Below are 113,146 nucleotides of genomic sequence, written 5' to 3' on the forward strand. Positions count from 1 at the left end.
AGCGATGCGTTGTAGCTGGACCAGTTCGTCGTGCGATAGCGGATGGGAGATGGCTTGCTCATACCGCGCGTCTAACGCCATAGATTCACGAAGTGAATCCTCCGTCGTCAGACTTGTGCAACAACGCCGCTCAGGTGCGGGAACTGCCCCCAACCGAAACGCCATGTGGAAAAACTTTGGCTTCGCAATTCTTGGCTGGGGGCGTCGCTACTTCCGCTACTTCCGCTACATCCGCTACACGAGCGCGCGTCGTAGCAGGTGTAGCAGGTGTAGCAGGGGGCAGGGCGTCGTTTTCACGCCCATCCCCAAGTTCGGCCAGTGCGGCGCTTGCATCAAACCACATCGACCGACCTCTTCACGATGCGCCACGCCTCGGCCCGCGCGGCCCCGCGCACCATTGCGCCCGCATCCAGCCGAACAAGCCAACCGTGCTTTTCGAGGATGGCCAGTGCCGCCCGTACCTTTGGTGTTTCGCGCAGGGCATTAGGCCCCATTTGCACCACATCCCGCGCCATGACGTCCAGGTGCGGCCAGCTATCCAGAAGCCATCTGCGCAGGGCTTCGGCCTTGTCGATTTCCGCCGATACTGCCGCAGCGCTGGCAAGCCGCGAAGCCTCGGACAGATAAAACTGCGCCAAGGTAATCGCATCCACCATCGTTGCCGCCTTCACGGTATGCGCATCTAGGTCGGCCCAGAGCGTCAGCAGTCCAGCAATGCGCGCCGCTTGTTCCGCCGCTTTTGAGGCGGTGCCGGTGATGTGCGCCAAGCCACCACCGGGGGATTGTGCCGCCTCGATTGCATCGGCAAAGCCCGCCAGCAGCGTGCGGGCGTCCGGGTCGAGCCCAAGGACACGCGGCTGCAACTCTCGGGCTTCCGGGTCCATCGGCATTGGCGTGTCGAGTATGGCGCGTAAGCGGTCACCAAAGCTGGCCAATGCAATGTCATCGCACCGCGCGTTTGCCTGCATCCGAGTGCCGATTGCGCTGGGCGGTTCACACATCAGAAAGCGGGGCAGGAAGCCCGTATCCGCCGCCAACGGGTCAGCCATGAACCTGCGCGCCACTGTCGGTTGCACCATCAGATGCACCGCCAGCCGTCGCCCATAAAGCGTTGCGTGTCCATCGCCCGAGCGTGTGCGCCGGATGGGGTTTCCCTGCCAAAGGTCATTCAACGCCGCCAGAGTCTTTTGCCGATTCTCGCTGTTCATGGCGTGCCCGCCAAGGAATTGCCCGCCTTCATCCGAGAAAAGGCCAAGGCTGGGCTGGCCTGTTGCGAACAGCTTGGTCAGCCCTTCAAAGGTCGGTTCGGTCACTGTCCGGTCAGCCGATGGGGGCGCGCTGGGTTCCGGCCCCAGCGCTTGAAGGTCAGCTTGTGCCGCTGTGTGCTTTTCGCCTTTGCTTTTCTTGGCGTCCGACAGGATGCGGTCGCGTTCTCCCGTCCATAGCGCTTGCGCATTGAGCCAGCTTTCCATTTTGTCGCGCTGGGCTTTGGACATTTCCTTTTCGTAGTCGCGCAGCGCCGCCATCAGCGGGGCGTCGCAGGCGGATTTGCGCTCGCCGCTGCGCGCGATGGTAAGCGCGTAGAGAGACAGGGCGCGCACCCCGCCCAATGTTTCCACATCGGCAAAGCCCTGTACGGCCAATGCTGCCACTGCCAGCGCCGATTGCGCGGGAATTGCCATCGGCGCTTGCGTGATACCCTGCACCGCTTCGACGGCACCACGCAGCGGCCCGAGTGCGTGAACGGGATAGGCTGCACCGGGGGCGATTTCACGCACCAGCGGTTGCGGCCCCTCGGGCGTGAACGGGGTTTCCTGCGCGTGCATCATGCGGCGCCGCCTTTCATTGTCAGAATGTCGTTCCAGTCGCGGCCATCGGGGGCAGGCAAAAGCGATACCTGCCAACCCAGCGGATGCGCCCTTGAGGCAAGTGCATTTGCAGCTTCACGGCCTGCCGTGTCCCCATCCGGTGCGATGGTCAGCCGCTCAAGGTGGCGAGGCAGGCGCAGTCCGCGCAGGCCAGATGTTGAAAGTGCGGCCCAGACCGTTGCAGGCGCGCGCAGAAGGCCAGAGGCAAGCGAAAGCGCGGTCTCTATACCCTCCGCCACCACAAGCGGCCCTGTGCCATCAGAGAGCCGCACAGCGCCGCCAGCGGTACCGCCCAGCATCAGCTTGGTGGGGTCAGTCGCGGCCTTGCCCATGCCATCGCTGCGCAGGTAGGTGCGATGCACCGCAAAGCTGTCGCCGCCCTCCACCAGCGCCACAAGCGCCGGATGCCGTTTCGCGGTCGGCCCGTGCCAACAGTCGGGATGGAAGCGCAGCGTGTCCGGCAAGGGGCATGTGATGCCCCGAGCCTTGCGCAGATAGGTTTCCGCCAGCGTGCCCGCGATGGGCTGCGCGTCTGCCCAGAGGCAGGACGCCTGCAACGCCCGCCGCTGGGCGCCGGCCTGCTGTTCGGCTGCGCGCTGGTTCAGCGTCGCCATGTCCGGGGGCGTGTAGTCCCCTGAGCGCAGTCCCGCCGCCGCCAGAATGTCGAGAAAGGCGCAGCCGCTTTTCTTGCAGTCCAGCACTAGCCGCCCGGTGCGTCCGTCGGCCAGGGTCAAAGCGTTCTGGCCCTTTTTTCGCTGCGGCTGGCACGCGGGGCAAGGCGCCACCCCATAACGACGATGCCACTTGCCGCCCAGCGCGCATGTCAGGTCGCGTGCATCACTCATTGGCCCACCCCCAGACAAGAGCGGCCAGCGCGTTGGCCTGCGCTTCGGTCAGACCGTGAAGGCGACGCAGGTAGAAGATCTGCAACCGGTTCATGCCGCACCCCCTTTCCAATCGTGGGCAATTCCCGAGCGCAAAACGTAACGCCCATGATGCCCCGGAAAGTCGCCTTCATTTGGTTCGGAAATAGTCTCGATTTCAACGCCAAGGTCGCGCAGGATGACCACATAGGCGCTCCAGCGCGGTGCCGGGTTGTCGATGGGCGTGCAGCCCATGGCCCCGGCCTTGCGCAGTTCTTCGAGGCCCAGCGGTCGCGGCCCGAAACGGCAATGCAGAAGGCGTCGCCTGTGCCACGTGTGACGCTATAAAGCGTTCCGGAATTATGGCGCTTGGCCTTAAGTTGTGCTATTTTCGAGATACCCGCCGCAGTCGCATGGCGATTTTCCCGACCCGGTTCCTGCGCCAACAGGTTCCGGGTCACTTCGTTTCCGTCGCTCATATCACGCGGCCTTGTGGCGCAGGTTGCGCAAATGGGCGTCAATGTCGCCTTCGGCCCAGTAAATACGGCCCCCGAGTTTGAGCGGCTGGGGCAAACGGCCAGCGGCGAGGTCGGCATAAATTGCGCTGCGTGAGCGATTGCCCAGCTTGGCGCGCAATTCGCTCAACGTGAGATAGGTTTGCATATCGCACCATCCTTTCGTGGTTTGGATGGTGCGATGCTGCCCGAATCGGCCTTGGCTATCTTGGGGCGATGTTTAGCGGATTATTATGTCCCTAAATTTCTTCACGGCGTGGGTCACAACATTTATGGATACACCGGCCACCTCGGCCACGATTTCAGCCGCAGTGACTTTACGGGATAGTTCATTTTCCGTGTATTCGGGTAGGCCAAACCGGGTAGAAACTTGGGAAACCGCTTTGCAAAGAGTATAATCTCGCTCCCAATACGCATATCTGTCTGGCCCGCGCTTGGTGGGTCGCACCCTCTTTCCCTCTAGAACATCCGCTGCAAATTTGGCCAACCAACCAGGAAGGCTTTTACCGTCTCTGAACATACGGGATGCCACACGTACCCCAACGTCAAAGTCGTTAGTGTCTGGGTTGCAAAGGTATTGCTCTAAAGCAGTCGCCACGCGGTCAAAGGAAGCTTCGTGACTTTCTTTTTCGACACTGGTTTTAAAGTCATTTTTCAGGGCATCGCTTGTCAAAATCTCTCTGGCAAACGCGCACGCCTGAGCCTTAATCTCTAGACTTGTCACTTTAAAGCGCCAGCCAACTTCACCACCTGACCAGCACCGCCGGTCACATGGTTGGCCCAGCGGTCGACCAACTTGGCACGTTGTTCAAGATAATCAGTGCGGCGATAGGCGCGCACCACGCCGCCATCCACCACATGCGCTAGCATCGCTTCGGCCACTTCGTGCGGGGCATCGGTTGATTCGGCCAGCCACGTTCGCAGGCTTGTGCGAAACCCGTGCGGGCGTGCTTCCAGCCCGCGCCGCTCCATCATCCGCGAAAGTGTCATGTCGCTGATCACGCCTTTACGGGTGTTGGGAAACAGAAAGCCGTTTCGTGCGTGCGGGCGCGCAAGGTCAATAACTCGCAGGGCTTCTTCTGACAGGGGCACTCGGAATGCTACGGTTGCACCCTTGCGGCCCTTCATCGCGGCGGCTGGCACCGTCCAAACGTTGACATCTATCTGGTCCAGACGGATGTTGCGCAGCGGCCCAGACCGGACGCCGGTCAGAATGAGCAGGCGCATGGCAAGATGGGTCAGGGTCGGTTCTTCGATACTGGCATAGAAGTCTGGCACATCCGCCCAGGCCATTGCCGGAATGTTCCTGGGCGTGTGACGTGTTTTGCCCAGAAGCGCTTTGGCCTTGTCGGTCGCCTGCAAATCCACATCCAAGCCTAGCGCCGCCGCATGTCGCAGCACGATGGAAAGCCTGTTCAATGCCTTTCGTGCCGTATCTGCTTTAGTGTGCCAGATGGGGGCCAGCGTGTCGCGAATGTCGCGCTGGTCGAGGTCAGTCACCGGCACCTTGCCCAGCTTTGGCAGGACGTGAAGAGTAAGAGGCGAAAGCCACCGGCCCGCCGTACCATCGCACTTCAATTCCGCTTTTCGGGCGTCGAACGCATCGGCCGTCAGGATTTCCAGCGATATGTCCTCGCGCCTTGCGGCCCGTTCCTCAGCTTCACGTTCTTTGATGGGGTCACGGCCCGCCGCCGCCAGTTTGCGCCACCGTTCACCCACCTTGCGGGCGTCGGCAAGTCCGAGCGAAGGAAAACCGCCCAGCCCCATTTCCCGGCGCCTGCCATGAACGGTCACACGCAGCACCCATTGCGCCCCGCCATCGTCGCGCTTCACCAGCCAAAGCCCGGCGCCGTCACAATGCTTACCCACCGGCGCGGTTTTCAGGAATTGCGAAGAAAGCCTGTTGGTCGCCCGCAATTTATATCCCCCTAAATATCCACCCTAAGTTAGTGGATGCGGACGGACAGGGCAAGACAACACCGGACAGAAAAGGCCCAATTTTTAGGGGGATAAATGCAATATAGAACGAGGAAATATTTTTTAAAACNGGCGCGGTTTTCAGGAATTGCGAAGAAAGCCTGTTGGTCGCCCGCAATTTATATCCCCCTAAATATCCACCCTAAGTTAGTGGATGCGGACGGACAGGGCAAGACAACACCGGACAGAAAAGGCCCAATTTTTAGGGGGATAAATGCAATATAGAACGAGGAAATATTTTTTAAAACAATGGGTTGGCTCCGTTTTGGGGTACCAATTCACCTGTTGAATGCCGTTATTTCATTGCATTTCAGGCGCTTAGACTGTGCTTTGGGGCTCTTTCCGGTCACAACCGGGACACCCTGGGCTATGGCGATGACAATTGGACTGAAATACGTGGATGCTAGGGAGCGGTGGTCGGAAGCGGTATTGCCGCCGATTCCCCAAGCATCTCCGGAGCATCTTGAAGAAGGAGTTCTTTCGGGAACACCTAAAGGCCCGTGGCGGCGCGGCGCTGCTCCGTTAACACGAATACCTGATGCGGCTGATCGAGAAGCTGGTCTCGTAGGCCGAAGCAATGGCCACGGGCACCACGTTGCAGACGCCGCGTGAGAAATGGCTGGAGGCGGTTGCCGAAGCAGACAGGATCGAAGCGGAGACCACCGGGCTTAATGACGCATTCGATGAGTATGTCGGCGTAGAAATCGACCCCGGACGGCGAGAGACCATCGCTGAATCTCTGGCGGCTGTGGGTCGCAACCCTGTGCTGGTCCGTGCGATGCTGAACCCGTCAGTGCCGACGCCGGAAGTCACCCTTCAGGGTGGCGTGAACCTCTACCATGATAGGTGCCTGAGCGGCCCCGGGAACGAAGCCGGAACGGTCCATCTGAGCAGGGTCTTCAAGCGGGTGAAGGCTGCGCTGGGCGACCTATCCTCCCTCGCGTTGGTTGATTTGAAGCGGAAGGACGGCAGGGTGTTGAGGGACTTCATGCTCAGCAATTCCCGCAACGGAGGCGGAACGCTGAAGCCTGCTACGGTGCTTCGCGAGTTGTACCTCGTGCGGGCTGTGGTCTCTATGGGCATTCGTGAGTTCGACCTGAAGGGTAAGGCTGCGAACCGGTTCGAGGGCCTGTCGGTGACACCGTCGAACAAGGCGGAGACGGTCAACGAAGCGGACATGCGCGACCCGCTGCCGCCTGAGGTCTTGGATGCGATGGCCGAGCGGATGAAGCGCGGGTCTAACCGCAACCCAGACCTGGGCCTTGTCTGGCGCATGCTGGCTGGCACGGGTTGCAGCATAGCAGAGGTGACGGGGCTGCGAGAGCGACACCGGGCGCAGAACGCGTTTATCCGCGCTCGTCACGTTCCAGCCCTCTCCAAAAATGCATTCGATGACCTTTTTACCGATAAAGAAGTCGAACTGATCTCTTTCCGGCTGCGCCACTTTGGTCCAGGAAGGATAGATACCCCTGCCTGGCTTGTCGCTGTGCATAAACGGATCGTCTGTGATGCGGCGCGCGGCGCTCCCGGAAACAAAGTCCCATCAGGTAATGCGATAGAGATCATCAGAAAGTTTCAGTTTTTTAGCTGTCCCCACTGCTCCACATTATTCGGGAGTTCAAGGAGCACCCTCATGAAGCTTTCGTTTTTCACGATGCCGATCCACCCGCTGGGCAAACCCTTTGCCAAAAGCCTTGCTGAAGACCGTGAGGCGTTTATCTTGGCCGACAAACTGGGCTATGCCGAGGCCTATTGCGGCGAGCACACCACCGATCAGGCCGAGATCATCACCTCATGTGTCGCCTTCCTCGCCAGCATCGCCTACGAGACCAAGAATATCCGGCTCGGCACCGGCACGGTGAACATGCCCAATTCGCACCCGGCACGAGTGGCGGCGGAAGTGGCGATGCTCGATCACATGCTGGAAGGGCGTTTGAACTTTGGGATTTCCCCCGGCGGCCTGATGTCGGATGCGGAGGTGTTCGGCAATCTCGACAACGACCGCAACGCGATGTTCGTCGAATGCATTAACATGGTGCTGGATATCTGGGCCGGTGAGGCACCCTACAATCTCAAGGGCGACTTCTGGGAGGTTTCCACCGAAAACACAATGATGCGAGAGATCGGGCAGGGCGACATCATGAAGCCCTATCAGGATCCGCATCCGCCGATCATCGGCACTGTCGTCGCGCCGTTTTCCAAGGGTGTGACGGCGATGGCCGAACGGGGCTGGCAACCGATTTCCGCCAACTTCCTTCTGCCGAAATGGGCCGCGACCCATTGGCCGAAATATGTCGAGGGTTGCGAAAATGCTGGCCTCACACCCGATTACGCCAACTGGCGGGTTGCCAAGAATATCTGCGTCGCCGACGACATGGAAACCGCGCGCGCCTATGCCCGCGATCCGGGCTCGCCCTATGTGCTCTATTACTCTCAGCTTCTGACCAAGCTGCGCGCCGGGGGCCGTCTGAACCTGTTCAAGGAAGATCAGAACATGGACGACGACGAGGTCACGCTGGACTATGTGCTCGACCGGCTGGTGATCCACGGTGATCCCAGCTCTGTCGCCGACCAAATCCTTGCCCTGCGCGAAGCGACCGGGCCGTTCAAGCACCTGGTTTATGCGGGCCACGACTGGGCCGACTACGATCTGGGTCGCAAGGGTATGGTGCTGATGGCCGAAAAGGTCATGCCGCTTCTGACCGAGGCCACCAAGTCGGAGCCTGCCGCCGCTGCCGCCTGAGGCCGCGTCGCAGTCCCACCCTCGAACCGGGAGATCTACGATGACGACGATGATGAAACAAGCCGAAATCGATCCCAAGGCTTTCCGCCGGGCGCTTGGCAACTTTGCAACCGGGGTGACGATCATCACCGCCCGGGCACCCGACGGCACCACCGTCGGCGTTACCGCCAGCAGTTTCAATTCGCTGTCGATGGACCCGCCGCTGATCCTGTGGAGCAGCATGAAGACCGCGCGCAGCTGCGCCGTGTTCGAAGAGGCCACCCATTTCGCGGTCAATATCCTCGCGTCCGACCAGATGGAGATGTCGAACCACTTCGCCCGCCAGCAGGAGGACAAGTTCGCCGGGATCGAGTTCGACGAAGGGATCGGCGGCGCGCCGATCTTTCCCGGTTGCGCGGGACGCTTCCAGTGCGAGGCCTATGAAAAGCTCGACGGCGGCGATCATTGGATCTTTGTCGGCCGGGTTGTCGCCTTCGACGATTTCGGGCGCGCGCCTTTGTGTTTCCACCAGGGTTCTTATGCCATGGTTTTCAATCACCCGGGTACGCTTTCGAAGCCCGGCGAGGACGTGCATCCAGATGCCGATCAGGGCCGGATGGGCAACCATGCCTTCTTCCTGATGCTGCGCGCGGTACGCGCCTACCAGGACCGCTACTACCCCAAGTTGGAGACGCTGGGCCTGAACCTGATCGAAGCGCGTATCCTGCTGGTGCTGAACGATCTATCGGGCCTTGACATCGAGGAACTGGTGGTCCACCTGCACACCCAGATCGGCGAGGCGCGCGCCGCGCTTTCGAACCTCGGCGACCGGGACCTCGTGATGCGCGGGGATGGCGGCTATGTCCTGACCGAGGAAGGCCAGGCCAAGGCGACCCAGTGCTGGAGCCTCGCCGAGGCTCATGCCGATGAAACCTTTGCCAATTTTTCGCAAGACCAGGTCGACACCTTTACCGACGTGTTGCGGCAGCTCCTCAAGCAGTGATAGTGGCGCCACTCACCCCCGACGCGCGCCAGGCAGCCGTGCCTTGAGCCGGGTCAGGAACAAGCTGGAGGCGGGCAAGAGAACGTAACTTATAAGCGTGACAATGATCGCGGTCATCAACGTGTTTCGCCAGAAGGGTTCAACGCTTTCGGGAAGCAGGAGATTGACTGCCGGGCCCAGCACCTGCCCCAGAACCAGAATCCACGCGATCAGAATGACCACGGTCTCCTCCTTGGTGATCCGCGCGTTGGTTGAGACCAGCAGTGCCAGGTTGCCGAACGGGGTGTTGGTCGCGGCGTCTTGGGAAAGTCGGTCAAGATCCTTGGCATAGCTATGGCGGACCGGTGAACTCTCCCATCTTTCTAGGTTTTCCTGCGTGTCGAAGGTGAACACCGTCACCAGCTCGCAGCCATCGCTTTTTCGCGTGATCCGGTTTTGCAGCCCGATGAACCCCGGCTGATCGGCCAGGGTCTTCTGGATATCTCTTATCGCGCTTTCGATGTCGCCGGAGTATTCCTGCCGGAACCTGCGCACGATCACCGAAAGGACGGGTAGGGCAAACTGTGACATGGAGGCATTCGTCCTGCGCGTGGTTCACAATGAAGCTGTGCGCAGGGGCGACGCGACACACGCGGCCTGCCCCGGGCACCGGGTCGCAAACCTCAGGCCACGTCCACGCGATCAGACGCACCCGAGACGTTGCGGATCGCGGCCTCGACCTCGCGCACACGCGCGGCATTGTCGGCGGCGATGGTGCCGTCCCTGTGGTGCAGTGAGTTTTCGAACCCGACCCGCGCCTTGCCGCCCAGTTTCGCGGCGCGGACAAGACTGTTGGTTTCATCCGCGCCAAAGGCACAGGACATCCAGTCGAAGGTCAGACCCTCGGCCCGGTCCAGCGGCGCCAGATAGTCTTCGAGATCGACGCTGTCGCGGGATCCGTTGGCATAACTGCCCTGCACGAACTGCAGAAGGTGGGACAAGCCAGGGATCAGCCCGGACGCACAGGCATCGGCGAACGCGCGTACCTCGTGCGGTGAATAGAGGATGTGCTGGATCTCTATCCCAGTGTCCGCGGCCCAAAGATAGAAATCCCGCGCCGCTGGCCAATCATCCGGACGGCGCACCATTTCACGCAGTCCGACCGACACATACGTCGGTTTTAGAGCGCGCATCATCGCTCGCTGTTCCTCGGCCTCGTACCGTCCTGCGGCCTCGGATGTGACCTGAAGATACATACCCGGTACCTGCGCGGCCAACCGGTCCAGCAGCGCGGCATAGCGGCCCGCATCCAGCAGGTGTCGACCAGCGCCGTCGCGGATATGCATGTGAAGTCCGTCGGCGCCGACTTGCCAGCAGGCACGCGCGGTTTCGACAAGCTCGTCATCGGTAACGGGGAGTGCCGGATGATCGGCCTTGCCGCGTCTCGCGCCGTTGGGCGCGACCATAAGGCGGGGCAGGGGCCTCATTGGACGCAAGCCAAGTCTGAGTTCCAGGGGGGCGTAATTGTTGGGCCGCTCGTCACAGTCATGGCGGTGTCCTTCGATTTATCCGTTTGACGGCAGAATAAGTCTCCGGACCCTTTCACAACCACTAATAATATTGGATAACTTCTACAACGGAAACGGATAGCCACATGAAGCTGCAACAACTGCGATATTTCGCTGCGGTCTATGAGCAGGGGTCGTTCTCGGCCGCGGCGGACAAGGTCAACGCCACGCAATCCGGGCTGTCAATGCATGTCAGCCAGATCGAGAAACGCTATGACGTCATGCTGTTCCTGCGCAGCTCCTCCGGCGTCACCCCGACAGAAACCGGGCGCGCTTTCTACGCGGAAGCCGTGAAGGTGCTGGCCGCCGCGCGCCATGCGGAAGACCGGTTGCAAAGTCTCTCTGGCGCGGTGGTGGGCCATGTGCATGTGGGGCTGATGCCGACCTTCACCCGCGCCGTTCTGACGCCCGTGCTGCTACGCGTCGCGCGGGAATATCCGGAGGTCCGGGTGTCGATTTCGGAGGCGTATTCCGGCGTGCTGGCCCAGGGTGTGGCCGAGGGGCGGCTGGATTTCGGCGTGGTGCCCGCGTCCTTTGACGTCGACGAGGTGCTGCTGTCGCGGAACATGGGCGAGGACCGCGAATGCTTGGTCTGCAAGGCGGGCCGGGAGTTGCCGCTGGTCGAGGACGGCCTGCGGTTGCGCGAAATGGCGCCCTTGCGGTTGGCGGTGCCGGGGCCGGGCAATGCCCGGCGCAACCGGATCGAGAACTACCTGAACGTGAACCAGATCGAGGTCGCCGAGCTGCTGGAACTGGACACCATGCACGGCACGCTGGACCTGGTGGCGAATTCGGACTGGGCGACGATCCTGCCCGGCATCCTCTGTCTGCCTGACCTTGATGGCCGGCGCCGCAGGATCGTGCCGCTGGCCGACCCGCCGCTTTACGTGGACTACATGCGGATCGAGACGCGCCAGCGCCCGCTCAACCCCGCGGCACAGGCCTTTGCCGACGTCCTTCAGGAAGAGCTGAACTCGGCCTTGGAAATGGATCCGACAAGCCGGCCATAGGCAGGTCCAGCCACGACGTCCGGCTATTAACTTTTCCGATACCTGCCGCGATCATATATTACTTTCGTTACATGCTCTCGCGGACCTATCCTGACGACAATGTCCCCCGCGTCGGCCCGCCGGTTGGCGTCGCATTCTCAGAAAGTCTGGATACGCATGACCGATGTAACACTTCATTCGACCGTTTCGGGGCGCGACTCTGCGCCTGTCCTGTTGTTGCTGAACAGCTTTGGTGCCACGCAGTCAATGTGGGATCCGCAGATGCCGCTGCTGTCGTCACATTACCGCGTGATCCGCTGCGACACGCGCGGCCACGGCGATAGCCCGACACCGCCGCCGCCCTATTCATTTGACGATCTCGTGGGCGACGCCCTGGCCGTGCTGGACCGGCGCAACGTCGAAACCGCGACTGTCATGGGCCTGTCGATGGGCGGGATGACTGGGTTGGGCCTGGCGCTGACGGCGCCCGACCGAATCGACCGTCTGATCTGTTGCGCCGCTCGCGCCGATGCGCCGGAGCCTTTCATTCAGAACTGGCACAACCGTCTGGCGATGCTGGAAAAAGGCGGAATCGAGGAGATCTGGAACAACACCCTTGGCATGTGGCTGGGCGAAGACACCCGCCGCGATCACCCCGAAAAAGAAGCGGACCTGCGCGCAGGTTTCCTGAAGACCACCGAAGACGGCTATCGCGGCGGCGCGCATGCTCTGATGGGGCTGGACTACCTGCGTCATTTGGGCGGAATGAAGGTGCCGACGCTGTTTATCGCCGGTGAAAACGACATGGCCGCGCCGCCAGAGGCGATGCGCGCAATGTCCGAGGCCTGCCCCGGATCGGAACTGGCCGTGGTGCCGGGGGCCAAGCATATCATCAACGTCGACAGCCCCGTGAATTTCAACGTGGCGGTGCTGGACACTCTCGGGCTGGAGCCGGGTTATCAGGGGACCTGACCCGGTCTGCGTCTTTGCGACAAAATCGCCGCGGGTCCCGGTTAAGGGGGCGCGCGGCGCATTGCGTTTAAAGGCCGATCTTATACCCGATCGGATGCTTGGTCAGATCTCCGCCAGCATCACCGATTGCCCAGTTTCGGCCGAACGCGCGATGGCTTCAAGCACCTGGATGTTGTGGACCATTTCCTCGGTGGTGAACGGATAACGTGCCTGGCCCTTCGCCGCCTTGGCAAAGGCTTCGAGATTGGCGGTCACCGCATCTTCCCAGTTGTAGTCTGTCTGATTCACCGGCTTGCTGGTCTCTGCGGTCAGTACGCGCACGATTCCGTCGGGTGTGTCGGGGTGGCTGTCGTTCAGCACTTCGACCCATTTATCGGTGCCAAAGACATGCATACGGATGAAATGCGGCGTGTGCAGAACCGCACTGAAAGTGGCGGTCATCCCGGCCTCGAACTTCATCTGAACGGTCACCACGTCGCCGGTTTCCCAGCCAAGCGAGCGGTCTGCGGTAAAGGCGTGCAGCGTCTCGATCGGCCCGAAGAACGAGATCAGCAGGTCGCTGAGGTGAATGCCCATCGCGGTCATCCCGGCGGCGGGCGACACCTCCTTGCGCGTACGCCAGTCATTGGCAGGCACGTTGATCAGCTTGTCGTGGCTGAAGGCGGCTTCCGCATGCATCACGGTGCCCAGGGCGCCGCTGTCCAGTGCTTCGCGCAGGGCCAGCATGGCGGGTTCGAACCGGCGTTCGTGGCCAATGCCCAGCTGCACGCCCGCCTCCTCGCAGGCCTTCACCGAGCGGCGGGCGCTGTCCGCGGTCAGACCCAACGGCTTTTCGCAGAACACGTGCTTGCCCGCCGCGGCGACCTTGGCGATCTGTTCCTCGTGCAGGGGGTTCGGCGTGGTCAGCACAATCGCATCGACCTCGTCCAGCGCCAGCGGGGCGTCGAAATCCGTCCAAGCGGTCAGGCCCATATCGGCGATCCCGGCGTGATTGGCAGTGGCCGGTTCGATGATTCCCGCCACCTTGATCCAGGGATGTCTATGCAGGCGGGTGGCAATATGCTTGCCCCACCAGCCGAAGCCCGCAATGGCAATGGTGAATGTTTCAGCGGCGTCGGTCATGGAGTTCTCCCATTCTGGTTTCGTGTATATCGCCGTCGACTTCCTGCGCGGGCACGGATCAAACGGGTTCCGGATGACACTAGCGACTGCGCCGCCATTCAAACAAACGATGTATGTTGATGCTCTCAGACTGAAAACTTGATATCCGCGCCAGTCCTGACCTATCAACATTTCTGAAGGCATCTAGGAGTAAACGCCATTTCCACTGAAGACGAATTGAATGCATTCTTTTTGCACCAAAGCCGATTTTCTGGGAGGGACCGGCAAGATATCAGTAGGTTGCATCGTTTTTGACGCCGAACCTGCATTTTGCACTCTTCCCCTCGCATGATCTGATAACCGTTAAAGGACCGAAAATGTCGACAGTCAAAGAAAAGCCGATCTGGAAATTCAACGTCAACGGGCAGCACAAGACCAGCACGCAATCGGTGGCGGAGGCGCGCGGCAAAAGCGTCGTGATCGACGAGCCGGTCCTGCGTGGCGGTACGGATGAAGGCCCGATGCCCGTGGAGTTCGTTTTCATAGGCCTGGTGGGCTGCACGCATGTCATCTCGAACAAGCTGGCCGCTGCCAATGGCGTCACGTTCACGTCGATGGATATCGGGATCAACGTGACCATGGACAGCCACGGCACCCGCCTGATCAACCCGATCGACGTGCCCTTCCCGTCGGTGACGCTGAACATCAAGGCCGATTTCGAAGGCCCCCGCGAAGGCGCGATCGAGGTGACACGGGTTCTGCGCGACTATTGTGCGGTGTCCAAGATGCTTCAGGAATCGGGTACCGAAGTGGTCGAAAACTGGACCTTGAACGGCGAAGCGGTCTGAGTCGCGATGCATGTTTCGTCCCGCCCCCATGACAAAGACACCGCCTCATGCTGACGCAGATGGCCGACATACTCGGGCCGATCATCGTGATCGTCCTGATCGGTTATCTCTTCGGGCGGTCCAAGGTCGGGCTGGAAACGCGCACGCTTTCGACGGTGGTCATACTTGTCGCCACCCCGGCGCTGATCTTTCACACGCTGACCTCGCTTCAGGTTTCGCCGGATACGATCAAGACCATGGCCGGGGCTGCTCTGTTCTGTACCGCAGTAGCTGGAGGGTTCGGGCTCCTGGGGCTGCGGCTCTTTGGCGCGCCGGTACGCAGCTTTCTGCCCGCGTTGATGCTGCCCAATTCGGGCAATCTCGGCCTGCCGCTGGTGCTTCTGGCCTTCGGGCCAGAGGGATTGCAGCTGGGGGTGGCATATTTTTTTGTGATCGCGCTGGTGCAGCATTCGCTCGGCCTGTCGTTCTATGCGGGGAGCCTTCGGTTTTCCGTGCTAGCGCGCCAGCCCTTGCTCTATGCGGTGGCGGCAGTGCTGGTAGTGACATGGACCGGCCTGCCGGTGCCGAAAATCGTGATGACGACAACCGCGATGCTGGGCGGCATGATGATACCTGCTATGCTGATGCTCTTAGGCGCTTCGCTGGCCACCCTGCAGGTTGCGGACCTCAAGCCTGCGGTTCTGATGGCGCTGGCGCGGCTATCGCTGGGGCTGATCTCGGCGGGGCTGGCGATCACTGTGTTGGGGCTGGACGGGCTGGCGGCGGGAACGGTGTTTCTTCTGGCCTCTATGCCCACGGCCATCGTCAACTACGTGTTGGCCGAACGCTTTCAGCACAACGCGCGGCAGGTGGCCGGAGCCGTCGTCGTCTCGACGCTTCTGACCTTCGTCTGCCTGCCTGGTCTTGTCTGGGTGGCGCTGCAGATCTCGGGCCAGACCGCCTTTGCAGAGGAGCAGGCTGACCTTTTGCCATAGACCACGACATACCGGCGCAGGGAGAGCGCCGTCAACGACAGGGGAGGAGACCATGTTGTTCAGACAGTCACAGACCTGCATTTCGCGGCATAGTCTTGCCTTGGCCCGCGCTTGCAGCAGGTACACGTCATGAGTGCCCCGTTGCGCCTCACTCTCGGCGGGTATCAGGGCCCCGGTTCCGTTCACACCCGCGCGCTTTTTCTGTTGCGCGATGCCATCCTGCGGCGACTTGGCGACAGGGTGACCGTGACTGTGCGGGCAAATCTGGGCGAGGATGGCCACAAGACCGCAGATCTGCCCACGCTGACCGAACGCGGCGAGATCGACGGATGCTATATCTCGTCCAGCTATCTTGCCGAACGGGTGCCCTGCCTATCGCTGTTTGACATGCCCTTCGCCGCGCCGGACCGCGACCGCGCCCTTGCGCAACTCGATGGTGCCCTCGGTCAGCGCTTTGCCCAGGATGTCGCGGCCAACACCGGCCTGACCCTGCTTGGGGTCTGGGACAACGGGCTACGCCACATTGCGACCGCCGAGCATCCCCTGCGGGCCCCTTCGGATTGCACCGGGCTGGTGTTGCGCACTTTGCCGAACGACGAACACCAGGGAGTGTTCCGCGCCCTTGGCTTTACGCCGCGGGTCATCGATGCCCGGGATCTGCATGCCGCCGTCGTCAACAAAGAGGTTGACGCGCAGGAGAACCCGCTGACCAACACCTATAATTTTGATCTGCACACGGCGCTGCCGGTGATCACCCTCACCGGGCATCTGATGGGAATCGCGCTGGTGCTGTTCAACACGGATGTGCTGGCGTCCTGGCCGCATGAGATCCGCGCCGCCGTCGCGCGGGCGGTTGCCGAGGCTAACGAACAGCAGCGCAAACTGGCACTTGAGGCCGACCAGGCCAGCGCCCGGACCCTGACTGAGGCCGGCGCCCGATTGATCGAACTCTCCGCAACCGAACACGCCGCATGGCGCGCCGCCTCAGAAGCCGAGGTCGCCCGCCGCCGCGTCCGGTTGGCGCCCGATCTGCTGGCGCTTTTCGATACCTGTATCCGCACCAAAGGAAAGGCTCTCGCATGAAGACCCCCTCATTGGACCTAGCGCACGTGCCATCCGACCCATCCACCCCAAGCACCCGCCAGAATGGGAGATTCACAATGGCCCGCAACTCCGCGCTCCGCTCACCAGAAACACTGACGCTTATCACCTTGCTGGTCGTGTCCGTGCTTTCGCTGATCTTCATGCCATACTTGGTTGCGGCGCCCAAGGTGCTGTTCGGCCGCGCCCTGTCTGCCATTGCCCCCAGTCTGTTTCCCGGCATCGTGCTGGCGTTGATGGCGGTGATGTGTGCCGGCGCGCTGCTGCTGATCCGCGCCGGAACGGTGGCAGAACCCAGCGTCGGCATGATCCGCGCCGAATGGATGCGCGCCCTGACCCTGTTCGGCATCATGACGCTTTACGCGCTGACGATGGTGCCGTTCGGCTTTCTGATCTCCACCGCAATCGCGACCACCTTGATTTCGTTGCAAATGGGGGCGCGCTCGGTGTTTCAAATCGGTGCTGTCGCGCTGATCGGGCCGGTCGCACTGTACCTGTGCGCGACGAAGTTGCTGGCCGTGTCCCTGCCCGAACTCAACACGATCGAGATGGCTTATGCCTACTTTCTGTCGCCCGAACAGGTGACAGAGGCAGCCACCGTTGTTTCCGAATGAACCGTAGCAAATCCCGAGGCTCACGACATGATTGATCAATTCTTCGAAGGCTTTGCCATGGCAATGCGCTTCGACACCATGGCGATGATGAGCATAGGCCTGTTCGCAGGCATGCTCGTCGGAGCCCTCCCCGGCTTCACAACGCTGATGGCGATGGCGATCCTGCTACCGATCTCGTTCTTCCTGGAACCGATCGTCGGCATCCCCTTCCTGCTGGGCATCTACAAGGGCGGCATCTTCGGCGGCAGCGTGCCGGCGATCCTGATCTCGATGCCGGGTACCGGAGCGGCGGTGGCGACCTCTCGCGACGGCTACAAGCTGACGCAGAAGGGAAAATCGCGCAAGGCGCTGGACATGGCGCTGTTTTCCTCGGTCTTCGGCGACACCTCCAGCGACTTCTTCACCATCCTGATGATCTTTCCGATCGCCTATATGGTCATGCAGTTCGGCCCGCCGGAACTGTTCGCCGTGCTGCTGATGAGCCTGGTGATCATTGCCGCGACGTCTGGGGCCAATCCGCTCAAGGCGCTGATCATGATGATGCTTGGCCTGTGGCTGTCCTTCATCGGTACCGATCCGCTGGGCGGGGTGGAGCGCTTCACCTTCGGTCTGTTCGACCTCAAGTCCGGCATTCCGCTGCTGCCGATGCTGATCGGCGTGTTCGCCCTGCCCGAGGTCGCCTCGGTCGTGATCCGCAACGAACAGGGCCGGAAACTCGCCGCGCTGATGGGCGAAAGACTGCAGTTTTCCGAGTTCCGCCGCTGCTTCAAGACGATATGCCGCTCGACGGTGATCGGCACCGGCATCGGCATCGTGCCCGGTCTTGGCCAGGTCGTCGCCGCGATGATGGGTTATTCCGCCGCCAAGAACGCGTCGGACCACCCGGAAACCTTCGGCGAAGGTGAAATCGAAGGCGTCGCTGCCGCCGAGGCCGCCAACAACGCGGTCAACGGCCCGACCATGGTGCCGCTGCTGACGCTGGGCATTCCCGGCGACAACGTGACCGCGATCCTGCTGGGCGCTTTTGTGGCGCAGGGTCTGCGTCCCGGCCCGCAGCTGTTCGAGGAACAGGGCGCCACCGTGTTCGCCATTCTTGTGGCCATGGTCATCGCCAACCTGCTGTTCCTGGTCATCGGCTATCTCTCGGTTCCGATGTTCTCGCGGCTGGTCACGATCAAGACCTCGATCCTCATCCCGATGGTCATCATGTTCTCCTTCGCGGGCACCTACGTCTATCGTTCGGACCCGACCGACCTGCTGATCCTGGTGGCCTTTGGCATCTTCGGCATCATCGCCAAATCCGCGCGGTTTGACGTCATGCCGATGGTGATGGGCTTCATCCTCGGGCCGTCGATGGAATACGCCTTTGGCCAGACCGTCGCCATGTCCGGCGGAAACGCCCTGGGCTTCTTCCTGACCGAGCGCATTGGCGCCCTGACGCTGCTGATCGCCACACCCATCATGGGCTACCTGCTGTGGAAACGTCTCTACAGCAACCTCAAGGCAGCCTGACGCCGACCGGCCCGGCGCCTCGATGCGCCGCGCCTCATCGAAAATCCAACCAACGGAGAGACTCTATGCTCAAGACCTTTGCCAAGAAATCGCTGGCCGCGCTGGCCATTTCGGGGGCCGCGCTGGCAACCACCCTGTCGCCGGCATACGCCGAATATCCCGAAAAGCCGGTGACATTGGTGATCCCGCTCGGAGCCGGCGGTTCGCATGACCTGAACGCGCGCATCCTTACCTCCATCGTTCCCAGCTATCTGAACCAGGCGATGATCGTGCGGCTGACCCCGGGCGCCGGTGGACAGAAAGGCACGCAGGAAGTGGCCAATGCGCCGGCGGATGGCTACACCCTTCTGTTCACACACAACTACATCGATATGTTGCAGCAGTATGTCGAAAACCTGCCCTATGATCCGATGGCGGATTTTGTATCGGTGGCGCGGATCAACTTTGCACCCGCCTCGGTGATCGTGCGCGCGGACAGCCCGTTCCTGACCTTCGAAGAACTGGTCGCTCATGCCAAAGAACACCCCGGCGAGCTGCAACTTGGCCACTCGGGCAACTGGGGCGCGTTCTTCGTGCCCGCTGCACAGATGATGAAAAAGCTGGATTTCGTGATGAACATGGTGCCCTACCAAGGGGGCGGCCCCGCCATGCAGGCGCTTCTGGCGGGCGATTCCGACATGTCGCTGGCGTTCCCCTCGACGCTGGGCGAGTTGCTGAAAGCCGGCAAGATCCGGGTGCTGGCCACCGCGGGTGAAGAGCGTGTCTATGACGACGTGCCCAGCTTCACCGAGGTGGGCATCGATGGCGACATCGGCTTCATGCACCGCTTTGTTCTCGCCCCCGCCGGTACGCCGCCGGAAGTGCTGAAGAAACTGGAAGCGGCCTTTGCGGAAACCAGCAAAGACGAGACATTCTTGCAGCTGATGGGCCGTCTGGGCGAAAGCGTCGATCCGATGACCGGTGAGGAATACCACGCCCTGCGCGAAGGCCAGGCGGTGGCGTATCAGGAACTGGTCGAGGAGCTGACGTCGCAGTAATCTCCATGCCGCAGACGTCCATCAGCGGATCAGACCACGAATGCGCCGGGCCGTTCGCCCGGCGCATTTTCTGCCGTTCAGAGCGGCGCAACTCCAAGTTCGGCGGCAAGACCCGCCAGCGTTGTGCGCAACGCCTCCGGTATCGGAATGCCCTGTGCCGCGCGCTCGCGCATCACCCGGTCCAGCCGTTCGCCCGGCAGCCGGATGGCATCGACTCCGGGCATCCGCCCAGAGGATTTCATCTGGGTCCAGACCGCATCGATGCCGGCGCGAAACTCATCCGGATCGGCAAAGGCAGCGATATCCAGCGCAAGGATCACATGGCCGGTATTGGTGACGGTTTCGGCATCGGCATTGAAATCCACCACGTCGCGCCCGAAGGCCGCGCCGTTCAGCACCCCCGCCAATATGCCGAAGACCAGCGACAGCCCGTATCCCTTTGGCCCGCCAATCGGCAACAGGAAACCCTCGGAGGCTCGCTTCGGATCGGTCAGAGGATTGCCCTCTCGGTCGATCATCCAACCTTCGGGCATGGTCTCGTCCCGTTGTGCGGCTGTCTTGATTTTGCCATAGGCCGCCACGGTGGTGGCCATGTCGAGCACGACCGGTGGGAAGTCCTGCGACGGCAGCGCCACGGCAATCGGGTTGGTCGAGAGCAGCATATCCGTCCCGCCCCACGGGGGCATGTGATTGGCGCTGCCCACCGCCAGATAAAGCCCGATCATGTTTTCAGCCGCCGGCATCATCGCATAAAGCGAGGCCGGGCCGGCATGATTGGAATGCCGCGCGCCGACCCAAGCGACGCCCGTGGTGCGGGCCTTTTCCATCGCCAGTCCGGTGGCGTGGTGCATGACCAGATGGCCCATGGCATTGTCGCCGTCGATCAACGCGGTGGCGGGGCGATCTTTCAACCGTTTGAACGCTGGAGTCATGTTCATTCCACCCGCCCGAATGCGCTTGACATACATCGGCAGGCGAAAGACGCCGTGCCCGTCCTGGCCCATCAGATCGGCCTTCGTCATCAGATCGGCGACCTTGGCGGCATCCGGCGTGGGCATGCCACAGGCTTTAAAGCACCGGGCGATGAAGGCCCGCAGATCGGATTGGGCGACAGTAACGGTCATGGCATCTTCCTGAAAACTTGAAAGGACAAGGAATGACATCTCGGAACGACAGCGCACGGGGCACCATCGTGCCCTACGATGCGATCACGCCGTTTGCGCGTGGCGACGGCGTGGAAACCCGGCTCATGGTAGGGCGGAACACCGACCCCGCGGCGCCCTTTACCACCGGCACAACATCCTTCCCCGCTGGTTGCGCCGCGCCTTTGCACACGCATAATTGCGCCGAACAGGTGACGATCCTGTCGGGCACAGCCGAGGCGAAAGTGGGTGGCGAGATCACGCAGCTTGGCCCGATGGACACCAGTTTTGTGCCCGCCGAGGTGCCGCATTACTTCCGTAACACCGGCGACGGGCCGTTGACTATCCTGTGGATCTATGGCGCGCGCGAGGTCACCCGGACCTTTGTCGAAACCGGCGAAACGGTGGCTCATATGTCGCCTCGTGATCAGGTGTAACTCGGAATTGGTTGACCATACGGATTGGCTTGTGCCAACTGGGACGGTGCTGCCCGCATTATAAAGGCAAAGACGCCGGAAGAGAAGGCGATTTGCCGGGGCAGGGCGCGCAGAAACCCGTTCATTTGGCAAACCAATGCAAGACCCCGTCCTGATGAGAATGCGCAATTGGATCGCCACTGCCGGTCTGGCCAGGGGCGCCCGTCTGCCGCCCGAGCGTGAACTCTGCGCGACCCTAGGCGTCAGCCGGGCCGAATTGCGCAAAGCGCTTCTGGTGCTCGAAGCCGATGGCGCGCTGGAACGCCACGTCGGGCGCGGAACGTTCCTTGCAAAGGCCCCGCGTCCTTCGCGCGGCGGCACCGGGGTCGACGCGACCATCGCCGCGCTGGCCGAGACTACCGGCCCGGTCGAGGCGATGAATGCCCGTCTGGCACTGGAACCGGAAATCGCCCAACGTGCCGCGCTGCATGCTACGCCGAAACAACTGCGAGAGCTGCGCAGGCTCGCCGATGCAATGCGCGAGGCCACGAGTTGGGGCGCCTACGAGCAATTGGACAGCGAATTCCACGCCACCATCGCCGCGGCGTCGGGCAATTCGCTTTTGCAATCCCTGCACAGGATCCTCAATGGCGTCAGGCAAGCGGTCGTCTGGCGTCGGCTCAACACCACCGACCGCGGACCGGACCCGGCATACCATTCATTCAACGAGCATGATGCCATCTTTGCCGCGCTGGAAAACCGTGACGGGACCGCGGCTGGGGCGGCCATGCGGGCGCATCTCGATAGCACACTGTCGCTGATGACGACCAGCCCCTCCGACTGAGCTACAGGATCAGAAGACTGCATAATAGGTATCAGGAAAGCTTGTTTGCTCACCCATTCTGTATTTGCAAAGCTGATCATCAAATTGAATACGTTGGGAGCGAATATGAGACAGGTTGAAGTGGCCGTGATCGGCACCGGCTGGTGCGGGGGAATGCGCGCGGAAACGCTCGCGAAATCGGCGCTTGTCGACAAGCTCCATATCTGTGAAATCCGGCCCGAACGCTTGGCGGAGGTGAAAGAACTGACCAACCCGGCCACCGCGACCGACGACTACCAGGAGATCGTGCGAAACAAGGCCATCGAAGTGGTCTATATCTCGACCACGCCCGAGCCCACGCATTACCCCATCGCGCGCGACTGCCTGATGGCGGGCAAGCACGTGCTTCTGGAAAAGCCCATCGCGATGGAACTGGCCGAGGCCGATGACCTGATCAACACCGCCAAAGAAAAAGGCGTGAAATTCACCATCGGGTACTCGCAGCGCTTCAACCCGAAAATCGCTTGGGCGAAAAAGGCGATTTCCGAAGGCAAGCTTGGTAAGATCGTCAATGTCATGGTCTCGCGACACTTGTCGCGCGCCCTCGGTACGCGCATCGCAGGCCGCGTGAAATTGTCGCCCGCTGCGATGGAATCCACCCATGACCTCGATTTCGTCTACTGGATGCTCGATGCCAAACCCACCAAGGTCTATTCCCAAGGCGCCTACGGTTTCATGAAAGAGCTAAACGGCTCATACGACTGTATGTGGAGCACCGTGAACATGGACAATGGTACCCTTGTGGTGATCGGTGGCGGTTGGAACCTGCCGCCCAGCTATCCCAATTACTGCGCCACATGGATCGAGATCACCGGCACCGAAGGCTCGCTGGTGCTCGACGACACCTCGCGGGACAATTGGCTCAATCTGGCGGACGGTGGCACTCAATTCCCGATGTCGACCATGCCGGGCGAGCATGTGGATCACATGTATGCCGGTCAGATGGGGCCGGAGACGCTGCATTTCCTTGAATCGGTTCTGCTGGATCGCGATCCGCTGGTGGCACCTGAGCATGCGCGTTTGGTCATGGAAAGCTATCTCGCCGCCGATGTCTCGGCCGAGATCGGCGAGCCGGTGGACCTGCCGATGTCGAACCATACGATGGCCAAACTGGCCGATATGTTCGACGCCAAGAAGGTCTCGTGACCGGGATTGCCGTCTTCGGCCTCGGCCAGATGGGCCAGGGCATCGCCCGCCGTCTGGACGCGGCGGGCCTGCTTTGCGCAGCGACCGACACTGACCCAGCGCGCTTCGCGCAAGCGGGTTTCTCCGACCGGGTGAGTGACTCGGTGGAGGCGGCGGACATCTTCGTCTTCGTCGTCCCCGGAAAGGCCCAGATTGAAGCGGCGTTGGCGGGCATGTCCCTGCGCAATGTCCAGTTGATACTCGACCTCACCACTTCGCATCCGTCCGGCACCATAGCCCTTGCCGAAAGGCTCCAAGCCGACGGCGTCGCGTACGTCGATGCTGCCATGACTGGTGGTGCGGCGGGTGCTGACGCCGGGAGCCTGACGCTGATGATGGGCGGCGCGCCGCATGTCATTGCGCAGATCGACCCGGTGCTGGACCAGATCTCGAAACAGCGGTTCCACATGGGGCCGGTAGGGTCGGGTCACGCGATGAAGCTGATCCACAACCTCATTCTACATAGCGCTTTCATGGCCACTTGCGAAGGTCTGACGCTGGCAGGCAAGGCGGGGCTGGACGTGGATCGCGCGGTCGAAGTGCTGAACGCTGGCAATGCCCGCAGTTTCGTGACCGAAGTGCGTTTCCCGCGCGATATCCTCGGCGGCACAATGAATGCCCGGTCGAGGATCGCCAATCTGGAAAAAGATCTTGGGCTTGCGCGCCAGTACGCCAAGGCTTTGGGCGGCCCGGCGGTGTTCACCGGGTTGACGCATGATCTGTTGCACGCCGCTGTTGAGAGTGGCGCGGCAGAGACCGACTTTTCCCACCTCTTTCCAATGTTTGAAGCACTGGCTCAGCAGGTGAACCATGGCTGACGGACGCAAAACAATCGGCATCTTCGGCCTTGGCCTGATAGGCAGCGCGGTGGCCAAACTATTGATCGGCGCGGGCCATGACCTGCGCGGGTTTGATCCGGATCCCGCCAGGGCTGAGGCGCTTGCGGACCTCGGAGGCACTGCTTGCGCCGAGGCAGAAGTCTGGAGCGCCGAGGTTATCTTTTCCTGTGTCTTCGATACCGCTCAACTCGCCGCATTGATCGACGCCGCGCCGAAAGGCGGTTGCGTGCTGGTGTCAGTAAGCACCTGCGATCCCGACCGGATGCAGGGCCTGGCCGATGCCTCCGCCGCCAAGGGCATAACCCTGATCGAGGCGCCGATCTCCGGCACCAGCCGCGCCCTGTCGGACGGGGACGTGTTATTGATGGTGGCGGGTGATCCCAAAACGGTGGAGCGGATCGCGCCGCTTCTTGACTTGCTGTCGCGGCAATTTCTGCATGTCGGTGCCATCGGCAATGGCAACCGCGCAAAGCTCGCCATCAACCTGACGCTGGGTCTCAATCGCGCAGCCCTGGCCGAAGGCATGGTGTTTGCCGAATGCCTGGGCCTTGCCGCGGATGACTTCCTTACAATCGCGCGCGCCTCGGCGGCCTATTCCGCCGCGATGGACTCCAAGGGCGCCCTCATGGCCACGCGTGATTTCAAACCGCAGGGCCGCATTCGCCAATCGGCCAAGGATTTCACCCTGATCCGCGACGGCGCGGCGGCGGCGGGGCAGGGCCTGCCCTTCACGGCAACTTATCTTGAGATGATGCACGACGCGCTGGAGCACGACGAAGGCGATCTGGATAACTCCGCGATCCTTCTGCCGATCTCTCGCACGCCGCCTGCCACGGACTAACGCGCCAACCGTACCTGATCGGGCACATCCAAAGGTGCATTCGGACCGTCGATGAATTCGACCGTGGTAAAGAGCAGATCGGTATCGCCGATGTTCTCCACCGCGTGCACCATGTGATCGCCGTCTCCGTAGTCGAAGTGCCTGGTCTCGCCCTTGTAATGTTCCACATCTCGGATCTCGCCGGACGAGAAATAGCCGCGCGCCATGCCGGGGGTCATCGCGGTCCAGAAATAGCGGTTCACGTGGCGATGAAACCGGCAGCGTTTTCCAGCGGGCAGGTGCAGGTGCCAGATGCGCATGGTGTCGGTCTCGGACACCAGAACCGAGCCGACGCAACCGTTGTTCAGATCGCTCTGCATCTCTTCGTAGAGCCCATTCGGCCAGTGGGCGAATGCGGCGCGGTCAGGGTTGATGTCCACATGGTCGGAGCCGTGTTTGGTGGTCATGTTATTCACTCCGCAGGTTCCACTTCAGCGTCGAGCCCGGCAAGGTCGGCCTTGAACGCAGCCTTTTGCGAACCACTCAGCGGCACCAGCGGCGGTTGCATCTGTAGCCAGCTGTCATCGCCGCTGCGCCATGCCTCGGCGGTTTTCATAGCCGCCATCAGCGGGTATTTCGACGCCACGGCGCGGGCCTTCCTGACCGCCTCCATCGCGGCGTCGCGCGCGGGGCCTTTGGCGGTCTGGCGCGCAACCTGAACTTTAGGCGCAAAAATATTGGTCGAGCCCGAGATGATCCCCGCCGTACCGATATCCAGCCCGTCCCAGAGGAAGGCCTCGGACGAGGGATAGATGTCAAAGTCCTCTGCCACTCCACCGGTCGCCTCGACAAAAGCGCGCGATTGCTCGAAGTCGCCGCTCGAGTCTTTCAGCCCGGCGATCACCGGGCCGAATTCGGCACGCAGTCGCAGGACCAGATCGGTGGAGAGCGGCACCGACGACATTTGCGGGAAATGATAGAGATAGACCCGCAAATCGTCGCTTCCCACCTGTTCGATCAGCTTGGCGTAGAAGGCAAACAGCCCGTCGTCGGACGGTCCCTTGTAGTAGTAAGGCGGCAAGACCAGCGCATTGACATAGCCCGCGTCACAGGCCGCATGGGTCAACGCGACGCAATCGGGCAGGGATGGCGCGCCGGTGCCGAAGATCACGCGGTCGGGCGATATCCCCGCCTTGGCGAAGTCGCCCGGCAGCGCCAGCCTGTCGGCCATGCCCACCGATGTGCCTTCGCCTGTAGTGCCAGTGGGGGCCACACCATCGCAGCCGCCGTCACTCAGCAGATGTTGGCAATAGTTCAGCAACTTGGCACGATCCAGCGTACCATCGGCATGGAACGGGGAGATGGCGGCGGCATAGATGCCGCGTCTGGCCTTGGTCATGTCTTGGCTCCTTTTGCGCCGCCGGTGATGCCCGGCCTCATCGACACGACCACCTTGATCGCGTCGTCGATCCGTTCGCGGGCGTATTTCAGCGCGGTTGGCAGGTCTTCTAGCGGAAAGGTGTGGGTGTGCACGAGGCTGGCGTCAAACCGCCCGGCCTCCATGAAGGCCATCGCGCGGTGGGTGGCGGATTTGCCCTCACCGCGAATGCCGTAGAGATAGATATTGTTCACCGCGAGCGCGCCCAGATCGAAGGACACCGCGGATTTCGGAAAGGCCGCGAGGCAGATACGCCCGCCGCGGTTGGTCATGTGCACGGCCTGATTGACGGTGGTTTCCACTCCGGCGCAATCCACCACGTAGTCCGCGCCCTTGCCGGTCAACTCCTTGACTCGGGCGACCACATCCTCGCTTCTGGCGTCGATCACCACGTCGGCGCCCAACTCGCGCCCGATGGCATTGCGACTTTCGCGGGTGCCGACCAAAATGACGGGCGACGCGCCCAGCGCCTTGGCCACTGCGACGGCCAGAAGCCCGATCGGCCCTGGCCCGATCACCACAACGCTTTCGCCCGCGACAAGCCCGCCGAGTTCCGTCAGCCCGTACATCGAGGTGCCCGCCGTCACCACCAGCGTCGCCTCTTCGTCCGTCATGGCGTCGGGCACGCGAATCAGCGTGTTGATGTTGTTGACTGCATATTCGGCAAAGCCGCCATCGGTGGTGAAGCCGTTGGCACGGTGCCCCTTGTCGTGATCGCCGTAGTTCAGCCCGTAATTGTGGCACGAGGTATACATGCCCATCCTGCAGCGCTTGCACTGGCCGCAGCCTGCATGGATCTCGACCGTCACCCGGTCGCCCACGGAAAATTCGTCGACCCCGGCCCCCAGTGCTGCGACAGTGCCCATGTATTCATGGCCGGGCGTGTAGTTCTTGTTGAACGGCGCACCGCCCTCGATCAGGGCCGGGGTGCCATAGGTAAGGATCTCAAGGTCGGTGGCACAGATCGCCACAGCGTCGATCCGCACAAGTACCTCCGCTCGACCGGGGGAGGGGACCGGCTTTTCGGTCAGGGTCAACTCGTCCGGGTCGCCTAGGACCCAGGCCCGCATGGTGGCGGGCAGATCATCGCCCAATCCGCCCCTGTCTTTTGCGTCCAAGGGCCGCTTTGCCAATCTTGTATCTAACATTGTTGATTCCTATTGGTTGACCAATTTAGGCGCAATTCGGAGATCTTATGGCACGAAGTACCCAAAAAAAGCAAGTTGGAATGTTCGGTGGGGGAGATAGCGGTCGAAGTACGCAGGTAGTAGGCCGCTATATTATATTAATGGTTGACCAATCGTCGTGATTTTTCTTTTCGTCAGTGGACGTGCGAGCAAGGTCGGTTTGACCCGCTTGGCGGGTTGTCAGATGCAGTGACCAATCCTGCTCAGAGGTGGATTGAAGTGCCCAGTATCAATAAACTTGATATTGCACATGAAGAAAGATGCCTGCGGGTGCTTGCTTCCATCTGGTAAGCTGATGCCAGAAGTCAAACGGGATTGCGCACTCACCGGCACCAGGGATCGAAGGGACGTCGACCGTTAGGCCCGGATTAAAACCGTGACGCGACTGGGAAGACCCTGGGCGAAGATGCGCAGACCGAAAACCCACGTTCCGAATGCCGGAAAGCCGCCTCCCGGGCCGGCACTGAGGAGGCAAACAATGAGCGAAGTCATCAAGGCGGAATGGTTCGATCTGGATGAGGTCTCCTGTGCCGAAACCCGCCTCTGGCTGCACGGCGTGTATTTCCCGGCGGTTAAGGCCACGCCCGGCGTCGCCTGGATTGGCCATTACGACATCGTCGAACTGCCCGACACGCCCTATATCGCGGGCGCGCCCCGGCGCAGGGAGACGACCGATCCGTCACTGCCGACGGGATGGCAGAACGTCGTCTTGACTGCAGCCGTCTCGCCCGAGGTCTTTTTTGGCAAAGGCAACGCGCTGGACCCGCTGGCCGCGGCGCATGCCGACCAGCTCGCCGAACGGAAGAACCACCGCTGCGCCGTCTATCTCGAAGAGCAGGTGATCAATTCGCCTGAACTTCGCGCCGCGCCTTATGGCATGGGGCCGCCACCCGCGATGCAGCTGGGCAACTACAATGTCGGCACGCCCGATGACGAGGTCGAACTGGCCCGCTGGTACAGGGCGGAACGGTTCGCCCGCGTATCTGTCACCCCCGGCATGATCCGTGGTCGCAAGCTGGTCTCGATCGCGGGATGGGCAAAACATGGCGTGCTTTGGGAATTCACCGACCTGCCGGAGGGCGACAGCAGCTTTGAGCATCGCTTCGTTGCCGCCGACCGGAACGAGAACTGGCAGGGGCGGCACGTGCTGGAATACGCCACTCATGCCTATGGCAGCCCGCATGCGGGGCGGCGTGTCTGGCCGCCGGTAGAATAGCAGACGACACGACTTCAAACCTGAACCCTTGGGAGGAAAACCATGTCTCAACGATTGCCCGGCGTAAGCCACGAAGACGCCACCGGAACCGCCAAACTGATACTGGAAGGATCGGACCGCTTCCTTGGCCGCACTGCCAACCTGCAACGCATTCTGGCGAAGAACAGCCCCTACATCGCCCGTTGGTTCGGCGGTCTGGTTGCAGCGGTGCGCCAACCCGATCTGGGCGCCTCCACCGATGCCCGACTGCGCGGATTGGCCTGCATCAAGACCTCGATGGCCAATGCCTGCACCTATTGCACCGCGCATACATCCACCTTCGGACAGGGCCTGGGCATCACCGACGAAGAACTCGAAGCGATGATGGACGACAGCTACAAGACCAGCCCGCTGTTTGACGACCGCGACCGGGCGGCGATTGCGTGGGCCGAGGCGATGACCAACAACACCGCAGCGCGGGATAAACAGGTCTGGGCCGCGATGAAGGACAACTTCACCGAGACCGAGATTGTCGAAATTTCGATGGCCTCGGCGATGTTCAACATGATCAACCGGCTGAATGACAGCTTCTGGACCGAGCTCGAAACCGAGGAATACAACCAGAAGCAATGGAACGCGGTCAAGGGCCTGTCGGTCGACGAGATCGAAGCCTTTGCCGGGAAATTTGCCGCGGTTGGTGCCGCCGAGCGCAAGGCCAAAGGCGCGGAAACAGCGAAATCCGAAGTGACGGCTTAAGCTTCACGATCTATCGAGGCGCGCCCTACGGGGCCGCGTTTCTGGGGCGGAGCGCTCCTTCTGCCCCGGCAAGGCGGCTACCTCCCGGCCGCCTTGTGCCCATTCCCGCGCCGCGCCGAGCGCTGCCATCGCCAATCCCGGAGAGACCCGAATGCCCAGCAAGCACACCAAAGTCCTGATCGTGGGCTCCGGCCCCGCCGGATACACCGCCGCCGTCTATGCCAGCCGCGCCATGCTGGAGCCGGTTCTGGTACAGGGCATCCAGCCCGGCGGCCAGTTGACGATCACCACAGAAGTGGAGAACTGGCCCGGCGACGCGATGGTGCAGGGGCCCGATCTGATGGTCCGCATGGAGGGCCACGCCCGCGACGTCGGCGCAGAGATCATCAGTGACCACATCAATTCCATCGATCTGTCGCAGCGCCCTTTTACCGCCGAGGGTGACAGCGGCACCACGTATACTGCCGACGCGGTGATCCTTGCCACCGGCGCTCAGGCAAAATGGCTCGGCCTTCCGAGCGAGGAGGTTTTCAAAGGCTTCGGCGTCTCGGCCTGCGCCACCTGCGACGGGTTCTTCTACCGCGGCAAGCAGGTCGTGGTGGTAGGGGGCGGCAATACCGCGGTCGAAGAGGCGCTGTTCCTGACCAAATTCGCCTCCATGGTCACGCTGATCCACCGCCGCGACACGCTGCGCGCCGAGAAAATCCTGCAACACCGGCTGATCAATCACCCCAAGATCGAGGTCCTCTGGGACCATGCTCCGGTCGAGGTCATTGGCACCGACCAGCCGCGCGGCGTAGAAGGCGTGCGCGCCCGGCACGTCGCGACGGGCGAGATCACCGCGGTGCCCTGCGCCGGTTTCTTCGTCGCCATCGGCCATGCCCCCGCGTCAGAGCTGGTGAAGGGTCAGCTGGACACGCGCCATGGCGGTTATGTCGTGACCAATCCGGATTCCACCGCAACATCGATTCCGGGTGTTTTCGCGGCGGGCGATCTGACCGATCACATCTACCGTCAGGCCGTCACATCAGCCGGTATGGGGTGCATGGCGGCGCTTGAGGCCGAAAAATTTCTGGCGGAACAAGGCGAGGTAGAGGTCGCGCCGGACGCCGTGGTCATGGCCTAGTAGTTTCCGCGCAGCCACTTCGGATTAGCCAGAGAAGGTCCACACGCCACGTTTCCCGACTCGCAAATCACAGAGGCGTGACGAGATCTGCGCGGATCAACGGCGAATAACGACGGCATGAAGAGGAGGCTGGGGAAATCTGAACAGCCGGGATAAGTGGATCTTCCGTGCAACAGCGGCATGATGCTGCGAGCGAGGAGAAGACCCATGGCAAGACGACCGCGCCGGAATCACAGCCCGGCGTTCAATGCGAAAGTGGCGGTTGCAGCGATCAAGGGTGAGAAGACCTTGGTCGAGCTGGCGTAGGATTTCGACCTGCACCCGAACTAAATCAAGCAGTGGCGGGACCAGCTCCTGGAAGGGGCGACCGGCGTTTTTGGCGAGACCGCAAAAGACGACCCGGAACCGAAAGTCGACATGAAGACCCTGCATGCGAAGATCGGAGATCTGACGCTGGAGGACGATTTTTTGTCCGGCGCGCTTGGCAAAGCGGGTCTGCTGCCGAGCGCAAGAAGATGATCGATCGGAACGCAAAGCTGAGCCTGTCGCGCCAAGCCAGGGTTCTCGGGATCAGCCGTGGCAGCATCTACTACCAGCCTCAGCCGGTCGGGGATGCGGATCTGAAACTCATGCACCGGATCGACCAGCTGCATATGGAGTTCCCGTTGCGCCCCGCCATCCTCGCGCTTCACCAGCCAAAGGCCAGCGCCATCACAATGCTTACCCACCGACGCGGTTTTCAGGAATTGCGAAGAAAGCCTGTTGGTCGCCCGCAATTTATATCCCCCTAAATATCCACCCTAGGTTAGTGGATGCGGACGGACAGGGCAAGACAACACCGGACAGAAAAGGCCCAATTTTTAGGGGGATAAATGCAATATAGAACAAGAAAATACTTTCTAAAACAATGGGTTGGTTCCGTGTGGGGGCACCAGAAATCCTAAAAAATTCAATATATTGGTTTCTGACTTTGAAGCTTCATAAGATATGGACTTCCATACTGTGACCAGATTTGTATCGACTTTGCAGCGATCTGTTTCTTTTGTGCCCGCCCGACGAGATTCGTGATTTGGAAGAACGGACGGCAGGCAGCGAAAGCCTCCCGCCGAGTGTTCACACAATTCTGTAGACTGACCTTTCTGACATACCCAGCTTGGCGGCGATCCGTCGTTTACTCATTCCCTGCGACGCAAGTTCCCTTGCTTGTGGCTTCATACGTCGTGCCGTGGGACTGCGACCCTTGTAGCGTCCCTCAGCCTTGGCTTTGGCAATGCCTTCCTTCTGACGTTCCAGCATCATTTCCCGCTCAAACTGAGCGACCGAGCCAAGCACATTGAGCATCAGCTTTCCGGTTGCGTTGGTTGTGTCCAAACCAAGATCAAGGATGCGAAGACCGACGCCCTTGGCCTCCAACTGTTCAACGATCTCTCCAAGGTGCCGTACAGACCTGGCCATCCTGTCCAGTTTGGTGACAATGAACACATCACCGTCCCGGCAGAACTCCAATGCGTCCGAGAGCGCTGGGCGGTTGCCTACCGAGCTTGTCTGTTCCTTCCAGACCTTCTCGCAGCCGATTGCTGCCAACTGTGCTGCCTGTGCCTCAAAGCCTGCCTGTTGTTCCAGCGTCGAAGTCCGTGCGTATCCAATGAGCATTGCCTGCCCTCCTGTCTGTCAATGATGTCTAAGGGGATGAGGCAGGTTGTCTGCCAAAAGGCGGAACCCACTTCATTGACAGTGCAACCCGATACATCTGAAGGTGTGACACACGGGCAAGACCATCCGGCGGTGCCCCGGCGGCCGGAAAGTACCCGGCGTTCTGCGCGGCACCGGGAATCTACCTTCACCAGACGTGATATCTGATCGAACCTGCCACCACGAGCGTTGCTCTGGATCAGCCGATCTTGTGCAGCTTTCGGTACCGCACGGCCGAGCCGATTTTCACCGCCTGACCTGTGACGAGCGGCACAAGGCTCATCCCGACGACGAGGAGCCATGCGTCAGCGTCAGGTGCCGCAAGGTCGAGGGCATCTGCCGCAACGGGAATGAACAGGACCAGCAACAGCAACCCGACGCTGAGCGCGATGGCGCCCCAGACGTATTTGTTTCGGGTTATCTCGTTGAAGAGCAGATGCGATCTGGGGTCGCGCATGTTGAAGACATGCCAAAGCTGAGCCAGCGCAAGGGTCAGGAAAGAGACTGTGACCGCCTCGTCGGGAGTCATGCCGAGCGACGTCTGCGCAACGAGGAACGCTGCGAGGGTTGCGGCGGAGATTGTCAGACTATGAAGCACGATCGCGATCCATAATTGTCGGGTCACGATGGGTTTGCGGGGATCGCGTGGCGGCCGGCGCAGGATTTTGTCGCTGCCTTCGCTGGCCCCAAGGGCAAACGCGGGGAAAACATCCGTGACCAGGTTCAAAAATAGGATCTGGAGCGGCAAGAGTGGCAAGGGCAGGCCGGAGAGAATGGCCGCGCCCACGACCAGGATCTCGCTGAGATTGCAGGACAGAAGATACGTCACGAACTTCTGGATGTTGCGGAAGATCACCCGGCCCTCACGGATGGCGGACACGATCGAGGCGAAGGCATCGTCGCGCAGAACCATCGCGGCAGCCTCCCTGGCGACCTGTGTGCCCCGCAATCCCATTGCCACGCCGATATCCGCTTGCTTCAAGGCGGGTGCGTCGTTGACGCCGTCGCCCGTCATTGCAACGATATGACCGTCGTTCTGGTAAACCGAGATCAGAGCAAGCTTCTGGGCCGGGCTGACGCGGGCAAAGACATCCGCTTTCCGCAGCGCCGCTGTCTCCGCCTCCGACATCTCATCAATCGGGCGCAGGCTTCGCCCCCCGATCACGATCGGGTCATGGTCTGCAAGACCAACCGACGTCGCGATGTTCCTGGCCGTCACCGCGTGATCGCCGGTCATCATGATTACCCGGATTCCGGCCGATCGGCATTGTGCGATGGCATCTGGAACATCCGCTCTTGGCGGATCGTACAATCCCAGCAACCCCAGAAACGTCAGGTCAGAATAACCTGCGGCGTCCGCTGAGGCCAAATGTCGTTTCGCAACCGCCAGAACCCGCATTCCGCGTGCGGCCATATCATTCGTGCGGGTTCTCCAGATCGCCATGCTCTCAGGTGTCATGGCATTCGATCCGCCTTCGGACCCGTTGAGTGACGTGCATGCGTCCAGGACAGCCTCCGGGGCCCCTTTGACCCACATGTCGATACCGGTGTCGGACTTGTGGACCGTCGCCATGAGTTTTGACGTGGAGTCGAAAGCGATTTCGCGAACCCGGGGGAACCGCTCGATGAGTGACGATCTTTCCAGCCCCTCAGCGCCCGCGCCAGTCAGCAGGGCCTGTTCCAGGGGGTCGCCGGTGTGCTTGCCGTCGTGCGCACTCAATTCCGCGTTGTTGCATAACACGCCCGCCGTCAGGATTTCGTGCAGACACGCATGGCCTTTGTCCCGGCTTTCGTTGCCCGCGCGTTCGAACCGATCGGTGTCCTCGTTGAACCGATACAGTGCCTCGGGACAATCAATCTCCTGAAGTTGCAGGCTGTTTTCAGTCAGCGTTCCTGTCTTGTCGGTAAAGATCACTGTCGTCGCACCGAGTGTTTCGACGGCCGACAGGCGCTCGATCAGAGCATTGTGCCGCGCCATGCGCCACATTCCCCGCGCCAGCGCCATGGTTGCGACAACGGGCAGGCCTTCGGGTATCGCCGCCACCGCGAGCGCAATCGAGGCCTCGACCATCAAAAGGACGTCTTCGCCCTGAAGCACGCCCACGATGCCCAGCGCGAAGACAATGGCGAGCGTGAACCAGATCAATTGCCCGCCAAGTTTCTGAAGCTGACGCTCCAGCGGCGAATGATCCGGAGCGGCCTCCTCGACAAGTTGGGAGATCTGACCAAGCTCCGAGTGCAGCCCCGTTGCCACAACGATGCCGACGGCGCTTCCGCGGGTGATGGCCGTACCCTTGAACACCATGCTGCTTCGGTCAGCGATGAGGCTATCGGCGGCGACCGAAGCCGTACCTTTCTCGACCGACAGCGATTCACCGGTCAAGGCGGATTCATCCGCCGCGAGGTTCGAGCTTTCGGCGAGCCTCAAATCGGCGGTCACAATGTCACCCCCCTCAAGGAGCACGACATCACCCGGGACAAGGTCTTCTGCAGGCAGCAAGGAGGTCCGCCCCTCCCTGCGCACACGCGTCGTCAGGTTGCCCAGACGCCTCAACGCCTCCATTGAACGTGCGGCACGCAGCTCGGTGAAGAATCCGATCACACCATTGATCAGCAGAACCAGACCGATTGCGATGCCTTCCTTCCAGTCGCCGAAGGCCGTAGCGACAGTGGCGGCGGCAGCAAGGAGAAGGACAACGGCGCTCTCGAACTGGTGACGTATCAATCGGGCGAGGCTGATCGGCTTTCGCTGGGCCAGGATGTTTGCCCCCAAGCGCGCACGCCTGTTCAGAACCTCCGATGACGCCAAACCGGATGTCAAACTTGTTCCCAGCGAATGGATCGTGTCGCGCACACTCCGGGCATGCGGCGCGGCAGGCAGAGGAGGAAGCTGCGGTTGGAAATCCTTGCCGTGGTTCATCCGAGTCCTCGCTGCTGCTTCATGTGTCCCGATGGAACCTTTCGGATGACCCGTTTGGTTTGGCACGTCACACGCACGCCGCGGGCCCCTCTGCCCTGGTTGCAGCCCGGTCGCGTGCGAACGTGATCCGTGTTGGGCTCAGGCTCGGGCGATGGCGATTTTTCTGACGGTTCCGACGGCGTCGGCAGGTTTCGCGATACGCAGCGTCAAGACGCCGCCCTCGAGCTTGGCATCGACCTTCCCGTCCTTTGGCGCGAATCCCAGCGGCACGTGGCGGCGAAAACTGCCGAAGCTGCGTTCGACATGATGCCAATCCTTGCTGCGGTCCTCCCGCGTATCGCTCTTCTGGCCCTTCAGGATCAGCGTCTCATCCGAGATCGAGACCTCCAGATCCTCGGACTTCACCCCGGGCATTTCCGCCGTTATTTCGACGGCATCCTCGGTTTCGGCGATGTCGAGAACCGGCATGAGCTTGTGATCGCCCCCAAACGCTCCACTGTTGAACCGATCGACCATGCGGCTCAACTCGGCCTGAAAGGACTGGATCAACGCCCATCCGACCGGATCGGCGGGCGCCTCGCGCGTGTTATTCTTCTTCGACATTTCAAAGACCTCCGTTCTGACGATGTGCGTGCCGTTTGTCGGCACGAACAGATTTACGGCGGATTCGCCGGGGCCAGTTGATCCCGATCAATTGGCATGCAGGCGAACGGCTGCATCCTCTTCGAAAGAGATCAACCGGAAGGGGATGCAACGTTGGGACTGAAGGGCGCCTTGTTTGCCGGAGTGTTGCTGAGCCTTGCGGGGCCTGTTTTCGGGGATACTCCGGACCGTGTCATCGGCGGCGATGTCTTGCGTGCCGGCGAGACGAGTTCACCGCTTCAGGCCGGCCGCGATGTTCTTGCAGCCGGCGCCACCGTGTCGCTGGACGGCAGCGTGGCACAGGACGCCCATGCAGCCGGGTTCGATGTCGACGTGAATGCAACGACGGGCGGCGATCTCTATGCGATGGGGTTCTCGGTCAGCCTGCGCCAGACAGTGGGCGGCGACCTGACGGCATCGGGATTTAGCGTCAGGGTCGGTTCCGGGGCCCGAATTGCGGGCAACGCACGCCTCGCCGGGGGGCGTGTCACCATCGACGGGCCGGTCCTGGGCGCGCTGGCGGCCGCAGGGGGCAAGGTGACCCTCAATTCCGAAGTGTCCGGCGATGTCCTGCTCGCGGGCGAAACGCTGGTGTTCGGGCCAGATGCCCGCATCGGGGGGACGTTGACCTATTCGGCACCCGCGCGCCTCGAGATCCCCGGGCGTGTGGTCTCTGCCGAGCGCGTCTCTTACCAGCCCTACCAGCGCAGCGAGATGATGAGAGGTGCGCGGGACATGTGGTCGGATTGGGAATATCCCGTGCTGCCGACGTTCCTGTCCTTTCTGAGTGGGTTTCTGGTCACGCTGGGGTTTTTCGTCGTCACCGGCGCCTTGTTCCTGACGCTTGCCCCTGAACAGGTGCGCCATCTGCGCCGCAGCATCGATGCGCGACCTGGGATGGCGCTGCTGTCGGGTGTGATCGGACTTTCGGTGCTCGTCGGGCTGGTGCCGATCAGCGCCCTGACAGTTGTTGGCCTTCCGCTTGTGCCGATCGTATTGCTGGCCACCCTGCTGGTCTGGACCCTGGGATACCTCCTCGGGGCCTACTTTCTGGCAATGCGCGCGATGCGCGGCCTCGGCGCTGCCGAGAATCCGGAGATCTGGTTGCGACTGCTCGCACTGGTGATCGCCGTGGCACTCTTGGCGTTGCTGAATTTCATTCCGGTGTTGGGATGGATGGCGAATTTCGCCCTGGTTCTTCTGGGGATCGGCGGAATGACGACTGCGCTTTTCGAACGTCTGACGGGCACCGCCGGCCCCGCGCCGAACAGCGAAATGCGCCCCATTGAACGCGACCCGAACTAGGAGGACATCATGTCTGCTCAGGGATTGGAAGTGATCGACCACACGGTGCAACTGACGCATGAATGGATCAACGAACTGCGCGAACGGTTGGACTGGAGCAGCAGCCGGGATGCGCTGCGCCTGCTGCGCGTGACGCTGGTGCAGATCCGGGATCATCTGGGCCATGACGAGGTGGCGCAGCTTTCGGCGCAGATGCCCTTGCTGATCCGGGGCATGTTTTTCGAGGGGTGGCAGCCCTCACATGTGCCGGTCCGCGACAGGAAGCTCGAACACTTCGTATCCGCGATCGAGGATCAGGTCGGTGACGTTCAGGACTGGCGCGGCACCAAAGACATCGCGGCCGTGTTTCGAACACTTGATGACAAGATATCCGAAGGCGAAATCCGGGACATCAAGGCATGTCTTCCGCAATCGCTGCGCGATCTGTGGCCGGACTGAGGGTGCCAAGCAATGGGGAATGACATGGTAAATGTACTGACGATCGAACCGGGATACCTGCGCCGCCTGCTTTTCAAGATGCGGGCGACCTCGCTTGGAGACGAGGATACCCCAAGGGACGCCCGTGACAACGCGGTCGCAGGGGGCCACCACATCACCCTGAACGAGGAGGTGGACACCGATGCGATGCACGGCGAACTGGTCGAAGAGATCGACGGCATCGACCCGGAACACCAGTACGAGCTGGTGGCCTTGATGTGGGTCGGACGCGGCGATTTCGGGCAGGAGGATTGGGACGAAGCACTGGCCCTGGCGACCGAGCGGTCGGATACCCCGACATCACGGTATCTCTTGTCGCATCCGATGGCTGCTGACGACATCGCCAGCGGTCTCGAGGAACTGGGGCACGACCATCTGCTGCAGGACGGCGCCTATTGACCGATGGTGCTAATCGTCGGTCTGCGAGGCATTGATCAGACTTTCCATATCTAGAACCAGTACTGTTTTCGGCGTTTCCAGCGTGATCGTCCCTTGCCGACGCAGCCGGGTGAGCATCCGGCTGACGGTTTCGACGGTCAGGCCCAGAAAATCGGCAATGTCGGCGCGGCTCATCGCAAGCGAAAAAGTCGTGTAGTCGCCGATCGGGTTCCCGGTGCGTTGCGACAGGACAACCAGGAAGGATGCGACCTTTTCCATCGCAGATTTGCACGCCAACATCATGAAATGGTCCTGGATGGCGCTGATTTCACGCAGAGCCGCGCGCAGCAGGTGCTGATGCGTCTCGTGATCGCCTTCGCCGGTCTCAAGGACGCGTCGGCGGTGCGCAACGATTTCGGCGCTTGCAATCACATCGCAATCGGTATGGTGCAGATCGCCGTTCGGAAAACCGACGATGTCGCCGGGCAAACCAAAGGCGATGACCTGGCGCCTGCCGTTTTCAAGGACCCGCGTCAGACGCAGGATTCCGGACTTGACCTCATAGATATGGTCGGCGTCGTCGCCTTCGCGGAACAGATGCGCACCGGTTTCAACCTGTCTTTGATTCCGGGTTTTTGCCCGGGGCTCTCGCAGCAGGCCAGTATCGGCGGCAAGGAATGCGGGTGCCTGTTCGGTTGGAAGTGTGACATACATGAAGCGTCCCCCAGTTGGTTCGCGACCACATTCCTGTCGACACGTCACAGGCATCCGCGCGCGGAGGTATCGCTTCGTATCAATTTGTATCTATCCGCCGATCAGGAAGCATCGGCTGGTCATGTTCACCATCGCCGCGTATCATCACAGCGAAGTCTTTGGATTCCTGCCATGGCTCAGAAAAAGGTCCTTGTGGTCGACGACGACCCCAAAATCCGTACTCTTCTTCGGCGATGCCTTGAAGAGGATGGTTTTTCCGTGGACGAGGCTGAGAACGGCGAAGGGGTACGCCGCGCCTTTGTCGGCGCGCCGCCCGATCTTGTGACGCTTGACCTCAACCTTGGTGCCGAGGACGGGCTGGATATTGCCCGCGACATCCGCCGCAGCCATGACGTAGCGATCATGATGGTGACCGGAAAGGACGACGTCATCGACCGCGTCGTCGGCCTGGAACTTGGCGCAGATGATTACCTGACGAAACCCTTTCATGTCCGCGAAGTGTTGGCACGGGTCAGGGCGGTTCTGCGCCGAACCAAAGGGCGCGCGTACAGCCAGCCCGCGGATGACCCGAAAGGCGATGGTTTGCTCTACCTTGACGGATTGATGGTCGATCTTGACCGTCTGGTGCTGACTGACCGCGAGGGTAAGGATTGCGACCTGACCACCGCCGATTTCAAACTGCTGTCGGCCTTTCTCCGCAACGCCAAACGGTCCCTGTCGCGGGACCGGCTGATGGATTTGATCGACGGCGGGGACTGGGCGCCGCTGGACCGGACCATCGACAATCAGGTCGCCCGCCTGCGCAAGAAGATCGAGAGGGACCCCGCGCGCCCGCTGTTGATCAAGACGGTGCGTGGAATCGGCTACATGCTGACCGAGAGTCCGGTCGAGAGCGATCACCGGTCATCCAGCACGGCCTGAAGCGCCTTGGCGAGGTCCGCTTGACGATAGGGTTTGCGCAGGATCGCGAATTCCGCCCCGATCCGTCCGCCGCGCAACACGCCTTCGGAAAAGCCCGATGTCATCAACAACCGTACCTGTGGTTTGTGCCTTGCGATCTTCTTTGCGAGGTCATGACCGGACATCTTTCCCGGCATCACGAGGTCGGTGAATACCAGGGTGATATCATCGCGATCTTTCAGAATATCCCAGGCGGCATCGCCGCTCGTGGCGGTCACGCAGCGAAAACCGAAGGAAAGCAGACGTGCCTCGGACAGGCGCAGGACCCTTGGGTCGTCCTCGACCACAAGGACCAGTTGCCCTGACCCGATTTGTGACTGCGCATCATCATCGGTTTCTGCGGCGTTCAGGTATTCCATTGCATCGATCAACGCCGGAAAATACAGGCTGACCGTCGTGCCCTGACCGGGTTCACTGTAGATTGTCAGGTGGCCGCCCGATTGTTTGACAAAACCGTAGACCATCGACAGCCCCAGCCCGGTGCCCTGACCGGTCGGCTTGGTCGTGAAAAATGGTTCCATCGCGTGGCTGCGAACCTCTGACGACATGCCTTCCCCGGTGTCGCTGACCGACAGGCGGACATAGCGCCCGGTTCCGACACCTATTTCCTGGGCGATATAGCTGTCATCGAGCGTCACGTTGCGCGTTTCAAGGACGATCCTGCCACCGCCCGGCATGGCGTCCTGAGCGTTGAGGGCGAGGTTCAGCGCTGCGGTCTGAAGCTGCGTGGCGTCCGCGCGCGCGGCCCACAGGTCGTCGGCCAGTGATGCCTCGACAGAAATATGCGGCCCGATGGTCCGCTTCAGCATGGCCAGGGATTGCGAAACCGCGTCGTTCATCGCGATCACATCGGATTGCAGGGCGCTCTTTCTTGCGAACACCAACAGGCGCGAGGTCAGGTCGGCGCCCAGTTCCGCCGCTTCCAGGGCGTCCGAGATCAACACCCGGCTTTTTTCCGCCGTCTCCGACATTTCCAGCAATTCGAGGTTGCCGATCACGACCGTCAGCAGGTTGTTGAAGTCATGGGCGATGCCGCCGGTCATCTGGCCGATCGCGTCCATGCGCTGGGACCGTGCCGCAGCCTCTTCTGCGGCTTTCCTGCGCGTCTGATCGTGCAAGATCGCCACAAACGCCACCTCGCCTTCGATGTCCGCGCGTCCGACCGACAGGTGCAGCGGGAACACCTTGCCATCGGCGCGCTGTCCTTCGACATCGCGCCCGATCCCGATGATGCGCTTTTCGCCTGTCTCCAGATGATGACGCATGAACCTATCATGGCGCGCCGCCATTTCGCCCGGCATCAGGACGCGGACATTCTGTCCCGTCAGCGCCTCGGTGGAATGACCAAAAAGGGCTGCCGCGGCCTTGTTCAGGCGCAGGATCTTTCCGTCCCTGTCCGAGACGATGATCGCATCGACTGCGGCGTCCAGCAGCGCAAGAAGCAGGGCACGGTCATCGACCATGTTCATCGTGGCAAATCCGATTCCGTTACTAACGCCCGAATGTATCGCAAAACCCCGGTCATTTGACCATCTTGTGGACTGATGAGGCGGCGACCTCCCGGAAAACACTGAGGTGGGCCAGAACATCGGACAGCGTGATCACACCGATCAGTCTATTCCGGTCAGCAACGAGAAACTTGCGTTTTCCGGTCTTGAATATAAGCGACATCAGATCGAGACCCGGCATCTGGGACGGCACGGTATTGTCGGGGCCGATGCTCTCGATCACATCGTCAACGGTCGTGGTTGTCCAGTTTTCCCGATCTATCTTGCGGACGATCTGCAAATCGACATAGCCGAGAAGCGCGCCGTTTTCGACGACAGGGGCAAAGCTGATGCCATGCTCCAAGAAAACCCGGTTCACGAGAACCGACAGGGTCTGCTCGGGATGTGCCGTCCAGGGGTTCCGGGTCATCAGGTCCGCAACGGTCCGGCCATGCAAGGCCGACTTCGTCTCAAGCTGTGCCAGTGCCGCCCGTGACGTGGCCAGAACGAACAGGCCGATCAGGATGGGCCACAGACCGGCGGCCACGGTGCCGGTGAACGCGGCATAGAGCCCGAGGCCCATGAACCCGTAGGCAAAGGCCGCGGAAACACCGACCGCGCGCCGGGTCGCTGCCAAAAGATCACCCGACCGCGTCCAGAGCCAGGCGCGCAGGACCCGACCGCCATCCATCGGAAATGCAGGCAGGAGATTGAACAGGAAGAGGACCAGGTTCAGGACTGCGAGGTAGGACAGCACGACACGGGCCGGGTCAGGCACGCTGAGCAGTTCGGCAACCAAGGCACTGAACCAGAACGCGAGCGCGAGGCAGAAACTGGCAATCGGCCCGGCGATGGCGATCCAGAATTCGCTTTTGCCACTCACGGGCTCGGATTGTAGTTCCGCCACGCCGCCGAACAGAAACAGGGTAATACCCGAGATACGCAATCCGAAATGCCCTGCAATCTCGGCGTGCGCCAGTTCGTGCAAGACCAGAGATGCGAACAGGCCCAGCATCGCGATGACCGCCGAAACGATCAGCGTCGCGGTATCGGTGCCTGGCATCTGGTCTGGAAAATAGGCTGTGGCAAGACTCCAGACGATGAGCCCGGCAATCAGAAACCAGCTCGCGTCGAGCTTGATGTCGATGCCACGCAGGCGGGCAACCTTGACGGCATTACCCCACATTTGCGTCCCCACGTTTTCTTGCGGTGGCAGAACCTGGGGCAAGAATGTTCGAAATCGCCCCGATAACCGCCTCCACGGGCCGGTCGGCATCGATCCTGTGCCACGTGATGCCCCCCGGGTCTGCGCCTTCCTGCGCCTGCACGACCGCAGCATCGGCGTCCGACGCATCCGGCCCCCGTGACGCGACGCGGGCCTGTCTTGTCCGCGTCGGTGAGTCCAGCCAGATGCCGACGAACCCGCAGCCTGCGGCCGTTGCGACATCCTCGGCAGCAGCGCGCGCCTTGGGATCGCTGTGAACCGCATCCAGAATCGCGGCATGGCCTTCCCGAAGGATCTGTCCTGCCTGATCCCGGATTGCAGCATAAGTGCGCCCTGTGATCGCGGACGTGTATCCGTCCGGCCCGAGACGGTCGAGCGGATCCCGGTGCAGCAGCGTCTTGCGCACCACGTCGCTTCGGATGTGTACCGCACCCGGACTGGCCCCGATGCGGTGCGAGATTGCGCGCGCGATCGTCGTCTTGCCCGTTCCCGAATAGCCACCGATGGCCACGAGGATGGGCGGCGGCGGCGCGAGATATGCGAGCGCCTGTGCAAGATAGGCCTTTGCGTCCGCCTGCATCTCTTTGCGCGCGTCGTTGACTGCGGCTGTCTGGACATCGACCATCGCCCGGATCGCGGCACGCACGGACAGGTAAAGCGGCAGAAGCGACAGCCCGGTCTGGGATAAATCCGGCGTGGCGCGGCTGAGGTAGGCGTTCAGCACGAGATTCGCGGCATGCGTCATTCCCAGGTGGTCAAGATCCATCAATAGAAATGCGAGATCGTATAGGGTATCGCAGGTGCCGAGACGTTCGTCGAACTCAAGCGCGTCAATGGGCGTCGGGACCCCTTCGATCATCACGATATTGCGCAGGTGCAGATCGCCGTGACAGCGTCTGACATGACCCTGCAGACTGCGCAGCCCGAGGTGATCGGCCCGGTCTGACAGCATCTTGCGGCTTGCCGCCAGGAACCTCGCCGCATCCTGACCGACAGTGGTGCGCATTGTGTCGAACACGCGGTCAAGTTCGTCGAGGATTTCCTTGATCAGGGCATGGGCGTCCAGCGGTCTGACGGGCGCCGCCGCGTGGTAGCTTGCGACCGCCGCACCCAGCCGTGCGGTCAGGTCATCCCCGATGCCGTCGTGTTTCGCGATATGGATCAGCTCCGCCTCCTTGGGAAAGCGGCGCATGGTCAGCACCCACTCCAGCACTTCGCCGGAGCCGCCGAATGCGATGCTGCCGTCGGCCTTGCGGATCAGGGGCAGCACCCCGCGATAGATCGAAGGTGCGGCGTCCCTGTTCAGTTCGTATTCACGCTTCAGTAGCGCGCGGCGTTTTTCGACGGTGGACAGGTCCATGTAGTCATACTTTACGGCGCGTTTCATCTTCATCGCCTCCTGGCCGATCAGGAAGATCAAGGCACCATGGGTGTCGATCCGTTCCACTGTTGCGTCGCGCCCCGCACCGCCTTCAAGAAATTGAATGGCCGCGCTTTGGTCATCCGACAATGTGGTCTGTCTGTGTTTGGTGCCGTCGACCGGTTCCATGTCGCTTGCCCTGATCCGCGCGTTGGATCTTCATGAAAACAGATTTCCATTGCTTGGGATTGATGCAGATCAAGGCGCTTGCGGCGCCATGCGGTTTCTTGCGCGCACCGGGGCGCAAGCGAAGGCGTGCCGGTGTACCAGCGGACCAACAGCAGTTGATAGGGATCAAGTGGGACTCGCTTGCTGGTCTTTATTCTGTGGGTCATCGGCTACAAAGTCCGAGGAGAATGAGATGAAACAGAAAACCGAATCTTCAAAACAACCACAGGACACATTCGATCCGTTTGTCGCGTTCAAGTCGCTGTCCCCAGCGGCCAGGATGGGTACCGCCTGGTTCGAACACGTCGCGGTCCTTGGCAGCGAAATCTCGTCGTTCGTGGCAGAGCGCATCAAGGAGGATGTCAAAACCCAGCACGCGCTGTTGAACTGCAAATCGCTGCCGGAAGTGCAGCGTGTGCAGGCCGAGTTCCTGCAGAAGGCCTTTGATCAGTATCAGGCAGAAACCGGAAAGCTGATTGAAATGTCTGGAGCGATGGCGGCGGATGATCCGGAAAAGGACCATACCTGCGTCTGAGGCAAGGGATTCCGCCCTGACTGTGTTCAACCTGGACTCTGTTCAACCAGGCCTGTGACGGCCGGGTTCCTTCTAGCGTTGCACGACCCGGACGCCGTCCTCCAGATCGTCTGAGGGATGTGTGACGACGCTCTCTCCGGCGACAAGTCCGTCGAGGACCTGCACCGTTCGGGCCGCACTGCGCCCGAGCGATACGGCGCGCTGATGCGCGATGTCGTCACGCACGATGAACACGGCCCAACCTTCGCCAGCCCGGAAGGTCGCGCTCAGCGGAATCTGGAGCGCATCTTCGGCTTCCCATTCGATGATCCTTAGAAAGACCGAGAATCCGTCGCCGAGATCCGCGTGTCCGGCAGGGGCTGAAGTCAGATCGAACACCGCAACTACACGCTGTTCCTCGATTCCCAGGGCCGACACATCGGTACGCGCCTTTGGTTCGATCCGCCGCAACTGCGCCGCCAGGGGCGCATCACCGCCCCAGCGTTCGACAATGGCCCGCGCGCCCGGGGCCAGCCGCACGGCTTCGCTCGACAGCAGTTCGGCGACAATCTCAAGGTCCCGCAAATCGCCAACGGTCGCCAGACGGGTGCCTGCGGTCACAGGCCGCGCGCTGATCACGTCGACGGACAGAACCACCCCGTCCGCCGGGGCCAGCAGGGGGACGCAACAGGCACCATTACCTGTTTCGGTCATGTCTGGTTCGATCAGTTCGGCCCGGGCCCGCTCCAATGCCCCGCGTGCCATATCGATGCGGGCATGCGCTGCCTCGACCGTCGCGTCGGCCACAGCCAGCCGCTGGGTTGCATCTTCGAGTTGGGATATGCTGCTGACGCCGCGTTCCACAAGGGTGCGGGCGCGGTCGAACCGGGATTGCGCGTGGGTCCTTTCCTCGACCGCGCGGCGCAGGTCGGTTTCCGCGACATGCAGTGCCGCCTCGGCCTCGCTGACCTGCGCGTCGGCCTGTAGCCTGCTGCGGACATCAAGCAGTCCGGGCGCGACAGGATCGACGATCGCGACGACGGTCTCGCCGCCGATCACCGGGTCACCCACCGCAACCGGCGAACGCCGAGCCACGCCGGCGATGGGTGCCGCGATTTCATACAACTCGCGCACCCTTGTCCGGCCGTCGATATCGATGCTCACCTGCAATGGACCCGACGACACGGTATGAAGATCGACCGGAACCGGATCCGGGCGAAAGCTGACCCAGAGCAGCGCGGCCAGTGTGGCGATGCCGATCAGCCCAACGACGATTGTTCTTGGCTTCACCATGTCGTCCGACATCCACGTCACTCCCTTGTTTTCATCACCGCCACCAGGTCCAGCCGGTCCAGCCGACGCCGCACCACCATGGCTGCCACAAACGTGGCGGTCAGCACGACCAGACTGGCAAAACTGAAGGTCGCGGGCTTAATTATCAGCGGCAGGCTGTAGAGATCGCTGGAAAAGCCCCGCACCATCAGTTCGATGAACAAACGCCCCAACACCCAGCCGAGGGGCTGTGCCAGCATGGCAAGCAGCATCAATTCCCCCACCAGGATATACGAGACCTGCGCGCGGTCGAACCCGAGAATTCGCAAACTGGCCAGCTCTCGCGCACGCTCTGACAGCTGGATACGGGCAGAGTTGTATCCGACCCCGACTGAAATCAGCACGGCGATGACAACGTAGACCGTGGTCATGATCGTCACGTTCTTGCGGATCGTGTTCTGAAACGACCGTCGTGTCTGGGTCATCATGATGGTGCCGGCCAGTTTCGGGATATCCTTGATCGCGGCGTGCAGGTCGTCGATCCGGGCATCATCAAGCGTGACGTTGGCCGTTGAAATGCGCGGGGATTGCCGGAACAGCCGGTTGAGATAGGCGTGGTCGACATAAGCGCCAAGGCCGAAATACTGCGGCACGACACCGGTGACGGTCAGCTCGTAGGTGCCACGCTTGCCGCTCGAGAATTCGGCCGACACAACGTCGCCCGCGCCGACATCGAGCTGCGCGGCCAGCCGTTCCGACAAAAGGATGCCGCCCGGTGGTGCGTCCAGCGTCATGCCATCGCTGGAAACCACGCGGCTGAGGTCGGGCCCGGGCATCCGCGCTTCGATCGCAATGCGCTTTTCGTGGTGAAGATGGCGCAGGATGGCGGAATGGGACTGCTGGCCCTCGACCTGGCGCACGCCAGGCAGGCGCGCGACCTCCTGCAATGCCGACAGCGGAACATCCTGCGCGAACAACAGCATCGCGTGCTGGCGGTTGGTTTGGTAGAACGCGCTGTCGATGATGTAGTCCAGCCCGTCGGTCATGAAGGACGCGGTCATCACCGCTGCCACGGCCATGGACAGGCCCAGGGATGTCAGTGCGCTGCGCAGAGGCCAGCGCGTCAGACTGCGCAGGATCATCACCGTCGGCTGGCTGAGGCGGGCGCGCGCCATCGCCCGGTCTGTCCAGGTCCGGCGAAACTTCGGTGGGACAGGCGGCTGCATGGCGATGGCAGGGGCCAGCCGCGCGGCCATCAATGCACTGCGCGTCGCGCCCAGCGTTGTCGTGGCGACCGCCAGGAACCCCGCCAGCCCGTAGATCCAGGGAGAGACACGGAACAGCAGAAAGGGAAAGTCGAAGAAGTCGGCATAAAGCTCGGCCAGCCCGTGCGCGAGCCATGTGCCGGTTGCCCAGCCGATCAGGATACCGGTCAGTGCGATCAGACCGGCCAACATCAGGTAGTGGATGCAAATCTCGACATCGCTGTATCCCAGGGCTTTCAAGAGCCCGATCTCGGACCGCTCGAGCGTGACGATGCGGCCCATCACCATGGCCACAAGGAAGGCGGTGATGCCGAAGAACACAGGCGGCAGGATCATGGCCATGCTGCGCAGCTGTTGGATTTCGGCGTCTATGAAGGCGTTCGATTGCTGCCGATCCCGCGCATAGGCCCCAAGTCCGCCGAAGGGATCCAGCAGATCGTCCAGCGCGTCGGTGACTTCCTCGATTCGCGCCGTGGCACCGACGGTCAAAGACACATCGTTGAAGGCTCCGACCATATCGAAGGCCGCCGCCGCACCGGCGCGTCGCATCCAAAGGATGCCGAACGTGCGGTTGTCCGGCATCAGCGCGCCTGGCCCCAGGGTATAGATGAACTCGGGTGACAACAGCGTCCCGGTGATGGTCAGCTGGCGTTTCCGTCCGTGGAGATTGGCGGCGATCACGTCGCCCGGCACGAACCCGTTGGTTTTTGCAAACGGCTCGTTCACTGCGATCTCGGATGCGGTTTCGGGCCATCGTCCCGAGCGCAACAGCGGCAGGTTCAGGCGCGGCTGATCCATATCTGGCAGGGACAGCACCCGGCCCACGACGGCATCGGCTCTGCCGGGAATGTCCAGAATGACATCGCCGGTCACCCGCGCCTCGACCGTTTGAACCCCTGGAATCGCCGCGATTTCGCCGAACAGGGACAGCGGCGCGCGCCGGGTCGCGGCAAAGACGTCCGCGAAGCGGTTGCGCTCGAAATACGCCGCGCGGGTCTCGTCGAGCGCGAAGTACATGCCGAACGACGTGATCAGGATCGCCACGCCGCAGGCCAGCACCAGGGCGATGGCCAGCACCTGCGCCCAGAGCCGACGAAAGTCCCGCAGCAGTTTGCGGTCGATTGTGTGCATCCCGCTCACCACACGATCTCGGCGGGGGAGAGGCGTTGTTCGTTCCACTCGACCTTCGCGATACGTCCGTCCTGGAAGTAGATCACCCGGTGGGCCATTTTGCGTATCTCGGCGTTGTGGGTGATGATCACGGTCGTCGTGCCAAAACGGTCGTTGATCTGGCGCAGGGCCTGCAGAACCTGAACGCCGGTCTTGCTGTCCAGGGCACCGGTCGGCTCATCGCACAGCAGGATCTCGGGGCGTTTCGCGATGGCACGGGCGATGGCCACGCGCTGCTGTTCGCCGCCGGACAACTCGGACGGGAAATGATCCATCCGCGCCGTCAGGCCGACCAGCGACAGCGCCTCGTCGGCGGGCATCGGATCGCGGGCCACGTCGGTGACCAGTTGCACGTTCTCGCGTGCTGTCAGGCTGGGAACGAGGTTGTAGAACTGAAACACGAACCCCACATGGTCGCGCCTGTACCGGGTCAGACCGCGCTCGCCCATGCCCGTGAGTTCGGTATCGCGGAACCAGACCCGCCCCGAAGTCACATGATCGAGACCTCCCAGAATGTTCAGCAGGGTCGATTTTCCACTGCCAGAGGGACCCAGAAGGACGGTCATCTCTCCGGTGAACAGCTCCAGATCCACACCGTCCAGCGCGCGCACCTCAAGCGCGCCGGTGGCGTAGACCTTGGTGATCGCTTCGGTTCGGAAAACCTTTTGCGCTGCAGCGTCCATCATGCCGAAGCTGCCGCGCAGAACCGAAGCCAATATTCGGCGGCATGCGCATCGCCCCGATTGCCGGACAGGCGGCCGCAATGGCCGTTGCGGGGATGTAGGACGATGGCTTGCTGCTTTGGTGCCTGCTCGTCTGGTGCGGGTGGCATTGTCGATCTCCAACGCAGGGGGGCTTTGCTGATCCTGCGTCGAAGCGGTGCGGCACCGGTTGATCGGAATCAATTCCGCGTCCGCCGTTCGCGATAGATTGACCCCGACACCTCCTTCAGAACAGGAAAAACCGCCTTGACCCGCATCCTTGAATTCCCGGACCTACCCGGTGTCACGGTGGGCTTGCGCCAGGATCTGGCAAAACGGTCTACACAGAGACATGTGTCGCAGGAGTCGCCCGTATTCGCGCCCGGAGCGCCGGTGGACGCCATGCTGATCCTGCTTTTGGGTACATTGCGGGTCGAACACGTGGCGCAGGCGGGAGGGGAAACCGTGCTCTACCGCGTGCATGGCGGTGAAAGCTGCATCCCGACCGCAGCCTGTACGCTGGCCGACGCCGCATGCGCCGCCACCTGGATCGCCGAGACAGACCTTGATCTGATGTCGCTGCCCATAGCCGCGTTCAACGATCTGATGGCGCGTTCGCAAGAGTTTCGCGGACTGATCTTTCAGACCTACGCGATGCGGATATCCGATCTGATGCAGGTGGTCGAGGAATTGGCGTGCCGCAGAACCGACATCCGGTTGGCCGGACGGTTGACGGACCTGGCGGGAAGCGAAGTGCGGATCGTTGCGACGCAACAGCAGAGTGCAACCGAAATGGACACCTCACGCGATGTAGCTTCGCGCCAGCTGGGCGAATTCCAGCGGCGTGGTTGCGGACAGGTCGGACGCGGTCATGTGCGCCTGCGCGACAAGAAAGCCCTCGGAGAACTGGCGCATTCGGATCGGGCAACCCTTGTGTGACCGGATCACAGACCAGCCTCTGATGTCAGCGAGATCAACAGTGAATGAAAGGAGCTAACAAATGACAATCAATATGGGTGCGGCGGACAGGGTGATCCGCCTTATTGTCGGAACCGTGCTGATATTGGCACCCGTGTTCGATCTGTTCGGCATGACTGCCAGTACACCCGCCATTGTTGCGTCGGTTATCGCCGGTATCGTGCTGGTGTTGACAGCCTTCTTCCGGTTCTGTCCCCTTTACCGCGTAGTGGGTGCTTCGACCTGCAAACGGTAGCGACATGAAAACGGCATTCACACCCATCGCCTCGTCGACTTAGGGCGCGGTGATTGTGGCCTTTTACGGATATCGTCTGGTTCCGCAGCGCGACCGCCCGATCTATGGTCCGGTGTGCGACGTTCCGATCAACTGAGCCTCGCCCTCTGAAGTGACCGGCCCCCTGAAAACTGGACCACCGGAAGCTGGGATTTTCCGGCTGTTTCCCGATGACGGGCCGGTGACGTCATTGGGATGGCGCATGGCGATCGGCACGTTGTTTCCGATTGCGCAGTGGGGACGATCCTCGTTGCAGTGTCTACCGCTGCCCGGCAGTGGTTTGCAAAGCAAACCATGAGAGGGGCCAACCTTCCAATTTGTCCTGGGCGTCGGCAAGGCTCAAGAACCAGTGGGCGTTCAGACATTCCGCGCGGAGCTTCGAATCGAAGGCTTCGATGAACCCGTTGTCGGTCGGCTTGCCGGGCCGGGAGAAGTCCAGGGTGACCCCGTTGGCATAGACCCACAGGTCCAGTTCACGAGAGATATATTCGCTGCCGTTGTCGACCCGTATCGTATTCGGATAGCCGGTTCTCGCGCAGACGGCTTCCAGCGTCTTGACCACGTCTTCGCCCCGATAGCTGCACCGCGGATCGACGACTGGGCAGAAGCGTGAGTGGGTGTCGACCACCTTCAGGATCCGCAGTTTCTTTCCCAAGGCGAGCTGGTCGTGAACGAAGTCCATGGCCCAGACATCGTTTGGCCCTGTGGCTTCTTCCCGGTCTTCCCGCAGCCTGGCCTTCACGCGGCGCTTGGGGGGCTTGTTGCGCAGTTGAAGCCCCAACTCGTTGCAAATCCTGCGTGTCTTCTTGATGTTGATGGTCTCCGACAGACCCGGGGCGGTTCACACCCCGCTCCGTTCCAATCACCCCGGTTGTTCGGACACCTGCACCAGCTTTGGCTCGGCGAGCTTCGCCTCTGCTTCGGCCTGCAGGCGTCGGTAGGACTCGATCACGATGGATCTGATCCAGATGCCGCCGGCGTCGTTGGCAAGGCGTGCGCTCCAGAAAAAGCGCACAAGCACCGGTCCCAGGTCGACCGGTGGTTTCAGCGCGATCAGGCCGTGGGCCTCCATATCCAAGGCGAGCAACACCGCCGGGAAGGTGGCCAGAAAATCCGAACTCGCAAGCAGCGAGGCGATTCCGGCCGAGTCCCCGATCATGGCGCTGACCCGCCGCCCCCCGACATCGGCGGAGGGCGCGATCGGAAAGGGGTTCTGCTGCGACCTTGTGACGTTGACCATGACATGCGGATACGTCCGCCAGGCGTCGATGCCCCAGTCGCTGGCCGCCGGGTGATCCTGCCGCGCGAATGTCACCCAGGAAAACGGCTCCATGACCTGCTGATCAAGACCATCCGGCAAGCGTGGCGTGCCGCCCAGATGGGCGAGGTCGATCAAGCCTTCGCTGAGGGCCGGGTACACGTCGTGGTGCGCCGGCAGCCACTCGATCTTCACACCGGGTGCTTCGGCTTCGACCCGTGCCGACACCTCGGCAATGACCTTGGTCAGTGTCGGCATGGCGATGCGGAACACCCGGTCGCTTTGCGCGGGGTCAAACAGGGTGCGCGGCGCGATCACGCGGCGGATGCTGCGCAGGATGGGCCGGACATCCTCGATGATGGCCTCGGCGAAGGGGCTGGGGTGCATCTTGCCGCCGACCCGGACAAGCACGGGATCGTCAAGCTGCTCGCGCAGCCTGGCAAGCGCGTGACTCACCGCCGACTGTGTGCGCCCGATCCGGTCTGCCGTCACTGTAACGCTGCGCGTCTCCATCAGGGATTCGAAGACCACCAGAAGATTTAGGTCAACGCGATTAAGATCAATTTCATTCATGGTTCATGAAATCGTTTCGTTCGACATTTTCGCTGAATGTCGGTCATCATACCCTCAGAAAACCCAGATTAAGCAATACAGATTGATCTGATTCATAGGGGAGATGCACGGCAATGGCACTCGAAATCATCGGCGCAGGGTTCGGCCGCACCGGAACCTATTCGCTGAAAGCCGCCCTGGAGCAGCTGGGCTTTGGCCGCTGTCACCACATGTCCGAGGTCATCAATGACCCCGGGCAGATCCAGGCCTGGTCGGACGTGGCCGAAGGGCGCCCCGACTTCGACGCGATCTTTTCCGGCTTTCGTTCGGCCGTGGATTTCCCGGTTTCAGCCTATTGGCAGGACGTGCTCGGGGTCACACCGGGTGCAAAGGTCATTCTTTCGCACCGCGATGCCGAGGATTGGTACGGCAGCTTTTCCCAGACGATCCTGCCGCTGATCCTTGACAGGGAGGCATGGCCGCAAAACCTGGTGCCCTGGTTTGCGATGATCGAGAAGGTCATCATCGGCAAGGCCCTGGGCGGTTGCACGGACAGGGCCGGCATACTGCGGGCCTACCGTGCCAACGAAACCGCGGCGCGGGAATTGGAGGCGCAGGGCAAGGCCCTGGTGTTCGGCGTCCGCGACGGATGGGGCCCGCTCTGCCGCTTTCTGGGCGTCGAGGTGCCGGATGCGCCGTTCCCAAAGACCAATGCGCGGGCCGATTTCTTTGCCTCGGTGAAATCCGGGACGAAAGAGGCCGCGGAATAAACCCACCCAAATCATCAGCACCGGGGCGTTCGGCATGGGCCGGGCACACCCCCGGCTTGCCAACAGCCAGCAAGGAGCCAAACAATGACCAACCTTGACGATGTTCGCCGCGCCTCGGTCGCATTCTACGATGCCCTCAACAAGATGGCGCAGGGCGACGATACCGCAATGCAGGACGCCTGGATCAAGGGCGACGGCGTCACGGCGCAACATCCCATCGGTGGCCGCGATGTCGGCATTGATGCTGTCCTGGCCTCTTTCAGCAAGGTGGCACAAATTGCCGGTGGCGGTGACATCCGGCTGACGGCGCAATCGCTGCACGCCGGATCGGACATGGCGGTGGAAACCGGGGTGGAAGTCGGGACGCTGATCATCGCCGGTCATGAGGCCAGAATCGAGCACCGGGTGACCAACGTCTATCAGCGGCAGGACGGAGCGTGGAAACTTGCGCACCATCACACCGACCCGTCGCCAGGCCTGCTGGAAATCCTCGGGCGGCTGACCGAAGCCGCATGAGTTGCGGGGAACACTGGGAAAGCGGGTGCGGCATGCGCCCGCTTTGGGGCGCGATGCGGACCTGTGGCAGCCCGGCGTGGCGCGCATCCCGGGCGGCGGCCGCAAATGCTGCCGGTCACGCCGCGGCACATGCTGTCAAAACGGCGGCCATGATCCGCGACGCCTTAACGCCGCGCCGGTCAGCCGGTGTAGGCGGTGCGGCCCAGAAACTGACGCGCCAGCGCACGGTCCAGCGACACCGCTCCGGCGCCTTTGATCACCAGCACGACCAACGGAAAAATCCAGAACGCGCGCTGGTCGAGGATCAGGGAATCCGGCATCCGGTCAAACCAGGCGCCCAGTGTGCCGTCATGGGTGATGCCGCCGTGACCGTATAGGTCCGTCAGGCTCTGCACCACGACAAATCCGATCATGCCGAGGCTGGCGAGCCGGGTGAACAGCCCGATGACGATCAGCAGCGGCAACAGGAACTCCGCCCACATGCCGGCGGTGACCACGATCCAGTGAAAGACCGTCAGTTGCGAGGTGTCATACCCAACCGCCTCGAAGGCTCTGGGAAAGATCTGGGCATAGGCGTTGGTCGAGGGCCGTAGAAAGCCAAAGGCGCCGTCCCCCAGCTTGGTCAGTGCCGAGGCCCAGAAATAGCCCAGCAATGTCGCCGCGAACAACAGCCGCGCGAGAAGCGGGATCAGGCCGGAGAAGCTGCGCTCGACCCGCTGGAAGATGTCGTAATGCAGGGCGGTGAGGCGGTCCATGATATCACTCCTTGGAAAGATGGATGCCGGTGACGGCACGGTTGGCGAGCAGCAGGCCCAGGGTCGGGCCGGGGTCGAACCCGTCCCCCGCCGCCGCAAGCGCCGCGCCAAGGTTCGGTCCTGACCGCAGGCAGTCCACAAAGGCATGGCCGCCGTCGGCCAGAAGGTGCGGTTCGGGGTCGAACTCTGCCCGCAGGATCAGCGTATCCTGTGCCACGGCGGTTGGTTTCGCGGCCCCGGGGCGCATGTTGTAGGCCCATATGTCGAAAGCGGGCCAGGCCGAGCGCAGCAACTGTACCGAAGGAGCAAGGGTGAAGCGTGCGGACATCAGCCGCTGTGTGTCCAGAGATTGCAGGATCGTTGCATCCGCGGGCGTGCTGTCGGCCGCGTGATACGCGCAACGCAGCCCCCACTCGATCCGCGCAACATCGGCCAGATAGGGCAGGTGAGCCAGCGGCGCGAGGCTGGCGAGAAAGTCCGGAAAATCGGCGCCATAGAGCATCATACATGGCGTTTCCGGGGGAGAGGCACGCAGGTGCAGACCGGCGACATGGCGGAAATTTTCGCGGCCCAGCAGCCGGGCGATGGCCGGATAGCCGGTTTCCAGTGCGTCGCGCAAGGACACCGCGACATTGTTGCGGTAAACGGCATAGCGGCGCCCGGCAGAGTGTCCGTTGCCATCGGTCAGTCCTGCGGGGACCGCCGTGGCTGCGTCCAGAAGGGCCGCGTGAAAGGCAGATTGACTGGTCATGCAGGCACGCTCAGGCGGTCCAGTGCCTGTCCGGCCCGCCGTGCCTCGGCAGCGAGCACGGGCCAGTCCGGCACATCCGTGTCCCACTCCACAAGCGTCGGACGTGGGCCCGAGCGGGCGAGCGTGTGGTCCAGCAGTGCCCAGACCGGATCGACCACCGCGCAGCCGTGGCTGTCGATCAGCAGGGGGGCGCCGTGGTCGTCGGTGTCTTCGTCATGGCCGCCAAGGTGAATTTCGCCAACCTGGTCCAGCGGGCAGGCGTCGATATAGTCCTGCGGCGCATATCCAAGGTTGGTGGCAGAAACAAAAACGTTGTTCACATCCAGCAGCAGGCCGCAGCCGGTGCGCCGGGTCACCGCGTGCAGAAACTCGGTCTCGGACATCGTGGAAGCGGCAAAGGCGAGATAGCTGGACGGGTTTTCCAGCAGCATCCTGCGGCCCAGGGCTGTCTGGACCTCGTCGATATGGTCGCAGACGCGGGACAGGGTGGATTCGGTGTAGGGCAGGGGCAGCAGGTCGTTGAAGTAGGCACCGTCATGCGTCGACCAGGCCAGATGTTCGGAAAAGCTCGCCGGGTTCAGCCAGGTGCACAGATGCTTCAGACGCCCGAGGTGGTCGGGATCCAGACGACCCTCGCCGCCGATCGACAGGCCGACACCGTGCACCGACATCGCGAACCGCTCTGACAGGTGACGCAGTTGTGCGATCGGACGGCCGCCGTCGCCCATGTAATTCTCGGCGTGGATTTCCAGCCAGGTCACCGGGGTGGGATCGGCCATGATCGCGGAAAAATGCTGCGCCTTGTAGCCGACGCCGGGGGCCGCGGGCAGGGTATTGGCAGAATTAGACATCGTATCACCGGAAATTCAGGAGCCGTATCCGGGCGCGCATCGACCGCGCACCCGGCGCGTGGGTCGGGGTGCGCAGGTCATGCACACCCCGTGCCGACAGATCAGCCCATCGGCAGGTCACGCTCGAGCGCTTCGAGTGCGCCCATGCGGGCCGTGCCGTCGGCCATGGCGGGCAGTTCGATTTCGGTGCAGGTACCGGCCTCGACCAGGGTCCAGGCGTTGCCCTGATAATCCACCTTGGAGGTTCCGGCGCAGGTGGTGCCGGGACCGGCGGCGCAGCCGTTCTCGCCGGCCAGTGACACCCCAAAACATTTTTCCTGCGCCTGGGCGGATGCGGCGCCGCCGTAGGCGGAAAACGACGCGGCAACGGCACCGATAATGGCTGCGGATTTCATGCAATTGGACATTTGGACTTCCCTCTCAGATTCTGAAGACTGTCGCGCCGGATCATCCCGACGATGTCCTCAGGGTGACTTGGAAGCGGGCCGCGCGATATTCACAGGCCTGTGCATCACGTGCCCGTCAGCCTGTGTCAGAGTGATGTGAGGGCGACTTTTCGGGTAAGTTTCTGACAAGGTTTCACAAATAGCGAGATTCGCTGTTAGCGTGTTGCAGCTCTGAAAGCTTCCAGCGCTGGAATGTTACAGGATTCCGCGTTGTTGCCATGGCATAGCCGCCATGCGCATGACGCCGCGTGAACACTGTAACAATTGCACAGTAACATCTGCAACGGCGCTGCTGCCCCCCGGGCACAGGATGCCCGGGGTCGGGAAGTGTCAGGCGGGCAGCAGGATCAGTCCCGGGTCTGCCCGCTCGCAAGATCCGGCGGGCTCGCTTCGCCGGCAAGCGTGGCCACAATCGAGTCCAGCGCCACAACCGACGTCTGCTTTTCACCGAGACGGCGCAGGGTGACGGTGCGCTCCTCGACCTCGCGCGCGCCGACGGCCAGAATGACCGGCACCTTGCCGACCGAATGTTCCCGCACCTTGTAGTTGATCTTTTCGTTGCGGATGTCCGCCTCGGCCCGCACCCCTGCACGGCGCAGCGCGGCAACCACCTCTTCCACGTAGTCGTTGGCGTCGGTCACGATCGCGGCGACCACCACCTGACGCGGGGCAAGCCAGAACGGCAGCTTGCCGGCATGTTCTTCGATCAGGATGCCGATGAAGCGTTCAAAGCTGCCCAGGGTGGCACGGTGCAGCATGACCGGACGGTGTTTGGCGCCGTCCGAGCCGATATAGGTGGCATCCAGCCGCTCGGGCAGCACGAAATCGACCTGATGTGTGCCGCACTGCCAGTCCCGCCCGATGGCGTCGGTCAGCACAAACTCCAGTTTTGGCCCGTAAAAGGCACCTTCACCCGGGTTGAGTTCGGGTTCGATCCCGGCGGCACGGGTGGCTGACAGCAACGCGGTTTCGGCCTTGTCCCAGACCGCATCCGATCCGGCGCGGGTGTCGGGACGGTCCGAGAACTTGACCTTGAACGACTCGAACCCGAGATCGCGGTAGACAGTGCTGAGGAAGTTGATGAATTCGGCGGTTTCGGATTCGATCTGGTCTTCGCGGCAGAAGATGTGGCCGTCGTCCTGGGTAAAGCCGCGGACCCGCATGATGCCATGCAGCGCCCCCGAGGGTTCATACCGGTTGCACGATCCGAATTCCGCCATGCGCAGCGGCAGGTCGCGGTAGGATTTCAGGCCCTGATTGAAGATCTGCACATGGCAGGGGCAGTTCATCGGCTTGAGCGCGTTGACCGCCTTTTCGCGGGCGTGCTCTTCGTCGACTTCGACGATGAACATGTGTTCCTGGTATTTTTCCCAATGGCCCGACGCTTCCCACAGCTTGCGGTCGACGACCTGCGGCGTGTTCACCTCGACATAGCCACCGTCAGTCTGGCGGCGGCGCATGTAGTCCTGCAACTGGGTGTAGATCTTCCAGCCGTTGGGGTGCCAGAAGATCTGGCCGGGGGCCTCTTCCTGCATGTGGAACAGGTCCATCTCGCGGCCCAGCTTGCGGTGGTCGCGCTTGGCGGCCTCTTCCAGCATGTGCAGGTGGGCGCGCAGGTCTTCCTTGTTCTGAAAGCCGACGCCATAGATCCGCTGCAGCATCTGACGTTTGGAATCGCCGCGCCAGTAGGCGCCTGCCACCGACATCAGACGGAAGGAATCGCCGGGCACCTGTCCGGTATGCTGCAGGTGCGGGCCGCGGCACAGGTCCTGCCAGTCACCGTGCCAGTACATCCGCAGCGGTTCATTGCCGGGAATACCGGCGATCAGCTCGACCTTGTAGGGCTCGCCGCGGTCCTCGTAATACTTGATCGCGACATCGCGGTCCCAGACCTCGGTGCGGACGGGGTCACGCAGGTTGATGATTTCGCGCATCTTCTTTTCGATGGCGCCCAGATCTTCCGGGGTGAACGGCTCGGCGCGGTCAAAGTCGTAATACCAGCCGTTCTCGATCACCGGGCCGATGGTGACCTTGACGTCGGGCCACAGCTCTTGCACGGCGCGGGCCATGATGTGCGCCAGGTCGTGACGGATCAGTTCCAGCGCCGGGGCGGCATCGGACAGGGTGTTGATCGCAATGCTGGAGTCAGTCGGAATCGGCCACTGAAGATCCCAGTGGGCGCCGTTCACCGTGGCCGAGATGGCCTTTTTCGACAGCGATTTCGAGATGCTTTCGGCCACGGCGGCGGGGGTCACACCCGCCTCGAAGCTGCGTGCGTTGCCGTCGGGAAAGGTCAGGGAGATCTGGGCCATCTGTGGCTCCTCGTCGGTTTGGCGCCTACGGGACGCCCGGTTGCGGGTGATGATGTTTGCCCTAACTGGCAAAGCGGCAGAGGCGTGTCAAGCAGTGGTCTCGGGCAGATCAAACGCTGTTCCGCTGCGGAATAATTTTGACCGGCCGCCGTTGCGGGACTGGCCATGCCCGGCACTGCTTGGCAAGGTGCGCCCGAACAGGGGGGCGGGATGGCGCAGGTTGAATATCTTGAAAGTGCGGCCGGGCGGCGTCTGGCCTATGCGCATACGCCCGGGACGGGGCCGGTTGTGGTGTTCCTGTCGGGTTACAAGTCCGACATGCAGGGCACCAAGGCGGTGCATCTGGAGGCCTGGGCCCAGGCGCAGGGCCGGGCCTTTCTGCGGCTGGACTATTCCGGTCACGGCGCCTCGGACGGAGCGTTCGAGGACGGCTGCATCGGTGACTGGGCCGAGGATGCTCTGGCGGTGATCGAGGCGGTGACCGAGGGGCCGCTGGTGCTGGTCGGCTCGTCCATGGGCGGCTGGATCGGCTGCCTGCTGGTGCGGCGGCTGTCCCGGGTTGCGGGTTTTGTCGGCGTCGCGGCAGCGCCGGATTTCACCGAAGACGGCTTCTGGGCGGGGTTCAGCGATGCGCAGCGCGCGGCGATCGCGGCTGGCGGCACGGCCGAGCTGCCGTCGGACTACGGCGACCCCTATGTGATCACCTGCCGCCTGATCGAGGATGGCCGGCAGCACCTCGTGCTGCGTGCCCCGCTGGCGATGCCGTTTCCCGTGCGTCTGTTGCAGGGTACCGAGGATACGGCCGTGACCCGGGACACCGCCTTGCGGCTGCTCGATCACATCGACTCTGACGATCTGCGGCTCACCTTTGTCAAAGGCGCCGATCATCGGTTCTCCGACCCCGCCTGCCTGCGGTTGATCGAACAGGCCGTGGCGGAGGTCGGCGCCGCCAGCGCGCCGTCCGATATGGGGACAGACCTTTGAGAACGTTCGGAAAGTGGCTGGGACGCATGCTGTTGACCCTTATCCTGCTGGTGGGCGGCATCTGGCTGCTCGGCCCCCGCGAACGGGTGGTCTGGCCAGCGCCGTTTGACGAGACGCAGCTGCACGGCGGCGCCGCAGCCTATCTTGCCGCCGTCGAAGCCGGTTTCGACGACATCACTCCGGGTGTCGAAAAGCGCATCGTCTGGGCGGGTGAACCCGAGGTCAGGACACCCTGGGCCGTGGTCTATATCCACGGCTTTTCGGCGACGTCACAAGAGGTGCGTCCGCTGCCCGACAAGGTGGCCGACGGTCTGGGCGCGAACCTCGTGCTGACCCGGCTGGCTGGGCATGGGCGCGGTTCCGCGGCGATGGCCGGTCCGACGGTTCAGGACTGGCTGGCGGACGTCGGCGAAGCGCTTGCCGTTGCCCGCCACGTGGGCGAGCGGGTGCTGGTCCTTGCCACCTCGACCGGCGCCACGCTGGCAACCATCGCGGCGTCCGAGCCGCAGATGATGCGCGATGTGGCGGGGCTGGTGCTGATCTCTCCGAACTATCAGGTGCAGGCCCGTGCGGCGCGGATCCTGACCTGGCCCGCGGCGCGCTGGTGGCTGCCGCTGGTGGCGGGGCGCGAACGCAGCTTTGCACCGCGCAGCGCGGATCAGGCGCGATTCTGGACAATGCGGTATCCGACGGTGGCCGTGTTGCCGATGGGCGCGGCAACGGCCCATGCGCGCGCCCTGGATGCCAGCAAGATCACAACCCCGGCGATGTTCGTCTTTGCCGATGGAGACCGGGTGGTGGACCCGCGCGCAACCCGGGCGCTGGCCCGGACCTGGGGAGGGGATGTGACACTTCACGTGGTGCGACCCGGGGCGCGGGATGACCCGCAGGCCCATGTGATCGCCGGCGACATCATGTCTCCGGATCAGACCGATCCGCTGGCAGGCGCGATACTCGACTGGGCGGGCAGGCTGTGACTGCGGCCCGCCCGCAACCGGAACCCAGGGCTTTCCACGAAAGGACATGACATGGACCAACGCATCAGCCTGATCACCCTGGGCGTGCGCGACATCCACCGCGCCGCCGGGTTTTACGACGCTCTAGGATGGCGGCGGGCAGAGGCGCCCGACGGGATCGTGGCCTATGATCTGATCGGTCAGACGCTGGGGCTTTATCCGCTCGCTGATCTTGCCCGCGACATGGGTGTGCCGGTTGAACGGCTTGGCACCGGGGCGGCGACCTACAGCTACAATGTGCGCGAACGCGAGGACGTTGCCCAGGTGCTCGACCACGCCCTGGCCGCCGGAGCAGAGATCCTGAAAGCGGCGCATGACGTCTTCTGGGGCGGGCATATCGGCTATTTCGCCGACCCCGAAGGGCACATCTGGGAGGTCGCCTGGAACCCCGCCGCGCCGCTGTCGGACGATGGCCGGTTCCGCTGGAACGGTTACTGAGGGTGCGGAACCGGTCACGCCTTCTAACAGCGTCAAACAGGTCGGGCTTGCCGTTCGCGGCAGTTGATTGGCGCAGATCTGCGCGGGCGCCTGACAGTCGGCGGCGCCCTGTCGGTCGTGGCAGATGAGGCGCCCGCGCTCGATGTGGAGCCTGGAGGCTCTGGGGCGGGTGCGGTTGTCGCGATATTTCTGGATGCGCGAGTTCCTCTATTCCGAGATCGGCAATTTTCACGGGATTCAGAACATTCCCGATGATCCGGATCTTGCCATCGCCCGCGGGCGGGCATTCTGCGAAACCCTGCTGGACCCGCTGGAAGAGACGTTCGGGCGGATCCACGTGCGTTCGGGCTATCGGTCCGCGACGTTGAACCGCTTTGGCAATCGCAACCGGCTGAACTGTGCGCGCAACGACAATCCGCTGGAATGCCATATCTGGGACCTGCCGCAGGTGCCGGTCGCCGGGGCCAGCATCGTCATCCCGTGGTTTGCCGATCGCTATGCGCAGGGGCGGGACTGGCGTGATCTGGCCTGGTGGCTGCACGACCACCTGAAATATTCCGAAATCTGGCTGTTCCCCAAGCTCTGCGCCTTCAACCTGTGCTGGCGCCCCGTTCCGGCGCGCCGGATCGATTCCTACATTGCCCCCAGGGGCACATTGCTCCGCGCCGGAGCGGATCCGCAGGAAAGCCTGGCACAGCGCCGCGCCAGATATGCCGATTTCCCCCGGTTTCGCGGCCTGGCCCGGACCTGAGCCGACCGCCGGTCGCAGGGGCCGCAAATTTTGGCGACCCGTGGCCGGCGCATCGCGACAGGCGCAAAAGACCCTGTCCGGCGCGGCGTTCTTAATCCTTAATCAACCTTGATGCGCCCGGATGGGGCACCGGGTCAGGGCGCCCGGATCCCGTCAGCCTGAAGAAGGGGGCAAGACCGTGCAGGGCTTTGATCCGAAATTCCGCGATTTTCCCGACTACGTGCTTGGTGTTTCGGAAGAGATCTGGGAAGGACGCGGTCTGGGGGCCAAGCTGCGCGCCTATAGCCACGGCGACATCATCCAGCGCAGCCCGGCGGGCATCACCTTTGGAACCGGCGCCCTCGTCGCCGAAGCCATGGCCCTGCAGGCGACATTTCCCGACCGGCGCGTTTTGGGCGAGGATGTGATCTGGTCGGGCTCGCCGGCGGTCGGCATGCTGGGGTCGCACCGCCAGCTTGTCCTGGCCGCCTATGGCGGCGGCGGTCCCTTCGACGCGCCGACGGGAACCGCCCTGCGCTACCGCGAGATTGCCGATGTCTATGCCAAGGCCAATCTTGTCAGCGATGTCTGGCGGGTCTGTGACACCGGCGCGATCACCCGGCAACTGGGCACCACGCCACACGACTGGGCGCGCGCGAACCTGGCGGACCAGGATCCCGAGACCCAGCCCTTCCGCCCCGCGATTGACGTGATCGGGCCCTACACCGGCCGCGGCAATTCCAGTCAATGGGGCGCTGCCTTTGCGGATCTGCTGGAGCGGGTGATGCAGGGGGATCTGTCGGTCATTGCCGAACAGTACGACCGGGCCTGCCAGCTTGAGTATCCGGGCGGAGTGACCGGCCACGGCTGGCAGGCCGCCGAAACCTTCTGGCTGGGGTTGCGGGCCTCGTTTCCGACAGCCAGCTTTGCGATTCATCACCAGATCGGGCTGAGTGACCCGCCAATGCCACCACGCGCCGCGCTGCGCTGGTCGCTGAGCGGCCGCCATGGCGGCTGGGGCAGCTTTGGCGCGCCCAGCGGTGCCGAGGTGCATGTGATGGGCATCAGCCACGCCGAATTCGGGCCCTGGGGCCTGCGGCGCGAATGGAGCCTGCTGGATGAAACGGCCATCTGGATGCAGATCCTGAATCACCGGGGCGGCTGACCCTCTGTCCGGCGGGCCCGGTGGCTGGTCCGGACAGCGGCGAATCCCGCCCACCTGTCCGCAGGCGCTTTCCATCGCCGCAATCTTTGTTAGGGTTGACGCAACACCGGGAAACAACCCGGGTACAGGAGCCTCAGCCATGACCGCAGACCCCATCCGCCGCCGCGCGGGCATTCGCCGTCCCCCTGTCGACGGCGCCGGACCGGGTGCGGGCCGGACCCGGCACGGGCGCACGGACTGAGCCATGTTGGAACCGCTGATCCTGTTGCCCGACATGATGTGTGATGCCCGGCTGTTCGCGCCGCAGCTCACGGCGTTTTCCCGGCATACGGCTGTGACCGTGGCGGCGGTCACGCAGGGCGAACGCATGGAAGAGATTGCGTCGGGCCTGCTGACAGTCCTGCCCGCGCGCTTCGCGCTGGCGGGCGCGGGGCTGGGCGGCATCGTGGCGATGGAGCTGCTGCGGCGCGCCCCTGACAGGATCACCCGCATTGCCCTGATCGCCACCAGCCCGCTGGCCGAGACCCCGCAGGAAGCCGCCGCGCGTGAGCCACAGATCATCGGCGCCAAGACCGGACGGCTGGCCGAAGTGATGCGCGAAGCGCACCTGGCCTCGGGGCTGGCGCCGGGGGCCGGGCGGGTCGGTGCCATGACCGCGGCCATGGACATGGTGGGTGGTATGGGCGCCGAGGTTTTCGTGCGCCAGAGCCGCGCGTTGCAGCGGCGGCGGGACCAGCAGGCAACGCTGCGGCGCTGCAAGGTGCCCGCACTGGTGCTGTGTGGCCGACATGACGCGGTGACCCCGGTGAAGCGGCACAGCTTCATGGCGGAACTCATTCCGCATGCCGAATTGAACGTGCTGGAGGCTGGGGGCCATCTGCCGAGCATCGAGGCCCCGGACGAGACCCTTGCGGCGCTGCGCGCCTGGATGAAGCAGCCCTACGTGCTGCGCTGATCCGGCGGCGCGCGCGATGCGCGCAGGCTGTGTCTCGGCAACGGCCGTCCGGCCGTCGCCTCGGCGCGGGTTGCGGCGTGACACGCTGCGGTGACACCGGATCCGTGCGGCGGTTGCTCGGCCTCCGGCGGGAGTATTTTGCAAGAGAAGAAAGCCGGCGGCGTCTGGCGATGCAGGCGCGCGCGCGGCGGCTTCCGCCGCCGGGGCATTGACCGCAGCCGCGCGGACGCCTAATGCGCAGGGGCGCGGAGGGCTGGATGGCCGCGGAGGGACCCTGGTCCTTTCGAGGAAAGTCCGGACTCCCTGAAGCAACGGTGCCGGGTAACGCCCGGGCAGGGCAACCTGACGGAAAGCGCCACAGAGAACAGACTGCCTGTATCCGATACAGGTGAGGGTGAAACGGTGGGGTAAGAGCCCACCGGGGGACTGGCAACAGGACCCGCATGGCAAGCCCCACCGGGAGCAATGCCGAATAGGGACCCCGCGCGGGATTGATCCTTTCGGGGATATCACTGCAGGGCCGCTTCAGCCCAGGGGTCCGGGTTGGCAGCTTGAGCCACGTCGCAAGGCGTGGCCCAGAGGAATGGCCATCTCCGGCAGGGCAACCTGCCGCAGACAGAATCCGGCTTACAGGCTCTCCGCGCAAACTATTCTTGGGCCGGCCGGTTGACTCGGGGCCCGGCATCGGTAAAAGGCGGGTTCTATGATTTCACGGGCCGCGAAAGGCCTGTTGCAGGAGACAGACCATGGCGAAGCCGACAACCATCAAGATCCGCCTGAACTCGACAGCAGGCAGTGGCCACTTTTATGTGACCAAGAAAAACGCGCGTACGATGACCGAGAAGATGTCGGTTCGCAAGTACGACCCGGTCGTGCGCAAGCATGTGGAATACAAGGAAGGCAAGATCAAATAAGATCGCCCCTTGAAGCTCGGGTAACCGAGGGACAGCAAAGCGCCGCGCCGGAGAGATCCTGCGCGGCGCTTTGGCGTCCGGGGCCTGGGTCTGGTCTGTGCGTGGCGAGGGCTGAGTGGGGGGCTGCCACCCTGCGGGCGCGTGGGGTTGCTGCCCTGCGGGCGCGGTGCCTGTGCCGCCGCCCGCAGGCTGTGTCCGGGGGCTGGCGGGTGCCGAGGTGGGCTGGGCCGGACGAAAAAAAGAGGCCGGTCTCACGACCGGCCTCTGGCGGATGTCAGCAATGTCGCGAAGGTTATTCGCGGTTGCCGAACAGTTGCAGCAGGAACATGAACATGTTGATGAAGTCGAGATAGAGGCGCAGGGCGCCCATGATCGCCGACTTGCCAAGCCACTCGCTGTCGGCATGGCGCGCATGTTCGATGTATTCGTTCTTGATCGACTGGGTGTCATAGGCGGTGAGGCCTGCGAAGATCAGCACGCCGAGGATCGAGATCGCGAACATGATGGCCGGCGAGCCGAGGAAGATGTTGATCACCGAGGCGACGATCAACCCGATCACCCCCATCATCAGGAAGGTGCCCATGCCGGACAGGTCCTTTTGGGTGACATATCCGAACAGCGACAGGCCTGCGAAGGAGATCGCGGTGACGAGGAAGACCTGCGCGATCGAGAAGCCGGTGAAGGCGACGAAGATCCAGGCCAGCGACAGGCCCATCACCGCGGCGAAGGCGTAAAAGAAGCCCTGTGCGGCGGCGGCGGAGAACCTGTTGATCATCGCGCTGAACGCGAAGACCATGATCAGCGGTGCGAACATCACGATCCAGCCGAGGATGTTCGGCTGCAGTGTCTGTGCGTCCCGGAAAATCCCGAGGAGTTCCGGGCTGGTGCCCACGGCCCAAGCCACGAGGAAAGTCAGCAGCATGCCGACGGACATCGTGCCATAGACCTTGTTCATATGGGTCCGAAGACCCTGATCAATCTGGGCGCGGGCACCGGTTGCGGTGGACGTCCGGATTGTGTTGAATTCAGCCATTTAAGCCTCCGAAAGAATGAACCTACCTGCCGGGAGCCCGGCACATGCGTTCAATATCGGCAAACCGGGCCGCATTTTCAAGGTTTAAGCAGAGGTTTGCCGATAAAATCCGGCTGCGCCCGGGGCCATTTTGCGGGCCATCGAAAGGATGCGCAACCAGGCGGGTTTATGGCTGAATCCGCGGTCACGGATCAGGCGTGCCAGTTGCCGGGCGCGTCCCAGACCGGGCGGCGGGCTTCGCGCAGGGCGGCGTCGCGGCTGAGCCCGAGGTCGTTCAGGGCGTGATCGTCCAGCCGGGCAAGGGCGCGGCGCTGACGGTGCAGCGCCCCGAGGGCGAGCAGGGTCGCGATCAGGCTTTGGCTGCGGTGCGGCCGCTGGCGGGAGAGTGTTGAGATATGGGCCATCTGAGCCTCCTTCAATTCTGGTGATGCATTGCGGTTGGTGCATGTTGATGCTTGATGTATATGGTCCGTGTGATACATATGTGAAACGAATGTTGTTGAGGTGTGGCATCAAGGAAATTGATGAATGAGAAATCTGGACATCACCACGCTGCGGTCCTTTGTTGCGGTCGCCCAATCAGGCGGGGTGACCCGTGCCGCCGGTTTTCTGAACCTTACGCAGTCGGCAGTGTCCATGCAGTTGAAACGGCTGGAGGAAATGCTGGATCTGGACCTGCTGGACAGGTCGGGGCGGGGCGTGGCGCTGACCGCGTCGGGTGAGCAGCTGCTGACCTATGCCCAGCGGATGGTGGATCTGAACGACGAGATCTACGGGAAGCTGACGGATCAGGTGTTCGAAGGCGAAATCTATTTCGGGGTGCCCGAGGACATCCTGTATCCGGTCGTGCCGCGGGTGCTGCAGAAATTCAACGCAGCCTTTCCGCGGATGCAGGTCCATCTGAAGACATCCAACACCTATCGGCTGCTTCAGGAATATGCCCGGGGTGAGGTCGATATCATTCTCACGACGGAAGAGGAAAGCCACGGCGAGACCTTGCAGGAAACGCCGCTGCGCTGGCACGGCGCACCGGGGGGCGGGGCCTGGCGGCAGCGGCCGCTGCCCTATGCGCAGGCGCGGATCTGCGCCTTTCGCTCGGCGGTGATCCGGCGGCTGGATGCCGCCGGGATCCCGTGGTTTCAGGTCATCGATTCAGACAGCGACCGCAGCATCGAGGCCACGGTGAGCGCCGATCTGGGGGTCGTCGCCCTGCTGGAGGGGCACGCCCCGCCGCAGTTGGCGGCGATTGACGTCGGGGACGCGCTGCCGGATCTGGGGACCATGAAGATCAACCTGCATTGCGGCGGTGCCAAGGGCGAGCCGGTGCGGGCGCTGTCGGACATGATTCGCCAGGGTTTTGCGGCGCTGTGACCGTGATCTGGCGGGGCACGTCCCCCCCGGGGGCCGTGCGCTGGTCGTCTCGGCCACGCCAAATGGCGCGGCCTCGGCGCTGGTTGCGCCGTGACGCACCGGGGCGCTGGTTTCAGGACATTTCGATCACCACCTTGCCGGTGGATTTGCGGCTGCGCAGCAATTCCAGTCCGGCAGCGGCCTGTTCCAGCGGCAGGGTATGGCTGACATGCGGCTTGATCTTGCCATCGGCATACCAGGCCATCAGGGTGGCCAGGCTGCCGGTGAGCACTTCGGGACGGAAGTTCAGGTAGCCGCCCCAATACAGGCCGTGCACCGTGATGTTCTTGACCAGCAGGTGGTTGGCCTTGATCTGCGGCACCTCGCCGCTGGCAAACCCGATGCACAGGATACGCGCCTCGGGGCGGCAGGACCGGAAGGCCGCCGCGAACTGATCCCCGCCCACCGGATCATAGACCACATCCGCACCGCCGAGATCCTTCATCACCGTGCGGATGTCGTCGGTTGCCGCGTCGATCAGCACATCGGCGCCCGCTGCCCTGGCGGCGGCAAGCTTGTCGGCGCCGCGGGCGCAGGCGACGACCCGTGCCCCCATCACCTTGCCGATCTCGACCGCGGTGAGGCCAACGCCACCCGCTGCGCCGAGAACGAGAAGAGTCTCCCCCGGCGCAAGCTGTGCGCGATGCGACAGAGCAAGGTGGCTGGTGCCATAGGCGACCTGAAACGCGGCGGCGTCAACGAACGGCATGTCCGCGGGCAGATGCACCGCGCGGGCCGAATCAAAGCAGCCGTATTCTGCAAGTCCCCCCTGACCTCCAAACACAGCAACCCTGTCCCCGGGCGCAAATCCCGCAGTTTGCGGGCCGATGGCGTCAACGGTGCCCGCCACCTCCATCCCCAGGGTGAAGGGCAGGGGCGGCGTTTCCTGATAGGTGCCGGACATCATCAGCAGGTCGGCAAAATTCAAACCGCATGATTCTACCTTGACGCGAATCTGCCCGGCGCCGGGTTCGGGAATGGAAATGTCGCGGATGGCGGGCGGGGCGTCATGGGAGGTCACGTGGTAGGCGCGCATGGCTTGGTCCTGTCGTCTTGAGGAAACGTTCATGTGATTTGATCATACTGTCATATGGTTAGTGTCTGTTTTCGAGGACCTGAACCAAGACGTTCCGCCAGAATTCTTCGCGCAGGAAGTGCATTGGATTAACCAAATACATTTTCTGGATATCAATTTTCTTGCGCAATGGAAGGTTTAAGATGTAGTTTCGCATAGCTGTAGGGGTGCGCAGCGACATGACCGGTGGTGTCGCGGGATTCCGTTCCTCGTCGGCGCCAGTTTGATTAATTTAGTAACTGAAGGAAAACAACCGATGACGCACCCTGTAGATGTCCATGTTGGAAAACGTATTCGTCACCGTCGTTGGCTTGTCGGCATGACCCAGCAACAACTGGCAGAGCGCGTCGGGATCAAGTTCCAGCAAATCCAGAAATATGAAACCGGTGCCAATCGTGTCAGCGCGTCGCGGCTCTGGGACATCGCAGATGCGCTTGAAGTGCCGGTGAGCTTTTTCTTTGAGGGCCTTGCTTCCGAAGACGCCGCCGAACCGAACCATGACGGTGTGCCCGCAGACCTGCTTGGCGACAAAGAGGCGCTGGACCTGGTGCGGTCCTACTATGCCATTCCGGAAAACCAGCGGCGGCGGTTGTTCGAGCTGGCGCGGGTTCTGTCCGACGTCGCTTGAGCCTGATGTGGTCCTGCGGTAGCTGAGGTTTCGGCACACCGCAGGGGGCATCCATGACCAAGATTTCGTTATCGGAGCAGCAAAGTCTGCTGAAAACGGCCCATGCGCTGGCAGATGCCGCGCGTCGGGTCGTTTTGCCGTTTTTCCGCAGCCCCGGTCTGGTCTCGGACAACAAGCTGTCTGAGGGGTTCGATCCGGTCACGGCAGCGGATCGTGCGGCCGAGCAGGAAATGCGTGCAATCCTCGCTCGGGATCGGCCCGACGACGGCATCCTGGGCGAAGAATTCGGCACGACGCCGGGCAGCAGTGGGTTGACCTGGGTGCTGGATCCGATTGATGGCACGCGCGGATTCATCAGCGGCACCCCGACGTGGGGGGTGCTGATCGCGGTTTCAGACGGCTCCGGCCCGCTGTACGGCATCATCGACCAGCCCTATATCGGCGAGCGGTTCGAGGGCGGCTTTGGCGTCGCGCGCCACAGCGGCCCGCACGGCGGCGGCACATTGGCCACCCGCGGCACTGCGGCTCTGGCCGAGTCGGTGCTGTTCACGACCTTTCCCGAGGTCGGCACGTCACAGGACCGAGCGGCGTTCGAGCGGGTCGCCGCCGGGGTCCGGCTGACACGGTATGGCCTGGACTGTTACGCCTACGCGCTGCTTGCGGCGGGGCAGGTGGATCTGGTGATCGAGGCCGGGCTGAACCCCTATGACATCCACGCACCGATCGCCGTGATCCAGGCGGCCGGCGGAATCGTGACCGACTGGGACGGCGGTCCGGCCCATTTTGGCGGCCGGGTTGTGGCCGCGGCCAATTCGGCACTTCATGCGAGGGCGCTGGAGCGACTTCATGGCTGACAAAATGGGCGGCAGCGGCTAAGGACAGGTGCCGGGTGAGTCCTTGTGACCCTTTTCTGTCACCCTGCCGCAGACTTCACACCGAAAAGGGCGCAAGCTAATGTGTGGAGACCGCTTATGCCCGATATCCTGATCCGGAATGCGCGCAAGATCCTGACGATGGACGATGCGCGAAGTGAACTCGAAAACTGCGACATCCTGCTGCGCGACGGAGTGATCGCTGCCGTCGGAACTGGACTGGGCGGCGCGGCCGAGGTGATCGACGCGGCGTCCTGCCTCGTGACGCCGGGGTTGGTGAACACGCACCACCATCTCTATCAGAGCCTGACCCGGGCCGTCCCCGGGGCGCAGAATGCGCTTTTGTTCGGCTGGCTGAGGACGCTGTACCCGATCTGGGCCCGGTTCGGCCCCGAGGAGATGCGCGTCTCGGCTCTGACCGGGTTGGCCGAGCTGGCGCTGTCGGGGTGCAGCCTGAGTTCGGACCATCTGTATCTGTTCCCCAACGGCGCGCGACTGGAGGATACGATCGACGCGGCCATGGAAATCGGGCTGCGATTTCACCCGACACGCGGTGCGATGAGCATCGGTGCATCGGCGGGCGGCCTGCCGCCGGATGTCCTGGTCGAGCCGGAAAAGGTGATCTTGGAGGATTGTATCCGGGTGATCGACGCCTTTCATGACCCCCGTCCCGGTGCAATGGTGCGGGTGGGGGTGGCGCCGTGTTCGCCATTTTCGGTCAGTCGCGACCTGATGCGCGAAGCGGCCTTGCTGGCGCGGGACAAAGGCGTGCGCCTGCACACGCACCTGGCGGAAAACGACGAGGATGTGGCCTATTCCCTGGCACAGTTCGGCTGCCGCCCCGGTCAGTATGCCGAGGATCTGGGCTGGACCGGGGACGACGTCTGGCATGCGCATTGTGTAAAGCTCGACGCGCAAGAGATTGATCTCTTTGTAAGAAGCCGCACCGGCGTCGCACATTGCCCCTGTTCCAACTGCCGCCTCGGCAGCGGTATTGCACCGCTGCGCCAGATGCGGGACGCCGGGGTGCGGGTCGGGCTGGGCGTTGACGGGTCGGCCAGCAACGACAGCGGGTCACTTGTCAGCGAGGCGCGGCAGGCGCTTTTGCTGCAACGTGTGGCGCGCGGGGCGGATGCCATGTCGGCACACGAGGCGCTTTGGATCGCGACGCGTGGCGGTGCAGAGGTGCTGGGCCGCGAGGACTGCGGCCAGATCACCGTCGGCAAACGCGCGGATCTGGCCCTGTGGGATCTGGCGACAATCGAAGCCGCCGGGTCGTGGGATGCCGGAGCGCTGCTGCTTGCCGGTCCATCCAGGGTCCGCCACCTGATCGTCGAGGGTCGCCAGATCGTGCGTGACGGTCAGTTGGTTACGGTTGATCCAGAGGGGATCATCGCACATCAGAACAGGCTGGCGCAGCGCTTGGCCGCGCGGCTGTAATTCGCGAAAATAAGACCTGATAACAGGCGTATGTGCGGGGAGCTTCATCTGTCACCTCAGGAACGGGGCATCGCTTGTCCTGCGATCCAGACCGCCTTTATCGCGCGGTCGTCCCCCATCATGATTGTCGGAAACAGTGCCTCCCAGAGGTCTTCGGCGCGGGCTGCGCGCTGGGCGATGGCGGGTGTCGACGCCAGATCGAGGGCGATGATGTCGGCCTCTTTTCCCGGAGCGAGCGTGCCGACATGCCGGTCGATCCCCAACGCCTGCGCCGAACCTGCGGTGGCCAGCCAGATCAGTTGCGACGGGTGCAGCGCAGTGCCGCGCAGCTGGGCAATCTCGTAGGCGGCGGCCATGGTGCGCAGCATCGAAAACGAAGACCCGCCGCCGGTGTCGGTTGCCAGCCCGACCCGCAGGCCGCGCGCAACCAGCCCGGCCATGTCGAACAGCCCCGAGCCGATAAAGGTGTTGGAGGTCGGGCAGTGGACCAGCGCCGCACCCACCTCGGCCAGCCGGTCCTTTTCGCGCGGCTCGAGATGGATGGCGTGCCCATAAAGCCCGCCCGCGCCCAGCAGGCCGTGCATCTCGTAGGTGTCCAGATAGTCGCGTGCCGTCGGATAGAGCGCCTTCACCCAGGCAATCTCGTCCGTCTGCTCGGACAGGTGGGTCTGCATCAACAGATCGGGGTGCTCGGCCCAGAGCGTGCCGAGGGCCGCGAGTTGCCCGGGTGTGGAGGTGGGCGAAAACCGGGGGGTGATGACGTAGGACAGCCGGTCCTTGCCATGCCAACGCGCGATCAGGGACTTGCTGTCGTCATAGGCCGATTGTGCCGTGTCACGCAGGCCTTCGGGCGCATTCCGGTCCATGCAGGTCTTGCCTGCAAGCAACCGCTGACCACGTGCCTGGGCGGCGCCCATCAGGGCATCGACGCTGGTCGGGTGAATGGTGCAATAGCTGCAGATCGTGGTGGTGCCGTTGGACGCCGTCAGGTCCAGATAGCGCGCGGCAATTTCGGCGGCATAGTCCGGGTCCTCGAACCGCATCTCTTCCGGAAACGTATAGGTGTTCAGCCAGTCGATCAGCCGCTTGCCCCAACTCGCGATCATCGCGGTCTGCGGATAATGGGCATGGGCGTCAATGAAGCCGGCACAGAGCAGGGCGGCGCCCTGGTCGTCGATACGTGCCTGCGGATTCCTGGCGCGCAGTGTGGCACCGTCGCCGGTGTCCACGATCCTGCCGTCGCGTATCAGAATGCCACCGTGCGTCCTGTGCGTTGCCGCCGCCGGGCCGGAGTCGAAGGGCGAACCGTCAAAGGACAGGGTCTGTCCCAAAAGCAGGGTGTCGTGCGACATGGAAGACCTCTGTCGTTGCGGAATTGCCATGCTAATCGCGCCGCTGACAAAGGTAAATCGCGCCACGGGCCTGTTTCTTGACAAAGCGATCTTCTATGGTCCGGCAGAACAGGGTTGTGGCAGGCAAGGGGCAGAAATGAGCGAAGAGACTGAGGTTGTAACCCCCGAAGCCGAGCGTGATGACGACGCATACACGCTGGAGCGCAAGGCGGTCGCGGCGATACTCTATGCGGTTGATATCAACGACCGCGACAAGCTGATCGAGCTGATGGACCCGCTGCACCCGGCGGACATCGCCGACATGCTCGAGCAGATCAACGCCTTTGACCGGATGCGTCTGATCAAGCTCTACGACAAGGAATTTGACGGCGAGATCCTGACCGAACTCGACGAATCGATCCGCGAAGAGGTGATCGGCCTGCTCACGCCGCAGGTCCTGGCCGATGCCGTGCGCGAGATGGACAGCGACGACGTGGTCGACCTGCTGGAAGACCTGGAACAGCCGCAGCAGGATGCCATCCTCGAGGCGCTGGAAGACAGCGACCGGGTCGCGGTGCAGCAGTCGATGACCTATCCGGAGTATTCCGCCGGTCGTCTGATGCAGCGCGAGGTGGTGATGGCGCCCGAGCACTGGAATGTCGGTGAGGCCATTGATTTCCTGCGTGACTCCGACGATCTGCCAGACCATTTCTATCACATCGTTCTGGTCGATCCGCGGCTGCGCCCGGTCGGCAATGTCGCTTTGGGCAAGCTGATGGCGGCGCGGCGCGAGGTGATGCTGAGTTCGATTGTCGAAGAAACGTTCCATGTCATCCCGGTGACGCGTTATGACGGCGATGTCGCCTATGCGTTCAACCAGTACCACCTTATCTCGGCTCCGGTGGTCGACGAGAACGAGCGCCTGATCGGTGTGATCACCATCGACGATGCGATGGCGGTTCTGGACGAGGAACACGAAGAGGACATCCTGCGCCTCGCCGGTGTTGGCGAAAGCTCGCTGTCGGATTCGGTGATCGAAACCACGAAACAGCGTTTTCCCTGGCTGGCGGTGAACCTGGTGACGGCGGTATTGGCCTCGCTGGTCATTGCGCAGTTCGAGGATGCGATCGCGACGGTTGTGGCGCTGGCGGTGCTGATGCCGATTGTGGCCTCGATGGGCGGCAACGCCGGGACCCAGTCGCTGACCGTCGCGGTGCGGGCTCTGGCGACCAAGGACCTCACCGGGGCCAACGTCTGGCGGGTCATCCGCCGCGAAATCATGGTCGGTCTCATCAACGGCGTGGCCTTTGCGGTGGTGATGGGCATCGTGGGCATCGTCTGGTTCGGCTCTCCGGCGCTGGGATACGTGATCGCCGCCGCGATGGTGATCAACATGGTGGTTGCGGGGCTGGCCGGGACGGTGATTCCGGTGGTGCTGGAAAAGGTCGGGGTCGATCCGGCGCTGGCCTCCGGGGCGTTTGTGACAACCGTGACGGATGTGGTCGGGTTCTTTGCCTTTCTCGGGCTGGCCGTGGTGGTGCTGCTGTGACCGGCGCCGCACCGGATCTGGAGGCGCGGAAGGCCGCGGCGCGACAGGCGGCGTTTGTCCGGCGCAAGGCGGCGCATGCCGCAGACAGCGGGAACAGTTCCTCGGCATTGTCTGCGGTGCTTGCCGGATACCGGGGGGTGCCGGTTTCAGGCTTTCTGCCGATCCGGACCGAGATCGACCCGCGTCCGGCAATGGCAGAGGCGGCGGCCCATGGGCCGGTGGCCGTGCCTGTCATCCTTGGCGCAGGACAGCCGCTGAAGTTTTCCCTGTGGGAGCCGGGCTGTGTCCTGCGCGACGGACCCTTCGGCGCGATGGTGCCCGAGGTCGACAGGTTCATTGATCCCGAGATCCTGATCGTGCCGCTGGTGGCCTTTACCCGGACGGGTGACCGGCTGGGCTACGGCGGCGGATTCTATGACCGCACCCTGCAGATGCTGCGCGCCCTGCGCCCGACGCTTGCCATCGGGTTCGCCTATGCCGCGCAGGAGGCCGACAGCCTGCCGCTGGAAGCGACCGACCAGCCCCTGGATCTGATCGTGACGGAAAACGAGGTGATCACGCCGGCCCGGAGCTGACTTGCCTCTGCCCGGAAACTTCCGCCGCCGGGGTGGCTGGCCTGCCGTCGGCGCGGATGCCGAGGGCAAAACGGCACAAAAACCCCTTTGCTTTCCGGTCGGCGAAGACTACCCATCGCGGCATGAGAACGCTTTTTCTGGGTGATGTGATGGGCCGCGCCGGGCGCGCCGCCGTCAGGGACAATCTTCCGCGGCTGCGCGCCGAATGGAAGTTGGATTTTGTTGTGGTCAACGGCGAGAATGCCTCGTCAGGGGCAGGGCTGACCGGTGAGCACGCCAAGGTGCTGCTGGAGGCCGGCGCCGATTGCGTGACCCTGGGTGATCACGCTTTTGACCAGAAGGACATGCTGAGCTTTATCGAGAGCGATCAGCGCGTCATCCGCCCCCTCAACTTTGCCAAGCAGGCGCCGGGACGCGGGCACCGGCTGTTTTCAGACGCCCGCGGCCGCAAGATTCTGGTGGTGCAGGTTCTGGGGCAGGTGTTCATGAAGCGCGCCTTTGACGACCCGTTCTCTGCAGTCGATGCGGTGCTGCGGGCCCATCCCCTGGGCGGGCAGGCTCAGATGATCCTGGTTGATGTGCATTGCGAAGCGACCAGTGAAAAGATGGGCATGGGCCACTTTTGTGATGGCCGGGCCAGCCTGGTTGTCGGCACCCATACCCACGTGCCCACGGCGGATGCGCAGATCCTGCCAGGCGGCACGGCGTTTCTGTCCGATGCCGGCATGTGCGGCGATTACAATTCCGTCATCGGCATGGACAAGGCGGAACCGATGCGCCGCTTTGTCACCGGCATGGGCAAGACCCGGTTCCAGCCGGCGCTGGGCGACGCGACGCTGAGTGGGGTGTTCGTGGAAACGGATGATCGCACCGGCAAGGCCACCCGGATCTGCATGGTGCGTCAGGGCGGACGGCTGGAACAGGCCGGTCCGTGACACGACTGTGGCTGCCTTTGGCGGCCCTTGTGGTGGTCGGGGCGCTGTGGGGCGGCACCCAGCCGCTGGGCAAGGTCGCGGTCAGCGAAGGTTACCGTCACTTTGGCCTGCTCTTCTGGCAGACACTGATCGGCACGCTGGTGCTGGGGCTGATCTGCACGCTGCGCGGTCGTCGCCTGCCGATGGGCGGGCCGTATCTGCGCCGGTATCTGGCTCTGGCGCTGGTGGGGACGGTCTTGCCGGGCATTGCCAGTTATTCGGCGGCGGCGCATCTGCCCGCGGGTGTGCTGTCGATCCTGCTGAGTTCGGTGCCGCTGCTGGCGTTTCCGATGGCCCTGGCGCTGGGCAATGAGCAGTTTCGCGCGACCCGCCTGATCGGGCTGGGTTTTGGTCTGGCGGGGGTGGCCCTGCTGGTCCTGCCGGACAGCAGCCTGCCGGATCCGGCTCAGTCGGTCTGGATCCCCGTGGCGCTGATCTCGTCGGCGTTTTATGCGTTCGAGAGCAACCTTGTCGCCCGCTGGGGCACTCTTGATCTCGGGCCGTTTCAGGTGCTTTGGGGGGCCTCGGCCGTGGCGATGTGCCTGACCCTGCCCGCCGCGCTGATCACCGGGCAGTTCATTGACCCGCGCGGCGTCTGGGGCCCGCCGGATTATGCGCTGGTGGCCGCGTCTCTGCTGCATGCAGGGGCCTATTCGGGATATGTCTGGCTGGTTGGCATGTCGGGCGCGGTGTTTGCGGTGCAGGTGAGCTACTTCGTCACGCTGTTCGGCGTGGTCTGGGCGATGCTGTTCCTGAATGAGAGCTATTCGTCCTATATCTGGGCAGCTCTGGCACTGATGCTGGCAGGGCTCGCTCTGGTGCAGCCACGCCCGCGCGCACCGCTTGTACATGCTGGAACGCTGCGTCAGAATGCTGACGTCTAAGGGACGGGGAAGTCAGACAACATGGAATTTTTCGATCTGAGCCAAAGTGCGCAGGCGTTCATCACGATTGCCGTGGTGGCGGGCATGTTCGTGCTGTTCGTGCGCGAAGCCTTCCCGACCGAAGTGGTGGCGATCGGTGGCACGGCGCTTCTGCTGGCTCTGGGGGTCCTGTCATATGACGACGCGCTCAAAGTGCTGTCGAACCCGGCACCCTGGACCATCGCGGCAATGTTCATCGTCATGGGGGCGCTGGTGCGCACCGGGGCGCTGGACGCCTTTACCACCGTGGCACAGGCCGAGGTCCAGAAGCGTCCCCGGGTCGCAATGATGGGAATTTTCGCCTTTGTGCTGGTGGCCTCGGCGTTCCTGAACAACACACCGGTGGTGGTCGTGATGCTGCCGATCTTCGTGCAGCTGTCCAAGGTCCTTGGGGTGGCTCCTTCCAAGCTGCTGATCCCGCTCAGCTATGCGGCGATCCTCGGGGGCACGACCACGCTGATCGGCACCTCGACCAACCTGCTGGTGGATGGTGTGGCCCGCACCCAGGGGCTTGAACCCTTCACGATCTTCGAGGTCACGCCGCTGGCGCTGATCCTTGTTGTCGGCGGCATGGGGTATCTGGCGGTTGCGGGGCGGTTCCTGCTGCCGGACCGGACCAGCATGGCCGGGATGCTGTCGGACCGCAGCCGGATGAAATTCTTTACCGAAGCCGTGATTCCGCCGGACAGCAACCTTGTCGGCCGCGAGGTGTTGACGGTGCAGCTTTTCAAACGCGAGGGCGTGCGGCTGATCGACGTGATCCGGGGCGACGAATCGCTGCGCCGCGATCTGGCGGCGGTGACGCTTCAGGTCGGTGACCGGGTGGTATTGCGCACGCAGATGACCGAACTGCTGAGCCTGCAAAGCAATCCGCAGCTCAAGCGGGTGGACCAGGTCTCGGCGGTGGAAACCTCGACCGTCGAAGTGCTGATCACGCCGGGTTGCAAGATGGTTGGGCGGTCACTGGGCGCGCTGCGCCTGCGCCGCCGGTTCGGGGTCTATCCGCTGGCCGTTCACCGGCGCAACCAGAACATCGGACGGCAACTGGATGAACTGGTGGTGCGGGTCGGGGATACGCTGCTGCTGGAGGGGGCGCCTGCGGACATCAAGCGGCTGGCCGAGGAAATGGCGCTGGTCGATGTCTCGCAACCCTCGGCGCGGGCCTACCGGCGCGGCCATGCGCCCATCGCCATCGGCGCGCTGATCGGAATCGTTGCGCTGTCGACCTTCAACGTGGCACCGATTCTCGCGCTGGCGGTGATCGCCGTGGCCGTGGTGCTGCTGACCGGCTGCATCGACGCGGACGAGGCGTTTTCCTATGTCGAAGGCCAGCTGCTGGCGCTGATTTTTGCGATGCTGGCGATTGGCGCGGCCCTGGATTCGTCGGGGGCTGTCGGGCTGATCGTCAGCGGGGTTGCCCCGTATCTGGCGGAACTGCCGCATGTGCTGGTGGTGGCTGCGGTGTTCATGCTGACCTCGACCCTGACGGAAATGGTCAGCAACAACGCCGTCGCGGTGGTGGTGACACCGATTGCCATCGCCCTGGGCACTGCGCTTGGCATCGATCCGCGGCCGCTGGTCATCGCGGTGATGGTCGCGGCCTCGTGCAGCTTTGCGACGCCGATCGGCTATCAGACCAACACCATGGTCTACGGTCCGGGGGGCTACCGGTTCAGCGATTTCCTGCGCGTCGGGATCCCGATGAACATCGTGATCGGAGTGCTGGCCTCGGTCGCCATCCCGATGCTCTGGCCGCTGGAGCTGGCTCAGCCGTAACGGCGAAAGAAGTTTTGCAGGATGCGTTCCGGAACGGTGACGTCGCTGGCGTAACACATTTCGATCAGCGCGCCGGCCGTCTCCGGCGGGAAATACCCGCGATGGCGGTAGATGCGGACCCGTTCGGCAAAGACATCCGGGTCGGCTTCGGGATGAAACTGCGTCGCGTAGACGTTTGTTTTGTAACGGATCATCTGGAAGGGGCAGGGGTCGGACTGGAGCAGGTGGACGCAGCCCGGCGGCAGGGCCTGCACCGCTTCCTTGTGTCCGACAAATGCGTCGAACCGGTCAGGCAGTCCGGCCAGCAGCGGATCGTCGAGCCCCTCGGCCGTGATCTGGCAGGCGACGGCACTGGCGTTTTCGCCAAACCGCGCCTTGCTGACTTCGGCGCCCAGATGATGGGCGAGGATGCCGATGCCGTAACAACAGCCCAGGAAGGGGATGTCCTGCGCGGTGATCTGCGGCATCAGTGACAGGATCTGCGCCTCGGCCCGGGCTTCGGCCGGATCCTTGCCCTCGGGATCGTCGCTGACGCAGCCCGGGCCGCCGCCGACAATCACTCCGGCATAATCCGCGAGGTCGAGATCGCCCGGCAGGTCCTGACTTTCCAGCCGCAGGCGGCGGGCGCGCGACGCCTGCAGATCGCCCTTGGCCAGAAAGGCGGCGAACTCGGCATCCGAGGCATCCGCTTCGGGGCGCAGCTGGAGGATCAGGAACGGGCGCATCCCGACCGCCTTAGCGCAAATCGTCGCTGCGGACCAGTGTGGACGGGCTTGCTAGTGCCACATGCTCTGCCCTATAAGGCCGGGCGAAATTCAGGCATTCTTCAAGGGGGCATGACCATGGCGGGGCATTCCAAATGGGCGAACATCCAGCACCGCAAGGGGCGTCAGGACGCCGTGCGGGCCAAGTTGTTCTCGAAACTCTCGAAAGAGATCACCGTGGCGGCCAAGATGGGCGACCCCGACCCGGAAAAGAACCCGCGTCTGCGGCTGGCGGTGAAAGAGGCCAAGTCGGTCTCGGTTCCCAAGGATGTCATCGACCGCGCGATCAAGAAAGCCATCGGCGGCGATGCCGAGAACTATGACGAGATCCGCTACGAGGGCTATGGCCCCAACGGCGTGGCGGTGATCGTCGAGGCGATGACCGACAACCGCAACCGCACCGCCAGCAACGTGCGCTCGACCTTTACCAAGAACGGCGGCAACCTCGGCGAAACCGGCTCGGTCGCCTTCATGTTCGAGCGCAAGGGCGAGATCACCTACCCGGCAAGCGTCGGAGACGGCGACACGGTGATGATGGCGGCCATCGAAGCCGGGGCCGAAGACGTGGAGACCTCGGAGGAGGGCCACGTCATCTGGTGCGCGGACACCAACCTGAACGAGGTCGCCACAGCTCTGGAAACGGCGCTCGGAGAGTCGGAGTCGACCAAGCTCGTCTGGAAACCTGGCACCACCACCGAGCTGGATCTGGACGGGATGCAGACGTTGATGAAGCTGGTCGAGGCGCTGGAAGACGACGACGACGTGCAGCGCGTCACCACCAATTTCGAGGCCAGCGACGAGGTCATGGCACAGCTTTGACGCAGCACTCCGCGCGTTCGGGCCACCCGGGGTTTTCTTGACGCAGCGCCGGGCGCAATGACAGGGGCATACATGCAGGCAGCACTGGCGGGATTCGGACTGGGGCTGAGCCTGATTCTGGCGATCGGAGCGCAGAATGCGTTTGTGTTGCGGCAGGGACTGGTGCAACGCCATGTGTTCGCCGTCTGCCTGACCTGCGCGGTGTCGGATGCGTTGCTGATCATCGCCGGGGTTGCGGGCTTCGGGGCGCTGACCCGGGCGGTGCCCTGGCTGGAAATGGCGATGCGGCTGGGCGGTGCGGCGTTTCTGTTGTGGTACGGCGCGCTGAGCCTGCTGCGGTCCTGGCGCGGCGGCGACACGTTGAAGGCGGGGGCCGAGCAGCAAAGCCTGACAGCGGCGCTGCTGACCTGTCTGGCCCTGACCTGGCTGAACCCGCATGTCTATCTGGACACTCTGGTGCTGCTGGGCGCGGTATCGGCAAAGTACGACGCAAAGCTGGGGTTTGCCCTTGGTGCCGTCACTGCCTCCTTTGTGTTTTTCTTCACGCTTGGCTATGGCGCGCGGCTGCTGGCCCCGGTGCTGGCACGTCCCGGCGCCTGGCGGACGGTGGATGCGCTGATTGGTGTTCTGATGTGGACCATCGCAGCGACGCTGCTGCAAAGCTGACCAGCCGGGGCCGGTCGCACGAACCGTGTGCTTTTGCGCTCCTGCCGATTTCTGCTTGCATCCCGAGGGCCGGACCGGCACGGCTGCAGCACGTGGATTATAACGGCAAGGCGCGGTATGGCATCCTCTTCCATCGAAATGAAACACGTGGCGCGGGGCGATCAGCCGCTTGTCGGAATCCTGTGGATGGTGGTGACAGGACTTTGCTTTGTCCTGGTGACGGCGCTGGTCAAGACGCTGGGGCAGCGGGTCCCGGCGGCGGAAAGCGCGTTTCTGCGTTATCTCATGGGGCTGGTGTTCCTGGTCCCGGTCTGGCGTCAGTTGGCCGCCGTGCGCCTGAGCAGGCGCCAGTGGTCGATGTTCGGACTGCGCGGGCTGGTCCATGCGCTGGGGGTGCTGTTGTGGTTTTACGCCATGTCCCGGCTGCCGCTGGCCGAAGTGACGGCGATGAACTATCTCACGCCGGTCGGCGTGACCCTGCTGGCGGTGCTGGTCCTGGGCGAGCGGTTGGCGATGCGGCGGATCCTGGCGATCTGTGCGGCGCTGGCGGGGGCGTTTCTGATCCTGCGGCCGGGATTCCGCGATCTGGACCCCGGCCATTTTGCCATGCTGGGGACGGCCCTGCTGTATTCCGGCTCCTATCTGTCGGCAAAGATCCTGTCGGACGAGGTGTCGGCGGTGGTCGTGGTGGCGCTGCTTTCGGTCACGGTGACCGTCTGCCTTGCCCCCTTTGCCTATGCGCAGTGGGTTCCGCTCAGCCTGGCCGACCTCGGGGTGCTGTTCGGCGTGGCCTGTTTCGCGACCGCCGGCCATTACGCGATGACGCTGGCCTTTGCGGCGGCCCCGATGACAGTGACGCAGCCGGTGACGTTCCTGCAACTGGTCTGGTCGGTGCTGCTGGGCGCCACTCTGTTCGACGAGGCGCCGGACCCCTGGGTGATCACCGGCGGCTGTGTGATTCTCTCGGCGGTCAGCTTCATCACCTGGCGCGAGGCGCGGCTCAAGCGGCGCCCCATCACCCCGCCGTTTCCTGCGACAAAGGTCTAGGCCCGCATTGATTGTTGCCGGTTGCGATAAAATGTCCCGGCCTGCGCGCAATCTGGCCTTATTTGTCTGGCAGCTTTCCATCACGGCCCGAAAACGGGACGCTTTGATGGAGAGTATCATGTTTGCCAACAACACCCTGACCGAAAGCTTTGACGATATCCGTGCCTTTCTGCTGGACGAGCGCCGCAAGGTTCTGTCTGACGCCGAATGGCGGTTCCGGATGCGTGGCTACGGCTACAACCTGCGCGCGACCGAAAAGGGCATCGAGATCGCCCGTCTGCCGCAGAACCACGTTGTTGGCATTCTCGAACCCTGAACGGTTCCGAATCTCCCTCTGCACCGCAATCCCATCTCGGCCTGCGGCCTCCGACACGGCGCCCGGAACCGGGAAAATGACGGTGGGTTCTTTGGCTGGAGATTGATTGACTGATCAGTTATGTACCGTCATTCTGGCTCTCGTTAACGGAGAATCACGATGACCAAATCCGGAATTGAGCCTCAGCGCCGCGCGGCGCTGGTTCAGGCCACGATCACCGAAATCGGTCAGGCCGGGTCGCTGGATGTGACCGTCAGCCAGATTGCACAGCGCGCCGGCATGTCAAGCGCGCTCGCACATCACTACTTTGGCGGCAAGGCGCAGATATTCCTGGCAGCCATGCGGCAGATCCTGTCGGATTATTCCGCCGAGGTGCGCGTTGCGCTGCGCGGGGCCGAAGATCCCGAAGACCGGCTGAACGCCATCATCGCGGCGAACTTTGCATCCAGCTGTTTTGATCCGGCGGTCATTTCGGCCTGGCTCAATTTCTACGTGCTGGCGCAGCGCGATGCAGATGCGGCGCGGTTGCTGCGAGTCTACCGGCTGCGGTTGCAGTCCAACCTGACCCATGCGCTGCGGGTGCATGTGCGCAATCCCGAACCGCTGGCCGAGGCGCTGGGCGCGATGATTGACGGCATCTACCTGCGCGCGGCGCTGCAGGGTGTCGGGTTCGAGAAGGATGCCGAGGCGCGGGTCATGGACTGCGCCGATGCGCTGATCCGGGGGCAGAAGTGAGGGACAACATCCTGATCCTCATGGTTGATCAGCTGAACGGCACGCTGTTTCCCGACGGCCCCGCCGATTGGCTGCATGCCCCCAACCTCAAGGCGCTGGCCGCGCGGTCGACCCGGTTTGCCAACGCCTATACCGCGTCGCCCCTGTGCGCACCCGGACGGGCGGCGTTCATGTCCGGGCAACTGCCAAGCGCGACGGGTGTCTATGACAACGCCGCGGAATTCGCGTCTTCGATTCCGACCTACGCCCACCATCTGCGCCGTGCCGGCTACCAGACCGCCTTGTCCGGCAAGATGCATTTCGTCGGCCCCGACCAGCTGCATGGATTTGAGCAGCGCCTGACCACCGACATCTATCCGGCGGATTTCGGCTGGACTCCGGATTACCGCAAGCCCGGTGAACGCATCGACTGGTGGTATCACAACATGGGTTCGGTCACCGGTGCCGGTGTGGCCGAGACCAGCAACCAGATGGAATATGACGACGAGGTCGCGTTTCTGGCGCAACAGAAACTCTATGACCTGGCGCGCGGCGGCGATGCGCGGCCCTGGTGTCTGACGGTCAGTTTCACCCATCCGCATGACCCCTACGTGGCGCGGCGCAAATACTGGGACCGTTATGAGGATTGCGCGCATCTGCTGCCCGATGTCGCGGCGATGGACTACGGCGATCACGACCCCCACGCGCAGCGGATCTTTGATGCCAACGACTGGCGGTCCTACGACATCACGCAGGACCATATCCGCCGCGCGCGCCGCGCCTATTTCGCCAATATCTCTTACCTTGATGACAAGATCGGCGAGATCCTGTCGGTGTTGGAAATGACCCGTCAGGAGGCAACGATCCTGTTCGTGAGCGATCACGGCGACATGCTGGGCGAACGCGGCCTGTGGTACAAGATGTCCTTCTACGAGGGATCGGCGCGGGTGCCGCTGATGATCGCCGCGCCGCAGATGGCTCCGGGGCGGGTCGATACCCCGGTGAGCAACATCGACGTCTGTCCGACCCTGTGTGACCTTGCGGGCGTCAGCATGGACGAGGTGATGCCCTGGACCACCGGCGAATCCCTTGTGCCGTTGGGGCAGGGTGGCGTGCGCGTCAGCCCGGTGGCAATGGAATATGCGGCCGAGGCATCCTATGCGCCGATGATCGCGCTGCGGCAGGGGCGTTGGAAATACACCAATTGCGCGCTGGACCCCGAACAGCTGTTTGATCTGGACGCCGATCCGCATGAGCTGACCAACCTTGCGAAAGTTCCGGCACAGGCCAAGGTGCTCGAGGCATTCCGCATCATGGCGGCCGAACGCTGGGATCTCGAGGAATTTGACAGTGACGTGCGCGAAAGCCAGGCGCGGCGCTGGGTGGTCTACGAGGCGCTGCGGCAGGGCGGGTATTATCCCTGGGATTACCAGCCGCTGCAAAAGGCGTCCGAGCGCTACATGCGCAACCACATGGATCTGAACGATCTGGAAGGGGCCAAGCGGTTCCCCCGCGGCGAATAGGCCCCCGGCCCATCCCCTTCCTTTCCCTGAAAAACAAACTCCGACCGGAGACGCCATGACCTATCCAACCCAACCCGAGGCCAGCCATTTCATTGACGGGGTCTATGTCGAGGACACGGATGGCGCGCTGATCGACGTGATCTACCCGGCAACGGGCGAGGTCATCGCGCAGGTGCATGCAGCGACACCCGCGGTGATCGAACAGGCGATCACGGCTGGCCTGCGCGGGCAGAAGGTCTGGGCCGCGATGACGGGCCGCGACCGGGGCCGGGTGCTGACGAAGGCGGCGATGCTGTTGCGTGAACGCAATCACGACCTGTCGGTGCTCGAGACGATGGACACCGGCAAGCCTTATCAGGAGACTTCGGTGGCGGATGCCACCAGCGGCGCCGATGCGCTGGAGTATTTTGGCGGATTGGCGGCGTCGCTGACCGGCGAGCACATCCAGCTGGGCGAAGACTGGGTCTACACCCGGCGCGAGCCGCTCGGGCTGTGCGTCGGGATCGGGGCGTGGAACTACCCGACCCAGATTGCCTGCTGGAAGGGGGCACCGGCCCTGGCCTGCGGCAATGCGATGATCTTCAAGCCGTCCGAGACGACGCCGCTGTCGGCCCTGAAGGTGGCAGAGATCCTGCACGAGGCCGGGGTGCCTGCGGGTGTCTACAACGTGGTGCAGGGCATGGGAGAGGTCGGTGGCGCGTTGGTCGGTGATCCGCGTGTTGCCAAGGTGTCGCTGACCGGGTCGGTGCCGACGGGGCGCAAGGTCTATGCGGCGGCGGCGGCCGGGCTCAAACATGTCACCATGGAACTGGGCGGCAAGTCGCCTCTGGTGATCTTTGACGATGCCGACCTCGAGGATGCCGTGAGCGGTGCGATCATGGCGAATTTCTATTCCTCCGGTCAGGTCTGTTCCAACGGCACCCGGGTGTTTGTCCAGAAGGGGCTGCGCGAACGTTTCGTGGCGCGGCTGGCAGAGCGGGTCGGCACGGCGGTTCTGGGCGATCCGCTGGACCCGGAAACAAGCTTTGGCCCGCTGGTGAGCGCGCGCCAGCTGGAGATCGTGCAGGGCTATATCGCCAAGGGAGTCGCAGAGGGCGCGAGGCTGGTCTGCGGCGGCGAACGGCTGGACCGGCCGGGATACTGGCTGACGCCGGTGATTTTCGACGGTGTGAGCGATGACATGACGATTGCGCGGGAAGAGATCTTTGGTCCGGTGCTGTCGGTGCTGGAGTTCGAGTCCGAGGACGAGGTCATCACCCGGGCCAACGACACCGAATTCGGGTTGTCGGCGGGGGTGTTCACCAATGACCTGCGACGCGCGCACCGGGTGATCGCTCAGTTGGACGCCGGGACCTGCTTTATCAACTCGTACAACGACGCACCGGTCGAGGCGCCCTTCGGGGGCATGAAAAGCTCCGGAGTCGGGCGCGAGAATTCCAGGGCGGCGATCGAACACTATTCGCAACTCAAGACGGTCTATGTCCGGATGGGAAAGATGGAGGCTCCGTTTTGACTACCGAAGATCCGTTGCTGCCCGCGCCACCCGCCCGGCTTCCGATGAAGCCGGTGGACATCGTCAAATGGATTGCCACCGTGGTCCAGCTGGTCGGCTACGGGCTGACCGGTCTGAACCTGGTCCCGTGGAACGTCTTTGCCTTTTTCATCGGCATCTTCCTGTGGTTTGCCGTGGGTGTGATGTGGAAGGACAGGGCGATCATGGTGGTCCATCTCGGGGCTTTCCTCTCACTGTTCATTGGATATCTGAGTGCCTGACATGTCTGGAGACACCGCAAGGGAAGCGGATTATGTGATCGTCGGGGCCGGGTCCGCGGGATGTGCGGTGGCCTACAGGCTGGCCGAAGCCGGCAAATCGGTGATCGTCATCGAGCATGGCGGATCGGACGCGGGGCCGTTCATCAACATGCCCGGCGCGCTGAGTTATCCGATGAACATGAAGCTGTACGACTGGGGATACCAAAGCGAGCCCGAACCGCATCTGGGTGGCCGCCGTCTGGTCTGTCCGCGCGGCAAGGTGCTGGGCGGATCGTCCAGCATCAACGGCATGGTCTATGTGCGTGGCCACGCGATGGATTTTGACCATTGGCGCGACATGGGCGCCGAGGGCTGGGGCTTTGCCGATGTGCTGCCCTACTTCCGGCGGATGGAGCACTGGCACGGCGGTCGTTCCGACTGGCGCGGCAGCGATGGCCCCCTGCATGTGTCGCGCGGCAAGCGTGACAATCCGCTGGTACAGGCCTTTGTCGAGGCCGGGGTCCAGGCCGGATACGAGGCCACAGAGGATTACAACGGCGCCCAGCAGGAAGGCTTTGGCGCGATGGATGCGACCATCCACAAGGGGGAACGCTGGTCCGCCGCCAAGGCCTATCTGCGCCCGGCGCAGAAGCGCGGTGCCAGGGTGGTGCGGGCGCTGGCGCAAAAGGTGGTGATACGCGATGGCCGGGCCGTCGGGGTCGAGGTGAAGCGCGGTGGCCGCACCGAAGTGATCCGGGCTCGCGTGGAAGTGGTGCTGGCGGCCTCGTCGCTGAACTCTCCCAAACTGCTGATGCTGTCGGGTATCGGGCCGGGGGCGCACCTGCGCGAGCACGGCATCGAGGTGATCGCCGACCGGCCGGGGGTCGGGCAGAACCTGCAGGATCACCTGGAACTCTACATCCAGATGCAGGCGACCCAGCCGGTGTCGTTGTTCAAGTACTGGAACCTGCCGGGCAAGGCATACGTCGGTGCGCGCTGGCTGCTGCGCCGCGATGGTCCGGGGGCGTCGAACCAGTTTGAATCCGCCGCTTTCATCCGCTCGGCGGCGGGGGTGCCCTATCCCGACATCCAGTACCATTTCCTGCCGCTTGCGGTGCGCTACGACGGCAAGGCCGCAGCAGAGGGCCACGGCTTTCAGGCGCATGTCGGCCCGATGCGCTCCAAGTCGCGCGGCACCGTCACGCTGCGCTCGGCGGACCCGGCAGAAGCGCCGGTGATCCGGTTCAACTACATGAGCCATCCCGAGGACTGGGACGAATTCCGCACCTGCATCCGCCTGACGCGCGAGATCTTTGGCCAGCAGGCCTTTGCGCCCTATGCGGGGCGGGAGATCCAGCCCGGCGCCGGGGTGCAGTCTGACGCCGAGCTTGATGCCTTTGTCCGCGAGCACGCCGAAAGCGCCTATCATCCCTGCGGCACCTGCCGGATGGGGGCGGCTGACGATCCCGGGGCTGTGGTTGACCCACAGGGCCGGGTGATCGGCGTCGACAGCCTCAGGGTGGCGGATTCCTCGGTGTTTCCCCGGATCACCAATGGCAACCTGAATGCGCCGTCGATCATGGTGGGCGAAAAGATGGCGGATCACCTGTTGGCCAGGACATTGCCCAGTGCCAATGACGCGCCCTGGATCAGCCCGCGCTGGGAAACCGAGCAGCGTTAAGCCTGACGACAATGCGGGATTGATCTCGGCGGGTGCTCCTCCGATATTAACCGGATGTTAAGGATTTGTTCCGTATTCGTTCTGTGTGCGCTGGCGCTGCCGGTGTCGGCTGCGCCAGAGGGGCGCCTGCACGTGGTCGACGGCGATACCTTTGATGTCGGTGCGGTGCGGGTGCGGCTGCATGCGGTGGATGCCCCCGAGGCACAGCAGATGTGCGGCGGGCCGGGGGCCCCGACCTGGGCCTGCGGCGCCTGGGTCAGCGGTGAGGTCCGGGCGCGGTACGAAGGCCGGTGGGCGGTCTGCACCCAGACGGACACCGACCGTTATGGCCGGATCGTCGCCCGGTGCCTGATCGCGGGGCAGGACATGGGCGCGGCCCTGGTCTCGGACGGGCTGGCCTTTGCCTACAGGCAGTATGGCTGGGATTACGATCTGGAGGAAAAGGCCGCAGTTGTGGCTGGCCGCGGGCTGCACGGGTCGGGGGTTCAGTCCCCGGCCGAATATCGCAAGGCCGCGCGCCCCAGGCCGCAGAGTCCGGCGGTGGCTGGCTGTGCGATCAAGGGCAATCTGTCGAAACGGGGCGCGATCTACCATCTGCCGGGACAAGCGTTCTACGACGGGACGCGGATTGATCCCTCTCGCGGCGAACGCTGGTTCTGCAGCGAAGCCGAGGCAATCGCGGCAGGCTGGCGCCGGGCACAGCGCTGACAGGAAAATGTCTGGTGGCCAATCGGTTGCGGACGTTTTATGAGCTGACATCCTGTCGCGCTGCCGGATCTGCAACTGCATACGCTCGCCACTGCGGCACCGCCGGGTGCACGTCGGAATCGAAAAGGGAATGAGCTTGATGAAGTTTTCGGCCAACCTCGGGTTCCTGTGGCGGGATCGACCGTTGCCCGCAGCCATCCGCGCCGCCAAAGCCGCCGGGTTCGATGCCGTCGAATGCCACGGGCCGTATGACGTTCCGGTCGCCCAGATGAACCAGGCGCTGCGCGATACCGGGCTGTCCATGCTGAGCCTGAACACACGGCGCGGCAACCCGGTCTCGGGCGACAACGGTCTGTCCGCGCTTCCCGGGCGCGAGGCCGAGGCCCGGTCTGCCATCGACGAGGCGATCCGTTACGCCGTGGCCATCGGGGCATCCAGGGTCCATGTCATGGCGGGAATTGCCAGCGGAGCTTCGGCGCATCAGAGCTTTGTCGCCAATCTGACCTATGCCTGCGCGCAGGCGTTGCCGCACGGCATCTCGATCCTGATCGAGCCGCTGAACATATATGATGCGCCGGGCTATTTCCTGAACACAACCGATCAGGCAATCGCGGTGATCGACGCGGTCGGCGCCGCAAATCTGTTCCTGATGTTCGACTGCTACCACGTACAGCTGATGGAAGGCGATCTGACAAACCGCCTTACATCCCTGCTGCCCCGGATCGGCCACATCCAGTTTGCCTCGGTTCCCGATCGCGGTGCACCCGACCAGGGCGAAGTGAACTACCGCCACATTTTCCGGACACTGCGCAACCTTGGATATACCGCGCCGCTGGGGGCGGAATACAGACCCGAGGGCGACACCGACAGCACCCTTGGTTGGATGCGGACGCTGCGCCCCGGGGCCTGATGCTCAGGCGGCGCTGCTCTTGTTGTCCAGAGTCGAGAGCAGGGCGGTCTCCAGCTCTTTTTCCAGTTCCTTGGCCCGGGCAATGTAGGCCTGGTTTTCAGAGGCGGGAATGTTCGGATCCCACAATCCCGCCAGTTCGCGCACCGTGTGACGGTCGTGGTGAAAGAAGGTCTCTTCCGCCGTTGCCGCCTCGTAATCGGTGAGCCCGATGTTTTCCAGCACATAGCGCCCGGCGCGCAGCGAAGAGTCAAAGGTCTCGCGCACGATGTCATCCGCCCCGGCCTGATACAGCGCATAGACATGCGTGCGGTCGCGCGCCCGGGCGACCACGTGCAGGTCCGGGCGCAGTCGCTTGGCAAAGGTCACAAGCTTGAGCACGGCGGCCGGATCGTCGAGCGCAGCCACCAGCACCCGCGCCTTGTCGATGCCGGCGGCATGCAGCAATTCCGGGCGGGTCGGATCACCGAAAAAGCCCTTGAAACCGAATTTGCGCATCAACTGGATGGTCTTGAGGTCGTGGTCGATCACCACGGTCTTGAATCCCGAGGACTGCACCATGCGGTTGACGATCTGACCGAAACGGCCGATGCCGGCGATGATAACCGGGCCCTCTTCGTCGATCTCGTCGTCGTCGGGGGTGTCATCCTTGTCGACAAGCCGTTTCGAGACAACATCATACAGGATGAACAGCAGCGGCGTGATCAGCATGGACAGCGCAACGACCAGCAACAGCCGCTCGCCCAGGACACCGGTCACAACGTTCTGCTGCACCGAAAAGGAGATCAGCACAAAGCCAAATTCGCCGGCCTGCGCCAGACTGAGGGTGAACAGCCACTTGTCGCGTCCCCGCATACCGAACAACAGGCTGAGACCGAACAGAACCGCGCCCTTGATCGCCATGATCCCCAGTGCCAGACCAAGAATGATGAAGGGTGCCGACAGGAAGGTCGCAAAGCTGATCCCCGCGCCCACGGTGATGAAGAACAGGCCCAGCAGCAGCCCCTTGAAGGGTTCGATGTCGGATTCAAGCTGGTGGCGGAATTCGCTGTTGGCCAGCACGACACCGGCCAGAAAGGTGCCCAGAGCGGGCGACAGGCCGACCATCAGCATCAGAAAGGCGATGCCGACGACAATCAGCAGGGCGACGGCGGTGAACATCTCTGGCAGGCGTGCAGCGTTGATGAAGCGGAACAGCGGCCCGGCGCCATAGATGCCGCCAAGGATGATGGCCGCCACCGCGCCCAGCGTCACCAGCGTGACGCCCCAGCCCGGCAGACCGTGCACCAGCGACATTGTGGTGCCATGCCCGTTGCCGCCTTCGCCGCTGACCACGCGCTGGATCGAACCGTCGAGCCCCAGCACCGGTTCGGTCACTCCGGCCAGCAACGGCAGCAGGATCAGCATGGGGATCACCGCGATGTCCTGTGTGAGCAGAACCGAGAATGCCGAGCGACCGCCACTGGTCTGCATCAGGTCCTTCTCGCTCAGGGTCTGCAGCACGATCGCGGTGGAGGAGAGCGCCATCAGCAGGCCGATCGCCAGCGCCGGAGCCCAGGCCAGACCGAGGATCATGCCCCCGGCCATGACGGCGATGGTGGTCAGCGTGATCTGCAATCCGCCCAGACCGACCAATCGGTGCCGCATGTCCCACAATGCCCGCGGTTCCAGTTCCAGACCGATCAGGAACAGCATCATCACCACGCCGAATTCCGCAAAATGCTGCAGATCGCTGGTTTCAGACGCCAGGCCGAATATCGGTCCGATGACGATCCCGGCCAGAAGGTATCCCAGCACGGACCCCAGACCCGACCGCGCGGCCAGCGGCACGGCGATCACCGCTGCCAGCAAATATACCGATGCCTGAAACAGGAACGATTCCATTCTACCCAGCCCCTCTTTGCATGTTTTCCCATGATGTGAGCGTCGGCAGCGTCAAGACAACCGCCGATACGGATATTTCAGTGAATTATCTGATATTTCGCGGTCCGGCGCAGATAGAGGGCCAGCATTTGGCCTGCAGACAGGCCGTCCGGCGCCTTGCGGCGCTGGGCAGTCCTGCGTTCCCGGCTGCCTACTGCGGCGGTCGGACCGCGGCGATCAGCCCTGTGGCATCTTCAGGGTGATGTTGCGACCGCTTTTGGTGTAGCGCAACTCGCTTTCGCCGATGGCGGCGACGCGCCCGCCGTCGATGCTGTCGCCGACCTTGACCTTCTGGTAGCGCCCGTTCGAGAGCCGCACCAGGGCGCGACGGCTGGACGGCTTGCCATAGACACCGATCAGGTTGACCTGACGCAGATTGATCGCATTGCGCACGGTGGCCTGTTTTGCCACCGAGGCGCCAGAGGGAACCGATGGTGACACGGTGCGCGGCGCGACGGCGGCGACCTGGACGGGTTGTGCCTGCTGTGCGGGTTGTTCGGCGGCAGGCGACGGCGCCGGTTTCGCCGCCTCGACGATCCGCTGGATGTCGCGGGGCCGGGGCAGGGGCTTGATCGACTGACCGATGGCCAGGTCGGTGGCGGTCGCGTCCTCCTCCTCTTCCGCTTCCTGCTTGGGCGCGTCAGGCCGAAGTTTCGGTCGCAGCGCCGCAAGTTCGGCGCGCGAGGCGCCGGACAGGCTGGCGCGTTCGTTGCGTTCAATCAGATCGCCGGGCCTGGATTTCGGTGTGAAACCCTGCAGACGGCTTTGCTCGTCGTCGGTTTGGACGCCGGTTTCGGACGACTGCGGCTGGTCGGGCTGTTCAGGTGCTTCCACGGCAGTGGGGCTGCGCTGGGGCGGCACCACCGGCGGCAGGCCGGCGTAGATCATGATGCCATCGGGGTTCAGCGCACCCTCGGGGGTCGCGCGCACGAAGCCGCGTCCGTCGAGGTCAAACACCACACTTGCGGGCAATGGCGGGCGCGGCGATTCAAAGGCCACATCCTGCCGCAGCGCCTGCGCTGTCGGCAGGGCTACGGCATCGAACTGTTTCACTGCCGGATCAATTGACGCGACATAGAGGTCCTCGACCTCGGTCTGCATCGGTTCCAGCGGCGATGTCGGCGCGCGCTGCCAGATGCCGGTTGCCGCATAGGTGGCGTCGGCTTCTTCCGCCGTCAGACTGCGGGCGCGTTCGGGGGTCTCTTCGGCACTCTCCGAGGCATCGGGAGGCTGATCGACCGGGAGTAACGCAAGTTCGGCGTCGCTTTCCGGTTCCGGTTCCAGTTCCGGTTCTGCTTCCAGTTCCGGTTCGGCGGAAGGTTCTGCGCGCGGTGCCGCTTGTGCCACTTCGATCCGCGGCGTGACATCAGGGCGAAAGAACCGCGCAAGCCCTTCGTCGAGAAAGACCGAGGCCCAGGCCGCAACTCCGGCCAGCAGAACCAGCAGGGCCGCCGTCAGTATCAGTCCCAGGAACCGCGGCTTGCCGCCAACAGGCGGGGTGGTCTGCCGCGCTCCGAAAACGGTCATGCGCTGGCGTTCGACCTCCTCGGCGCTCAGCGCCGCCGTGCTCCCGGGGGCCGAGGCCACGGCGTCGGCCATTCGCTTCGGTGTCATGGCTGCGCGGCCTGCAGGTGCTTGCGAGACCGCCGGGTTTGGCACGGATGCAGACTTGGCCTGAGTGGCGGGCGCGCTGCCAGCGGCTGGTTGGGCCGGCGCGTCCGGGCGGGTCATCGACCGACGCGGCGGCGCGACAGTGGGCGCACGCCCTGCGTCGCGACGGCTGAAGAAGCCCTTGACCAGGGAGCCGGGTGTCGGCCTGGCAGCGTCATCCGACGGCAGATCCGCGTCCATCACCGAGGGGCGCGACAGGCTGGCAATCGGGGCCGCCGTTGCCGCATCCGGGACGGCCTGGGATGTTTTGGGTGTCACAGGCCGAGACGGCGGGACGCCCACGCTGGTCTCCGGAGCAGCGGACGCAGGCGCGGTATCACCGGCCGGGTCGGGCTTGTGCGGTGTGACGCGCGGCACGGAGGCCGCGGGGTCGCGCGGCGGCAACCCGACTGTCGGTGCCTGCCTCTGCTTTTCCTTGGGGGCGTTGCGGCTGGCGCGCAGGCTGACAAAGGCAGGCACGGCTTCGGGCTTGTCGCGGTTGGGGGCCAGACCCGGACCGACAGGCCGCCCGGCGTCCGGCTGTGGCACCTGGAGCGGTGCGGACCCCGATGCAGAAACCGCAGCTTCGGGGGGGCGAGCGTCGGTTTTTTCTGTAGGGTCGGCGGCCTCTGCACCAACTGGTTCGGCCGGGGGCTCGGACTCCGGCGCAGCAGGGCCCTCCGGCTCGGACTCCTCTGCCACAGGGCTGACTGGCTGGAGCGTTTCCGGCTCCCTGGTGGGCTCTGTCTGCTCTTCCTGGTCAGCGGGCACCCGGGTGTCAGTCTCCGCATCGCCGGAAGGCGCGGCCGGGGCGGGCGTCGCTTCTGCCGTATCCACCGGAGTTTGTGCATCTTCGAGGGCCGCCGCATTCAGGTTTGATGTTTCGGCCGGTGGTGTGTCGGGCGCAGCCGCTGACGGTGTGGCAGGCACGACCTCTGTGTCAACCGCAACCGGTATCACGGTCTCTGCTGGGGTCTCTTCGGCGGCATCGACCTCGGCGGCCTGCCGTGCGCCGTCCGGTTCGCCAGCCCCGGTCTCTGCATCGGGAACCGAAACGATGGTCATCGCGCCGGAATCGCGGGTCGGAACCGGACCCACCCAACCGGGGGTGCTGCCAAAGAACACCTCTCCCTGAAACGCGCCCGCGGGGGCCCGCGCCACATAGCTGACCGGATCAAAATAGTGTCCGCGCGCAAAGTTTTCCGCTTCGTCCAGCGTTTCGCGGGCAACGGCAGCCACGAGAATGGAATTGCCGACAGTGACGAAATCGTAGACCAGATCGGCCACCGCATAGGGGGTTGCCCCATCCAGCGCCCGACGGATGGCGGATTCAGGATCACCGGCAGGTTTTTCCAGCGACAGATACCGGATCTGTTCGTTCGGGATGTTCAGTTTGACCTGGCCCTGATTGGCGCCACGGGAATCCGCGATGGCCCGCAGGGATTTGAGCGCCCCGCGCAGATCTTCGGTATCGAGCGGGACTTCGCCAAGAACGGCCCAGCCGCCGGGCACGCGGCCCAGAAGCGAGATGCCTTCAAACGACAGGGAAAGTGCAAAATTCAGCTTCATGGACATGCATTTACCATTGATCCCGCCGTTGGGGGAGTCTGAGTTGGATCACGCCATATTTTACAGCAGGACTTTGCCGAGGGGAAGGAAAGACGGCTTGCAGGAGCGTGAACGTGACCTCACATATGTGTTGATCGCTCGGATCTGCAAAGGAAAAGTCATGCGCCGAAACGCTTTTGTCACCGCTCTTGTGCCGCTTGCCCTGATGCTTGCCACGCCGCTGGCCGCGCAGGAACTGCCGCGCCCCACCATCAGTGTCAGCGGCGAAGGCACCGCCTATGCCGTGCCGGATGTGGCGACGATCACACTGGGGGTCACCTCACAGGCCGAACAGGCGGCAGATGCGATGGCCCAGACATCGGAAACGGTCGGGACGATCCTGGCGCGGCTGGTCGAAATGGGTCTCGTCGCGCGCGACGTGCAGACCTCGGATCTGTCACTGAACCCGATCTGGTCCAACCGTTCCGTCGACAACCAGCCGCCGCGCATCGAAGGCTTTGAGGCCTCGAACCAGGTGACGATACGGGTGCAGGACCTTGAGAAGCTGGGCGATGTGCTGGGGGCAGTTCTGGGGGATGGTGCCAACCGGCTGGGCGGACTGAGCTTTGGACTGAAGAACCCCGAGCCGCTGCTTGACATTGCGCGTCGGGATGCTGTGGCCGATGCCATGGCCCGCGCCAAGGTCTACGCCGAGGCTGCCGGCGTGACCCTGGGTCCGGTGCTCTCGATCAGCGAGGGCGGAACGTCGATACCGCGTCCCGAGATGATGATGGAGATGCGCGTCTCGGACGCCTCTGTGCCGGTGGCGGCAGGCGAAACCGGGCTGACGGCTGCGGTCAGCATGGTGTTTGCGATAGGCGAATAAGGCGGCGCACCGGCCTGGGCGCCGAGCGGCGCCATTGCAAGGCGATCCCCGACAGGACCGCCTTGCGGGAAGGCACTTGCAGTCAATCCCCGGACTGGCCAGCCGCGGTGCATGGCGCCGCAGTCCGCACCCCGGTGCCATCCCGCCTGCGCCGCGGACAACGGCGGCACAGGCGTGGCGCAGGGGGTGCGCTTCAGGCGCTGGCTTTTTTCAGAGCCTGATCCAGATCGGCGATCAGGTCCGCCGCGTCCTCGATGCCGATCGAAATCCGCACGACATTGGGGGCAGCGCCTGCCGCGACCTGCTGCGCTTCGGTCAGCTGACGGTGGGTGGTCGAGGCCGAATGGATCACCAGGGACCGGGTGTCGCCGAGATTCGCCACATGGCTGAAGATCTCGAGCGCATCGACGAATTTGAGGCAGGACTCGTAGCCGCCCTTCAGTGCGATGGTGAACAGTCCGCCGGCCCCCTTGGGACAGATCCGCGCCAGCCGGTCCTTGTACGGCGACGAATCCAGTCCGGCATAGGTCACGGCCTCGACTGCGGGATGTGTTTCCAGCCAGCCCGCGATTTCCGTCGCGTTCCGTACGTGCCGTTCCATCCGCAGGCTCAGCGTCTCGATCCCCATCAGCGTGTAATGCGCCGCCTGCGGGTTGAGCGTCATCCCCAGATCGCGCAGGCCGATGGCGATGCCGTGGAAGGTAAAGGCCAGCGGTCCGAACGTCTCGTGGAACTTGAGCCCGTGATACGCCGGTTCAGCCGCAGAGAGCGACGGGAACTTGTCCGAAGCGGACCAGTCGAACTTGCCCGAGTCCACGACCACACCGCCGGTCACCGTGCCGTTGCCGGTCAGATATTTGGTCATCGAATGCACCACCAGCGTGGCGCCATGTTCAATGGGACGGCAGAGGTATGGCGTGGCCGAGGTGTTGTCGACGATCAGCGGAATGCCCGCCGCGTCGGCAATCGCGGAAATCGCGTCCAGATCGGTGATATAGCCGCCCGGGTTGGCGATGGATTCGCAGAATATCGCCCGGGTATCATCGTTGATCGCCGCCTTGATGGCGTCGGTGTCGTCGAAATCGACAAAGGTTGCGGACCAGCCGAAACGTTTGATGGTCTGGCTGAACTGGGTGATCGAACCGCCGTACAGCCGGGTCGAGACCACCACGTTGCGACCCGGCGCCATCAGAGGAAACAGCGCCATGATCTGCGCCGCATGGCCGGACGAGCAGCACACTGCGCCGACGCCGCCCTCAAGCGTTGCCACACGTTCCTGCAATACAGAGACAGTGGGGTTGGTCAGACGGGAGTAGATAAAGCCGACTTCCTGAAGGTTGAACAGGGCGGCGGCGTGTTCGGCATCGCGAAACACATAGGCTGTGGTCTGGTAAATCGGTGTCTGCCGCGCACCGGTCGCCGGATCTGGCCGCGCGCCTGCGTGAATCTGCAATGTATCAAAGCCGTAGCTGGGGCCGTCTGTCATGTTTTCCTCCTCGGGTAATGCAGGTTTCTCTGTAGGGGATCGTCGGCAGCCGGGCAACGCGCCTGTGGTCGCGACCGCGCGAATTGCGCGCGTCCTCATACCTTACGAATATGTTGACCGCGACGGCGGTCCAACATACAGTGAAGGTATGTTGAGGCGAGGAGGCTGCAATGGCCATGAAAGTGAGAAAAAAGGCACTGGTGTTGAAATCCGAGGATGCGGTGTCGCTGCCCCAGTCCAAAGCCGCACCGGTGCCGGCAAAGAAGGAACGCCGTGCCCTGCGGCTGGCCAAAGCCACCAACGTGGCCTTTTCGCTGGAACCCGAGGTGCGCGCCCGTTTCGCCGCAGAGGCAAGGGCCGAAGGCATGGAACTGGGGCATTACCTGCAGAAAGTTCTTGAAAATCACCTGCTGGCCAGCGCCGTCGCGGGGGATCCGCTGGCGGACCGCATCTGCGCCAAACGCGCGGTGATCGACCGGATTGTCGCGCTGGCGCAGAAACTGGACCAGGCCGGCAAGTTCGACGAACATTTCGTGCTGACCGTGATGAAGACCGCCGCACGCGACGGGTCATTCATGGCGCTCTACCACACCGCCATCGGCGCTGCCGACACCGGCGAAATCAGCAAGGATCTGGCCCGCAACCAGCGCCCGATCAATCAGCAGCTGGGCCGCCTGATCCGCAAATCGGTGGGGGCCAAAGGCATGAAGACCGACGCGGGCCGCGTCGCCCGGGCGCAGGTCACGGGCGAGATCATCTCGTCCTACACGCTGCTCACGAAACCGGGCTGACCGCGGCCGGTCAGTTGCGTTGCAGGGATTCCACGCACAGCACCGTCGGCAGGTGGCGGGCGATTTCCTGCCAGCTGTCGCCCGCGTCCCTGCTGGCGAACACCGACCCTGAATTGGTGCCGAAATAGACCCCCGCAGAGTCGTGCCGGTCCGTCGCCATCGCCTGCCGCAGCACCGTGAAATAACACCCCTGTTGTGGCAGGCCGCTGCGGCAGGCCTGCCAGCTGTCGCCGCCGTCGGTCGACCGCCAGACCGCCGCGGCGGCATCGGGCGGATACCGCCCCTGCGTGTCGCCGTTCAGGGGCAGCACCCAGAGGGTGCCGGGGGCGTGGGGATGCGCCGCCACCGGGAAGCCGAAGGTCGAGGGCAGACCCTCGGTCACGTCATCCCAGCTGCGCCCGCCGTTGCGGCTGCGGAACACGCCGTGGTGGTTCTGCTGATACAGGATATCGCCCGCACCGCCCGCATGTACCATGTTGTGCACGCAATGGCCGGTTTCGCCATCCTTGGGCGCTGCCGGGTGGGGATGGTCACAGGCCGCTTCGGCATTTGAAAGCCTGTTGCGACGTTCCCAGCTGGCGCCGCCGTCCTCTGTGGCAAAGACTCCCGCCGCCGAGATTGCCAGCCACATGCGGGCGCTGTCGGCAGGATCGGCAACGATGGTGTGCAGCGTCAGCCCGACGGCGCCGGGCTGCCAGTCGGCGGCGGTCGGATGATCGCTCAGCGCCTCGACCGGCTCCCATGTCGTGCCCGAGTCGCTGCTGCGGAACAGGGTGGCAGGCTTGGCCCCGGCATAGAGGTTTCCTCCTGTCAGCCCGAGCGACCACAGCGCCGTCACCCGCCCGGTGAACGGTCCCGGGGCGCCAGGGGTCACCCCCATCATCCTGGCAAACTCCGGATCGTTGCGCATCCATGTGTCCATCTCGCCGTCGGCAAGCTTGGACAGGGTCCAGGTCTGGCCATCGTCCGTCGATGTCCAGACGCCGGCACCGTACCAGTCATTGCCACCTGCCGCCCAGAGATACCCGGTTGCGGGGTCTCCGATGGCATGGTTGATCGGCCACCCGGAACAGAACGGCCCGCTGAGGGACCAGTCCTGCCGCTTCGGATCGGAGCGGAGCAGAAAGCCGCCCTTGGTAGTGCCAACGAGCAATGTGACTGCGTCTTCCATGTCCGGTCTCCCAGCTGCGACTGGCCGCAGAGTAGCACTGCCTGTGCGAGTCGCCCAAGCGCCGCTTGACGCCAGGTCGGGCGGTTTCACCGCATCCAGAATCCTTCGCGCTTGATCCGGTTGCGGATCGCCTGTTCCCGGCTTGGCAGGTCGTCGCGATCAAACAATGCCCGCACCTTGGCGCCGCGTCCCTGATAGATCATCCGCTGGAACGGCTCGTATGTCTTGAGCACTTTCTTGATGCGGTTCGGCGCCGTCACGGTTTCAAGCGTGTCGACCACATGGTCGTCTTCGCGGGCATAGAGCATCGGCAGTACCCGGTAGTGGCAGCTGACCGACCCGTCGAGCCAGCCCGGGGGCAGGGCATCGCGCCCGCCGCCAAAGCCATGAATCACCAGCGGCAAGGCGACCTGATCCAGCCAGGGATCGAGGCTCTGGCAGACCAGGGCGGGCGGCGGGTCGTCGCGGATGTCCAGCGCCACTTCGAGAAACCGCTGCCCGAACACATGCGGGCAGGAATAGTAAAAGAACCCGGCGTTGAAATAGAGGTAGCGCCGCCAGTATTCGTCGGGCTGGCTCAGATCCAGCGAGCTCTGGAAATCAAGGTTGTATCGGTCATAGAGCGCCTTCCAGGTTTCGGTATAGCCGGGGCCGTAGAGTTCGATCTGCGGCCAGGTGCCTTCGCGGCGCAGCGACGCCGAGGGGCGGTCAAAATCGAACGGAACCTGTGACAGGTCTCCCACCATCAGCGTGTCGGTGTCAAAGAACACGAAGGGTTCGCCCTTTGGCAGTGCCAGCAACGCCTCGATCTTGTTGCCGTAGGGGTAGTCGTGACCGAAATGCTGCGATTCAAACGGCAGTATGGTGGCGTCGCACGCTTCAAGAAGCGCACGCACCTCGGGGTTGCGCATGGTCGGGTCGTTGGGCCAGAGCGGGCCGGGCTGCGGTTCCGCGACATACAGACGGAACCGGCCGCCGGTGATCGTATGGCGCAGCGAGGCGGCGAACAGGATGGCTTCGAACTGCAACCGGCCCGACTGGCCGACGATCAGGATGTTGACGGTCCGGGAATCGGTCTGGGTCGGGGACATCGGGATAAGCGCCTGTAAGTGCGGGCCAGTTTACTCGGACCCTTTCGACAACACTATCCGCGGGCCGCAGCGACGTCAAAAGCCGAGATCGCGCGTGGATTGCCCCCCTTCGTTCGGGACCAAGGTCGCATTCTGGGGGTACGGTCGGTATGGTTATCTCGGCGCATGAAACCGTTGCGTCTGATCATCGCCCTGTGGGTCTGCATCTGTGGAAGCCTGCCGCTGTCGGCGGGGCCACTGCCGCGCGAGGCCATTGCCGACCTTGTCGCCCCGCCGATGAGCCTTGGCGCGGCGCTGAACGCGCATGGGGTCTACCAGTTGTTGAATTCGGGGGGGGCCGAGGCCGGTTACGTGTTCGAGACCGAGCCGATGGCACCCTTGCCGGGATTTTCCGGCGCACCGATCAACATGCTGGTCGTGCTTGACCTCGAAGGCCGGTTTCTCGAGGTGAAACTGCTGCACCACAACGAGCCGATCTTCGTCTCCGGTCTGGGAGAGGCGCCCTTCCACAAGTTCTTTGAGCAATACCGCGGGCATTCGATTTCCGAGACGCTGGTGGTGGGCACCCCTTACGGTGTGGGCGACAGCGGCGGGCAGCTGGTCTATCTGGATGGTGTGACCAAGGCGACCGCCTCTGTGCGCATCGCCCATGAATCGATACTGGCGGCGACCCTGCAGGTGGCGCGTGAAAAGATGCAGGGCATCGCCTCGGGTCCGCCTGCCGCACCGGACATGGAATATTCCGAAGATCTGAGCTGGAGCGATCTGGTCGCGCAGGGCATCGCGGCGCATCTGCGGGTGAGCAATGCGCAGGTGCAGGACCAGTTCAGCGGCACGATCTGGCAGAATGACGATGCCGAAGCGGTGCAAGATCCCGATGCCGCCTATCTGGACCTGTGGGTTGTCGATCTGGGGCCGCCCAGCGTCGCCCGGGCGGTGCTGGACGACAGCACGCTCGAGTCCCTGTCGCGGTTCCGCGAGATTGCCGGATCCGACGAACCCTTGCTGCTGATCGAAACCGCGCGTCACGGGCTGGTGTCGGACGCCTTCGTACGCAACACCTCGCCGGACTGGATCGGACTGCATCAGGATGGTCTGCCGGTGGCATTGCGCGACGCGGACCTGCTGGTGGGCCTGCGGGACACGCTGCCGCCGACGTTGCGCGACGGGGTGCAGATGATCCTGCGCACGGACCGGCGGCTGGGATTCGACCCGACCCGGGACTGGACACTGGACGTGCAGGCGGTGCGCACACATGGCATGTTTCAGCCGGAAACCGGGGCGGTGACGCTTTCGCTGACCCATGCCACGCCTGAACGGTTCTTTTCCAGGGCGGATGCCGTCGTGCGCCGCACCCCCTTCGAGGAAGCGGTGCGCAACCGGCAGGGCGATCTGATCCTTCTGGCCGCGGGACTGGCGGTGCTGTTACCGGTGCTGTTCCTTGCCCAGTCACGTCTCGCCGGGATGCGCGCGTTCACGCCGGTGCGGCTGGGAATCCTGGCGGCGGTACTGGGCTATGTCGGCTGGTGGGGGCAGGGGCAGCTGTCCATCGTCACGCCGCTGGCCAGCCTGCAGGCGGCGGTGCGCGGCGGCAGCTTTTCCTTTTTGCTTTTTGATCCCTTCTCGCTGTTGCTCTGGGGGGCGGCGATTGTGGGTTTCGTGCTGTGGGGGCGGGGTCTGTTCTGCGGCTGGCTCTGCCCCTTCGGGGCGATGCAGGAGTTTGCCCATCATCTGGGCCGTCTGCTGCGGATTCCGCAGATCGAGGTGCCCGCGCGCTGGGATGCGCGGCTGAAATGGCTGAAATATGTGGTGCTGGCCGGGCTGGTTGCGGTGACGGTGCTGGCGCCTGCGGCGCTGGACAAGGCGGTCGAGGTCGAACCGTTCAAGACCGCAATCACCACGATCTTTGTGCGCGAGTGGTACTATGTTGCCTACGCCCTGTTCTGGCTGTTGCTGGCAATGGTGCTGTTCAAGGGCTTTTGCCGCTATGTCTGCCCGCTGGGGGCCCTGATGGCCATTGGCGGCGCCCTGCGGCTGCGGCGCTGGATTCCACGACGCCCGGACTGTGGATCGCCCTGCCAGCTGTGCCGGGTAGAATGCGGCTACGGTGCCATTTCCCGGACCGGGGAGATTGCGTATTCCGAGTGTTTCCAGTGCCTGGACTGCGTGACGATCCACGATGACACCGAGCGCTGTGTCCCTCTGGTATTGCAGGCCCGGGGGGCCAAGAGACCGCCACGGATCACCGGCCACCCCAACACGGTGATCGCACAATGAAGCGGCGCAGGTTCATCACGCTGGCCGCCGGGTTTGCCTGTGCGCCACGTCTGTCGGTCGCGCAGACCTGGCAGGGGCGGGCACTGGGGGCAGAGGTGTCGGTGCGCATCGAAGGGCCGCGCGATCTGACCCGGCAGGCACTGGCGGATCTGCCGGGGATCATCGCCGGGGTCGAAGCGGCGTTCAGCCTGTTTCGGCCGGACTCGGAACTGTCGCGGCTGAACCGTCAGGGTGGGTTGCGCGCCCCGTCACAGATGATGCGCGCGGTGCTGGGTGATGCGGCGCGGGCCAACCGGCTGACGGGCGGCCTGTTCGATCCGACCGTGCAGCCGCTCTGGCAGGCTCTGGCGCTGGGTGGCGATACCGCCGCTGCGCAGGCGCTGATCGGCTGGGAGCGGGTCAGTCTGAACGATGCGATCACCCTGGAGCACGGGCAGGCCCTGACCCTGAACGGCATTGCCCAGGGCTATGCCACAGATCTTGTGGTGCAACGGCTGGTGGCGCTGGGCGCCAGGCAGGCGCTGGTGGATCTGGGGGAACAGGCGGCGGTCGGCGGGCCATTCCGGCTGGGACTGTCGGATCCGTCGCAGGGCGTCGTCGGCTGGCGCACCTTGCGGGACGGGGCGGTGGCGACCTCGAGCCCGGGCGCATTGCGCCTTGGTGCCGGGCAGGGGCATATTCTGGCACCGGACGGGCGCGCGCCGCTGTGGTCCACCCTCAGCATCGAGGCACCGTCGGCGGCGCTGGCGGATGCGCTGTCCACCGCCGCGGTGTTCATGGACCCGAAAGAGCTGGCCCGGCTGAAGTCCGCGGCGCGGCTTGGCCGCATCATCGCGGTCAGCGATGGCGGCCGGGTGCTGCGGATCTGAGTCCTACCACTCGGGGGGCTGCAGGGTCAGCCCGTACTTCTCGTAGATCGCCGCCAGTCGACCATCCCCGAGCGCGGCACCGATGGCGTCATCGACCGCATAGCCCAGCGGCTTGTAGGCAAAATGCAGCGCCACCCCAAGCAGCCACTTCGAACGGGCAAACCCGGCCAGCGGCGGCTGATGCAGCGCAAGTCCCGGCGTCAGGCCGAATTCCAGCTGCGCCTTTGGTCCCATGGCCGCCATCACCTCACCGGACGAAAGTGCCGCCATTGCGGACCCCATATCGGCAAAGCGATGCACGCCCCGGGCCAGCTGACCGCCGGCAAACCCGGACAGGTAGAAATCCGAAATCGAATCGTTCTCGACCGCCACGGTATCGATGCGGAAATAGGCCGGGGCCGGGCCGCCGTCAGGGTACTTTGCGGTGTCATAGGCGATGGCGATGCTTTCGCTGGCATAAATCCCGGTAAAGGTCACCTGTTCGATGCGGCAGGCAAAGGCGCTGTCGTAGGGCACGCGCATCATCACATTGGACACGGATCCGCCCACCACCGGGCCCTTCCAGATGTAATTGCGCAAATCCGCCTCGAGGGTTTCGGCGGCGGTGACAAAATCGAAACGCGCCTCGACCCCCAGCGCCTCGGCCACAAGTCCGGCAAGCTCGACATCGACGCCGCGCGGCGTGGTGCCGTCCAGCCAGGAATAGGGCGGGTAGTCCTCGTAGACCGCAAAGCGCAGAAATCCGCGTTCGAGGATGGCATCGAGATCCTGCCCGACAATATCACGCCCGGCATTCTGGGGTTTCGGTTGGGGGACAAAATCGGCGCAGGGATCAGCCGCGAAAACGGCGGCAGGTGCAAGAAGCACCGCCGCCGCGATCGCACAGGCCCGAAAAGCGGGGATCATGTTCGTCTCACTGGGTGGCCGAAAGGCCGATGGTCAGCGTTTCCGCGGCCTTGTCATAGGCAGGCGCTGATCCATCAATCAGGTTGGCCGCACGAAACGCCACTGAATCCGCCACCGGTGCACCGGACAATGTCTCGATCCCCAGCGCGATTTCCGACAGCCGCGCCTTGATCGCTTCGGGGTCGGCAGTGCTGGTGTCGGCGGCATAGGTCTTCAGCTGATCGCGCAGGGCGTGCAGTTCGTCCGAGGCCGAATCCATCGCGTCGCCATCGGGGCGGGTCTCGATATAGGTGCGGATCGCCCAGGCGGCCTTTTGGCCCAGCAACTCGCCAAAGGCGGGCATCTTGGTCACGCCGTTCTGGGTATAGCCGGTCCGGAACCGTTCGACGTACCATTCGTCGCCGTATTCCTCGGCCTCGAGAAAGCGCAGGTCGGGGGCAAGCCCGCCGGAGATGCCCTCCAGGCCGTGGCAGCGGGCGCAGTTCTGGTTGTAGCCGGAGGCGCCGATGTCGATCGCCTTTGCCCAGACCTCATCACCTGCCGTGGCGGCGCGATAGGGGTTTTCACTCAACCAGTCCTCACCCACTTCGGGCAGGGCGGCGGTGTCCACCGGCTGCGGGGCGACATCCCCGTGGGCCAGGGCAATGGATGCGGTTGCGGCCAGCACGATGGTGCCTGCCAGAAAGCGGTTGCGGTTGACGGTCATAGCGGTCCTCCCTTGAGAAATGTGCGGAGTCTTGCACTTGGTTTCGGTGTAAAAACCAAAGCCCGGGGCCGATATTGGACTTTCGTGCCGAAGTTGGCGCCGGGGCGTTCACCGGCTTGGGACATTGGTCGTATTGGCGGATCAGGCGCTGGTTTCTAGCTTTTGCGCCAGGAGGATCCCGATGACGAAACTGTACGCGCGCGGGTGGCTGTTGCTGATCTGGCTTGGTCTTGGCGGGCAGGCGGTGGCCGAACCTGTCACCGTGGCCGTTGCCTATCTGCGACAGGAGATCGAGCGACCGCCGACGCTGTCGGACCTGGACCCGGTGCCTGCGGACAGCGGCATCGCGGGCGCGGCGCTTGGGATCGCGGACAATTTCACCACGGGTCAGTTTCTGGGGCAGGACTTCAGTCTGAAAGTGGTCTCGGTGCCGGTCGGTGGCGATTTTCCCGCTGCGGTGCGCGCGGCGCTCGCGGTTTCCGACCTGTTGCTGATCGACGCGCCTGCGGATGCGACGCTGGCGGCGGCGGACCTGCCCGAGGCGGCGCAGGCACTGCTGATCAACGTCTCGGCTCCGGACAGCCGTCTGCGGGGCGTCGATTGCCGCGCCAACCTTCTGCACACCCTGCCGTCCCTCGACATGCGCGCCGATGCGCTGGTGCAGATGCTGGTACAGAAACGCTGGCGCGACGTCGCGATGATCACCGGCCCGCACCCCGAAGACCGGGCTTTTGCCGATGCGATCGAGGCGTCGATCCACAAATTCGGCATGGAAATCGGCAGTCGCGCCGATTGGGACATCACCACGGACATGGGGCGCAACGCCGCCGCCGAAGTGCCGCTGCTGACGCAGGCGCTGGGCGAGTTCGACGTTCTGATCGTCGCCGACGAGTTGCACGATTTCGGCCGCTATATCCTGTACAACACCTGGCTGCCGCGACCGGTTGCCGGTTCGGAAGGACTGGTGCCGCGCAACTGGGCCCCGGTGATCGAACAGTGGGGGGCGGCGCAGTTGCAGAGCCGGTTCAGCGCCCGGGCCGGGCGTTGGATGAACGACGAGGATTACGCCGCCTGGGCCGCGGTGCGCGCGATCGGAGAGGCGGTGACCCGCACCGGCCTGACCGACGCCGAGGGTCTGCGCCACTACATGATGGGCGACAGCTTTGAACTGGGCGGATTCAAGGGCAGCCCCCTGACATTCCGCAGCTGGAACGGACAGATGCGCCAGCCGATATCTCTGGTCCATCCCCGCGCCCTTGTGGCGCAGGCGCCGTTCGAAGGATTCCTGCACCAGCGCAACCCGCTGGACACGCTGGGGTTGGACGAGGGAGATTCCGGATGCGCGGTGTTCGGGTGAGGGTGCGGAAAACCTGCCGGGCAGGGACCGGACTGGCAATCTGGCTGGTCTTTGGCGCCGTGCTGATCCCGCAGCAGGCCGGGGCCGACGAAATCTGGGTGACAAACGAAAAGGACAACTCGATTTCGGTGATCGACACCGAAAGCCTCGAGGTGACACGGACCATCCCCACCGGCGACCGGCCGCGCGGCATCATCTTTTCGCATGATTACAAGGCGGTCTACATCTGCGCATCGGACAGCGACGCGGTACAGGTCATGGACCCGGACAGTGGCCGGATCCTGCACGATCTGCCGTCGGGCGAGGACCCGGAACAGTTTGCGCTGCACCCCGACAACCGGCATCTCTATATCGCCAACGAGGATGACGCCATCACCACCGTGGTCGATGTCGACACCCGGCGCGTGATCCGCCAGATCAATGTCGGCATCGAACCCGAGGGCATGGCGGTGTCGCCCGACGGCGCGCTGGCGGTGACCACCTCCGAAACCACCAACATGGCGCATTGGATCGACACCGCCACCGGCGACCTGGTGGCCAACACACTGGTCGATTCCCGGCCCCGGCATGCGGAATTCGTCAAACACGGCACCGAGCTGTGGGTGAGTTCCGAAATCGGTGGCACGATCACCGTCTTTGACGTCGCCACCCGCAGCGAAAAGGCCAAGATCACCTTTGAACTGCCGCGCATCCACCCGGATCTGATCCAGCCGGTCGGTTTTGAATTCACCCGCGACGACGGGCTGGCTTTTGTGGCGCTGGGGCCCTCGAACCATCTGGCCGTGGTCAACGCCCAAACCTATGTGGTCGAGGATTACATTCTGGTCGGACGCCGGGTCTGGCACCTGGCCTTTGACCGCGACCGCGAACACCTGTTCACCACCAACGGCGTCTCGGGGGATGTGACCGTGGTGGATGTCGCCCGGCGCAAGGCGCTCAAGACGATCCCTGTCGGGCGCTACCCCTGGGGGGCGGCGTTCCGGCCCACCGACTGAAACACCGGGCGGTGGCTGCGGTCCGCCGCCCCTGTTCCGGCCCGGCTGGCGACGGATGTCCGCGCCGCGCATTGGAAAGGAACACGCGATGATCCGAAGCATTCTCAGCCCCGCGGTTGTGTGTCTGTTCGCACTGACCCACGGAGTCAGCGCGCAAGAGGCCGCGACGGACGATTACGGCAGCCTCAACCCGGATGAGATGACCCTGAACCGGGTGCTGGAGGACTCCGCAGGCGGGGCGGTGGATATGGTGACCTGCGCCACCGGCTACATGCTGACCAAGTCAGGCAACCACGCAGCCGCCCGGGCGCTGTTCCGGCGCTGTGCCGAAGCGGGCTATACCGGCGCCATGACCTGGATGAGCCAGCTGGACAACAACGGGCTGGGGGCGGAATACAATCCCGAAGCCTCGGCCGACTGGGACCGGCGGGCGGCCGAAGCCGGGGATCCGGTCGGACAGCTCAACCACGGAATCAACCTGCTGCGCGGTCACGGCATCGCCCGCGACGAGGCGCAGGGCCGCGCCTTTGTGGACCGCGCCGCCACGGCCGGACTGCCGGCCGCGCAGCGTCTGGCCGGGGCGGCCTACGACCTGGACGAGGTGACGCCGGACGCCGACAACTGGAAATATGCTCCTGGCTTCTGACCCCTACAAAATGTGTAGCTGAGACCTATACGACCTTTGGACACCGCCGTCCGCAAAGCCGCCTCCAGGGGCGGCTTTGCCGTTTCGGGCCGCGAAAATCGGCCAGAAACCGTGGTTTTTCGGCAAAAATGACCGATTCCGCTGCATTTCCGGAAGTGGTCGCGGCGTCCCTGTCAATGCTGCCTCGGTCGTACGACCTAAGCGCCGTATGTCAGGGACGGCGTATCCTTATAGTCCGGAACCGGAGGACAGACGCCGGTTGCACCCTGCACGTCGGCGCTCAGACACCACCACTCAAGGGAGGACCGGAATGAACAAATTCATCGCTACCGTCACCATCAGCATGCTGGCCGCGACCGCGGCCACGGCGCAGGTCACCGAAGAAATGATCGCCAGCGATCAGACCATGACGAACCAGATCGTCTCCAACGGCATGGGGCGCGACCTTCAGCGCTATTCGCCGCTGGACATGATCACCAAGGACAACGTCAAGAACCTTGTCCCCGCCTGGGCCTTCAGCCTTGGCGGCGAAAAGCAGCGTGGCCAGGAGACCCAGCCGCTGATTTACGACGGCGTGATGTATGTCACTGGATCGTATTCGCGCCTTTACGCCATCGACGTGATGACCGGCGAAGAGCTGTGGCAGTACGATGCCCGCCTGCCCGAAGGCATCCTGCCCTGCTGTGACGTGGTCAACCGGGGCGCTGCAATCTACGGCGACAAGATCTATTTCGGCACCCTGGATGCCCGCATCGTGGCACTGGATCTGAAAACGGGTGACGTGGTCTGGCGTGATCAGATCGCCGACTACAAGGCCGGCTATTCCTATACCGCAGCCCCCCTGATCGTGGATGGCCTTGTCATCACCGGCAACTCGGGCGGTGAATTCGGCATCGTCGGCGAAGTGCAGGCGCGTGACGCCGAAACCGGCGACCTGGTCTGGACCCGCCCGGTGATCGAAGGCCACATGGGCACCCTGAACGGCGAAGAAAGCACGATGACCGGCACGCTGAATGCGACCTGGCCGGGCGACATGTGGAAGACCGGCGGCGGTGCCACATGGCTGGGCGGTTCCTATGATGCCGACACCGACACGCTGGTGTTCGGCGCCGGCAACCCGGCCCCCTGGAACAGTCACCTGCGCAACGCCGGCACCCCGGTCGAGGGCAACGCCGGCGACAACCTCTATGCCGCCTCACGTATCGGCATCGACCCCAAGACCGGCGACATCAAGTGGCACTTCCAGACCACACCGCGCGAAGGCTGGGATTATGACGGTGTGAACGAAGTCGTCGCCTACACCGACCGCCAGGGCAACAAACGGTTCGGCACTGCGGACCGCAACGGCTATTTCTACGTGCTGAACCGCGAGGATGGCGCCTTTGTCTCGGCCAAGCCCTTCGTCAAGGACATCACCTGGGCCAGCGGCATCGACGACACCGGCCGCCCGATCTTCAACGAGGAAAACCGCCCCGGTGATCCCTCAGCGGCGACCGATGGCACCAAGGGCGAAGTCGTGTTCTCGTCGCCGTCGTTCCTCGGGGGCAAGAACTGGATGCCGATGGCCTTCAGCCAGAAGACCGGCAACTTCTATGTGCCCTCCAACGAATGGGGCATGGACATCTGGAACGAGCCGATCACCTACAAGAAGGGCGCGGCCTACCTCGGGTCCGGCTTTACCATCAAGCCGAACTACGAGGATCACATCGGCTCGCTCAAGGCGATCGACCCCGACACCGGCGAATGGGTCTGGGAATACAAGAACGACGCACCGCTCTGGGGCGGCGTGATGACCACAGCCGGGGGCCTCGTGTTCTTTGGTACCCCCGAAGGCAAGTTCCTCGCACTGGATGACGAAACCGGCGAGACGGTGTGGTCGTTCCAGACCGGGTCCGGCATCGTCGGCCAGCCCGTCACCTGGGATCAGGACGGCGAGCAGTATGTCTCGGTCATTTCCGGCTGGGGCGGTGCTGTGCCGCTCTGGGGCGGCGAAGTGGCCAAGAAGGTCAGCTACCTCAATCAGGGCGGCATGGTCTGGACATTCCGCCTGCCCAAGGAACTGGCCGCGCTGCAGTAAGCGGTCTTGCCAAAGGTCTCTGACCGAAGCGCCCGGTGATGTCACCGGGCGCTTTTTTGTGCCTGCCGGATCCCGGATATCAGGGTGCTTCGGCACCCGGGGACGGCGTGATGGCAAAAACTGTGACATGTAGTACCCGCGTACCACCCGGCCGCGGACAGCATGACGTATAGAGGCCGGGCACTGCTTAGCTGCATGTGACGAACCGGAAACCGAAGGTCGGCTTCCGGCAGTAAAACGACAGGTCCCGGGCCCGTCAGTTGCCTGGGGCCGACCCGGTCAGATGCGCATCTGCGGGGCGGGTGCCCGTGTGGATGGTTTGCGAACTGCCTTGTTTTGTTGGGAATTCTGGCAATAGGAGTGGACTTGTAATTTCACCTGTGCTTAGTTTTGTGTCGCAAAGGCGACAGGTTGACGCATTTTTATACGAACCGTGAATGAGAAGGTTTCTGCCCCTGTTGGGAGGCATGGGGCAGAAACCGCAGGGAGGACATGGTGGATATCTTTTCGAAAAAAGAGGGGCCGCGGCGCGAAGACGTCGTGGCCAAGCGGCTGATCAGCGAGAACCGGCAGACGATTCACCGGCTGGCGGATCAGATCAGCGGCGGCGGATATTCCGCGTCGCGCAAGGCTGCGGCCAAGGCCAAGGAACCGCCAAAGCCCGAGGGGTTGAACATCCATCTGTTGGGCGGCAGCGCCCCGGCCTCTCCACCGGATCCCAGAGTGCGGATCAGCCTGAACAAACGGGTTGTGGTGATGGATGCCAATTCCGGCAGACAAATGCAGTTTCTGGGCCAGATGCGGGTGCGGGATGGCCAGACCTATTTCGCGCTGGCAACCAGGACCAACGGCTTTGTCTCTCCTGTCGATGACGAGACCGAGCGCCAGCTGGCCGATCTGAACGGCGTGGTGATCGAATCGTCCGAGATCGAGGTGAAGTTTGTCGGGGTGATCCGCGAGCGCCTCAACTTCTGACGGCGGGCGCAAGGTTATCACTGCCGACAAGGGCCGCGGGGGATCTTCCCCGATCATCCTGGTAAAAGAAGCGTGATGCGAACCAACTATTTCAAATCGTCCAATCCCGGGCCGTCGCCCCGCTTTGCCACCGGTGCCGATCACGCGCAGCGTGACACCATGCGCGCCTGGGAAGGGTTTGTGGAAAATGGCATAGCGTCTGAGCAGGCCCGGAAGTCGGTCCGCTCGGAGATCCTTGAATCCTGGGAGCGTTGCAGCGATCTGGGTATCAGCGCCGCCTCGAATGCCACTCCGCAAAAGGTCGACGAGGATGGCGTTACGGCGCTGCGCTCCAAGAACAACTGTCTGGTCACCGCCGCGCGTGCGGCGTTCGAGCGACTGTCGCCGCATCTGAACGAATCCGGCGCGATCATGATCCTGGCCGACAATACCGGGGCGATCATCGAAACCATTGGCGATTTCAAGACGCTGGATGCCGGCCGCGACATCCGGCTGGAGGTGGGCGGCGTCTGGAAGGAAAGCCTGATCGGCACCAATGGGATCGGCACCGCGCTGCGCACCGGCAAGCCGACCTATGTGCATGCCTCGGAACACTTCTGCGTTGGCATCAAGGCCTGGACCTGCGCCGGTGTGCCGGTGTTCGATCCGCTGGACCGCTCCATCGTCGGGGTGGTGGACCTGTCCGGGCCGCCGGATATCTTTCAGCGGCACAATCTGGCCCTGGTGGTCGCTGCCGCCCGCGAGATCGAGATTGCCCTCGCCGAACAGCAACGCGAAGAACGCACGCTGCTGCTCGAGGCGTTCATTGATCTGCCCAAGCCGCGCGACAACGACGATGCGATCGTGCTTCTGAATTCTGCGGGCCGCATCGTGTTCAGCCGCAATGCGGACAAGGACAGTCAGGGCAAGCCGGACGACCTTGTAGTCGGACGGCATCTGATGTCGCTGGATGCCAGCATGACCGACGGCGATCTGGCGGCGGCTTTGCCTGCGGGTTTGACGGCCAAGGCGATAGACATACTGAAAACCGGCAACACGCTGCGGGGCGCGGTGCTGATCCTTCCCTCGGGCAAGGCGTCGCCGCGGCGGCCCAAGCCCGCCGAAATCCGTATCCGGCCGCGCCGTGGCATCCAGGAAGACGACATCCACATCATCGGCGACTGCCCCAAGATGCTGGAAACCTTCGAATTTGCCCGCCGCGCGGCGCTGGCCAAGGCCACGGTTCTCATTCAGGGCGAAACCGGGGTCGGCAAAGAGTTGTTTGCCCGGCTGATCCACAGCCATCACCCGGCGCCGGATGCCCCCTATGTGGCGGTCAACTGCGCCGCCATCTCAGGCGAGCTTATCGGCGGTGAACTTTTCGGCCATGTGGCCGGGGCCTTTACCGGTGCGCTGCGCGAGGGAAAACCGGGCCGGTTCGAGAACGCCAACAACGGAGTGCTGTGCCTCGACGAGATCGGCGATATGCCGCGCGAGTTGCAGACCTACCTTCTGCGGACATTGGAACAGCGCGCGGTCTACCGTATCGGCTGCAACAAGCGCAGGCCGATCGACGTGCAGCTGGTGGCGATGACCAACCGCAACCTGCGCCATGACATCGAAGAGGGCCGGTTCCGCCGGGATCTGTTCTACCGGATCGGAACCATCGTCATCAACGTGCCGCCGCTGCGCGAACGGGGCCGGGATCTGGACCTGCTGATTGACCACTTCAACCACAAGCTTTGTGCCCGCTTCGAACGCGCGCCACTGGTCTTCGACGACCAGGCGATGACAGTGCTGCGCGGGTATTCCTGGCCCGGCAACGTGCGCGAACTGCGCAATGTGGTCGAGCGCCTGTGCCTGTTGCACGGCGATGGAATCGTGTCCGTCATGAACCTGCCGGAAGAAATCCGCGAGCCGGGATCCGATCGTTTTCTGCCGGGTGACGGGCCACGCAACGCCGGGACCTCGATGGATCTGGACGAAATTGAATCGGTGGCCATTCAGCGGGCCATCGAGCAGGAGAACGGCAATCTGACCAAGGTGGCAACCGTGCTCGGCATTTCCCGTCCGACGCTCTACCGCAAGATCCGGCAGTACGGGCTGGAACGGCGGAAATGAAACGGCCCGCCACGGCCCCTGCGGGGGAAGGGCGCCGCGGCGGGTGTGGCCCGGTTCCCAAAGCGGGAACCGGGCGGGACAGGGTCAGGGTACGATGACGCCGCGGCCGGTGAACCGGCGGTTCTTGAAGTCGTCGATGCCCTTGTTGATGTCGGCCAGCGAAAACTCGGTCTGGTGCATTTTCACCAGCCCGTCGGCGTTCAGCTGCATCAGCTCGACCAGTTCGGTATAGTCCCCGACCAGCGAGCCGCCGATCTTGATTTCGTTGACCACCAGTTCCAGCGTCGGCACCTCGATCGTGCCGCCGTAGCCGACAACGATCAGCTCGCCGCCCTGACGCAGAAGTTTCCAGCAGACGTTTTCGACACCCAGCTCACCGACAAAGTCGATCACCACATGGCTGCCGCCGCCGGTCACGTCCTTGATCTCGTCGATCAGGTTTGCGCCGCCGTCCAGCACGATATCGGCGCCCAGCTCCTTGGCCAGAACCCGCGCGCCGGGTTCGCGGTCCACGGCGATCACGCGGGCGCCGCAGAGATGCTTGAGGCACTGGATCGCGATATGGCCGAGTCCTCCGACCCCCAGCACCGTCACGTAGGCCCCG

At 63.3% G+C, this 113,146-nt stretch carries 106 protein-coding genes, 1 other RNA gene and 3 pseudogenes (1 of these 110 cut by a window edge); 66 read left to right on the plus strand and 44 right to left on the minus strand.

Annotation, left to right across the window (positions count from 1 at the left end; translation table 11 throughout):
- Window positions 1–332: 332 nt before the first annotated feature.
- From FOY53_RS13325 to FOY53_RS13350, 6 genes are all read right to left on the minus strand, one after another.
- The gene (locus FOY53_RS13325; RefSeq protein WP_146589637.1) at window positions 333–1,829 is read right to left on the minus strand and encodes a YfjI family protein; all 1,497 of its coding nucleotides are present in this window, start codon (window positions 1,827–1,829) and stop codon (window positions 333–335) included.
- Window positions 1,826–2,713, minus strand: coding sequence for a DUF7146 domain-containing protein (locus FOY53_RS13330; protein ID WP_146589639.1), 888 nt, complete (start codon window positions 2,711–2,713; stop codon window positions 1,826–1,828). The genes FOY53_RS13325 and FOY53_RS13330 overlap by 4 nt, the downstream gene beginning before the upstream one ends.
- A gap of 90 nt (window positions 2,714–2,803) precedes the next feature.
- A complete protein-coding gene (locus FOY53_RS23715; RefSeq protein ID WP_439332544.1) occupies window positions 2,804–3,046 on the minus strand; it encodes a winged helix domain-containing protein in 243 nt (80 codons plus the stop codon).
- Between the two features lie 165 nt (window positions 3,047–3,211).
- Window positions 3,212–3,394: a helix-turn-helix transcriptional regulator gene (locus tag FOY53_RS13340; protein ID WP_146589641.1), complete on the minus strand. Its 183-nt coding sequence runs from the start codon at window positions 3,392–3,394 to the stop codon at window positions 3,212–3,214.
- Window positions 3,395–3,466: 72 nt separating this feature from the next.
- A complete protein-coding gene (locus FOY53_RS13345) occupies window positions 3,467–3,919 on the minus strand; it encodes a hypothetical protein (protein ID WP_146589643.1) in 453 nt (150 codons plus the stop codon).
- A 47-nt stretch (window positions 3,920–3,966) separates the two neighbouring features.
- Window positions 3,967–5,163, minus strand: coding sequence for a tyrosine-type recombinase/integrase (locus FOY53_RS13350; protein ID WP_146589645.1), 1,197 nt, complete (start codon window positions 5,161–5,163; stop codon window positions 3,967–3,969).
- A gap of 637 nt (window positions 5,164–5,800) precedes the next feature.
- Here FOY53_RS13350 and FOY53_RS23720 point away from each other — a divergent pair.
- Window positions 5,801–7,966 (plus strand): LLM class flavin-dependent oxidoreductase, encoded by a 2,166-nt coding sequence (locus tag FOY53_RS23720; RefSeq protein ID WP_246107394.1) that lies wholly within the window; start codon window positions 5,801–5,803, stop codon window positions 7,964–7,966.
- Window positions 7,967–8,006: 40 nt separating this feature from the next.
- On the plus strand, window positions 8,007–8,948 hold the full coding sequence (locus FOY53_RS13360; protein WP_146589647.1) for a p-hydroxyphenylacetate 3-hydroxylase reductase component: 942 nt from the start codon (window positions 8,007–8,009) through the stop codon (window positions 8,946–8,948).
- 12 nt (window positions 8,949–8,960) lie between these two features.
- On the opposite strand, the gene FOY53_RS13365 is transcribed toward FOY53_RS13360, so the two are convergent.
- Together FOY53_RS13365 and FOY53_RS13370 are read right to left on the minus strand one after the other, a co-directional pair.
- Window positions 8,961–9,518 (minus strand): putative antibiotic biosynthesis monooxygenase, encoded by a 558-nt coding sequence (locus FOY53_RS13365; RefSeq protein WP_146589649.1) that lies wholly within the window; start codon window positions 9,516–9,518, stop codon window positions 8,961–8,963.
- Between the two features lie 92 nt (window positions 9,519–9,610).
- Window positions 9,611–10,414: a beta-keto acid cleavage family enzyme gene (locus tag FOY53_RS13370; RefSeq protein WP_146589651.1), complete on the minus strand. Its 804-nt coding sequence runs from the start codon at window positions 10,412–10,414 to the stop codon at window positions 9,611–9,613.
- Between the two features lie 167 nt (window positions 10,415–10,581).
- Here FOY53_RS13370 and FOY53_RS13375 point away from each other — a divergent pair, with 167 nt between their 5' ends.
- Complete coding sequence (locus FOY53_RS13375; protein ID WP_146589653.1) at window positions 10,582–11,505, plus strand: LysR family transcriptional regulator; 924 nt, start codon at window positions 10,582–10,584, stop codon at window positions 11,503–11,505.
- A gap of 156 nt (window positions 11,506–11,661) precedes the next feature.
- Entirely contained in the window at window positions 11,662–12,456 is a 795-nt protein-coding gene (locus tag FOY53_RS13380) for an alpha/beta fold hydrolase (protein WP_186766606.1), read from the plus strand.
- A gap of 102 nt (window positions 12,457–12,558) precedes the next feature.
- Here the strand turns inward: FOY53_RS13380 and FOY53_RS13385 are convergent, their stop codons facing one another.
- Window positions 12,559–13,578 (minus strand): Gfo/Idh/MocA family protein, encoded by a 1,020-nt coding sequence (locus FOY53_RS13385; protein ID WP_186766607.1) that lies wholly within the window; start codon window positions 13,576–13,578, stop codon window positions 12,559–12,561.
- Between the two features lie 356 nt (window positions 13,579–13,934).
- On the opposite strand from FOY53_RS13385, the gene FOY53_RS13390 reads away from it, so the two are divergent.
- The 6 genes from FOY53_RS13390 to FOY53_RS13415 all read left to right on the plus strand — a co-directional run bounded on the left by FOY53_RS13390 (window position 13,935) and on the right by FOY53_RS13415 (window position 19,643).
- Window positions 13,935–14,405: an OsmC family protein gene (locus tag FOY53_RS13390; RefSeq protein ID WP_146589659.1), complete on the plus strand. Its 471-nt coding sequence runs from the start codon at window positions 13,935–13,937 to the stop codon at window positions 14,403–14,405.
- 47 nt (window positions 14,406–14,452) lie between these two features.
- On the plus strand, window positions 14,453–15,379 hold the full coding sequence (locus FOY53_RS13395; protein ID WP_146589661.1) for an AEC family transporter: 927 nt from the start codon (window positions 14,453–14,455) through the stop codon (window positions 15,377–15,379).
- 129 nt (window positions 15,380–15,508) lie between these two features.
- On the plus strand, window positions 15,509–16,462 hold the full coding sequence (locus tag FOY53_RS13400) for a TRAP transporter substrate-binding protein (protein WP_146589663.1): 954 nt from the start codon (window positions 15,509–15,511) through the stop codon (window positions 16,460–16,462).
- A 77-nt stretch (window positions 16,463–16,539) separates the two neighbouring features.
- A complete protein-coding gene (locus tag FOY53_RS13405) occupies window positions 16,540–17,094 on the plus strand; it encodes a tripartite tricarboxylate transporter TctB family protein (RefSeq protein ID WP_186766608.1) in 555 nt (184 codons plus the stop codon).
- 27 nt (window positions 17,095–17,121) lie between these two features.
- A complete protein-coding gene (locus tag FOY53_RS13410) occupies window positions 17,122–18,606 on the plus strand; it encodes a tripartite tricarboxylate transporter permease (protein WP_146589667.1) in 1,485 nt (494 codons plus the stop codon).
- Between the two features lie 65 nt (window positions 18,607–18,671).
- Complete coding sequence (locus tag FOY53_RS13415) at window positions 18,672–19,643, plus strand: Bug family tripartite tricarboxylate transporter substrate binding protein (RefSeq protein WP_146589669.1); 972 nt, start codon at window positions 18,672–18,674, stop codon at window positions 19,641–19,643.
- A 77-nt stretch (window positions 19,644–19,720) separates the two neighbouring features.
- Here the strand turns inward: FOY53_RS13415 and FOY53_RS13420 are convergent, their stop codons facing one another.
- Entirely contained in the window at window positions 19,721–20,767 is a 1,047-nt protein-coding gene (locus FOY53_RS13420) for an Ldh family oxidoreductase (protein ID WP_146589671.1), read from the minus strand.
- A gap of 32 nt (window positions 20,768–20,799) precedes the next feature.
- On the opposite strand from FOY53_RS13420, the gene FOY53_RS13425 reads away from it, so the two are divergent.
- From FOY53_RS13425 to FOY53_RS13445, 5 genes are all read left to right on the plus strand, one after another.
- A complete protein-coding gene (locus tag FOY53_RS13425; RefSeq protein ID WP_146589673.1) occupies window positions 20,800–21,222 on the plus strand; it encodes a cupin domain-containing protein in 423 nt (140 codons plus the stop codon).
- A gap of 160 nt (window positions 21,223–21,382) precedes the next feature.
- Window positions 21,383–22,045 (plus strand): FadR/GntR family transcriptional regulator, encoded by a 663-nt coding sequence (locus tag FOY53_RS13430; protein ID WP_222435257.1) that lies wholly within the window; start codon window positions 21,383–21,385, stop codon window positions 22,043–22,045.
- A gap of 45 nt (window positions 22,046–22,090) precedes the next feature.
- Window positions 22,091–23,230, plus strand: coding sequence for a Gfo/Idh/MocA family protein (locus tag FOY53_RS13435; protein WP_222435258.1), 1,140 nt, complete (start codon window positions 22,091–22,093; stop codon window positions 23,228–23,230).
- Entirely contained in the window at window positions 23,227–24,087 is an 861-nt protein-coding gene (locus FOY53_RS13440) for an NAD(P)-dependent oxidoreductase (RefSeq protein WP_146589678.1), read from the plus strand. Before FOY53_RS13435 ends, FOY53_RS13440 begins: the two co-directional genes overlap by 4 nt.
- Window positions 24,080–24,949, plus strand: a complete 870-nt coding sequence (locus tag FOY53_RS13445; protein ID WP_146589680.1) for an NAD(P)-dependent oxidoreductase — start codon at window positions 24,080–24,082, stop codon at window positions 24,947–24,949. The genes FOY53_RS13440 and FOY53_RS13445 overlap by 8 nt, the downstream gene beginning before the upstream one ends.
- Here the strand turns inward: FOY53_RS13445 and FOY53_RS13450 are convergent.
- Genes FOY53_RS13450 through FOY53_RS13460 form a run of 3 tightly spaced genes read right to left on the minus strand, consistent with a single transcriptional unit; the run spans window position 24,946 to window position 27,514 of the window.
- Window positions 24,946–25,395, minus strand: coding sequence for a hypothetical protein (locus tag FOY53_RS13450; protein ID WP_246107395.1), 450 nt, complete (start codon window positions 25,393–25,395; stop codon window positions 24,946–24,948). The genes FOY53_RS13445 and FOY53_RS13450 overlap by 4 nt on opposite strands.
- 5 nt (window positions 25,396–25,400) lie before the next feature.
- Window positions 25,401–26,327 (minus strand): dihydrodipicolinate synthase family protein, encoded by a 927-nt coding sequence (locus tag FOY53_RS13455; RefSeq protein ID WP_146589682.1) that lies wholly within the window; start codon window positions 26,325–26,327, stop codon window positions 25,401–25,403.
- Window positions 26,324–27,514: a zinc-dependent alcohol dehydrogenase gene (locus FOY53_RS13460; RefSeq protein ID WP_146589684.1), complete on the minus strand. Its 1,191-nt coding sequence runs from the start codon at window positions 27,512–27,514 to the stop codon at window positions 26,324–26,326. Before FOY53_RS13460 ends, FOY53_RS13455 begins: the two co-directional genes overlap by 4 nt.
- Before the next feature lie 517 nt (window positions 27,515–28,031).
- On the opposite strand from FOY53_RS13460, the gene FOY53_RS13465 reads away from it, so the two are divergent.
- The 4 genes and pseudogenes from FOY53_RS13465 to FOY53_RS23725 all read left to right on the plus strand — a co-directional run.
- On the plus strand, window positions 28,032–28,769 hold the full coding sequence (locus FOY53_RS13465; protein WP_146589686.1) for a hypothetical protein: 738 nt from the start codon (window positions 28,032–28,034) through the stop codon (window positions 28,767–28,769).
- A gap of 42 nt (window positions 28,770–28,811) precedes the next feature.
- Window positions 28,812–29,504, plus strand: a complete 693-nt coding sequence (locus tag FOY53_RS13470; RefSeq protein ID WP_146589688.1) for a carboxymuconolactone decarboxylase family protein — start codon at window positions 28,812–28,814, stop codon at window positions 29,502–29,504.
- Window positions 29,505–29,655: 151 nt separating this feature from the next.
- On the plus strand, window positions 29,656–30,630 hold the full coding sequence (trxB, locus tag FOY53_RS13475; protein ID WP_146589690.1) for a thioredoxin-disulfide reductase: 975 nt from the start codon (window positions 29,656–29,658) through the stop codon (window positions 30,628–30,630).
- A 207-nt stretch (window positions 30,631–30,837) separates the two neighbouring features.
- Window positions 30,838–31,295: pseudogene (locus FOY53_RS23725) on the plus strand (transposase family protein); the annotation flags it as partial.
- Window positions 31,296–31,743: 448 nt separating this feature from the next.
- Here the strand turns inward: FOY53_RS23725 and FOY53_RS13485 are convergent.
- The 3 genes from FOY53_RS13485 to FOY53_RS13495 form a co-directional block, all read right to left on the minus strand.
- Window positions 31,744–32,283 (minus strand): recombinase family protein, encoded by a 540-nt coding sequence (locus FOY53_RS13485; RefSeq protein ID WP_146589692.1) that lies wholly within the window; start codon window positions 32,281–32,283, stop codon window positions 31,744–31,746.
- A gap of 238 nt (window positions 32,284–32,521) precedes the next feature.
- Window positions 32,522–35,242, minus strand: coding sequence for a cation-translocating P-type ATPase (locus FOY53_RS13490; RefSeq protein ID WP_146589694.1), 2,721 nt, complete (start codon window positions 35,240–35,242; stop codon window positions 32,522–32,524).
- A 138-nt stretch (window positions 35,243–35,380) separates the two neighbouring features.
- Window positions 35,381–35,845 (minus strand): Hsp20/alpha crystallin family protein, encoded by a 465-nt coding sequence (locus tag FOY53_RS13495; RefSeq protein WP_146589696.1) that lies wholly within the window; start codon window positions 35,843–35,845, stop codon window positions 35,381–35,383.
- 153 nt (window positions 35,846–35,998) lie between these two features.
- On the opposite strand from FOY53_RS13495, the gene FOY53_RS13500 reads away from it, so the two are divergent.
- From FOY53_RS13500 to FOY53_RS13510, 3 genes are read left to right on the plus strand one after another with little or no spacing between them, the layout of a single operon-like run.
- Window positions 35,999–37,189 (plus strand): DUF8173 domain-containing protein, encoded by a 1,191-nt coding sequence (locus tag FOY53_RS13500; RefSeq protein ID WP_146589698.1) that lies wholly within the window; start codon window positions 35,999–36,001, stop codon window positions 37,187–37,189.
- A 9-nt stretch (window positions 37,190–37,198) separates the two neighbouring features.
- Window positions 37,199–37,627: a DUF2267 domain-containing protein gene (locus FOY53_RS13505; RefSeq protein WP_146589700.1), complete on the plus strand. Its 429-nt coding sequence runs from the start codon at window positions 37,199–37,201 to the stop codon at window positions 37,625–37,627.
- A 24-nt stretch (window positions 37,628–37,651) separates the two neighbouring features.
- Window positions 37,652–38,065 (plus strand): DUF3775 domain-containing protein, encoded by a 414-nt coding sequence (locus FOY53_RS13510; RefSeq protein WP_186766610.1) that lies wholly within the window; start codon window positions 37,652–37,654, stop codon window positions 38,063–38,065.
- A gap of 9 nt (window positions 38,066–38,074) precedes the next feature.
- Here the strand turns inward: FOY53_RS13510 and FOY53_RS23730 are convergent, their stop codons facing one another.
- Together FOY53_RS23730 and FOY53_RS23735 are read right to left on the minus strand one after the other, a co-directional pair.
- A complete protein-coding gene (locus FOY53_RS23730; protein ID WP_246107405.1) occupies window positions 38,075–38,347 on the minus strand; it encodes a helix-turn-helix domain-containing protein in 273 nt (90 codons plus the stop codon).
- A 180-nt stretch (window positions 38,348–38,527) separates the two neighbouring features.
- Window positions 38,528–38,812, minus strand: a pseudogene (locus tag FOY53_RS23735) (cyclic nucleotide-binding domain-containing protein); the annotation flags it as partial.
- 117 nt (window positions 38,813–38,929) lie between these two features.
- Here FOY53_RS23735 and FOY53_RS13520 point away from each other — a divergent pair.
- Window positions 38,930–39,679, plus strand: a complete 750-nt coding sequence (locus tag FOY53_RS13520; protein ID WP_146589706.1) for a response regulator — start codon at window positions 38,930–38,932, stop codon at window positions 39,677–39,679.
- Here FOY53_RS13520 and FOY53_RS13525 read toward each other — a convergent pair.
- From FOY53_RS13525 to FOY53_RS13535, 3 genes are read right to left on the minus strand one after another with little or no spacing between them, the layout of a single operon-like run.
- Window positions 39,655–41,181 (minus strand): PAS domain S-box protein, encoded by a 1,527-nt coding sequence (locus FOY53_RS13525; protein ID WP_246107396.1) that lies wholly within the window; start codon window positions 41,179–41,181, stop codon window positions 39,655–39,657. The two genes, FOY53_RS13520 and FOY53_RS13525, sit on opposite strands and share 25 nt — an antisense overlap.
- 58 nt (window positions 41,182–41,239) lie before the next feature.
- Window positions 41,240–42,391 carry a site-2 protease family protein gene (locus FOY53_RS13530; RefSeq protein WP_146589711.1) on the minus strand — a complete coding sequence of 384 codons (1,152 nt, stop codon included), beginning with the start codon at window positions 42,389–42,391 and terminating at the stop codon, window positions 41,240–41,242.
- A complete protein-coding gene (locus FOY53_RS13535; RefSeq protein WP_146589713.1) occupies window positions 42,381–43,979 on the minus strand; it encodes a bifunctional aminoglycoside phosphotransferase/ATP-binding protein in 1,599 nt (532 codons plus the stop codon). The genes FOY53_RS13530 and FOY53_RS13535 overlap by 11 nt, the downstream gene beginning before the upstream one ends.
- Here FOY53_RS13535 and FOY53_RS23740 point away from each other — a divergent pair.
- On the plus strand, window positions 43,978–44,553 hold the full coding sequence (locus tag FOY53_RS23740; RefSeq protein ID WP_246107397.1) for a phasin family protein: 576 nt from the start codon (window positions 43,978–43,980) through the stop codon (window positions 44,551–44,553). The genes FOY53_RS13535 and FOY53_RS23740 overlap by 2 nt on opposite strands.
- A 72-nt stretch (window positions 44,554–44,625) precedes the next feature.
- Here the strand turns inward: FOY53_RS23740 and FOY53_RS13545 are convergent, their stop codons facing one another.
- Genes FOY53_RS13545 through FOY53_RS13555 form a run of 3 tightly spaced genes read right to left on the minus strand, consistent with a single transcriptional unit; the run spans window position 44,626 to window position 48,925 of the window.
- Window positions 44,626–45,837: an efflux RND transporter periplasmic adaptor subunit gene (locus FOY53_RS13545; protein ID WP_246107398.1), complete on the minus strand. Its 1,212-nt coding sequence runs from the start codon at window positions 45,835–45,837 to the stop codon at window positions 44,626–44,628.
- A 5-nt stretch (window positions 45,838–45,842) separates the two neighbouring features.
- A complete protein-coding gene (locus FOY53_RS13550) occupies window positions 45,843–48,200 on the minus strand; it encodes an ABC transporter permease (protein ID WP_146589715.1) in 2,358 nt (785 codons plus the stop codon).
- Between the two features lie 5 nt (window positions 48,201–48,205).
- Window positions 48,206–48,925: an ABC transporter ATP-binding protein gene (locus FOY53_RS13555; protein ID WP_146589717.1), complete on the minus strand. Its 720-nt coding sequence runs from the start codon at window positions 48,923–48,925 to the stop codon at window positions 48,206–48,208.
- Window positions 48,926–49,207: 282 nt separating this feature from the next.
- Between FOY53_RS13555 and FOY53_RS13560 the strand changes: the two genes are divergently transcribed.
- Together FOY53_RS13560 and FOY53_RS13565 are read left to right on the plus strand one after the other, a co-directional pair.
- Window positions 49,208–49,879 carry a Crp/Fnr family transcriptional regulator gene (locus FOY53_RS13560; RefSeq protein ID WP_146589719.1) on the plus strand — a complete coding sequence of 224 codons (672 nt, stop codon included), beginning with the start codon at window positions 49,208–49,210 and terminating at the stop codon, window positions 49,877–49,879.
- A 61-nt stretch (window positions 49,880–49,940) separates the two neighbouring features.
- Window positions 49,941–50,153, plus strand: a complete 213-nt coding sequence (locus tag FOY53_RS13565) for a YgaP family membrane protein (protein ID WP_146589721.1) — start codon at window positions 49,941–49,943, stop codon at window positions 50,151–50,153.
- 213 nt (window positions 50,154–50,366) lie between these two features.
- Here the strand turns inward: FOY53_RS13565 and FOY53_RS13570 are convergent.
- Window positions 50,367–51,006, minus strand: a pseudogene (locus FOY53_RS13570) (DDE-type integrase/transposase/recombinase); the annotation flags it as partial.
- 48 nt (window positions 51,007–51,054) lie between these two features.
- Window positions 51,055–52,023, minus strand: coding sequence for a LysR family transcriptional regulator (locus FOY53_RS13575; protein ID WP_146589723.1), 969 nt, complete (start codon window positions 52,021–52,023; stop codon window positions 51,055–51,057).
- Between the two features lie 113 nt (window positions 52,024–52,136).
- Between FOY53_RS13575 and FOY53_RS13580 the strand changes: the two genes are divergently transcribed.
- Together FOY53_RS13580 and FOY53_RS13585 are read left to right on the plus strand one after the other, a co-directional pair.
- Entirely contained in the window at window positions 52,137–52,772 is a 636-nt protein-coding gene (locus FOY53_RS13580) for a sulfotransferase family protein (protein WP_146589725.1), read from the plus strand.
- Between the two features lie 84 nt (window positions 52,773–52,856).
- On the plus strand, window positions 52,857–53,288 hold the full coding sequence (locus FOY53_RS13585; protein WP_146589727.1) for a YybH family protein: 432 nt from the start codon (window positions 52,857–52,859) through the stop codon (window positions 53,286–53,288).
- Window positions 53,289–53,467: 179 nt separating this feature from the next.
- On the opposite strand, the gene FOY53_RS13590 is transcribed toward FOY53_RS13585, so the two are convergent.
- The 5 genes from FOY53_RS13590 to thrS form a co-directional block, all read right to left on the minus strand.
- Window positions 53,468–54,043 carry a DoxX family protein gene (locus tag FOY53_RS13590; protein ID WP_146589729.1) on the minus strand — a complete coding sequence of 192 codons (576 nt, stop codon included), beginning with the start codon at window positions 54,041–54,043 and terminating at the stop codon, window positions 53,468–53,470.
- Window positions 54,044–54,047: 4 nt separating this feature from the next.
- Window positions 54,048–54,794: an HvfC/BufC N-terminal domain-containing protein gene (locus FOY53_RS13595; RefSeq protein ID WP_146589730.1), complete on the minus strand. Its 747-nt coding sequence runs from the start codon at window positions 54,792–54,794 to the stop codon at window positions 54,048–54,050.
- Window positions 54,791–55,645 (minus strand): MNIO family bufferin maturase, encoded by an 855-nt coding sequence (gene bufB, locus FOY53_RS13600; protein WP_146589732.1) that lies wholly within the window; start codon window positions 55,643–55,645, stop codon window positions 54,791–54,793. The genes FOY53_RS13595 and bufB overlap by 4 nt, the downstream gene beginning before the upstream one ends.
- A gap of 101 nt (window positions 55,646–55,746) precedes the next feature.
- Window positions 55,747–56,052, minus strand: a complete 306-nt coding sequence (locus tag FOY53_RS13605) for a BufA1 family periplasmic bufferin-type metallophore (protein WP_146589734.1) — start codon at window positions 56,050–56,052, stop codon at window positions 55,747–55,749.
- Between the two features lie 386 nt (window positions 56,053–56,438).
- Window positions 56,439–58,403 carry a threonine--tRNA ligase gene (thrS, locus tag FOY53_RS13610; protein ID WP_146589736.1) on the minus strand — a complete coding sequence of 655 codons (1,965 nt, stop codon included), beginning with the start codon at window positions 58,401–58,403 and terminating at the stop codon, window positions 56,439–56,441.
- Window positions 58,404–58,613: 210 nt separating this feature from the next.
- Between thrS and FOY53_RS13615 the strand changes: the two genes are divergently transcribed.
- From FOY53_RS13615 to rpmG, 8 genes are all read left to right on the plus strand, one after another.
- Complete coding sequence (locus FOY53_RS13615) at window positions 58,614–59,387, plus strand: alpha/beta fold hydrolase (RefSeq protein WP_146589955.1); 774 nt, start codon at window positions 58,614–58,616, stop codon at window positions 59,385–59,387.
- A gap of 26 nt (window positions 59,388–59,413) precedes the next feature.
- Complete coding sequence (locus FOY53_RS13620; protein WP_246107399.1) at window positions 59,414–60,364, plus strand: alpha/beta hydrolase; 951 nt, start codon at window positions 59,414–59,416, stop codon at window positions 60,362–60,364.
- A gap of 51 nt (window positions 60,365–60,415) precedes the next feature.
- A complete protein-coding gene (locus FOY53_RS13625; protein WP_146589740.1) occupies window positions 60,416–60,841 on the plus strand; it encodes a VOC family protein in 426 nt (141 codons plus the stop codon).
- A 142-nt stretch (window positions 60,842–60,983) separates the two neighbouring features.
- On the plus strand, window positions 60,984–61,592 hold the full coding sequence (locus FOY53_RS13630) for a hypothetical protein (protein WP_146589957.1): 609 nt from the start codon (window positions 60,984–60,986) through the stop codon (window positions 61,590–61,592).
- Window positions 61,593–61,770: 178 nt separating this feature from the next.
- Complete coding sequence (locus FOY53_RS13635; protein WP_146589742.1) at window positions 61,771–62,736, plus strand: nuclear transport factor 2 family protein; 966 nt, start codon at window positions 61,771–61,773, stop codon at window positions 62,734–62,736.
- Window positions 62,737–62,980: 244 nt separating this feature from the next.
- Window positions 62,981–63,691 (plus strand): alpha/beta fold hydrolase, encoded by a 711-nt coding sequence (locus tag FOY53_RS13640; RefSeq protein WP_146589744.1) that lies wholly within the window; start codon window positions 62,981–62,983, stop codon window positions 63,689–63,691.
- 245 nt (window positions 63,692–63,936) lie between these two features.
- Window positions 63,937–64,337: RNase P RNA component class A (gene rnpB / locus FOY53_RS13645), an RNA gene on the plus strand.
- Window positions 64,338–64,437: 100 nt separating this feature from the next.
- On the plus strand, window positions 64,438–64,605 hold the full coding sequence (gene rpmG / locus FOY53_RS13650; protein ID WP_146589746.1) for a 50S ribosomal protein L33: 168 nt from the start codon (window positions 64,438–64,440) through the stop codon (window positions 64,603–64,605).
- A 292-nt stretch (window positions 64,606–64,897) separates the two neighbouring features.
- Here the strand turns inward: rpmG and FOY53_RS13655 are convergent, their stop codons facing one another.
- Together FOY53_RS13655 and FOY53_RS13660 are read right to left on the minus strand one after the other, a co-directional pair.
- The gene (locus FOY53_RS13655) at window positions 64,898–65,638 is read right to left on the minus strand and encodes a Bax inhibitor-1/YccA family protein (RefSeq protein ID WP_146589748.1); all 741 of its coding nucleotides are present in this window, start codon (window positions 65,636–65,638) and stop codon (window positions 64,898–64,900) included.
- Between the two features lie 191 nt (window positions 65,639–65,829).
- Complete coding sequence (locus tag FOY53_RS13660; protein ID WP_146589750.1) at window positions 65,830–66,042, minus strand: DUF1127 domain-containing protein; 213 nt, start codon at window positions 66,040–66,042, stop codon at window positions 65,830–65,832.
- A 124-nt stretch (window positions 66,043–66,166) separates the two neighbouring features.
- On the opposite strand from FOY53_RS13660, the gene FOY53_RS13665 reads away from it, so the two are divergent.
- Complete coding sequence (locus FOY53_RS13665; protein ID WP_146589752.1) at window positions 66,167–67,009, plus strand: LysR family transcriptional regulator; 843 nt, start codon at window positions 66,167–66,169, stop codon at window positions 67,007–67,009.
- Window positions 67,010–67,121: 112 nt separating this feature from the next.
- On the opposite strand, the gene FOY53_RS13670 is transcribed toward FOY53_RS13665, so the two are convergent.
- Window positions 67,122–68,084, minus strand: a complete 963-nt coding sequence (locus FOY53_RS13670) for an NADPH:quinone oxidoreductase family protein (protein ID WP_146589755.1) — start codon at window positions 68,082–68,084, stop codon at window positions 67,122–67,124.
- Window positions 68,085–68,379: 295 nt separating this feature from the next.
- On the opposite strand from FOY53_RS13670, the gene FOY53_RS13675 reads away from it, so the two are divergent.
- From FOY53_RS13675 to FOY53_RS13685, 3 genes are all read left to right on the plus strand, one after another.
- Window positions 68,380–68,751, plus strand: a complete 372-nt coding sequence (locus tag FOY53_RS13675; protein WP_146589757.1) for a helix-turn-helix domain-containing protein — start codon at window positions 68,380–68,382, stop codon at window positions 68,749–68,751.
- Between the two features lie 53 nt (window positions 68,752–68,804).
- Window positions 68,805–69,605 carry an inositol monophosphatase family protein gene (locus tag FOY53_RS13680; RefSeq protein ID WP_146589760.1) on the plus strand — a complete coding sequence of 267 codons (801 nt, stop codon included), beginning with the start codon at window positions 68,805–68,807 and terminating at the stop codon, window positions 69,603–69,605.
- Between the two features lie 117 nt (window positions 69,606–69,722).
- The gene (locus FOY53_RS13685; protein WP_146589762.1) at window positions 69,723–71,063 is read left to right on the plus strand and encodes an 8-oxoguanine deaminase; all 1,341 of its coding nucleotides are present in this window, start codon (window positions 69,723–69,725) and stop codon (window positions 71,061–71,063) included.
- Between the two features lie 56 nt (window positions 71,064–71,119).
- Here FOY53_RS13685 and guaD read toward each other — a convergent pair whose 3' ends face one another.
- A complete protein-coding gene (gene guaD, locus FOY53_RS13690; RefSeq protein ID WP_146589764.1) occupies window positions 71,120–72,415 on the minus strand; it encodes a guanine deaminase in 1,296 nt (431 codons plus the stop codon).
- A 136-nt stretch (window positions 72,416–72,551) separates the two neighbouring features.
- Between guaD and mgtE the strand changes: the two genes are divergently transcribed.
- The 5 genes from mgtE (at window position 72,552) to FOY53_RS13715 (ending at window position 78,191) form a co-directional block, all read left to right on the plus strand.
- Complete coding sequence (gene mgtE / locus FOY53_RS13695) at window positions 72,552–73,943, plus strand: magnesium transporter (RefSeq protein WP_146589766.1); 1,392 nt, start codon at window positions 72,552–72,554, stop codon at window positions 73,941–73,943.
- Window positions 73,940–74,518, plus strand: a complete 579-nt coding sequence (locus tag FOY53_RS13700; protein ID WP_246107400.1) for a 5-formyltetrahydrofolate cyclo-ligase — start codon at window positions 73,940–73,942, stop codon at window positions 74,516–74,518. The genes mgtE and FOY53_RS13700 overlap by 4 nt, the downstream gene beginning before the upstream one ends.
- Window positions 74,519–74,640: 122 nt before the next feature.
- The gene (locus tag FOY53_RS13705; protein ID WP_146589768.1) at window positions 74,641–75,453 is read left to right on the plus strand and encodes a TIGR00282 family metallophosphoesterase; all 813 of its coding nucleotides are present in this window, start codon (window positions 74,641–74,643) and stop codon (window positions 75,451–75,453) included.
- Entirely contained in the window at window positions 75,450–76,376 is a 927-nt protein-coding gene (locus FOY53_RS13710; protein WP_146589770.1) for a DMT family transporter, read from the plus strand. The genes FOY53_RS13705 and FOY53_RS13710 overlap by 4 nt, the downstream gene beginning before the upstream one ends.
- 21 nt (window positions 76,377–76,397) lie before the next feature.
- Window positions 76,398–78,191 (plus strand): SLC13 family permease, encoded by a 1,794-nt coding sequence (locus tag FOY53_RS13715; RefSeq protein ID WP_146589772.1) that lies wholly within the window; start codon window positions 76,398–76,400, stop codon window positions 78,189–78,191.
- Here FOY53_RS13715 and FOY53_RS13720 read toward each other — a convergent pair.
- Window positions 78,182–78,916, minus strand: coding sequence for a glutamine amidotransferase (locus FOY53_RS13720; RefSeq protein WP_146589774.1), 735 nt, complete (start codon window positions 78,914–78,916; stop codon window positions 78,182–78,184). The genes FOY53_RS13715 and FOY53_RS13720 overlap by 10 nt on opposite strands.
- A 117-nt stretch (window positions 78,917–79,033) precedes the next feature.
- Here FOY53_RS13720 and FOY53_RS13725 point away from each other — a divergent pair, with 117 nt between their 5' ends.
- The 11 genes from FOY53_RS13725 to FOY53_RS13775 all read left to right on the plus strand — a co-directional run bounded on the left by FOY53_RS13725 (window position 79,034) and on the right by FOY53_RS13775 (window position 89,091).
- Window positions 79,034–79,774: a YebC/PmpR family DNA-binding transcriptional regulator gene (locus FOY53_RS13725; RefSeq protein ID WP_146589776.1), complete on the plus strand. Its 741-nt coding sequence runs from the start codon at window positions 79,034–79,036 to the stop codon at window positions 79,772–79,774.
- A gap of 72 nt (window positions 79,775–79,846) precedes the next feature.
- Window positions 79,847–80,440, plus strand: a complete 594-nt coding sequence (locus FOY53_RS13730) for a LysE/ArgO family amino acid transporter (RefSeq protein WP_146589778.1) — start codon at window positions 79,847–79,849, stop codon at window positions 80,438–80,440.
- Between the two features lie 117 nt (window positions 80,441–80,557).
- On the plus strand, window positions 80,558–81,487 hold the full coding sequence (locus FOY53_RS13735; RefSeq protein WP_281289568.1) for a DMT family transporter: 930 nt from the start codon (window positions 80,558–80,560) through the stop codon (window positions 81,485–81,487).
- 106 nt (window positions 81,488–81,593) lie between these two features.
- Window positions 81,594–81,803 carry a hypothetical protein gene (locus FOY53_RS13740; RefSeq protein ID WP_342784264.1) on the plus strand — a complete coding sequence of 70 codons (210 nt, stop codon included), beginning with the start codon at window positions 81,594–81,596 and terminating at the stop codon, window positions 81,801–81,803.
- Between the two features lie 159 nt (window positions 81,804–81,962).
- The gene (gene betI, locus FOY53_RS13745; RefSeq protein ID WP_146589780.1) at window positions 81,963–82,538 is read left to right on the plus strand and encodes a choline-binding transcriptional repressor BetI; all 576 of its coding nucleotides are present in this window, start codon (window positions 81,963–81,965) and stop codon (window positions 82,536–82,538) included.
- Window positions 82,535–84,040 carry a choline-sulfatase gene (gene betC, locus FOY53_RS13750; protein ID WP_281289569.1) on the plus strand — a complete coding sequence of 502 codons (1,506 nt, stop codon included), beginning with the start codon at window positions 82,535–82,537 and terminating at the stop codon, window positions 84,038–84,040. The genes betI and betC overlap by 4 nt, the downstream gene beginning before the upstream one ends.
- Window positions 84,041–84,095: 55 nt before the next feature.
- On the plus strand, window positions 84,096–85,553 hold the full coding sequence (gene betB, locus FOY53_RS13755) for a betaine-aldehyde dehydrogenase (RefSeq protein ID WP_146589782.1): 1,458 nt from the start codon (window positions 84,096–84,098) through the stop codon (window positions 85,551–85,553).
- Window positions 85,550–85,813 carry a DUF6552 family protein gene (locus tag FOY53_RS13760; protein WP_246107401.1) on the plus strand — a complete coding sequence of 88 codons (264 nt, stop codon included), beginning with the start codon at window positions 85,550–85,552 and terminating at the stop codon, window positions 85,811–85,813. Before betB ends, FOY53_RS13760 begins: the two co-directional genes overlap by 4 nt.
- 1 nt (window position 85,814) lies before the next feature.
- Complete coding sequence (betA, locus tag FOY53_RS13765) at window positions 85,815–87,473, plus strand: choline dehydrogenase (protein WP_146589784.1); 1,659 nt, start codon at window positions 85,815–85,817, stop codon at window positions 87,471–87,473.
- A 102-nt stretch (window positions 87,474–87,575) separates the two neighbouring features.
- Window positions 87,576–88,181 carry a thermonuclease family protein gene (locus FOY53_RS13770; protein WP_439332542.1) on the plus strand — a complete coding sequence of 202 codons (606 nt, stop codon included), beginning with the start codon at window positions 87,576–87,578 and terminating at the stop codon, window positions 88,179–88,181.
- Window positions 88,182–88,320: 139 nt separating this feature from the next.
- The gene (locus FOY53_RS13775) at window positions 88,321–89,091 is read left to right on the plus strand and encodes a hydroxypyruvate isomerase family protein (RefSeq protein WP_146589788.1); all 771 of its coding nucleotides are present in this window, start codon (window positions 88,321–88,323) and stop codon (window positions 89,089–89,091) included.
- A gap of 3 nt (window positions 89,092–89,094) precedes the next feature.
- Here FOY53_RS13775 and FOY53_RS13780 read toward each other — a convergent pair whose 3' ends face one another.
- Entirely contained in the window at window positions 89,095–90,972 is a 1,878-nt protein-coding gene (locus tag FOY53_RS13780; RefSeq protein ID WP_146589790.1) for a cation:proton antiporter domain-containing protein, read from the minus strand.
- Between the two features lie 216 nt (window positions 90,973–91,188).
- The gene (locus tag FOY53_RS23145; protein WP_222435259.1) at window positions 91,189–94,230 is read right to left on the minus strand and encodes a hypothetical protein; all 3,042 of its coding nucleotides are present in this window, start codon (window positions 94,228–94,230) and stop codon (window positions 91,189–91,191) included.
- Between the two features lie 160 nt (window positions 94,231–94,390).
- Between FOY53_RS23145 and FOY53_RS13790 the strand changes: the two genes are divergently transcribed.
- The gene (locus FOY53_RS13790) at window positions 94,391–95,095 is read left to right on the plus strand and encodes an SIMPL domain-containing protein (RefSeq protein WP_146589792.1); all 705 of its coding nucleotides are present in this window, start codon (window positions 94,391–94,393) and stop codon (window positions 95,093–95,095) included.
- A gap of 193 nt (window positions 95,096–95,288) precedes the next feature.
- On the opposite strand, the gene FOY53_RS13795 is transcribed toward FOY53_RS13790, so the two are convergent.
- On the minus strand, window positions 95,289–96,581 hold the full coding sequence (locus FOY53_RS13795) for an O-acetylhomoserine aminocarboxypropyltransferase/cysteine synthase family protein (RefSeq protein ID WP_146589793.1): 1,293 nt from the start codon (window positions 96,579–96,581) through the stop codon (window positions 95,289–95,291).
- Window positions 96,582–96,751: 170 nt separating this feature from the next.
- Between FOY53_RS13795 and FOY53_RS13800 the strand changes: the two genes are divergently transcribed.
- Window positions 96,752–97,372, plus strand: coding sequence for a hypothetical protein (locus tag FOY53_RS13800; RefSeq protein WP_146589795.1), 621 nt, complete (start codon window positions 96,752–96,754; stop codon window positions 97,370–97,372).
- Between the two features lie 10 nt (window positions 97,373–97,382).
- On the opposite strand, the gene FOY53_RS13805 is transcribed toward FOY53_RS13800, so the two are convergent.
- Window positions 97,383–98,543, minus strand: a complete 1,161-nt coding sequence (locus tag FOY53_RS13805; protein ID WP_146589797.1) for a WD40/YVTN/BNR-like repeat-containing protein — start codon at window positions 98,541–98,543, stop codon at window positions 97,383–97,385.
- Window positions 98,544–98,629: 86 nt separating this feature from the next.
- Window positions 98,630–99,634 carry a GT-B fold glycosyltransferase domain-containing protein gene (locus FOY53_RS13810; RefSeq protein WP_146589799.1) on the minus strand — a complete coding sequence of 335 codons (1,005 nt, stop codon included), beginning with the start codon at window positions 99,632–99,634 and terminating at the stop codon, window positions 98,630–98,632.
- Between the two features lie 165 nt (window positions 99,635–99,799).
- On the opposite strand from FOY53_RS13810, the gene FOY53_RS13815 reads away from it, so the two are divergent.
- Both FOY53_RS13815 and FOY53_RS13820 read left to right on the plus strand, forming a co-directional pair.
- Window positions 99,800–101,911: a 4Fe-4S binding protein gene (locus FOY53_RS13815; protein WP_146589801.1), complete on the plus strand. Its 2,112-nt coding sequence runs from the start codon at window positions 99,800–99,802 to the stop codon at window positions 101,909–101,911.
- Window positions 101,908–102,780 carry an FAD:protein FMN transferase gene (locus FOY53_RS13820; RefSeq protein ID WP_146589803.1) on the plus strand — a complete coding sequence of 291 codons (873 nt, stop codon included), beginning with the start codon at window positions 101,908–101,910 and terminating at the stop codon, window positions 102,778–102,780. Before FOY53_RS13815 ends, FOY53_RS13820 begins: the two co-directional genes overlap by 4 nt.
- A gap of 3 nt (window positions 102,781–102,783) precedes the next feature.
- Here FOY53_RS13820 and FOY53_RS13825 read toward each other — a convergent pair whose 3' ends face one another.
- Window positions 102,784–103,686, minus strand: coding sequence for a substrate-binding periplasmic protein (locus FOY53_RS13825; protein WP_146589805.1), 903 nt, complete (start codon window positions 103,684–103,686; stop codon window positions 102,784–102,786).
- A gap of 7 nt (window positions 103,687–103,693) precedes the next feature.
- Window positions 103,694–104,392 (minus strand): cytochrome c-550 PedF, encoded by a 699-nt coding sequence (pedF, locus tag FOY53_RS13830; protein ID WP_146589806.1) that lies wholly within the window; start codon window positions 104,390–104,392, stop codon window positions 103,694–103,696.
- A 181-nt stretch (window positions 104,393–104,573) separates the two neighbouring features.
- On the opposite strand from pedF, the gene FOY53_RS13835 reads away from it, so the two are divergent.
- The 6 genes from FOY53_RS13835 to FOY53_RS13860 all read left to right on the plus strand — a co-directional run bounded on the left by FOY53_RS13835 (window position 104,574) and on the right by FOY53_RS13860 (window position 112,542).
- Complete coding sequence (locus FOY53_RS13835; RefSeq protein ID WP_146589808.1) at window positions 104,574–105,749, plus strand: ABC transporter substrate-binding protein; 1,176 nt, start codon at window positions 104,574–104,576, stop codon at window positions 105,747–105,749.
- A complete protein-coding gene (locus FOY53_RS13840) occupies window positions 105,731–106,744 on the plus strand; it encodes a YVTN family beta-propeller repeat protein (RefSeq protein WP_146589810.1) in 1,014 nt (337 codons plus the stop codon). The genes FOY53_RS13835 and FOY53_RS13840 overlap by 19 nt, the downstream gene beginning before the upstream one ends.
- Before the next feature lie 88 nt (window positions 106,745–106,832).
- Entirely contained in the window at window positions 106,833–107,390 is a 558-nt protein-coding gene (locus tag FOY53_RS13845) for a tetratricopeptide repeat protein (protein ID WP_146589812.1), read from the plus strand.
- A gap of 310 nt (window positions 107,391–107,700) precedes the next feature.
- Window positions 107,701–109,467 (plus strand): PQQ-dependent methanol/ethanol family dehydrogenase, encoded by a 1,767-nt coding sequence (locus FOY53_RS13850; protein ID WP_146589814.1) that lies wholly within the window; start codon window positions 107,701–107,703, stop codon window positions 109,465–109,467.
- Between the two features lie 492 nt (window positions 109,468–109,959).
- Window positions 109,960–110,442, plus strand: a complete 483-nt coding sequence (locus FOY53_RS13855) for a hypothetical protein (protein ID WP_146589816.1) — start codon at window positions 109,960–109,962, stop codon at window positions 110,440–110,442.
- Window positions 110,443–110,517: 75 nt separating this feature from the next.
- On the plus strand, window positions 110,518–112,542 hold the full coding sequence (locus tag FOY53_RS13860; RefSeq protein WP_146589818.1) for a sigma-54-dependent Fis family transcriptional regulator: 2,025 nt from the start codon (window positions 110,518–110,520) through the stop codon (window positions 112,540–112,542).
- An 84-nt stretch (window positions 112,543–112,626) separates the two neighbouring features.
- On the opposite strand, the gene FOY53_RS13865 is transcribed toward FOY53_RS13860, so the two are convergent.
- Window positions 112,627–113,146: the 3' end of an NAD(P)-dependent alcohol dehydrogenase gene (locus tag FOY53_RS13865; RefSeq protein ID WP_146589820.1), read on the minus strand. The gene runs 524 nt beyond the window's last position; only the last 520 of its 1,044 coding nucleotides appear in the window; its start codon lies off the right edge, out of view; its stop codon occupies window positions 112,627–112,629.

This window comes from Puniceibacterium confluentis (assembly GCF_007923445.1).
Classification (GTDB): Bacteria; Pseudomonadota; Alphaproteobacteria; order Rhodobacterales; family Rhodobacteraceae; genus Puniceibacterium; species Puniceibacterium confluentis.

Coding starts and splice junctions, on each gene's coding strand:
- FOY53_RS13620 (WP_246107399.1), top strand. CDS start 59,414: ATGCTGTTGACCCTTATCCTGCTGGTGGGCGGCATCTGGCTGCTCGGC.
- FOY53_RS13450 (WP_246107395.1), bottom strand. CDS start 25,395: ATGACCACCAAACACGGCTCCGACCATGTGGACATCAACCCTGACCGC.
- FOY53_RS13720 (WP_146589774.1), bottom strand. CDS start 78,916: ATGCGCCCGTTCCTGATCCTCCAGCTGCGCCCCGAAGCGGATGCCTCG.
- pedF (WP_146589806.1), bottom strand. CDS start 104,392: ATGACCGTCAACCGCAACCGCTTTCTGGCAGGCACCATCGTGCTGGCC.
- FOY53_RS13860 (WP_146589818.1), top strand. CDS start 110,518: ATGCGAACCAACTATTTCAAATCGTCCAATCCCGGGCCGTCGCCCCGC.
- FOY53_RS13685 (WP_146589762.1), top strand. CDS start 69,723: ATGCCCGATATCCTGATCCGGAATGCGCGCAAGATCCTGACGATGGAC.
- bufB (WP_146589732.1), bottom strand. CDS start 55,645: ATGTCTAATTCTGCCAATACCCTGCCCGCGGCCCCCGGCGTCGGCTAC.
- FOY53_RS13655 (WP_146589748.1), bottom strand. CDS start 65,638: ATGGCTGAATTCAACACAATCCGGACGTCCACCGCAACCGGTGCCCGC.
- FOY53_RS13800 (WP_146589795.1), top strand. CDS start 96,752: ATGGCCATGAAAGTGAGAAAAAAGGCACTGGTGTTGAAATCCGAGGAT.
- FOY53_RS13470 (WP_146589688.1), top strand. CDS start 28,812: ATGTCTCAACGATTGCCCGGCGTAAGCCACGAAGACGCCACCGGAACC.
- FOY53_RS13675 (WP_146589757.1), top strand. CDS start 68,380: ATGACGCACCCTGTAGATGTCCATGTTGGAAAACGTATTCGTCACCGT.
- FOY53_RS13365 (WP_146589649.1), bottom strand. CDS start 9,518: ATGTCACAGTTTGCCCTACCCGTCCTTTCGGTGATCGTGCGCAGGTTC.
- FOY53_RS13360 (WP_146589647.1), top strand. CDS start 8,007: ATGACGACGATGATGAAACAAGCCGAAATCGATCCCAAGGCTTTCCGC.
- FOY53_RS13775 (WP_146589788.1), top strand. CDS start 88,321: ATGAAGTTTTCGGCCAACCTCGGGTTCCTGTGGCGGGATCGACCGTTG.
- FOY53_RS13505 (WP_146589700.1), top strand. CDS start 37,199: ATGTCTGCTCAGGGATTGGAAGTGATCGACCACACGGTGCAACTGACG.
- FOY53_RS13845 (WP_146589812.1), top strand. CDS start 106,833: ATGATCCGAAGCATTCTCAGCCCCGCGGTTGTGTGTCTGTTCGCACTG.
- FOY53_RS13430 (WP_222435257.1), top strand. CDS start 21,383: ATGCGCAATTGGATCGCCACTGCCGGTCTGGCCAGGGGCGCCCGTCTG.
- FOY53_RS13545 (WP_246107398.1), bottom strand. CDS start 45,837: ATGTCGGACGACATGGTGAAGCCAAGAACAATCGTCGTTGGGCTGATC.
- FOY53_RS13815 (WP_146589801.1), top strand. CDS start 99,800: ATGAAACCGTTGCGTCTGATCATCGCCCTGTGGGTCTGCATCTGTGGA.
- FOY53_RS13460 (WP_146589684.1), bottom strand. CDS start 27,514: ATGTTAGATACAAGATTGGCAAAGCGGCCCTTGGACGCAAAAGACAGG.
- FOY53_RS13615 (WP_146589955.1), top strand. CDS start 58,614: ATGGCGCAGGTTGAATATCTTGAAAGTGCGGCCGGGCGGCGTCTGGCC.
- FOY53_RS13445 (WP_146589680.1), top strand. CDS start 24,080: ATGGCTGACGGACGCAAAACAATCGGCATCTTCGGCCTTGGCCTGATA.
- FOY53_RS13325 (WP_146589637.1), bottom strand. CDS start 1,829: ATGATGCACGCGCAGGAAACCCCGTTCACGCCCGAGGGGCCGCAACCG.
- FOY53_RS13385 (WP_186766607.1), bottom strand. CDS start 13,578: ATGACCGACGCCGCTGAAACATTCACCATTGCCATTGCGGGCTTCGGC.
- FOY53_RS13825 (WP_146589805.1), bottom strand. CDS start 103,686: ATGATCCCCGCTTTTCGGGCCTGTGCGATCGCGGCGGCGGTGCTTCTT.
- FOY53_RS13425 (WP_146589673.1), top strand. CDS start 20,800: ATGACATCTCGGAACGACAGCGCACGGGGCACCATCGTGCCCTACGAT.
- FOY53_RS13665 (WP_146589752.1), top strand. CDS start 66,167: ATGAGAAATCTGGACATCACCACGCTGCGGTCCTTTGTTGCGGTCGCC.
- FOY53_RS13670 (WP_146589755.1), bottom strand. CDS start 68,084: ATGCGCGCCTACCACGTGACCTCCCATGACGCCCCGCCCGCCATCCGC.
- FOY53_RS13605 (WP_146589734.1), bottom strand. CDS start 56,052: ATGTCCAATTGCATGAAATCCGCAGCCATTATCGGTGCCGTTGCCGCG.
- FOY53_RS13590 (WP_146589729.1), bottom strand. CDS start 54,043: ATGGACCGCCTCACCGCCCTGCATTACGACATCTTCCAGCGGGTCGAG.
- FOY53_RS23720 (WP_246107394.1), top strand. CDS start 5,801: ATGGCCACGGGCACCACGTTGCAGACGCCGCGTGAGAAATGGCTGGAG.
- FOY53_RS13850 (WP_146589814.1), top strand. CDS start 107,701: ATGAACAAATTCATCGCTACCGTCACCATCAGCATGCTGGCCGCGACC.
- FOY53_RS13525 (WP_246107396.1), bottom strand. CDS start 41,181: ATGGTCGATGACCGTGCCCTGCTTCTTGCGCTGCTGGACGCCGCAGTC.
- FOY53_RS13575 (WP_146589723.1), bottom strand. CDS start 52,023: ATGAATGAAATTGATCTTAATCGCGTTGACCTAAATCTTCTGGTGGTC.
- FOY53_RS13370 (WP_146589651.1), bottom strand. CDS start 10,414: ATGAGGCCCCTGCCCCGCCTTATGGTCGCGCCCAACGGCGCGAGACGC.
- FOY53_RS13585 (WP_146589727.1), top strand. CDS start 52,857: ATGACCAACCTTGACGATGTTCGCCGCGCCTCGGTCGCATTCTACGAT.
- FOY53_RS13340 (WP_146589641.1), bottom strand. CDS start 3,394: ATGCAAACCTATCTCACGTTGAGCGAATTGCGCGCCAAGCTGGGCAAT.
- FOY53_RS13740 (WP_342784264.1), top strand. CDS start 81,594: ATGGAGAGTATCATGTTTGCCAACAACACCCTGACCGAAAGCTTTGAC.
- rpmG (WP_146589746.1), top strand. CDS start 64,438: ATGGCGAAGCCGACAACCATCAAGATCCGCCTGAACTCGACAGCAGGC.
- FOY53_RS13375 (WP_146589653.1), top strand. CDS start 10,582: ATGAAGCTGCAACAACTGCGATATTTCGCTGCGGTCTATGAGCAGGGG.
- FOY53_RS13555 (WP_146589717.1), bottom strand. CDS start 48,925: ATGATGGACGCTGCAGCGCAAAAGGTTTTCCGAACCGAAGCGATCACC.
- FOY53_RS13455 (WP_146589682.1), bottom strand. CDS start 26,327: ATGACCAAGGCCAGACGCGGCATCTATGCCGCCGCCATCTCCCCGTTC.
- thrS (WP_146589736.1), bottom strand. CDS start 58,403: ATGGCCCAGATCTCCCTGACCTTTCCCGACGGCAACGCACGCAGCTTC.
- FOY53_RS13820 (WP_146589803.1), top strand. CDS start 101,908: ATGAAGCGGCGCAGGTTCATCACGCTGGCCGCCGGGTTTGCCTGTGCG.
- FOY53_RS13580 (WP_146589725.1), top strand. CDS start 52,137: ATGGCACTCGAAATCATCGGCGCAGGGTTCGGCCGCACCGGAACCTAT.
- FOY53_RS13565 (WP_146589721.1), top strand. CDS start 49,941: ATGACAATCAATATGGGTGCGGCGGACAGGGTGATCCGCCTTATTGTC.
- FOY53_RS13330 (WP_146589639.1), bottom strand. CDS start 2,713: ATGAGTGATGCACGCGACCTGACATGCGCGCTGGGCGGCAAGTGGCAT.
- FOY53_RS13705 (WP_146589768.1), top strand. CDS start 74,641: ATGAGAACGCTTTTTCTGGGTGATGTGATGGGCCGCGCCGGGCGCGCC.
- FOY53_RS13520 (WP_146589706.1), top strand. CDS start 38,930: ATGGCTCAGAAAAAGGTCCTTGTGGTCGACGACGACCCCAAAATCCGT.
- FOY53_RS13840 (WP_146589810.1), top strand. CDS start 105,731: ATGCGCGGTGTTCGGGTGAGGGTGCGGAAAACCTGCCGGGCAGGGACC.
- FOY53_RS13485 (WP_146589692.1), bottom strand. CDS start 32,283: ATGCTCATTGGATACGCACGGACTTCGACGCTGGAACAACAGGCAGGC.
- betI (WP_146589780.1), top strand. CDS start 81,963: ATGACCAAATCCGGAATTGAGCCTCAGCGCCGCGCGGCGCTGGTTCAG.
- FOY53_RS13510 (WP_186766610.1), top strand. CDS start 37,652: ATGGTAAATGTACTGACGATCGAACCGGGATACCTGCGCCGCCTGCTT.
- FOY53_RS13790 (WP_146589792.1), top strand. CDS start 94,391: ATGCGCCGAAACGCTTTTGTCACCGCTCTTGTGCCGCTTGCCCTGATG.
- FOY53_RS13395 (WP_146589661.1), top strand. CDS start 14,453: ATGCTGACGCAGATGGCCGACATACTCGGGCCGATCATCGTGATCGTC.
- FOY53_RS13660 (WP_146589750.1), bottom strand. CDS start 66,042: ATGGCCCATATCTCAACACTCTCCCGCCAGCGGCCGCACCGCAGCCAA.
- FOY53_RS13595 (WP_146589730.1), bottom strand. CDS start 54,794: ATGACCAGTCAATCTGCCTTTCACGCGGCCCTTCTGGACGCAGCCACG.
- FOY53_RS13400 (WP_146589663.1), top strand. CDS start 15,509: ATGAGTGCCCCGTTGCGCCTCACTCTCGGCGGGTATCAGGGCCCCGGT.
- FOY53_RS23730 (WP_246107405.1), bottom strand. CDS start 38,347: ATGATGTTGGCGTGCAAATCTGCGATGGAAAAGGTCGCATCCTTCCTG.
- FOY53_RS13550 (WP_146589715.1), bottom strand. CDS start 48,200: ATGCACACAATCGACCGCAAACTGCTGCGGGACTTTCGTCGGCTCTGG.
- FOY53_RS13535 (WP_146589713.1), bottom strand. CDS start 43,979: ATGGAACCGGTCGACGGCACCAAACACAGACAGACCACATTGTCGGAT.
- FOY53_RS13495 (WP_146589696.1), bottom strand. CDS start 35,845: ATGTCGAAGAAGAATAACACGCGCGAGGCGCCCGCCGATCCGGTCGGA.
- FOY53_RS13810 (WP_146589799.1), bottom strand. CDS start 99,634: ATGTCCCCGACCCAGACCGATTCCCGGACCGTCAACATCCTGATCGTC.
- FOY53_RS13780 (WP_146589790.1), bottom strand. CDS start 90,972: ATGGAATCGTTCCTGTTTCAGGCATCGGTATATTTGCTGGCAGCGGTG.
- FOY53_RS13465 (WP_146589686.1), top strand. CDS start 28,032: ATGAGCGAAGTCATCAAGGCGGAATGGTTCGATCTGGATGAGGTCTCC.
- FOY53_RS13795 (WP_146589793.1), bottom strand. CDS start 96,581: ATGACAGACGGCCCCAGCTACGGCTTTGATACATTGCAGATTCACGCA.
- FOY53_RS13725 (WP_146589776.1), top strand. CDS start 79,034: ATGGCGGGGCATTCCAAATGGGCGAACATCCAGCACCGCAAGGGGCGT.
- FOY53_RS13640 (WP_146589744.1), top strand. CDS start 62,981: ATGTTGGAACCGCTGATCCTGTTGCCCGACATGATGTGTGATGCCCGG.
- FOY53_RS13420 (WP_146589671.1), bottom strand. CDS start 20,767: ATGACCGTTACTGTCGCCCAATCCGATCTGCGGGCCTTCATCGCCCGG.
- FOY53_RS13380 (WP_186766606.1), top strand. CDS start 11,662: ATGACCGATGTAACACTTCATTCGACCGTTTCGGGGCGCGACTCTGCG.
- betA (WP_146589784.1), top strand. CDS start 85,815: ATGTCTGGAGACACCGCAAGGGAAGCGGATTATGTGATCGTCGGGGCC.
- FOY53_RS13730 (WP_146589778.1), top strand. CDS start 79,847: ATGCAGGCAGCACTGGCGGGATTCGGACTGGGGCTGAGCCTGATTCTG.
- FOY53_RS13805 (WP_146589797.1), bottom strand. CDS start 98,543: ATGGAAGACGCAGTCACATTGCTCGTTGGCACTACCAAGGGCGGCTTT.
- FOY53_RS13410 (WP_146589667.1), top strand. CDS start 17,122: ATGATTGATCAATTCTTCGAAGGCTTTGCCATGGCAATGCGCTTCGAC.
- FOY53_RS13625 (WP_146589740.1), top strand. CDS start 60,416: ATGGACCAACGCATCAGCCTGATCACCCTGGGCGTGCGCGACATCCAC.
- FOY53_RS13415 (WP_146589669.1), top strand. CDS start 18,672: ATGCTCAAGACCTTTGCCAAGAAATCGCTGGCCGCGCTGGCCATTTCG.
- FOY53_RS13855 (WP_146589816.1), top strand. CDS start 109,960: ATGGTGGATATCTTTTCGAAAAAAGAGGGGCCGCGGCGCGAAGACGTC.
- betB (WP_146589782.1), top strand. CDS start 84,096: ATGACCTATCCAACCCAACCCGAGGCCAGCCATTTCATTGACGGGGTC.
- guaD (WP_146589764.1), bottom strand. CDS start 72,415: ATGTCGCACGACACCCTGCTTTTGGGACAGACCCTGTCCTTTGACGGT.
- FOY53_RS23145 (WP_222435259.1), bottom strand. CDS start 94,230: ATGAAGCTGAATTTTGCACTTTCCCTGTCGTTTGAAGGCATCTCGCTT.
- mgtE (WP_146589766.1), top strand. CDS start 72,552: ATGAGCGAAGAGACTGAGGTTGTAACCCCCGAAGCCGAGCGTGATGAC.
- FOY53_RS13630 (WP_146589957.1), top strand. CDS start 60,984: ATGTGGAGCCTGGAGGCTCTGGGGCGGGTGCGGTTGTCGCGATATTTC.
- FOY53_RS13405 (WP_186766608.1), top strand. CDS start 16,540: ATGGCCCGCAACTCCGCGCTCCGCTCACCAGAAACACTGACGCTTATC.
- FOY53_RS13680 (WP_146589760.1), top strand. CDS start 68,805: ATGACCAAGATTTCGTTATCGGAGCAGCAAAGTCTGCTGAAAACGGCC.
- trxB (WP_146589690.1), top strand. CDS start 29,656: ATGCCCAGCAAGCACACCAAAGTCCTGATCGTGGGCTCCGGCCCCGCC.
- FOY53_RS23740 (WP_246107397.1), top strand. CDS start 43,978: ATGTCGCTTGCCCTGATCCGCGCGTTGGATCTTCATGAAAACAGATTT.
- FOY53_RS13490 (WP_146589694.1), bottom strand. CDS start 35,242: ATGAACCACGGCAAGGATTTCCAACCGCAGCTTCCTCCTCTGCCTGCC.
- FOY53_RS13735 (WP_281289568.1), top strand. CDS start 80,558: ATGGCATCCTCTTCCATCGAAATGAAACACGTGGCGCGGGGCGATCAG.
- FOY53_RS13530 (WP_146589711.1), bottom strand. CDS start 42,391: ATGTGGGGTAATGCCGTCAAGGTTGCCCGCCTGCGTGGCATCGACATC.
- FOY53_RS13390 (WP_146589659.1), top strand. CDS start 13,935: ATGTCGACAGTCAAAGAAAAGCCGATCTGGAAATTCAACGTCAACGGG.
- FOY53_RS13715 (WP_146589772.1), top strand. CDS start 76,398: ATGGAATTTTTCGATCTGAGCCAAAGTGCGCAGGCGTTCATCACGATT.
- FOY53_RS13835 (WP_146589808.1), top strand. CDS start 104,574: ATGACGAAACTGTACGCGCGCGGGTGGCTGTTGCTGATCTGGCTTGGT.